The sequence below is a fragment of the Polynucleobacter sp. MWH-UH35A genome, assembly GCF_018687075.1.
Classification (GTDB): Bacteria; Pseudomonadota; Gammaproteobacteria; order Burkholderiales; family Burkholderiaceae; genus Polynucleobacter.
Map to the genome: position 1 here is coordinate 1,704,297 of NZ_CP061285.1, position 115,343 is coordinate 1,819,639.

Below are 115,343 nucleotides of genomic sequence, written 5' to 3' on the forward strand. Positions count from 1 at the left end.
GCCATCATCAAGCTCTCCCGGCTGATATACCTTCACACCTGTCTTGGCAAAGATTTCACTTGGAGTAATTGCACCAGGCCTAAGAAGTACCGCTTTATCTCCGGAAGATAAATCAATAATAGTGGACTCGATCCCGACTTCACAGTCGCCGCCATCCAATACCATTAGATCCAACATACCTTCAAATTCATTACGAACATCTGTAGCACTTGTAGGGGATACCTTACCAAAGCGATTAGCTGATGGCGCTACAACGCCACCTTTAAATTTACGTAACAGCTCTTGAGCTATTGGATGAGAAGGTGCACGAATGGCGACCGTGTCCTGCCCTCCAGTCAATTCACTCAAAACACTTTTGTCCTTCTTGAAGACCAGTGTTAATGGACCAGGCCAAAATGCTTCAATCAGCTTTAGGGCTTGCTCAGATAAATCTCTGACCCAAGGTGTGAGTATTGGCAACCAATCTACCTGCGCCTGATCAAATTTATCTGGTGCAGCTAAATGGACAATTAAAGGATGATTGGATGGCCTACCTTTAGCGGTAAATATTTTTTTAATAGCTTCAGGATTTTTAGCATCAGCAGCTAAACCATATACCGTCTCAGTAGGTATGGCAACTAAACCACCGTTACGCAAGGTTTGCACTGCTTCGTCAATCACCGCAGATGATTGCAGCGACCTGCTATCACTAGACATTCTAGGGCTCGATCCCTAATTCAGTCGCTACAGCTGCGCAATTTTGACGTGCCTCATTAAGCGCTTCACCCAAGCAATTGATGTGACCCATTTTTCTACCTATGCGCGGCTCAGACTTGCCATACAAATGAAGCTTCGCATCGGGATGGGCCAGTACTTTATTCCAAGCAGGCTCTTTTGGCTGATCCTCGCTTCCCTCGAACCAGAGATCGCCCAATAAGTTCAACATGGATACGGGAGCCAACTGACGGGTATCCCCTAAAGGCAGTCTTGCCATAGATCTAACCTGCTGCTCAAACTGGCTGCTCACACATGCATCCATCGTGTAATGACCAGAGTTATGCGGGCGCGGTGCAATTTCATTGGCGACAATATCGCCACTCTTTAGAACAAAGAACTCCACACAAAGTACGCCAACGTAATCAATCTTCCGAATCAGCGCCTTGGCTGCCTCGATAATTTTCTTCTCTTGAGCAGGCTTTAATGATGGCGCTGGCACCGTTGAGGTATGCAAGATACCCTCGCGATGAATATTTTGCGAAACTGGATAAGCTACGACAGCATCGTCATAACCTCGCACAACCAATGCCGAGACTTCGAAATCCAACTCCATGCGCTTTTCTAATACACATGGAACGCAACCGAATTCATTCCAAGCAGCAGACAAATCTTCCGCACTATAGACGGTTGCCTGACCTTTGCCGTCATAACCCATGCGGGCAGTCTTCAGGATTCCAGGAAAGAGATCGGCTGGAGTATGAGCTATATCAGCCGCATGCTCAATCACAAAGTGAGGGGCTGGACCGATATTGGTTTCTGACTTCCAAGTGGCTAAGAAATTTTTCTCAGCAATCCGGTTTTGAGCTAGCGAAACGCAACTGCTACGTGGTGCCACAAAGACACCCAAAGATTCCAGCTCGTCTAAAGCTTGGGCTGGAACATTTTCAAATTCAGTACTGACAGATGCGCATAAAGCAGCCATCTCTTTTAAAGCGGCGGAGTCAGTGTAGTCAGCTTGGATAAATTTTTCGGCAATAGAACCTGCAGGACTATCTGAACCAGGGTCAAGCACGCAAACCTTATAGCCCATCGCTTGAGCAGCCTGCGTGAACATCCGCCCTAATTGACCGCCACCTAAAATTCCTAGATACGAACCCGGCAAAATGGGTTCCATACGATCTGCCATGTAATTAATATCCCGGCAAATTCATTGAGCGTGCGGTATCCGACTGCTTTACACGGAATTCCTCTAAGCGCTGAGCCAAATCAGCATCATGTAAAGCTAAACCTGCAATCACATGCAAAGCTGCATTAGCAGCCCCCGCTTCGCCAATCGCAAAAGTTGCTACTGGAATGCCTTTAGGCATCTGCACGATGGAATAAAGAGAGTCTTCGCCACGCAAATACTTGCTAGCCACTGGCACACCATAAACAGGAACAATCGTTTTTGAGGCAAGCATGCCTGGTAAGTGTGCTGCGCCGCCCGCGCCAGCAATGATGGCTTGCAAACCGTTCGCTTGCGCTTTTTCAGCATACTGGAACATGTCATCTGGCATACGATGAGCGGAGAGAACTTTAGCTTCATGAGCAATACCAAATTGCTCGAGCATTTGAGCGGCATGCTGCATGGTGTCCCAATCCGAATTGGACCCCATTACTATTCCGACGATTGGCTTCTTGCTCATTTACCTCTCCAAATGCCCTAAATATTTACCTGCCATCCATTAAGGACTCTATTATCCCTGACTTAGGAAGTCTCAGTAAGCCGAGTCAACGCCTCACGATACTTTTGGGCAGTCTTTTCAATCACATCAGCTGGTAATTGTGGTGCCGGGGCTGTTTTAGGCCAAAGCTTACCGTTTACTTGAGCTGTTTCTAACCAATCACGCACAAATTGCTTGTCGTAAGACGGCGGGTTTGAGCCAACGTAATAGGTCTCAGCCGGCCAAAAGCGCGAAGAGTCTGCAGTGAGGATTTCATCCATCAACACTAACTGTCCATTGGCATCCAAGCCAAATTCAAATTTGGTATCAGCAATGATGATGCCGCGTGTAGCAGCGTATTCAGATGCTTCTTTGTACAAACGAATACTCACTTCTCGAATTTGATTGGCTAACTTTTCACCAATCATCTCGATCACTTTTTCAAATGAGATATTCTCGTCATGCTCACCAACCTCAGCCTTTGCTGCTGGAGTAAAAATTGGCTCAGGCAGTTTTTGGGCATTCTCCAAGCCTGCAGGCAAAGCAATTCCGCAGACCTTGCCAGTTTCTTTGTAATCTTTCCAACCGCTACCAGCCAAATAGCCACGCACTACCGCTTCAACCAAAATTGGCTTTAAACGCTTAGCTACAACTGCACGACCTTTAACTTGGCTCACCTCATCCGCAGTCACGACGGTAGCTGGGTCAATACCAGTCAAATGGTTGGGAATCACTGCAGCCAATTTATCAAACCAAAAATTAGCCATTTGATTAAGAACTACACCCTTCTCAGGAATGGGCTCGCCCATCACCACATCAAATGCGGAGAGGCGATCAGTCGTAATCATTAATAACTTGTCGTCATCTATTGCATAGACATCGCGCACCTTACCTTTAGATAACAAAGGTAATGACTTAATGGAGGTAGCGTACAAAGCAGGCATATCTAAATCACTTCACAATTTGAGTTAATTTGCCGCTCTTATATAGCTCAGCCATCTTCTCTAAAGAAATCGGTTTAATTTTGGAGGCTTGACCAGCAGAACCAAAAGCCTGGAAACGTGCGATACAAACCTTCTTAGCAGCCTCGCGAGCCGGCTTCAAATAATCACGCGGGTCAAACTTCGATGGATTTTCAATCAAGTAACGGCGAATTGCTCCAGTCATTGCCAAACGAATATCGGTATCAATGTTGATCTTACGCACGCCATTCTTAATGCCCTCCTGAATCTCTTCAACAGGAACACCATAGGTTTCTTTCATATCGCCACCAAATTCACGGATCTCAGCAAGCAATTCTTGAGGAACGCTAGAAGAACCATGCATTACCAAATGGGTATTTGGAATACGTGCATGAATTTCTTTAATGCGGTCAATCGCCAAAATATCGCCTGTTGGCTTTTTGCTGAACTTGTATGCGCCATGGCTCGTACCAATGGCGATCGCTAAGGCATCACACTGAGTAGCCTTCACAAAATCTGCGGCTTGCTCAACATCGGTCAGCAACTGCTCACGGGTCATCTTGCCATCAGCACCGTGACCATCCTCTTTATCGCCTTGCATTGTTTCAAGCGAGCCCAATACACCCAACTCCGCCTCCACAGTCACTCCAATGGAGTGAGAAAATTTCACTACTTCCTTAGAAACATCTACGTTGTACTCATAGCTAGCAACAGTTTTTCCGTCTGCTTCTAATGAACCATCCATCATCACGCTCGTAAAGCCACTCTTGATCGCAGCCATACATACTGCTGGACTCTGGCCATGGTCTTGGTGCATTACTACAGGAATATGTGGATAAGCCTCTATAGCTGCAGAAATAAGGTGGCGCAAGAAAGCTTCCCCTGCATATTTACGTGCACCAGCAGAAGCTTGCATGATGACTGGGGAGTCAGCTTCATTTGCCGCCTCCATAATTGCCGTCACTTGCTCTAAGTTATTGACGTTGAATGCTGGCAAGCCGTAACCATTCTCAGCAGCATGATCCAAGAGTTGTCTTAAAGATACTAAAGCCATGATGTTCTCTTAATAAATAGTAATTTGGTTTTTAAATAGTTTTGTTAGTGCTTCTAATTACTTCACATGAATAATCTTGAGAGTATTCGTTCCACCAGGCTCGCCCATTGGCTCCCCAGAAGTCAGCACCACCGTATCGCCTTTTTTGACTGCGCCTACTTTTTTCAAGCACGCCTCCACTTCTTGCAATGCAGTATCTCGGTCTTTGGTGTAATCCAAACCAATCGGTGTGACATTACGATAAGTGCTTAATGCGCGCTGGGTCGCAATTTTCGATGTCAATGCAAAAATTGGCACATGAATATTGTGACGACTCATCCAAATGGCTGTTGAGCCTGAGTCTGTTAAGGCTGCGATAGCATGTGCATTTAAATGATGTGCCGTAAATAAGGCGCCCAAAGCAATCGTTTGATCAATACGTGTAAATGTTTGATCCAAGAAGTCGGTATCCAGTTTTACGCGATCTGATTTTTCTGCCTCAACACAGATCTCCGCCATCGCCTTAATAGTTTGTACTGGGTACATACCTGCAGCAGATTCGGCAGACAACATTACCGCATCTGTGCCATCCAAAACTGCATTAGCAACGTCACTCACTTCAGCGCGGGTAGGTACTGGAGCATTAATCATGGACTCCATCATTTGTGTAGCAGTAATCGTAAATTTATCTGCTGCACGCGCCCAAGCAATCATTCGTTTTTGCAATGCAGGCACAGCAGCATTACCAACCTCAATTGCGAGGTCGCCGCGAGCAACCATAATGCCGTCACTTTCAGCAATAATGCTTTTGAGCGCTTCGGGCTCAATTGCTTCTGCACGCTCTACCTTAGCAATAGTTCTAACTTTACCAACGCCATACTTGGCGCTCGCAGCATCCGCCAATTTACGGGCATACGCCATATCAGCGCCATCCTTTGGAAAGCTGATTGCCAAGAAGTCGACACCCATCGCAATTGCTGCATCCAAATCTGCAATATCTTTTTCGGTCAGCGCAGGGGCTGTTAAACCACCACCAGCGCGATTAATACCTTTGTTATTAGAAAGCGGTCCACCCTGCTCAACGATGGTGAAAATCTCGCCGCCTTTAACGCTCTCGACCGTCAGAACAACCAAGCCATCATTCAATAAAAGGCGATCGCCTGGCTTTACATCGCCTGGCAACTCTTTGTAATCAAGGCCTACCTTAGTCTCGTCGCCCAACTCACAAGCCACATCGAGAATGAACTTATCACCCTCTTTGAGCATGATTTTGCTATCTACAAACTTACCTACGCGTATCTTTGGGCCCTGCAGATCAGCCATGATGCCCACTTCTTTGCCAGCTTCAGCCGAGATCGTCCGCACCAAGTCATGTCGCGCCTTATGGTCAGCAACAGTACCGTGCGAAAAGTTCATGCGAACCACATCAACACCAGCACGAATCATGTCACGCAAGACTTCGGGCTTCTCAGAAGCAGGTCCAAGGGTTGCAATGATCTTTGTTGCTCTCAACATATTTAGTCTTTCGCTCTTTCAGCAAGCACTGCAAAGGCTGGCAAAGCTTTTCCTTCAAGGAATTCCAAGAAAGCGCCACCGCCAGTAGAGATGTAATCCACTTGATTCTCAATACCGTACTTTGCAATCGCTGCCAATGTATCCCCGCCACCAGCAATCGAGAATGCAGGGGAGTGCGCTATGGCGGCCGCTAACATTTTGGTGCCACCGCCAAATTGATCAATTTCAAATACGCCCAATGGGCCATTCCACACAATCGTGCCAGCATGAGCAAGCATGATTGATAAACGTGCAGCAGTCTTCGGACCAATATCCAAAATCATATCGTCATCTGCCACTTGATCTGATGGCACCCTATTTGCCCGGGCCAATGGAGATAATTCATTCGCAACTACGACATCTTCTGGAATCGGAACATGAGCACCACGTTTCTCCATGATCTCCATAATTTCTCTCGCTTCATCAACCAAATCAGGTTCAGCAAGCGATTTTCCAATTGGTAAGCCTTTAGCCAACATGAAGGTATTCGCAATACCACCACCGACGATGAGCTCATCCACTTTCTCAGACAACGCTTTCAAAATGGTGAGTTTGGAAGACACTTTAGAGCCAGCAACAATTGCCACTAATGGTCGCTTTGGACTAGCTAATGCACGGCTAAGTGCATCTAATTCAGCAGCCATCAAAGGACCAGCGCAGGCTACTGGTGCAAATTTTGCTACGCCATGAGTGGTTGCCTCAGCACGATGTGCTGTTCCAAATGCATCGTTGACGTAGACATCACACAAAGCAGCAATCTTTTTAGCTAGCTCGTCATTATTCTTTTTCTCGCCCACATTCAAACGACAGTTTTCTAGTAAGACTAGCTCGCCTGGATTGACCTCAAAACCGCCATTCACCCAATCACTAATTAAAGGAACTTTGCGATTTAGCAAACTAGCAATACGATCGGCTACCGGAGCCAGACTATCTTCAGATTTAAATTCACCTTCGGTCGGACGACCTAAATGCGAAGTTACCATTACCGCAGCCCCAGCATCGAGACACATTTGCACCGCTGGCATAGATGCCCGAATACGAGTGTCTTCTGTAATGTTTCCTGCCTCGTCTTGAGGAACATTCAGGTCAGCACGGATCAAAACCCGCTTACCCTTTAATTGACCTGATTGGGCTAATTCACTTAAACGCTTAACTTTAAATAAGGATTCCGGCATGAGTTTTGGTAAATAAGTGGTTTATGGGGAATGTTCCATTCTAAAGGCTCTGACCTGCCCACCCCTGAGGATCAGAGCCGACAGACTGGCCTGCCTGCTCTACAATAGGTACTGAAATGCATTCTGGGCTGGGAGGGCGATACCTATCAGTCCAGAGCCCTGCTAAAACCGCTTTTACAGATACTTAACAGACACAAAAGGTAAAGAAAATGTCGATGTCCGACCGCGATGGCTTTATTTGGACTGATGGGAAGCTAATTCCTTGGCGCGAGGCCAATATTCATGTGTTAACACACAGCCTACACTACGGAATGGGCGTTTTTGAGGGTATCCGCGCCTACAAAACCCCCCAGGGAACTGCCATTTTTCGCCTCCCAGAGCACGTAAAACGCCTTTTTAATGGCACCAAGATCTTCCAAATGAACATGCCGTTCAGCCCAGAAGAGGTCACCAAGGGCATTATTGATGTTGTTAACAGCAATAAGCTCGAAGCCTGCTACATCCGCCCAATTATCTTTATCGGCTCCCAAAAGTTGGGAATCTCCCCTAAAGGGAACAGCATCCACACCTCCATTGCCGCCTGGGAATGGGGTGCTTATTTGGGTGAAGATGGTCTTAACAAGGGAATTCGCGTTAAAACCTCCTCATTTACACGTCATTTTGTAAATTCTTCCCTAGTTCGCGCCAAAGCCTCTGGTTATTACATCAACTCCATTTTGGCTAACCAAGAAGTGACTGCCAATGGATACGACGAAGCTTTATTGCTTGATACCGAAGGTTATGTATCCGAAGGTTCTGGCGAAAACCTCTTTCTGGTTCGCAACGGTATTGTGTACACGCCCGATTTAGCCTCTTGCTTAGATGGCATCACACGTGATTCGGTAATGCAGATTGCCAAAGATCTGGGTTATGAAGTTCGCGAAAAACGCCTCACTCGAGACGAAGTCTATTCTGCTGATGAAGCCTTCTTTACCGGTACTGCTGCAGAAGTTACCCCAATTCGGGAATTGGATGACCGCACGATTGGTGACGGTAAGCGTGGCCCAATCACCGAAAAAATTCAGAAGACGTATTTCGATGCGGTGTATGGCAGAGATGACAAATATAAATCTTGGCTCACTTACGTAAAGTAGTTCGTTAAGTAATCTTAGTAATCAGGAAACAACACATGACTCAAGCTCAAGTGGTAATGGTGGACGGCAAAGATTTACCTTTACATTGCCCCACCAATAAAACTCCAGCATGGAATTCGCATCCACGCGTTTTTCTAGACATCACTAAAACCGGTGAAGCCAAGTGCCCTTACTGCGGCGCAGAGTACAAACTCATCCCCGGCACTGAACCGCACGGTCACTAAGACTTTTCAGCACTTCGAAGTGAGGTGCTGAGTCGGGATACATTACATGCACAGTATTCTGATCATTGCCCCAAACTGGATTGGGGATGCGGTAATGAGTCAGCCTTTATTGGCAAGCCTCAAAACTCAATATCCAAACGCCAAGATTGATGTTCTTGCTAGCACCTGGGTAGCACCAATCTATCGGGCCTGCACAGAAGTGCATGAGGTCATTGAGGCAAAGTTTGAACACAGAAAATTGCAGTGGAGCTTACGTAAGCAGTTGGCCGACGAACTAGCAACAAAAAACTATCAAGCCTGCTTTGTGTTGCCCAATAGCTTTAAATCAGCAATCATTCCTTGGCTTGCAAGCATCCCTTTTCGAGTTGGCTATCGTGGTGAGATGCGCTTTGGCTTAATCAATCTCACATTAGATAATCCAAGCAAAGTGAATCGCCCGCCTATGGTTGAGCACTATCTTGCATTGAGTCAATTACTGGATGATGGGCAGGCGCCTTTATTAGTCAGCAACACAACACCAAAATTAAATGTTTCTGCAGCTGCAAATCTTTCTGTGCAGACCAAATTACAAAATAATTCGATCGACCCTGCCAACGTTTACATCATGTGTCCAGGCGCTGAATACGGTCAAACCAAACGCTGGCCTACGCATCATTTCGCAGAACTAGCGCAAAGATTAATCGACAGCAACCCAAATAACCAAATCATTCTTCTGGGTAGTAAAGGGGATCGCTCGCTTGCCCAAGAAATTTATTCCCAAACTGAGCGTAGCGTCCAAATTTATAACTGGTGTGGAGACACTTTGCTTGATGAGGCAATTGCACTGATCGGTATGAGCAAAGCAGTTATCAGTAATGACTCAGGCTTGATGCATATTGCCGCGGCCCTCAAAACACCCCAAGTAGCTATCTTTGGCTCAAGCGATCCAGCGCATACGCCCCCACTATCCGATAAAGCCAGAGTCATTTGGCTGAACTTGCCCTGTAGCCCGTGTCACAAAAGAGTCTGTCCTCTAGGACATCTAAAGTGTCTCAATGACATCTTGCCAGAACAAGTATTCGCTACACTAAATACCTTGCAGTCATAACCCAGGAATAGTAAGCCATGCCAAAACTTGCCAGACTCTTTCACAGTGCAGATGATGTTGTGGAGGCATGGCGAGATGCATTGAGTCATCGCGATGTACAAGCTGCCCTAGATATTTGGCTAGACGATGACTCAATTACTTGCGTACTCCCCGAAGGGCATCGCCTTACCGGTCATGCGGAAATTCGGGAAGGTTTAGAAAGATTGCTTGCTAAGCAACCTTTATTTTTAGAGCCAATTGCTTGCATTAGCCACTCCGTTTTAGGCGCCGCAGTGTATGACACAACAGAAGCCGTACATCTCAGAGCAGATCAAGTTGAAGCAGAATTTTTCATCAATATTACGTTGGTGTTACTTCAAGACAGTCAAGGCTGGCGCATTGCTCACCTGCATGCCAGCCACTCCACCGAAGATACCTTCGACGCACCCTCTACTCCGCACGGACTTCATTAAGTACTATGGATAATCAAGTGCTGCGGTCGCTGATGAAGTGGCCCAATGTACCTGATTGCTATGGCTGGCTTGCTTTAGATCGTCGCGGTCAATGGCGTATGCGCGATGAGTTCACGCAACAAAATAATCTTCCTGGAAATATCATTAAGCATCAAGCCCTAAATGAATTCATCGCTCGAAACTATGCCTGTGATGAACTTGGTAGATACTTTTTTCAGAATGGTCCTCAACGGGTTTTTATTACCCTAGATGCCACGCCTTGGATAGTCAGAATCATTCCAGGTAAAGAGAGCCCAACCATAATCAACCAATGCCATCAAGCGATGGAGACCAATGGTGCATTAAGTGATGAAAACGGCAACATTTATATCATCGGTAAAGTAAACGGAACGATCTACAGCAGAAGTGACAATCAGCCATTTTGTGAAAATAGCTCCCAATCAATTGCCCTCTTGCATGATCACGATCTCGATCATTTTTCTGAACTCGCCAAGCTTCGTGAAGAGGCCTGTAGTTTTGGTGGATCATGGGTTTGGGAAGATAAAACATTACCCTTAGATCCAGTTCTTTACGCAGAGTTGGCGGCTCGCTTTCACTTCGTTGCAAACCCGACACCCCAAGCTTCCTAGCCTGGCATTTGTTTACCCTGCTCTTTAAGCTCATCCTGGTATTGACGTTGCATTTCACGTAAGCGAGCATCAATACTTGAGCCCTGGTAAAAATCTGCACCACCAGCAGAGCGTGCAATCCGAAGTTGTTCAATTGCTGAAGGCCATGCTCCCTCAAGCGCGTACTTTTCACCTAGTGCGTAATGGCGCATCGGAATATTGCCTGCTTGATCATAAGACTTAGAGAGTAGATTCCACCATACAACCTCGTTAGGTTGGGCTCGAGTACGCGCCTTTAACCAAGTAATTGCATCATTATTACGGCCCAGCTTTAGCTCTGCATTAATCATGGCAGCACCAGCGGCATAAGACTGGGGATACGCCCGCAAAGTAGCCTGAGCAATTTGTAGCGCCTCTTCACCACGTCCTTTTGCTAATGCTAACTCGGAGGCCGTGATATCAAGGGATAGACTCTGCCTTTGAATGGGTGACCCTGGTGCACTTGCTTTCTGAGCCAGATTGCGTGCTTGCTGCAAATCAGCCTCTGCTAGATCAACCTTTCCTTGGCGCTGCGCTATTAAAGCTAAGCCATAAAAACCTTCTAGCTGTTTACCAATTGCTTGTTGCTTACTCAAGCTGTCGAATGTATTTTTTAAGTCATACATTCCACTAGAGGTGCCAGATTGCTCCATACGAGCTCGCGCTTTGATGAAATAAAACTCAACAGATGTTGGTACATTGCGTGCGCCTACGGTCCGCGCTCTGTCTTGCATATCAGCAATTCGGTCGGTTGTTAAAGGGTGAGTACGGACATAGCCGGGTACACCTTTATCCATGATGCCGGTGGCTTTTTGTAAGCGCTGAAAGAATCCCGGTGCGCCATTAACATCGTATCCACTGGCATCCAAAATCTGGAATCCAATACGGTCAGCTTCCCGCTCCGCATCTCGGGAGTAGGACAATTGGTTATTCACTGCAACCGCTTGACCTCCTTGCATCAAGCCAGCGGCTGCGGATGGATTGCGTGAAACGGCTAAAGCCCCCAGAACCATGCCAGCTAATGCAATCATCATGTTGGTGGTTTGCTTATCCATTTGACGCGCTAGGTGCCGCTGTAATACGTGCCCCGTCTCATGCCCCATTACTGAGGCCACTTCAGAATCTGATTCAGCATTCACAATCAGGCCCGTATGAAATCCAATAAAACCGCCTGGCAATGCAAACGCATTGATACTGCTGTCTTTTACAGCGAACACTTCAAAGTTATAAGCTCCACTTCCCTGCTCATTTGCACCGCCAAGCTGCAACTTTCTGGCGGCTTGCAAAAGACGGCGTTCCATTTGATTTAGAAAATCATAGAGCGGCAAGTCATTTGAATAATCAGCATCTGGGCGAATTTGACGCATGATCATTTCGCCATACTTACGCTCATCCATTCTGCTTAATGCATCTCCGCCAGGATCCCCCATATCAGGCAAAATAATAGTGGGCTGACTTTGTAATGAACTACGTGTTGGGGCATTGGCTGGGCGAGCATCGGGTGATTGCATAGCACGTCCAATGTTCTGTATTGCGGCAGAATTGCCCTCCACAGATACATCCCCAGCGGGGGTAGCTGCATATGCGGGGAAGCCAGCAAAGGCAAGGCTCGCCATTAACTGAATAGCTAAAGCACGGCGCAAAAAAGAGGTTTTTGGAACTGACTTTATCTCTTGCATCTCTATATGGTAAAACTTATCCCATGAACAAACTAACTCATTTTGATGCAAGTGGGCAAGCCCACATGGTAAACGTTGGCGATAAACCCAATACCCATCGCATCGCCGTCGCCACGGGCAAAATTACGATGCTGCCTGAAACTTTCAAAATGGTAGAGGCTGGCACCCATAAAAAAGGTGATGTACTAGGAATCGCCAGAATTGCAGGGATTCAGGCATCGAAAAGAACATCAGACCTGATTCCTTTATGCCACCCCTTAGCGCTGACTCACGTTAGCCTGGAATTCCAAACCAACCCAAAAGAAAACAGCATTGCCTGCCAAGTCAGAGCCGAAACCACCGGCCCAACTGGCGTCGAAATGGAAGCCCTCACCGCAGTCCAAGTCGCTCTCCTCACAATTTATGACATGTGCAAAGCAGTAGACCGAGGCATGGTGATGGGGGATGTAAAGCTGCTTGAGAAGAGTGGTGGCAAGAGCGGGGAGTGGAAATCTACTGAGTAGTCACTAGCCAGTAAAACAATAATGAGAGAATAAAAGCACTCTTGGCCTAATCCCGTCCTAACAAGGAGAGGTAAATGGCAACATTTCGTAATGGTAACGGAAAGTTACAGGTATGAGGCCAACCTTTTTAGGGTGTACACGGGTAGCCTTAACAGACACTAAAAAATTGCCACTTGCAATACTTAAAACCATAGTTAAAACTAACATTATCTAAAGAAATTTTTGCCTAAGGAATCACGGATAAAGTAATCCGATCCTGGGTATGTGAGATGAGTTTTATCATAAGCCATTGGAATGAACTCACTCTCAGAAGCAGAAATTAAACAACCTTCACTATTGCAAAGAACTCCAATAGGGGAAACAAAGTAAACATCATTTTTTTCGGCAATTTCTTTAATATCCTTATCAGCCTGAATGGATGAAAAATTAAGCCGCTTAAAAGTTCTAGAGACCAAATTAGGAATAAAGATATTCATTCCCAATCTTCCTTGGTTAACTTCAAAATCAGGAAAATTACCAACAAGAATTACCTTCTTTACGCCCAAACTCTTTAAGGAATCTATTGTAGTAACTATCATTTCGTTAGATAGATAATTTTGTCCCACCTTTCTATAAATCACCCAATCAGCCAATAAAACAACTGTGGAAGGACGGTATTTAGCAATTTGATCTAAAGCAAATTCATTAAACTTAAAACATTCACTATTGCCTGAAGGTGAAAAATTTAAGACTGGAGGGCAGCCTCCTTTCATTAAATATCGAAGTTGAATATCGAATTTTTGAATCCTATCAGCCGTCATTCCATAACTAAAGTTAGCGACATGTGAGTCACCCCAAAGAAATACAGAGGTGCCCCAACTACCATCTTTAGTATTGGCAAAACATTCTTTTGGTTGTTGTGATATAGGATATGCAGGTTCGCCAACGGAACAATTTGGCACATTGGGATTGGGCATAAGCTGATTTAAGGTTATGGTATTTTTGGCGGCCTCTCGAAATGGAAGCCCATCTCTAACATAGGTGTTATATCCAACAAAACCCATTACAAACATTAAACATATCAATGCTATGGTAGTTTTACTTCCACCACTACCGCGAATCGGTTTCTCAACAAAGCGATAAGAAACCCAGGCCAGAAAAAAAGAAAGGGTGATTAAATATAGCGTTTCAAGGCCGGTTCGCTCGCTTGGACACAGCAACCCAAAAAACACGAGTATTGGCCAATGCCAAAGGTACAAAGGAAAACTAATTAAACCAATCCAAACGAGAATTTTTGATGTCAGAATATTTTTATTAACAAAACCAGTCGGACCAGAAATAATCAATAAAGCAGTTCCAACAGTTGGCAGTAAAGCCCACCATCCAGGAAATGCACTTTTAACGCCAATTAGAAACTGCCCCGCCAGTAGCATAAAGAAGCCAGCAAAAGAGAATAAATTTATCCAATCTTTTTTTAAGAAATTGCCCTTAATAGCAAAGCCAGCAATTAACGAACCAATTAGTAACTCCCAAAAACGGGTAGCTGGAAAGTAAAAAGTGTATGTTGGGCTGCTACTTACATAAAAAATATTTAAGCCGAAAGAAAAAATACCAAGAGCAATCACAAGCAGTAAAAATCTAAGTCTTAATTTCAATCCAATCCATGCTACTAGTGGCCATAAAATATAAAACTGCTCTTCTATACCCAGGGACCACAGATTTAAAAGTGGTTTCGCTTCGGCCGCAATATCAAAATATCCACTCTCATTTAATAAAATAAAGTTTGAAATAAATCCAGCCCCACCAGCTATGTGCCTCCCTAGCTGAGAAAACTCCTCAGTTGACAATGAAAAGTATCCAACCAAAAAAACAATCAAAAAAAGCACTAAAAGACTGGGAAATATTCGCCTGATTCTATGCGCATAAAAATTGATAAATGAAAAATTATCCTCTTGTAAATTTTCAAAAATAATCCATGATATTAAATATCCTGAAATTACAAAAAAAATATCAACGCCTATAAATCCTCCTGGCACCAAATTGGGAAATCCATGAAATGCCATTACAGATAAAATTGCTATAGCCCGTAATCCATCAATATCAGAACGGTACTTTGGATGGCTTTGCTTTGCTATTTTCATTTAACTTCTGGTTATTAATTAAATAATCTATATTCATAAAGATTATATTTGCCAACAGTAGGCGTATTCGCAAATATGCGCCGGCAGACCAAACCAGCACAATCCAAATCGTTTACTCAAAAAAGAGAAGGAATTATCCGGAGAGAGCTTGATCAAAAAGTGTTGCGGGAGGGCAGCATAGGCGTCCGCCTCTAAAAAACCGAAGGGCCACTGCCTCAGCTAGCAGGCGGATGAACTGATCCCGCTGATCCGCCATGAACATCGGATTCCAATTGGCCAATATATGGATGGATTCAGCTAGGACCATGCACAGTGAAAAGTGCACTACTCCGACTCTCAACCGATATAGGAAACCACTGCGAGATGCTCTATATACAAATCAAGCCAAGGCTGACCTCGTTATAGATATCAGAAACTAGCCTAAATAACCTAGAAGAATTGACCTTGGCGATACTTAAAATACTATCTAAGTAATAGATATGTCCTGAGGCTCTAAACCAGCCTGATACCGCTCATACATTTTTATATAAGCTGATTCAAGATTGTTGGTAAAGAGTGGCGCGTCAAACAAAGGGGCAATTAAGCGGTTGTTGATCAACTTTAATTTAATATTTGCAAGTTTTTTTGGATTCTTAGCCAACTCAATCGCCAAGACCTCATAATCATCTTGGGTATAAGTTACTAACTCGCTCAAACCAACGGCACTGAGAAGGCTAGCAGAAACTCTTCCGGGGAAAGTTTGCCCCTTTAAAGTCAGAACAGGTAGTCCAGCCCATAAGGCATCGCTACAGGTGGTATGAGCATTGTATGGAAGAGTATCCAGAAATAGATCTGCCAAATCATGGCGAGCCAAATGCTCTGAAATTGGCAGACGTTCTGCAAATACCAACCTACAAGAATCTATTCCTCGAGCCAATGCCTCTTTGATGAGATTGTCCTTGGCCGCAGGATTATCAGCCAAAAGCCACAACACACTACCCTGAACAAGGGACAAAATCCTCATCCACGAATCAAAGATGGTAGGAGTTATTTTGTAATTATTATTAAAGCAAGCAAATACAAAGGAATCTTCTGGAAGGCCCAATTCTGCCCTCGAAAATTTTCTATCAGAGATTTTCCTCTTATCATCGTTTGCTTGATAGCTATTAGGTAAATATGCAAGCTTTTCAACGTAATGTATTTTTGAATCCTCTGGTACCACCACTTTGTCAGCAATAATGTAATCCATGTACTTGATACCCATAGTCCCAGGAAAACCAAGATAATTCACCTGAATTGGTGCAGGTTTATAGGAAAATACCCCCTGCCTTGCGAGACCAAAAAAACCGTTTAGATTCACAAGAATATCAATCTCATTATGATGAATAAGTTTTGCCACATCTAAATCGGTTAACCCAGCTACATCAAATATATTACTAAAAGCGCACGCAATTCTTTGGCGATAATCAGACCCATCATCCCAGCCATTATCAAAAGCAAAAATTTCAAATTTGGATTGATCATGCAACTCCCAAACACGGGTCATTAGGATTGAGGTAGCTTGATTTCTAAATTCACCGCACAAATAGCCGATACGAATTTTATGGTGTTCATATTTTGATAATTTTGACAAATTACCTAACATAGGAAAATTGTCGCTTGAATAAATTTCAGCGCACTTTTTTAACAACTCCTCTGAGCTTGCAATCCCCTGAAAACCAAAAGGCTCAGCCCCCTTACGACCTTGATTCACTAAATGAAAAATTTCATTTATCTTCTTATCATAATCAGTCCAATCACACCCAAGCATCATTTGGTGATGGGCTTGGCCCAGCAAATAGGAATCGCCAACGTTAAACTCTAGAGCTTTTTGGAAGCATTTGGCTGATTCAGAATGCTTCTTAAGCAAGTTTAAGGCGAGGCCTTTATTCAACCAAGCTTCGTGATAGTCAGGCCTCAGACCTAATGCTTTATCGTAGTGAGCAATTGCCTCGTCATACCGCTTAAGTTCATGCAGGGTCACCCCCTTATTGGCCCAGACTTTGTGATAGTCAGGTCTCAGACCTAATGCTTTATCGTAGTGAGCAATTGCCTCGTCATACCGCTTAAGTTTATGCAGGGTCGCCGCCTTATTGGCCCAAGCTTCGTGATAGTCCGGCCTCAGACCTAATGCTTTATCGTAGTGAGCAATCGCCTCGTCATACCGCTTAAGTTCATGCAGGGCACCACCGATATTCGACCATGCCTCAGCCAAATTAGGATTTATTGCTAATGCCCGCTCGGCGAAAGTAATAGCTTCCTCATATCGCTTAAGCTCTTTCAGCGTTGCGCCACTATTTAATGCAGCTTCTGCATAGTCAGGCTCTAAGCGAAGCGCATTGCCATACCAAACTAAAGCATCCTCATGACGACCCAAATTAGATGCAGTTTTTCCATAGCTAAGCCAAGCCTCTGGATTATTGGGGGCCAAAGTAACCGCCTTTTTATGATGCATAAGAGCATCTCTATCATTTCCAGAGTCCGAAAGAGCTTTCGCTAAGTTGTACTGTATTGAAGCATCATTCGGGTGAATTCGAGCAGCCCTAGTTAAATAATCAGCAGCTTCTTTGTAGTTTGATTGTGAGACTTTAATTAAACCCAAGATGTGAAGTGCTGGAAGATTTTTTGAGTCGACTTGCAAAACTCTTCTTAGACTTAAGTCAGCACTTTCCAAATTACCATTCTGAAAGGCTTGGATAGCTTGCTGAAGCATTAATTGAAGTTGAGGATTCATAGTGGACATTTTATTATCAAAGCCCCTGCATTGACATTAATTCAAAAAGTCCGTAATGCTTTAGGCAAAATAAGCTGAGGAGGGTTATCTGGATGGAACTTATTTAAAAAATAGGGGGTGGATGAAGAGAGGCGGTAAGAGCGAAAAATGGAAATCAAGCATCTCCACCTAAAATAAATACCTTGATCCTAAAAATTGAATATAAGTAGCAGCAACTTCTTTAGGTTTCTCGAGCATCAATAAATGACCAACATCCTTGACAACAAGGTGTTGATTTTTCGGATATTTTTGCCTCAACCTTTGCAAACCACCAACCTCGAAAATTCCATCTTCCCTGCCCCACAGCATCAGAACCGGCTTATGCGAATGAGGATTTTTTTCAATCTCATATAAATAAAGATTAACGATATCCCAAACTTGCTGATAGTGACGGTTAGACTTTTGATAATCTGCAACCAGACTCTGCTGGATAGCTTCTGACAATACGGGTGGCTTATAAAATAGAAGCTGCATCTCCATATTTAATTGATCTTCCGAAATCGGAATGAATGGATTGATGCCTTGAAAAAGAGCGCTCTTAACCTGCGTACTCCAACCATCAACCCCTAAAGGGGCGCCAATAAAAGCAAGCGATCTAATTTGTAGAGGATAGGTGCGAGCGTACATAGCTGCAATTGCGCCACCCATAGAACTTCCTGCAATATTGAACTTCTGAATCTTTAAAGTGCTCGTGAATTGATTCAGTATTTCAACTTGATTCTCTAATTTGTAATCAACAATTGAGAAATGAGTGCTTTTTCCATACCCGGGTAGGTCGGGAGCAATCACCAAATAACCGGCGTCCGATAAATAACAAGCTAGCTCAGACCATTGCTCTTTTTGCGCAAACAGCCCATGCAGCAAAAGAATTGGGGTGCCTTTGCCCACCTGAAGATATTCAATTGCGCCATTACCAGCAGGGCTTGTTTTTACTTCGATATTGCAGGGGCTGCTAGCTGCCTCTGCATGAACCCTGGCGCAAGAAAGGCAAAAAAGAAAGGTAATTAGGAAAAGCTTTAAAAGATTCATATGCATAAGCCCCACTATACAAAAGCCGCCCATTGGCGGCTAGTGGATTATTTTCCTATCCTACATTCTGATGGCAGTAGCTGAGGAATTAAATTAGTCTCGGTAGATCTACATGACCAGCCGCCAGCCCAAGTTGACCCTTCAGGCTTTGATAGATCCAAAGGCTTTGGAACATTAGCATCAGGCTCATTTGTAGGAATGAGATGCAAGGTGTTTTTGCCTTCTGGCGCCACACTAATCTGGTAATCAATAGCTATTGCCCCAGATGTTGTGATTTCAATCAACTTGACGCTACGCGTGGGAGTAAATGTAAATGATCCATGCGTCGCTTCATCCATCGGGACAGTGCCTCTGCTGGCAAAAGCTTCGGTCACGGCAAGCTTGGCGCTGGAGGATAAATTCATACCCTCTACCACCCTACTACGCGCAATATAGTCTTGATATTGCGGCACCGCTATGGCGACCAAAATTCCAATAATGGCCACCACAACCATTACCTCGATCAGCGTAAATCCCGCCTCTTGATCTTTTTCTTGCTCTAGATTTTTCTGGTCTTGGTTTGTGTTTTGCATTTATTCAGGCTCCTGAGGTTGAATCCCTCATCTTCAAGTCTATACCTTTATAGCGCAAGGAATCTGGCCGTAAAAAAAGCCGGCATGTTCAGCCGGCTCTTCTGATTTGATGCGAGGTAATTACGCCGCCTCTTTAATCTTCTGCTTCTTTTTGAGATATGTGCCAACTAAAAGCACAATCGCAACGCCAATACCCTCAAAAATCATATGTGCATCTTCAAATGCAGCTTGCATAGACTCTTTAATTGCTGGATCTTCAACCAACATTCCACCAGCCAACAAGCCCAATAGGCCAGCACCTAAAGTAATAATAATCGGGAAGCGATCCATCACCTTTAATAGCATAGCGCTACCAAAAATAATCAATGGAATAGAGAGACCTAGGCCGATGATGAGCAACACCAATCGAGTTTCTTCTGGACCCTTTTGAGCTGCAGCAGCTACCGCTAATACGTTGTCTAAGCTCATTACCAAGTCCGCCACCAAGATGGTACGAATCGCACCCCAAATATTGGGATGAGCATGCATATCTTCATCTTCACCGCTATCAGCCAAAAGCTGAACGCCGATATAAAGAAGCAAAATAGCGCCAATGATCTTGAGGTAAGGCAAGGTCAGCAATTGAACAGCAGTAATTGTGAGGACTACACGCAAGATAATCGCTGCGGCACTACCCCAAAAAATGGCTTTTTTCTGCTGGGCTGGTGGCAAGTTACGTGATGCGAGAGCGATCACTACCGCGTTATCACCAGACAACAAAATGTTAGCCACAATAATTGATAGAAGCGCAGCCCAAAATGCTGGCCCTGAAAATACTGAAAAATCCATGATGTCTCCTACGTTTTTATATGTTTTATTTTTTACTACTGGGAACTACAAAAAAGGATGCTGAGTAAACAGCATCCTTTTCCTTATTGCTAATTACAACATGGCTTTCAACAAAGCAGCCATTTCTGATGGGTTCTTTGTTACTTTGAAGCCACACTCTTCCATAACGGCAAGCTTGGCATCCGCAGTATCAGCACCACCGGAGATCAAAGCACCTGCGTGACCCATACGTTTGCCTGGAGGCGCTGTAACGCCGGCAATAAAGCCAACCACTGGCTTTTTCATATTGTCTTTGCACCAACGAGCTGCTTCAGCTTCGTCTGGCCCACCGATTTCTCCGATCATGATCACAGCGTCAGTATCTGGATCTTCGTTAAACATTCTCATGATGTCGATATGCTTCAAGCCATTGATCGGGTCGCCACCAATACCAACTGCCGTAGATTGGCCCAAGCCAATAGCCGTCAATTGACCAACTGCTTCATAAGTCAAGGTACCAGAACGGCTCACAACACCAATGCGGCCTTTTTTATGAATATGGCCAGGCATGATGCCGATCTTGATTTCATCTGGAGTAATGATGCCTGGGCAGTTAGGGCCTAGCAATAAAGTTTTCTTGCCACCAGCAGCTTCTTTTGCATGCATCTTGTTACGCACTTCAAGCATGTCGCGCACTGGAATGCCTTCAGTAATACAGATCACGAAATCAAGGTCAGCTTCAACAGCTTCCCAGATTGCAGCTGCTGCACCTGGAGGCGGAACATAAATTACCGAAGTAGTCGCACCAGTCTGCTGGGCTGCCTCTTTAACGGTTGCATAAATTGGAATATTAAAAATAGACTCGCCAGCCTTCTTAGGATTTACGCCCGCAACAAAACAGTTTTTGCCGTTTGCGTATTCCTGACATTTTTCAGTATGGAACTGACCGGTCTTACCAGTAATACCTTGTGTAATGACTTTGGTGTTTTTATTGATCAAAATAGACATATTGAAATTCCTGGATTATTTGTTTTTGGCAACAGCAGCAACTACCTTGGTAGCAGCTTCAGCCATTGAATCGGCGCTAATAATTGGCAAACCAGAGTCTGCAAGAATTTTCTTGCCCAGCTCTTCGTTTGTGCCCTTCATACGCACAACCAAAGGTACTGTGAGGTTTACTGCTTTACATGCAGTAACCACGCCGTCAGCAATCACATCGCAACGCATAATGCCGCCAAAAATATTGACCAAGATAGCTTCAACACTCTTGTTTTTCAACATGATCTTGAATGCTTCAGTTACTTTTTCTGCTGTAGCACCACCGCCTACGTCTAAGAAGTTAGCTGGCTCGCCACCGAACAACTTAATCGTGTCCATGGTAGCCATCGCCAAGCCTGCACCGTTTACTAAACAGCCGATATTGCCGTCCAATGAGATGTAAGCAAGATCAAATTTTGAAGCTTCGATTTCAGCAGGATCTTCTTCGTCGATATCGCGATAAGCAACGATTTCTGGATGACGGAACAATGCATTTGGATCAAAGTTGAACTTTGCATCCAAAGCCTTAATCTTGCCGTTGCCCTCAAGAATCAATGGGTTGATTTCAACCAAGGAAGCGTCCGTATCCCAGTAAGTCTTGTACAAGTTTTTAAATACATCACGAGCCATAGGAATAGACGCATCAGGAACGCCAATACCTTTTGCAACGATGTCGCAATCTGCATCTGTCAAACCAATCAATGGATCAACAAACACTTTAATAATTTTCTCTGGATGAGTTTCTGCTACCTCCTCAATATCCATACCGCCTTCGCTGGAGGCCATGATCACATTCTTCTGCGTGCCACGGTCTGTAACGATACTGAAGTAGTACTCTTTTTTGATATCAGCACCATCTTCAATCAAGAGACGATTTACTTTTTGACCCTCTGGTCCGGTTTGATGTGTCTTGAGCTGCATGCCCAAAATTTCTGAAGCATATTTCTTCACTTCGTCCATGCTTTTAGCCAGTTTCACGCCGCCGCCCTTACCGCGACCACCAGCATGAATCTGTGCCTTCACAACCCATACTGGGCCACCTAATTTTTCAGCAGCTTTCACCGCCTCATCAACACTGAATGCAGGAATGCCGTTAGGAACTGGCACATTAAATTGGCGAAGAAGTTCTTTGCCTTGGTACTCGTGAATTTTCATAATTACTCCGAAACGGTATCTTTTTTAGCAAGCGATGAGGATTTATTAAACCGATGTTGCCTTGATCCCATGCTTACTCGAGAAATAGCTAAATTAGCCAAATTTGAATAAATGTGAGCGGCTTGACCGACTTCATAAGTCTATCATGTTGCAATGCCGCAAATCGTGTTTTCCGATCCGTAATTGCCCTAATCGGGGGTCTGACCACTAATCACCTTGGCGACCACTTCAGAGCCAAAACCCTTGGATGCTAGAAACCGATACTGTCTTGCTTTTTCCTTTTGGTCCTGGGGGCAAACACCGTATTTCCTGGTCCAGAGATCAAAAGCCCTCTGAAACTCAGTCTCTTTAAGAGTCCCAAGAAGTTTGGATGACTGCTTGGAATCCACGCCAGCCCTTTCGAGCTCATCGGCGATCTTACGCATCCCATAGCGCTCACTACGCCTTCGAACCAGAGCCTCAGCAAAGCGCTCGTCGGATAACCAACCTCTGGCCTCAAAGTCGTCCAAGACAGCCTCAATTTGAGAATGCCTGGACTCTGGAGTTTGCTCTGCCTGTTCACAACCTAACTTGCCCCATCTAACCTCGGATTCAGCTAATTTGGCAGCCAAGCCCTTGCGGCTATATTCTCGCTGCGACAAAAGGCGCAAAGCCCGAGCTTTAAGACTCGGGCTTTGCTTCACTTTCTGATTACCGCTCGGATCTGACATTGAATTACTCAACGCACTTATTCGACTTCTTCCTCGCTCAGCACATCAGTCACCACTGCTGAACCAGATTTAACGCCCAATTTCTCACGAATCTTTGCTTCAATATCTTTAGCAATGGCTGGATTCCCTTTTAAAAACTCACGCACATTGTCTTTGCCCTGACCAATACGCTCACCGTTGTAGCTATACCAAGAGCCTGACTTCTCAACGAGATCAGCTTCGACACCCATATCAATAATTTCGCCCTCCCTGGAAATACCAGCGCCGTACATGATGTCAAAAATCGCTTCGCGGAACGGAGGAGAGACCTTGTTTTTCACAACCTTCACACGGGTTTCATTACCAACAACCTCATCGCCCTTTTTGATGCTACCGATGCGACGGATGTCTAAACGCATAGAGGCATAGAACTTCAGCGCATTACCACCAGTAGTGGTTTCTGGAGAGCCAAACATTACGCCAATCTTCATACGAATTTGGTTAATGAAGATCACAGTAGTATTAGTGCGCTTGATAGCACCAGTCAACTTACGTAAAGCTTGGCTCATCAAACGCGCTTGTAGGCCCGGCAATGAATCGCCCATATCGCCTTCAATCTCAGCTCTTGGAACCAAAGCGGCAACAGAATCGATTACGATCAAATCAATCGAGCCTGAGCGTACCAAAGCATCTGCAATTTCTAGAGCTTGCTCACCGGTATCAGGCTGAGAGATCAGCAAATTATTTACATCGACCCCCAGCTTTCCGGCGTATTGCACATCTAAGGCATGTTCTGCGTCAATAAATGCGCAAGTCCCACCAAGCTTTTGCATTTCTGCAATAGCGTGCAATGTGAGTGTTGTTTTGCCAGAAGATTCTGGGCCGTAGATTTCAATCACACGGCCGCGTGCCAGACCACCAACCCCAAGAGCTATATCTAATCCAAGTGAACCACTAGAAACTACCTGAATATCTTCACTAATTTCAGCATCGCCCAATCTCATGATTGAGCCTTTGCCAAATTGCTTTTCAATTTGTGCCAGCGCTGCTGTTAATGCTTTTTGCTTGTCTCCGCTCATCCCTTCAAATTCTGAAGAGGCTGATTTTCTTTTGTCATCCAAGGCCATTTTTATTCCCTTTTCGCTATGTATTGGGCTTTTTCCCGAAGTTTTATCTACTGTGTAACAACTTAGGAGTTACTGTATATAAAAACAGTAGTATTTGCAAGCGACTTTTAAACTGAATTTACGGATTTTTTACTAAGCTGCGTATGATTAGCTCGATCCCAATAGAAAAAGAGGGGAATTGCCATGGCCCAGACCACCCCAACGAAGATAAATCCAGTGATTTGACCGCCTGCACCCCATCCTCCAGCACCCATCCGGATGCCAGCTTCATAAGACATGGGGCCGGCAATACCCCCTAAAACAGCCCCTAGAACGGGCCTACCCCGCAACCAAGTCATGGATCCATTGATGGTGGTGGCAACCAAAACCCATAAAACCCACATCCAGAGAGGCGATAAATAAGGTGACGGCCAGTCATCCCGAAAATCGAGGTAACCCAAATGCATGATGAGGGTGTCAGCCACAAGGCCAAAGATAAAGGCTTTAAATAAAAGGTTAATTTCTGTTTTGGGATTAGGCGAACGCCAAGCGTGGAAAGCAATATAGATCAAAGTAAGCACTACCGCCCAAAACACCTCTCTATTGGCGGCGCCCAGCACACAGGCAAACCAACCAAGCTGGAAAATAACAAAGTTCCAAAATTTAGCCATACCCAGCACCCTAAGAAAAAAGGCCACTGCCGAGGGGCAATGGCCTTTAGATTTGGTGGCGAATCAGGGATTTGAACCCCGGACCTGCGGATTATGATTCCGTCGCTCTAACCAGCTGAGCTAATTCGCCGAAGGTGTGATTGTAGCAAATCCGCCCCACATTCTGCTTGACGCTGGGGCAAATGCTATTTCCTATGTGTTTTAACTGTAGCTAACTCTGCCTAATCGTGCAACCGTGTAGTTCTACGGTGCTTAATCCTGTTTAAGGGTGTTTAACCCTACTTCGCTTTTCCTGCTTACGCAGAAACTGCTTTTTGTAAATTTTGCTGTGCTTTGGTAATTTTTTGACGCTTACGTTCGCTGTCTAACGCTTTACTGACATTATCTTTCTGTCGCTTTAATGCATCCAAGCGTGCCTGTTGCGGAGTAAGCGGCTTAATTGGTTGAATTTCGTTAATCCTCATATAGTATTTAGCGAAAGACACTTTGAAAGAATTTATGACTGTTGGCGTTGATTTGCTACTAAAAGCAGGCTCTGTAGTATTGACTACAGTTTTAGCGGTTGTTATCAAAAAAATATTGGAAGACAAGCCCAAGCTAATAACCTATTTAGTTCACGCCTCAGCAATCCCCTTAAATATCCAATCGCCATCACCTCAGCAAACATCACAAGTCAATATTCATACTTTTGTCGTTAAAAATACAGGGAGAGTCTCAGCAAAGAATGTTCGGATTGGACATAACTATCTTCCCAATAGCTTTCAAGTCTTTCCACAGGTTAATTATCAAATTCTTAACAACGCTAATGACTCAGCGGAAATTCTTATTCCAGTCCTTGTGGCTGGAGAAGAGATTGCTATCTCTTATCTTTACTTCCCTCCCACTCTATATACAAATATCAATTCATACACAAAATCAGATGAGGGATTTGCGAAGATGGTTACCACCATACCCATTCCCCAACCAACTAGACTGGCAAAAATAGTGGTGCTGGGGTTAATGTTTGTTGGTGCTTCCTCAATACTGTATTGGATTGCAAGTTACTTTTTTGCGCCATACCTTAGCGAGTTAATTGCATAGGTGGCGATACAACATTGTTGGCGCCGTACTGTTGCTGAACTAACTTGTAAGCATAGTTGGGATTTTCTGCAAACACGATGGTGCTCATTACTACCCCACCGACTTTAACGATTGCTTTGTATTGATGCATATGAGTATTTATACGGTGTCGTTTTAAACGACACCAATTGCTTAGATAAGCACCTTCAAAATTACATCCCGCTTTTGCTCAAGCGTATAACCCACAGTCCCGTAAGTATTAAATTCACTTCCCCCACTGCTGTGCCCAGTAATACTCTCAGCGAGGCGTGTGGGTATGTCATTCCTTGCCTTCATCCTATCAATGATTGCGTGTCTAAACATATGACTTTTAAAGTCAAACTCCTTTAGTGTTTTCTTAATGATTTGCGAACAACTACTGTTGCCGTTATCCCTTGCGTAGTGCGGTACAAACCATTCGCTATTTTTCTTCTTTGCAATCTTGTATAACTCCTTTGCGGCATCTAATGAAACTCCACAAAGTGGTACAGCACGAATGCTTGATTTTGTTTTTCTGTCACTCAACGCATTTCGCCTTATCCATAAGTGCGGAATATCGTGCTCTAAAACACAATCCTCCAATCTTGCAAATAGTGGTTCTGACAACCTAAAACCCGTATTAAGCTGAATGAGTGCTACTAACTTATGTGGTGTTGAGTTTCTTAATAAGCATTCTTTGACTTGATGAATGAGTTGCGTCGTAATAATTGGCATTGGACGCTTGTTATCACCTTCCCCCCTAATCTTTAATGCTCTAAATGGACTTAGCCTATCTATGTCCAAATGCTTAAATGCCATATTCAGCATTGCGTTGAGTGTGTTGTTATGTTTCCGAACGCTAGTTGGACTCAACCCTCTTGCAAGCTGATAATCCCTATATTCAGTAATGTGCCAATGCTTTAGCTCATCTAAAGTTAAATCACCAAAAAAATCTTTAAAACTACGGAAGTGATAGTTAGCGTGTTTAACAAATGTTGGACGGTGTGACGATGTAGCTTCATTCATATAGATTTGAAAAGCATCTGTAATCGTTGGCAATTTTCCATTCTTCTGCTTTGCCAAATGCTCGCTAATAACTTTGGCGAGGAACTCTTCTTCAAAGTTCATACCATTGACATTAATTAAGCGTTCAATTTTGTCAAAGACTATTGGATGGGGTTTTATTACGATAGCTCGCATAGTTTTCCTTGTTAAAGTAAAGTTGGATTGCTCGGCGATGGGTGTCGTTTAAAACGACACCCTTACCAACCTACTTACGAAAACCCGCCTTTAGTGCTCCACTAGCTAATTCAATCTGACTGTCTAATTCACCAGCCTCTACTGCTTGTTTAATTGCGGAGAGTGCTTTTACTAGCTCATCAGCACTTGAAACTTCTACGCTATGTTTGCCTTTAGCCAGCTCTATAACTTTTGTTCCGTACTTAACGGACACACAAACCTTACCCGCTTCATTCTTAAACCACCACTCTCTCAATCTTTTATTCACTTCTACGCTTTTACGTAATCCAGTTTCTGCATCTTTAACTGTGCGAAACTTTTTCACCGTAAAGCTAGTGCCATCTATATGAGATTTCGCTAGCTGTATCTGCTCCCACAATTTATTACTCAGCTTATTACGACGAAACACTATTTGCGGAATATGTGTTGGTTTTTTTGCTGTTGATAATTTCAATCCATCTAATGTGCTCATTTTTTTCTCCTATAAGTTAATGGGCACACTTAATTTATTACCAGAATTTCGGTTTGGACAACCGAAATCTGCCTAAAGAAACCAAATCAATTGTGTAAAAAATAATTGGTTTTATTTGGTATTGCATAAATATCTATACAAATGAGACATAAAAGTTGGCACGCTGAATGTAATAGTGCTGTGTAATCCGTTCTGATGTGTGACGGTAAGCAAACGAGTTGCTCATTACTCGCTGTATCGCACTACCTAGCTATATGCTAGATGCCTTAAATGCCACACCAATGTGTAGAAGCGTTTGCGATGCTGTAATGGTTAGAGCGTAGTGATACGCAAATAAAGTGAGTGGGATGCCACAATTAAACCCACAAACACTCTACAAAGCTACTGGTATAGGCTGTGGAGTTGTTGCGTAAGACGAGCACATAAAAGGTGATAGCAAAACCTACCTTCCTTGTTAAATCAAGTTGTGTGTATGCCAGTTATGTAAAACCTCAGCAAAAGGTTGTTTATCGCTACGCTCTTAAATGAGCGTGGCTTATGGCTCCTAGCAAAAGGGATTAAAGACAAAATCAATCAAAAAGATATAAGAGAAAGTGTGACGAACAAAAGCGATAGCTTTTGTGAAGGCACAGGCAGACTGCGAAGTAGTTTGCCTTTAAATCAAGTACTACCTATGCGATATATGTTTTTATTGATAACATTCTTATAGTTTTAATACCAAAGAATGCGTATATGAATGAAACTAATAGAGTTATAGATAGCCTTCAAAAGGTTCTCTGTACTGCTACAAGCACAGTATCAGACTCTCGTGTTGAAAATAATGACTACTTTAAACGTCGTGTTTTAGGGTTTAAGGCAGAGATAGAGTTTGAGAAAGCAGTTAAAGACTTCTCAAGTGAACTCCATTTTGTAGAAGGCGGACAGTTTATTTCTAAAAAGATAAGCGGTGCGGCAGATGACAAAAACACATTTTTCTATACAACAATTGATTACGAAGCACCAACTGCTTATACAAGTGTATATAAACGCATATCTCAATGGGATGAAGTTGATGAGATGCTTTATATCCAAGTATTAGAAAATGATTGGACAACAGAACCTTTTAACATTACTCAACACGATGGTGTTAAAGCAACAACAACCATTCTGAAACCAAAGTTTATTTTTTATCAATTTGATAAGACAACATCTACTTTTACAAATCATCTAATACAAGATTTTTCCGTAATCCTTCAGCACTTCAATGAACCCGCAAGAAAACCGAGTTTATTTAAGATTAGAGGAGATGAACAGTTTAGGTATTTCGAACAATACGATATTCGCACGCTTAAGAAAATCTACGCTACTCGCTATTTTTTAGACAACATAATGAGACAAGCACAAGGCAGGCAGTTCATTGACTTGGATGGTTTCATACTCAAAAACGACAAAGTGGTATTAGTTGAGATTAAAGAAAAGTCTCCGATTGAGGATGGTGAGTCAATGACAAAATGGCAGTATGGATGGGACTCACGCAGACTTCTTTGGTATCTATACTTACTTAATAAACTTGATTTGGCAGTTCTATATAACGTACGACGAGTAAATAATAGAACGGATAGGTTGTTTGTCCAGTGGGACTCTCTGTTTATTGATGACTTCTTAAAAGGAGTTAGTTGGAGCAATAGCAGAGGCGGTGGAGGTGGAGAAGATACGCTTCTCGCACCATATCTTTACTTCAAACGCTTGAATGAAATATTAGAAACGCTTTAAGTCTTCAACGCTTTTAAAGCGGCGGAGACTTTTTCTTTTTTAATCTTTTCTACGTTTATCTTTTTATGCTCAACCTTTTTGAGGTTGATTTTCTTCATTGTCTTAAGAACTTCCTTTGCTAAAGCATTTACAACAGGAACAGCAACGCTGTTTCCAAACTGCTTATATGTTTGTGTATCACTTGCAGGAAGCACAAAGTTGTCGGGAAATCCTTGTAGTCTTGCCGCTTCGCGTGGAGTGAGTTTGCGAGGATTCTTTCCTTTTTGCTCTATTAGAATCTCTGAACCATCTTTGTAATATCTTGCTGAAATAGTGCTTGTATATTTTGATTTCTCATTAAACAATGAGTATCCAAAACCATTTCCTTTTTCTATGTGTTCTGCTTTTCTTCTTTGATGTCCCGCCCACAATGTATCTGAGATTGTGTATTTCGCATCTACTTTTTTCTCAAGTATGTCGCCGACTTTCACTTCTGTTTTTGGAGGTATTGGAAATGTGAAATTCACATTTCCCAAAAATCCAATGATGTAGATACGTTCTCTATTCTGAGGAACTCCGAAGTCTTTAGCGTTTAGCACTTCAGCAAATACGCTATACCCCATACCTTCCAACACTTCCTTAACCACTTGAAATGTATTTCCACCGTCGTGTGTTCTAAACCTCTTAACATTCTCTAAAAAGACAACGCGGGGACGATGGTGGTTTACGATTCTTGCTACATCAAAGAATAATGTTCCCCTAGTGTCAGCCAATCCCTTTTTAAGTCCCGCTTGTGAAAAAGGCTGGCAAGGAAAACCTGCCAATAGGATGTCAAACGGAGGGATTGTTTTCTCATCTACTGCAGTAATATCCCCAAAAGGTTTATCCCCAAAATTTGCCTCATAGGTTTTCTGTGCGGCTTCATCCCATTCTGAAGTGAATACCGTTTCACAACCCTCTAGCTCAAAGCCCATACGAATACCACCTATACCCGCAAATAAATCAATCATTCGCGGGCTGCTCTTACTATATTTCTTTACTTTCACATTCCCAAAAAAATCACGCTGTAATTCTTTTGGTGCTTTTGCAACTTTTTTCATATTTCAGAACTTAACTCAATATATTTTGTGAAGCTATTTTACTTTCAACTTCAAAATCAAGTTGGGTGTTTTGGAGCTTCAAAACCAAGCTGTAAGCACAATAAACAAAACAGCGAATAGCAGTACAGCAGAGAAGTACTTAAACAGCGTATAGACGCTATACGCGAGTCTTCCCAATTCTGTGGGAAATAGACGACAAATTCCATAAATAAAACAATGTAATCAAATATACAAAAGATTACATTTCACCCGAAAAAATACACATCTCATTGATTTATGGAAGGATTTTTATTTGATGCATAACTCGCACTATGCGGTAGGAAAAAATAAACAAAGAAAACATACTTTAGACATAGCAAAACTTTGGTTAGGTACGAAAAAGGAGAAAACTATGTCTAAGCAAGCAAAAACACTCAATCAAGCTGAATTACGCAGAGTACTTGATTACATTGCAACCCGCAAACACGCACTAAGAAATAGAGCGATGCTTTTGATGACTCATTTAGCGGGACTAAGGTGCGGAGAAGTATCTTCGCTTCGCTATAAGGATGTAGTCGATGCTGAAGGCAAAGTAAGAAATGAAATACGATTAAGTGGAGAACAAACAAAGGGTGGTACGGCAAGAACGGTTTTTGTTAGTGAGCGACTACGAAAAGAATTAGAACAGTACGTTATGTTCTTTCGACTATGCAAACTAGATGATTCAAATGTAAAGTTTTTTTATAGTCAAAAACGGGATAGCGACGGCTTCACTCCGAACACCTGTGCCCAGTACTTCCACTATCTATACAAAAAAGCCGGCATTGATGGTGCAAGTAGCCACAGCGGAAGACGCTCATTTGCAACCGCAATTGCTTCGAAGGGTGTGGGTATAAAAGTTTTACAAAAGCTATTGGGACATAAAAATATTCAAACTACTAGTGTTTATATCTACGCAAGTGACGATATGCTTCGCAAAGCTGTGGAGCTTGCATAAAAAAGCCCGCTATAAGCGGGCTTAATCTACTACTGTCGTTTAAAACGACTGTCTATGCCGCTACCTTCAGTTGCATCCCATTCTTTCTGTAATGTCGAACAACTAGCTGTCTTGCCGCAAGCATAATTTCACGTGCACTTCCATTGCAAAGCTCAATAATTCTTAAAGCATCTTCGTCTGTAACGTGCATTACTCCGTAGTCACTCAGTACTTGCTTAAACTTATCTAACCAAGCTGTAGCGGGTGCCGCATTAAATTCAATGCGTATGCACCTATCTTGCACTCCACGCTCTATTGCACTAAGTTTATTTGTTGTAAGTATGAACACATTTTGAAAGCTCGCAACATTCATTGCCGCTTTTAACGAATCCATTGCCTCTGTTCGCAAGTTATCCACTTCGTCCAATACATAGTAGTTATAGCGATTGCAGTAAGGCATCAGTACTGCTTTGTGCTTAATGCTATCAATAACTTTCGCTCCGTTATCACCACCTTGTGAAATATTCACATACGTAGCAAAGTTCGCTTGCTCATTACCAAACGAAGACTCGAATAAATCGGGCAATAGCTTTGCCAATGCCGACTTCCCCGTACCATTTACCCCATAAAGCAATATGCCGTTCTTACCACTTGCAGGAAACCCTAGTGCTCCACTTACACAGTCTTCAATTACTTCCCTTGCATCTTGCGAATGAAACACAATGTCGTCAATCGTACGTGGTGTATAGCGTTCATCAAAATCTTTAAACATTATTCTCTCCATTTTTAGACAAAAAAAGGGCACAGCAATTACGCTGTGCCCGAAGTGATAACTACTTAAGCGACGTCTTTAATAGACTGAGTTAGTTGAGCGTCGTTACTAGCTTTAGTACGCTCCTCAGCTTTTGACTTAATACTGTCCTTGTTAGCAGAGTAATACGCTGACAATGCTGTATTAATAGCTGTTTCACTATACGTAACTGCATTTGCTACTAGCTCACCACTTGCCCGCTGTGTAGCAACAATAACTACTTGTTGCCCAACTTTTGCACTATCAAGCTGTTTAGCTAATGCTTCCCCGCTAACTTTTGCTAAAGACTGCTCTACGACAGTATTTTTAGCAAGTTCAGCTTTAGCTTTAGTACTTAACGCATTACCTTTAGCTAAGCGGATTTCTTGCACCCCACCCCTACTTTCAATAAAACCTGCAATTTGTGCTTCAGTTTTATTTTCAGCAAGTGCCGCACGTAAAACAATGCTGTAAGTACTTGTACGACGTCTATCAGCACCAAACACACACTTAACAATTTTTGTAAGCGTATGTGAAGACTTAGCAAACACATATCCTTTTAAATTAATGTATGTCTGTAAATCATCACGCATTTGTTTTGCTTTTTCATTGTCTTCCGACATTGAAAGATATGTACCGTAGCAACGTGCTAACAACTTATACAACTGCTCATTACTTGTACGAGCTACTGTGTTTTCCCACGCTTCTCTATCAAGCACTAACTGCTCAATGAAGGAAAACTTATAGCTATTACTTTTGCTACTAGTGTCGTTTAAAACGACAGAAGTGTTATCAGCAGTAGTTTTAACAGGATTATTTAACAATTTTTCGAACATAACAAACTCGCTTTCTTTTAAATTAAAAAATTAGAATGTGTTAATAAAATATCAACCTCATCCATAACATCTATTTTACTTTTTATCGTTTTTTTGAGATACTAGAAAGCAATTAATTGCAATTTACTTGTTAATAAAATGACTACAACCCCCGTACATTTCCTCGCTCCTTATCCGCTATTTGGCAAAAAGCAAAAACCCCTTTCTATTGCTTACCAACAACGTAGTCCGTTTTACTGGTGGTGGGCATATTTACGACGCAATACTGACTACTTAAAGTGTTGCGAAAACAATGGTGCTGGCAAGCTAGCAAAGCTATATAAAGAATTTGGAGATGTACGAGATACTGACTTTAAGAAATGGTGGAGTGAAGGCAATAGAGGGGCTTATCTGTTTGGTGAAAAGCGAAGTGCCCTTATTCCAAAAGTGCTCAATGACAAATCAGAATGGGAAGATGATTGGGATTATCAAAATGTAATGGTTGTAGCATTGCCACTCACAATGGGCAAAAGAGAGTTGCAAAGTCGATTTGCCAAACTACTTAATAAAAGACATACAGCTAAAAGAGGTAGAACTGCTAAGAAGTTAGACAAGAGTACCGCTAGATTTCCATTAAACCGCAACTACACAATCGAAAGTTTGCAGAAGGCATTGGATGTCTATGACTGCTACAGTAGATTGGTTAAATTAAACGGCAAAGCTAAGTTATGGGAAGTGGGTGTTGAGCTAAGACTAGTTAGAACAGCTATGCCATCGGCAAGCGATTTAAAGCAAGATACAGCTATCAAAAGAAATGTGATGGCAGCTACAGTCAAACGCTACCTCAAACAAGCAGAGAAAATCATTGCCAATACTTCACTAGGTGTCTTCCCCAGCTAACTAACGACAGATTAGACATTGGTTTATGTTACTTTTAATACATAAGCAATTTAGCAAACTTTGAATGGAAACCGTTATGGCAAGAGCACCTTTTAATGGTAAGCAAATGGTTGAGGCGGCAGTAGCTGGGGAGCTAACACCAACCCAAGTTAGGCAAGCACTTAAAAAAGCAACTGAACTTGGTTTATATGACATAGCTAGAAAACTAACAGAGTACTTAGTACAAGCAAATGAGTTTGCCAATGATGGTGCATCTAAAGAACTTAGAGAGCGTGTAGCTAAAGGAATTAGCTTGCTTAAAGGTTTGGGCTATCACCCAAACCGTACTGAGCAAAAACTAAGAAGGCGGGGAGTTGTTATCACCCTTAACGACATTGCAGTAAGTATGGAAATTAGCGATAACTTTAGAAGAATGATGTCCGCTGGTTATAAAGACTACACAACTGAAGCTATTGTTAAAGATTTTCCACAGTTTTTTAGCAAAGAAGCAGTGGATGCCTCTTTAGAAAAATTAAAGAAATATCAAAAAGAGTGAATTAAGACGGGTGTCGTTTAAAACGACACTACGCTAACCTCTCAGCCGCCATTGTTGCTGTGAGCTTGCTGTAGTGTCGCTCAATCATTCCTACGCTTGTACCCATTTGTTTTGCTAAGGTATGTATATCTATACCTTTAGCTAATGCTTGCGTAGCGTAAGTATGTCGCAAGCTGTATAGCGTTCTATTTTGTCCAGCACCATTCTTTAGCAAACCACTCTTTTTCATTAGGTGCCGAAAGATATTTTCAAGTAAATGCGGCATTTGCCCATCGGGCATCACAAATACCCTTCTATCTAGTTTTGCCTGTATTAGCTCATCCAAGCTCGCATATGGGAGCTGTTGCCATCTGTATAACCCCGTCAAAACGTCTAAAACGTCGTTTTTAGCGATTAAATACCTTGCACCCGTCTTCCCACTCACCCATATGCGTAAAAAGCGTTTAGAACCGCTGTAATGCCACTGTAGGTGTTTCCAACGCAAGGGCATAGACTCTGTACTGTGCCGAATACCTGTATTTGCTAAAAACTTCACATAGGCACTACACAGAATGCGAGGTTCCCCGCTATGTCTGTGATGGACGTCTTTGTGCCAAATCGGCATATACGCATAAAGCTGTTCTAGCTCTTCGTGTGTGAATGCGGGACGGGGTTCGCTTTTTGCTCCACGTGTATTTAATGTCGGCACTAACTTATTTCGCACATAACCATATTGCTTAGCCAATTCGACTACTCTGTTGTATGCCAGTGCGTGATGTTTCTTTGTAATTGCTTTTGGTTCTTTTCCCATCTCCGCAATTCGCCACGCTTCAAAATCTGCAACAAGTTCATTTGTAATTTCTTCAACGGGATATTTTCCGAAGAACGGAATAAGATACTTTTCCAAAATAAACAAATAGTCTTTGTAAGTGCGTGCCCCACGCTGACTGGTTGCTACACCACGCAATAATTTAATTTGTTCGTTTGCTAATTGCTTAAATGTCTTTGTTCGCAAACTAATGTTGTTCTCAATTTTGATTTTGACAACTTCAAACAAAGTCATTGCTTGCTTCTTTGCCTCCATTAAGTCGTCTGTGCCCGTACTAGCACTATGCCAGTCACCGTTGCTGAGCTTAAAGCGGCATTGCCACTGTGCCGACTGCGGACGCTTATAGACAGTGAGCTTGCCGTCTAGTAGCTTGATTTGCTTTGGTTGCGGGGCTGGAGCACTTGCGAAGAATTGTTGAAGTAGTGACATACGCACTAGTGTGCTGTCGTCTTGTATTTACTGCGACGATTAGTTTTTTCTTCGTAGTCAAAATCTCACACGATATTCTGCCAACGCAGACATTTGCGTGTTAGTATTTTTTCAATGCCAGTGTTTGTGGTGTGGTGCGAACAGGAGATTTTGCGTATGCTTAACGAAATGTTTTACAACTGTTTCATTACTCAATTTCGTCGTTATGATTCCGTCGCTCTAACCAGCTGAGCTAATTCGCCGAACTCGCTATTGTAAATGATCGGCATCCATCTGTCTAAACCAATCCAGCCTCATAGCCTAAATTCCTATTTAATCTGAAATACGCTTAATGCCTCATCCCGGCCATAAAAGACATTAAATTCAATTTTCTTAGCTAAAAACAGCTTTTTTAAGACCTCATCCTTGTTTTCAAAAACAATGGCTGTTTGCTCGGGGTAGCGAGAAAAGGGGTCGCTGTTAACGTCGACAACTACCCCATCAATCTTGATCTGCTTAATGGAGCGCTTATAAAGCCTATCGGGGCGTATAAAGATGAGGCGTTTTACGTACTTATCCAATACAAGCTTTTGCCCCTGTTCATTCGTCTTATAGTAATAAACCAACTCTTCTTTGCCATTAGTGGTCATGTCGCGCTCCTCATCCCACTTTGCATAAGCACACTGGCTGGCTATGCCAGCGAACACCAGCAGGACGAAGCGACTAAGCGCAACTATTCTTTTCTGTTGAATGAAGTTCATCATGCGTTCATATTAGCCCAAGCTAGACATAAAAAGCAGAAGAGGTACTATCCTCAAATAATGAACTCATTCCTATTGCGTCTTTGCATCTCTTTGCTATTCAGCCTGGGCACCCCTCTTTACGCTTCCGCAGCACAAATCTTTATTACTAATTACCCTTCGGAAGCAAACGCAAAAGTCTATGTCACTAAGTACCAATCAGAGGCAAACTGCATTGTGTATGACACTCAATACTCCAGCGACAACGAACCGGGCGTCTGGTTTTATACCAAATATAAAAGTGATGCCCGTGCGGTGATTTATTACACTCAATACAAGTCAGAGGCCGATCTTATTGTGTATTTCACCAAATACAAAAGTGACGCACGCTGTCGCTATTAATCAGCATCTCTTTAACTCATGAGACTTCTTTCGATATCCGCTGGTAAAGTGGCGCCCTTGTTTGGAAACCACCACCCCGATTACAAATCTGTTGCCTCAGCTATTCGTAAGAAGGTAGTGAGCGACCCAGTTAATTTAGTGCCAGTTGAAATTACTATGCTTGGCATTAAAGGTGACGAGCAAGCCGATCTATCTGTTCACGGCGGAATTGAAAAAGCAATTTACGTTTATCCAGCAGAACACTACACATTCTGGAATGAGCTACTGACTCGCGAAACCAAGCGGCCAGTGTGTTTGGAATATGGCGCTATCGGCGAGAATTTCACGATTGAAGGCCTCTTAGAGTCTGAAGTATTTGTTGGTGATCGACTGCAGATCGGAACGCTAGAGTTTGCAGTTGTAAAACTACGTGAGCCTTGTTTTAAATTCAATGCTGCAGTGGGCTATAAAGGCGCTAGCAAGGCAATGCTACAGTCCGGCTATAGCGGCTGGTATTTGCGCGTAATCAAAACTGGAGTGCTTACGGCTGGCGCTGAGATTACTTTAATCCCAGGCGCAAGAGAAACTTCTATTGCCCAGCAAAATCTAAGACTCTTAAACAATCGCAATCAAAAAGATATGTGGGAATAAAAAAACCCGACCATTTCTGATCGGGTTCCATATTTGCTACAGACTAAAAATGCTTAGTCACGTGCGTAGATATCTACATCTTTAGTTTCACGTACAAACAGTGTACCGATTACCAATGTCATCGCAGCGATGATGATTGGGTACCAGAGACCGTAGTAAATGTTACCGTTTTGCGCTACCAAGGCGAAGGAGATCGTTGGCAGCAAGCCACCGAACCAACCGTTACCAATGTGGTATGGCAAAGACATAGAGGTGTAACGAATGCGAGTTGGGAACATCTCAACCAACATTGCAGCGATTGGGCCATAAACCATGGTTACCAAGATCACCAAGTACACCAACAAGAGCAATACAGCGACATAGTTCACGCCAGCTGGATCAGCCTTTGTTGGATAACCCTCTTTGTTCAAAGCCTCACGAATTGCTTTCTTGAATTCAGCATCCTTCGCTTTAGCATCGGCTGGATCAAGACCAACTGGTGAGTAACCAGGAATTTCAATGTCACCAATCTTCACTACTGCATTGGTGCCAGCTGGAGCTGGAATAGTTGAGTAGCTAGCGGAGTTAGATGCCATCACCTGTTTTGCAATGTCGCAAGAACTAGTGAACTTCGCTGTACCTGTTGGATTGAACTGGAATGTACATTGCGCAGGATCAACAGTAATTGTTGCTGGCGCAGTAGCCATTGCCTTTTCCAACGCTGGGTTAGCAAAGTGTGTCAAAGCATTAAATACTGAAACTGGAGTGTTAGGGATGTATGTAATTACAGCCAATAACAAACCGCCCATGATGATCACTTTACGGCCGATCTTGTCAGACAAGCTACCGAAGATCACAAAGAATGGTGTGCCGATTACCAATGAAGCAGCAATCAACAAGTTTGCAGTCTTAGGATCTACTTTCAACACTTGTGTGAGGTAGAACAAAGCGTAGAACTGACCTGTGTACCAAACCACCGCTTGACCTGCAACCAGACCAAACAATGCCAAGATAACAATCTTCAAGTTCTTCCATTGACCAAAAGACTCGGACAAAGGAGCTTTAGATAATTTACCTTCTTCTTTCATCTTCTTGAAAGCTGGAGACTCATTCATGGACAAACGAATCCATACAGAGATCGCCAACAATGCGATAGAAACGATGAAAGGAACGCGCCAGCCCCAAACATCAAAGTCTGGGCCAGTGAATTCACGTGTGAACAAAATCACGAGCAAGGAGAGGAACAAACCTAAAGTAGCTGTTGTTTGAATCCAAGCTGTGTATGCGCCACGACGACCGTGAGGAGCGTGTTCTGCAACGTAAGTAGCAGCACCACCATACTCACCACCCAAAGCCAAACCTTGAAGCATACGCAATGCAATCAAGATTACTGGAGCGGCAACACCGATAGTTGCGTAGTTAGGCAGAATACCCACGATAAAGGTTGCGCCACCCATTAAGAGGATGGTGACCAAAAAGGTGTATTTACGACCAATCAAATCGCCTAAGCGACCGAACACCAACGCGCCGAATGGACGCACGATGAAACCAGCAGCGAACGCTAACAAAGCGAAAATGAAGGCAGAGCCCGCATCCAAGCCAGAGAAGAATTGCTTAGCAATAATTGCCGCAAGTGAACCGTACAAGTAAAAGTCGTACCACTCAAAAACCGTACCTAAAGAGGAAGCAAAAATAACTTTGCGTTCTTCAGCGGTCATTGGGGCTGCTTTAGTTGATGTTGACATCAGTAGCTCCTAACTATTTTTATTAAATAAAAAACAACGAGTCGATTATGCTTTGAAAAAAACCAAAGAAATCCACTAGTTAGGGTAATTCCCCATCAAATAGACTCGGGGTTTTCCCGAAAAATGTGGATTTGATGCAACGCATTTAAGCCATGATGAGGCAAGGGTTAAGCACTAATTTGAAGCAATGCGCCCAAGTGAGGTGCATTTCTAAAAATCAGGGTGCAATCCTCACGAATAACACTTGTTGCACTTCGATTTAATTGATCTTGTAGTCAGTAAATAGGCATCCACAAAAAATGCCATCAAATAATTAATAAACAAGGAGCAAGGCAAATGAAAAGACGTGACTTTTTAGGTAAGGCTGCGGTTGGCGCAGCTGCAGGCGTATTAGCTGCACCAGCAATTGCACAATCCATGCCAGAAGTGAAGTGGCGCTGCGCATCTAGCTTTCCGAAGAGCCTAGACACGATTTATGGTGGTGGCGAATTCATCTCTAAACGGGTAGCTGCTTTAACTGACGGCAAGTTTCAGATCCGTATCTTTGGTGCCGGTGAAATCGTTCCAGCCTTCGGCACAGTTGATGCAGTGCAGCAGGGCACTGTCGAATGTACTCACACTGCCGGCTACTACTTCGTTGGCAAAAACAAAACGTTTGCTTTTGACACTACCGTTCCATTTGGTATGAACCAACGTCAGCAAAATGCTTGGATGTACTGGGGTGGAGGCTTAAAGCTACAGCGTGAATTCTTACGTGACTACAACATTATTTCTTTCCCAGCAGGCAACACCGGAACTCAGATGGGTGGCTGGTTTAAAAAGCCAGTGAAAACTGTTGCAGACCTCAAGGGTCTAAAAATGCGTATCGCCGGACTTGGCGGTGAAGTAATGTCTCGCCTCGGCGCAATTCCACAACAAATTGCCGGTGGTGATATTTATCCCGCCCTTGAAAAAGGTGTGATTGATGCCGCTGAGTGGGTCGGTCCATACGACGACGAAAAGTTAGGCTTCTACAAAATTGCTCCTTACTACTACTACCCAGGATGGTGGGAAGCTTGTTCTATGTACTCGATGTACGTCAACATCAAGGAGTGGGAAAAGCTACCGAAGCAATACCAAGAAGCCTTGGCCTCAGCATGCGCTGAATGCAACATCGATATGATGGCCGAGTACGACTATAAAAACCCAATCGCCTTGCAAAGCTTGATTAAGAATGGCGTCAAGTTGCAGTCTTACTCTACAGAAATTATGAAAGCTGCATCTACTGCAGCTTTTGAAATGTATGAGGAAGAAGCCGCCAAGAACCCATCGTTCAAGAAGATTTACGAACCTTGGAAGAAATTCCGCAACGATCAAATGTTGTGGAACAAAGTTGCCGAACAAACCCTCATGAGCTTCATGCTAACTAATCCTGTCAAATAAACTTTAAGCGAGTAACTTGAAATGCCAAAACAATTTTTAGTTTTTGCAAATTTCGTTGATCGCCTAAATGACCGTTTTGGTGTTTTAGCAAGCTGGATGGTTCTTATTGCCGTACTGGTCAGCACAGCAAATGCGCTGATCCGGTACGGCTTTAACATCAGTTCAAACGGTTGGTTAGAAGCACAATGGTATTTGTTTGCCGGCATGGTGATGTTTGGTGCCGCCACCACTTTTCGTATGAATGAGCATGTCCGGGTTGACGTTCTCTATGCTCTATATCCCAACAGAGTTCGCCTCTGGCTAGATTTCTGGGGTGGCATTGTTTTCTTTTTACCAATGACCATCATTATTGGTTACTACTCTTGGGAATTTTTTATTACCTCGGTAATTCAAAATGAAACCTCGAGTAATCCAGGCGGTCTGATTCGTTGGCCAGTGCGCGGCATTATTACCCTGGGCTTTTTCTTGCTGACACTCCAAGGTATTTCAGAAATCATCAAGCGCTATGCAGCCATCACCGGCATGATTGAAATCGATCCCAAATACGAAAGACCTCTCCAATGATTAGCCAAGATTTGATGGCCCCCATCATGTTTGGGGGTCTGATTGTATTTTTATTAATTGGATATCCGGCAGCATTTTCTTTAGGTGCTGTTGGATTATTCTTCTCCTTCATTGGAATCGAGATGGGCATGTTTCAGCCCACCTTCTTGCAGGCCTTACCAGATCGTGTATTCGGCATCTTGTCAAACGACCTTCTGCTCTCTATCCCATTCTTTACTTTCATGGGTGCCATTCTCGAGAAATGTGGATTGGCAGAAGACATGCTCGAAGGATTGGGTCAGTTATTCGGCCCGATCCGTGGAGGCTTAGCTTATGCCGTGATTATTGTTGGCGCGATTCTGGGTGCAATTACCGGAACCGTTGCAGCCTCCGTGATTGCCATGGGTTTAATTTCCTTACCAATAATGTTGCGCTATGGATATAACCCTCGCGTTGCAACAGGCGTGATTGCTGCTTCAGGAACGATTACTCAACTGATCCCTCCTTCACTCGTATTAATTGTATTGGCCGACCAGTTAGGCAAATCTGTTGGTGATATGTACGCAGGAGCTATTGGACCTTCAATCATCCAAGTGGTGTTGTTCTGCTTGTTCATTTTCTTTTTATCCATTTTTAGACCACAAGATGTACCCGCACTTCCTCCCGAAGCGCGTCCGAAAATTGACTGGACATTGTTTAAGAAAATCCTTTGGGGCATTGTTCCTTCGATCGCTCTGATCTTCTTGGTGCTGGGAACCATTTTGATGGGTCTAGCAACGCCAACTGAAGGTGGTGCAATGGGTTCTGTTGGAGCTTTAGTTCTCGCAGCAATGAACAAGCGTCTACAAAAACCGTTAGTCTGGGAAGCAATGACTTCCACTATGCGTATTAATGCCATGGTGATTTTTATTCTGATTGGATCCACCGTCTTTGGCTTAGCATTCCGCGGTGTAGATGGCGACCTATGGATTGAGCATCTGTTGTCAGGATTGCCAGGAGGCCAAATAGGCTTCTTAATTGTGGTGAACTTGTTTGTTTTCTTCTTAGCCTTTTTTTTGGACTATTTTGAAATCGCCTTCATCATCATTCCACTATTAGCTCCTGTTGCAGACAAGCTTGGTATTGATCTCATTTGGTTTGGCGTGCTTCTCGGTGCAAATATGCAGACTTCGTTTATGCATCCGCCATTTGGATTTGCCTTATTCTATCTGCGTGGGGTAGCGCCAAAATCACTGAAAAGCTCTGATATTTACTACGGGGCTTTGCCATGGGTTGGCTTACAACTGATTTTGGTTGCGATCATCATCTTCATTCCTGAGACTGTTACTTACTTCATTGATAAACCAGCAGTAGCAATGGATGTGAATGCCGTTTCAATCGATCCACTTGAGGGCGTACAACAAAATGAGATCACTGTAGACTCTAGTGCCGAGATCGAGCGTCAATTGCGAGAAAATAAATAGCTATTACAAATAGCAGAATAAAAAAATAGAGGGGATTTACGATGCAAGCAAAGTGGGGTATTCGAGGGATGGCGGTAGCACCGCACTCCCTCGCTTCTGAATCAGCTTTAGCAGTTCTACGTGAGGGTGGTAACGCACTGGAAGCAATGGTAGCCGCGGCAGCAACCATTGCAGTGGTGTACCCACACATGAACTCCATTGGAGGCGACTCTTTCTGGGTGGTGCATTCACCTGGGAAGGCTATGGGTGGCATTGATGCCTGTGGCGCCGCAGCTGGTTTAGCCACAAAGCAATGGTATGCGGAGCGCGGAATTACTAAGGCCATTCCTTTTAGGGGGCCGGTAGCAGCCAATACTGTTGCAGGAACCATCTCTGGTTGGGGCGCTGCTCACAAACTATCCAAACAAGGTTTGGGTGGCAAGATACCTTTATCTCGTTTATTGGCTGATGCAATTCATTATGCAGAAGCGGGAGTACCAGTTACTTACAGTCAGTTAAGTTTGACCGAAAAAAAGCGTGCAGAACTCAGCCCTATTCCTGGTTTTTCCAAAACTTTCTTGGTTAATGGCAAAGCGCCGGCCGTTGGCAGCATCTTTAAACAAGAGCGCCTTGCAAAAACTTTGCGGCAAATTGCAGAAAAAGGAACGGATGACTACTACCGCGGAGATCTGGCGAAATTACTTGCAAAAGAATTAACGGACATTGGTAGCCCTCTGCGCTTAGATGACCTCCATCGTCATCATGCAAAGCTCATCGATCCCCTCGAGCTCAAACATAGCTTGGGTAATGTATACAACATGATTCCGCCCACCCAAGGTGTTGTCTCCTTGATGATTATTGGCATCTTAGATCAGCTGAACTTAAAACGCTTTAAGGTGGATAGCGCTGAGTATGTACATCATTGTGTTGAGGCCACTAAACAAGCGTTTAAGATTCGCGATCAATTTGTGACGGATCCTGCGTATATGACGAAGAATGCGCAGTCTTTTCTAGCACCTGCATTCCTGAAAAAACTAGCTAAGAACATCGATCCCAATAAAGCACTACCTTGGGGTCAAGGCAAAGGTCCAGCAGATACGATTTGGATGGGTGTGATTGATGGTGATGGCAATTGCGTTTCATTCATTCAAAGTATTTATCACGAGTTCGGCGCAGGAATAGTTCTGCCAAAGTCTGGTGTCAATTGGCAGAACCGTGGTTGCAGCTTTTCACTAGATCCCAAAACACTGAATCATCTAGAGCCCTATCGAAAACCATTCCACACACTTAATCCAGCGATGGCTTTATTTAAAGATGGTCGCTCGATGGTGTATGGAACAATGGGTGGCGATGGTCAACCCCAAACACAATGCGCAGTCTTTACTCGCACCGCAACTTACGGCCTTGATCCACAGGATGCAATTAGCCGTCCACGCTGGTTGCTCGGCCGCACTTGGGGACAAACGAGTGATAGCCTAAAACTCGAATCACGTTTTAGTCCTTGGGTTGCCAAGGAGCTTCATGCTTTAGGTCATGAAATTGAAATGCTCGATGCCTTCGATGAAACCGTCGGCCATGCCGGTTGCATTATTCGTGATCCATCAGGCACATTGCGCGGCGGATGGGATCCTCGTAGTGATGGGGCTGTTAGCGCGTTTTAGTAATAAACATTTTTGGCACGCGCAGATCCCAGTGAATTGCTGCTGCGCGTAGCCCAAAAATTCCGAGCATACAAAGCACGGAGCCCTCAACGACATACTGAGGCAAGAAGTTCAGCACCAAGACATAGGCGCAACAACCCAAGGTTACTGGAATGGCATAGAGCTCATGGGACATGATGAGTGTTTTTCTGCCAGCCAGCACATCGCGTAATAAACCACCACCGATTGCAGTTACTACCCCTAGGATGACTGGCGCCACAGGCAAACCAAAATCCATATTCCAAGCTTTATCTGCCCCCTGAATGGCAAATAGGGCTGCGCCAAAGCCGTCGATATAAAGCATCCAGCGGTAAATTTGCGGTTGGGTAAAAAAAGATTCTGCAAAAAAGGCGATAACACTGGCAGCCAGTGCAAGCCAGACATATATTTGATTCTCAGACCAAAAAATGGGGGCTTCCAAAATAATGTCACGAATAGTGCCTCCACCAATCGCAGTAATTAAGCCAAGCACCAAAACACCGAAAAGATCGACACCGCGATCGGCAATCGCCAAGACCCCCGTCACCGCAAAGGCCATGGTTGCAATAATGCCGATCCAGAAATTAATATCTTCCATAGCAATGAGTCTAATGCAATCTCTACGAACTCAGACTGGAATTCCTCGCCTCAATATACTGTTAGCCATGAGAGCAAATAAGGTGTTGACATGACCCCCAAGCTGTATAGCTTTTGGCGAAGCTCTGCCGCATTTCGTGTGCGCATTGCCCTTAATCTCAAAGGCGTCAGTTATGAAGTTATTCCAATGCATCTGAGTAAAAATGGCGGCGAGCAAATTGGAGAGACTTACGGCAGCAAAAATCCCAATCGCTTGGTGCCCTTATTTGAAGATGGGCAAAAAAGTATTCATCAATCCTTAGCAATTATTGAATATCTAGAAGAAACTCAGTCCGAGCCTGCACTCTTACCAAGCTCAGCAATAGATCGAGCATGGGTACGGGCGATTGCTATGGATATTGCTAGCGATATTCACCCTATCAATAATTTGCGCGTACTGCGCTACCTCATCAAAAAACTCGGCATAACTAACGAAGCTAAAGATGAGTGGTACCAGCACTGGATCAAAATTGGGCTAGAGAGTATTGAAAAACAATTGGGCAATGACTCTAGAGTTGGGGGATTTGCCTACGGCGATTATCCGGGCTTGATTGATGTTTGCTTAGTGCCTCAACTATTTAATGCACTCAGCGCAAAAGTGGATATGAGCCCATTTCCAACTCTCATGCGAATTTACAGTGAGTGCATGAAACTACCTGCTTTCATTGAAGCCTCCTGGGAAAAACAAATAGATGCAGAAGGCCTAAACCCGGTTACTCCACCACAAAAATAATGAAAGTATGAGCAATGAGCTCGCCGTCGTAATTAAGACAACCCTAGATATCACGCTGCCGTCAGCTTTGTAATATTGGGCCAACATAAACGGCCCTGTACCCGTAGGTAACGCGCTCAAAATTACGACTGCATTTATCCATAAGTTAGGCAACTCTAATATAGGCCCTGCAATGATCCAGGCGATCAATGGTTGCAAAACTAACTTTGCCAAACTAATGCCCCAAGCCTGAGCTGGGGCGGCAACACTTTTTTGCATCAGAAACAACCCGATCGATACAAGCGCGCATGGCGTTGATGCAGCAGCCAAAAATGCAATCACTTGCGCAATCGGATCGTACAAAGTGAGGTCACTAGCAGCCCAAATCAATCCAGCAACTGGGGCTATTAATAATGGATTGGTGCAGAGCGATTTGATGACACTCCACACAATCTCATGAGATTTTTTATGCGACAGAATGCCAATTTCAATGAGGACTGTTGCCAAGGCAAACATGGCGAACACGATAAAGGTGGAGATAATCGCAGGCGCCAACCCATCTTGCCCCAGTGCAAGCGCACACAAAGGAATGCCCATATATCCAGTATTTGAATAAGAGGCGCTCAAACCATTAAAGCTAGCTGCTGCCAAATCGCGAATGCGCATCCAACTAATGAGAAGCACCAAAACGAAAACAATCAAACAGCTGAGAAAAAATGCAGTGATAAAACCAGGCTGCCAAAGGGTTTGCCAACCACTGTTGGCAGCGAAATTAAAGAGTTGCGCAGGCAGTGCTAGCCAAACCACAAATCGATTGAGCTCAATCGCAGCGTTTACACCTAACTTACCTGAGTGCCCACCAACATACCCAATCAGAATGAGTAAAAAAACGGGAAGGACTACATTAAATACGTAGAGCAAAATATTTAACGAAAGTGGCTGGGTTAGGAAATCTTTTTCAGCGTCTTCACATAACGCTGTGCATTTTTGACATAGCGTCCAGCAATGTCGTGGATGCCCGCAATTTGCTCTGATGTCAGCTCTTTAACTGCTTTGGCAGGCGTTCCCAAAATCATGGATCCATCCGGAAATTCTTTTCCTTCAGTGACGAGTGCACCCGCACCAACCAAACAATTTTTTCCAATCTTGGCACCATTCAAAATGACCGCACCAATGCCAATCAAACTACCATCGCCAATCTGACAGCCGTGCAGCATCACCTGATGACCAACAGTGACATGCTTACCAATCACAAGGGGGAAACCTGGGTCGGTATGCAGAACAGAAGCATCCTGCACATTACTGCCTTCCCCGATTTGAATGAGATCGTTATCACCTCGGATAACCACTTTGGGCCAAATACTCGCATCTCGATGGAGCTCTACCTTACCGATCACTTCTGCGCTCTCGGCAACCCAAGCGCCCTCAGCTAATTGTGGGGCGTTTCCGTCTAGTTCAAATATAGCCATGACTCATTATAGGTATGAATCAGACTATAAATGAACGCCTATTTCTAAAAGCGAATTACCAGTTTGGCTCACGATCAGGGGTGGAAGAAATACGGTGCACACTTAAATCGGCCCCCTCAAACTCTTCCTCTTGAGACATCCGAATGCCCAAGACAGCTTTCAGAGTGCCATAGACAACAAATCCTCCGATCAGTGCAATGCCCACACCCAAGGCGCTACCAATCAACTGACCGGTGAATGTAATTCCACCGATACCACCAAACGCTTTGGTACCGAAGAAACCAGCAGCTAATCCACCCCAAAGTCCACACAAGCCATGCAAAGGCCAAACACCGAGGACATCATCAATCTTCCAACGGTTTTGGACCAGCGTGAACATGTAAACGAATAAAGCGCCAGCAACTAAGCCCACAAACAAAGCACCCAAAGGATGCATTAAGTCAGAACCTGCACATACCGCCACCAAACCAGCCAGTGGTCCGTTGTAAGTAAAGCCAGGATCGTTACGACCCACAACCCAAGCAGCCAATGTTCCACCAACCATAGCCATCAGAGAGTTCATTGCAACTAAGCCGCTGATCTTATCGATCGTTTGCGCACTCATCACATTAAAACCAAACCAACCTACCGCCAAAATCCAAGCGCCTAAAGCCAAGAAAGGAATACTTGATGGTGGGTGGGCAGAAATTTGACCCTCTTTTGTATAGCGACCACGACGCGCACCCAACAGAATGACCGCAGGCAAAGCAATCCAGCCGCCTACCGCATGCACAACAACGGATCCAGCAAAGTCATGAAATTCTTCGCCCGTAAGGCCTTTGATCCAAGCTTGAATCCCATAATGCTGATTCCAGGCAATTCCCTCAAAGAAGGGATACACAAATCCTACCAACATAAAAGTAGCAATGAGCTGTGGATTAAATTTAGCGCGCTCCGCAATACCACCGGAAATAATTGCCGGAATAGCGGCAGCAAAAGTAAGTAGGAAGAAAAACTTTACTAACTCATAGCCATTTTTCTCCGCCAATAATTCAGCACCAGAGAAAAAATTCACGCCATAGGCAATGCTGTAACCGATAAAGAAATAAGCAATGGTTGAGATAGCAAAGTCGACCAAGATTTTTACCAAGGCATTGACTTGGTTTTTCTTGCGTACGGTTCCCAGCTCCAAGAACGCAAAGCCCGCATGCATAGCCAGGACCATAATGGCGCCAAGCAAGATGAATAAAGCATCACTACCTGATTTCAAAGTTTCCACGAAATTTCCCCCTCTTATTTTTTGCTTCATTATGGGGAATTTAAAAACCCAAATAGGTGCAACATGCACTTATTTAGTGCATCAAAAGACTCAATATATGGTTTATGATTGGTTTTACATACACTTAAGGGAGAACCCATGAAGAAATTCCTCGTTATTTTGGCCGCTTTGGGCGCCTTTTCTGGTCTAGCGCAAGCCGAAGAAAAAATCCAAGTACTAAGTACTCAAGAGCTCGTAAACGTTTGCAAACTCCCAGCGAGCCCTGAGTCCCGCAGTTTCTGTATCGGCTATACAACCAGTGTTTATGACACCTATTTAATGACTCGCCATCCACAGCGTGCCAAGCCATTCATCTGCGTCAAGCAACCAGCGCCTCAACGCGATACGGTAATTGCCGATTTTGTGAAGTGGGCTGGAGAAAATCCACAAACAGCTGATAAACCTGCTGCAGGCGTGGTTTTAGGATTCTTGGCAGCTCGCTTTCCATGCGCCAAGAAATAATCTACAAGCTTAGTCAATTCAAAATACTTAAGGAATTTGATATGAAAAAAATGATTGCAATTACAGCGGCAGCTGTTGCTATTACTGGTTGCTCAGGAATGAGCAATACTGAACAACGTACATTATCTGGCGCTTCTATTGGAGCAGTAGCTGGTGGTGTTGGAGCGGCTATTTTCCACGGCAACCCAATTTGGGGCGTAGTTGGTGGCGCAGCGGTTGGCGCGGCTTCCGGCTATGCGTATGACGCTTTCAAGAAAAATGAAGGCTCCAACTACAACGCTGGCTACAACGCTGGTAAAAATAATCAGCCTAATAACGCACCAAACTAAGCTTTACAACTCGGTCAAATAAGACCGTAGTTCAGCAATACCAACCCAGCTCGTATTAATTTATGAGTTGGGTTTTTATTTGGATCTGCCCAGATAGCGCCTTATGAATGGGGCACTTATTTGCAATCTCCAGCAAACGCTCTTTTTCTTCTACACTCAAATTGCCAAGCAACTGAATTTCGCGGGAAAACGTTTCAACATCATTCGCTCGCTCGATATCGACCGTCACGACAGCATTTTCCAATTTCATTTCTTTACGGCCAGCATACATTTTTAAGGTCATAGACGTACACGCTGCTAATGCTGCACCAAGGTATTCATGCGGACTTGGGCCGGTACCTGAACCCCCTTTAGCTATTTCTGCATCGGATAAAAAATGCAAATCGCCCGCAGTCAATCTTTGCTGAAGTGGACCCTCGCCAAACTGTGAAACTACTTTTCTCATTAGAACCCCAATCGATTATTGAAATAAAACGATCAATCAAAATTGACTTTACTCGGAATGGGGTTTGCTTGCTTTTTCCACAGAAGGCAATTGCGCTTTCTTCCATGCACTAAATCCACCCTCTAAATGACAGATATTGGGCACGCCCATCCTCTGGAGTGCTTGCGTGGCCAAGGCTGAACGCCATGCAGAAGCGCAATACAAGACTAGCCTCTTGCCCTCACCGAATATAGGCTTGAAATAAGGACTATCGGGATCGACCCAAAACTCCAACATCCCCCTAGGGGCGTGCAGCGCATTTGGAATCATGCCCTCTCGCTCTAATTCTCGAATGTCACGTATATCCACAAACACCGAATGAGGATCCTCCAACAATTCCCGCGCCTTTTCAATCGGCAAAGTCTCGATTTCAGCTAATGCATTCTTGATGAGCTCTTGATACCCAATCTTTAATTTCACCAAAATCTCCCAAATTAACAATGTCTTAGCATTCTTAAGCACCTGCTAACATTCTGCTATGAACTTTACCCCCACAGAACTTGGTGCAAGCATTATTTTTGCAATTGCTGTTTTGCATACCTTTTGTACTGGCTATTTTGAATCTATCGCCAAAAAATCGCCACGACATGCCGGCTTATGGCATCTCCTGGGTGAAGTTGAGATTGTTTTTGGGTTTTGGGCGGCAATCTTGGTCATTTTTATTTCTTTCTACGATGACTTAAGTACTGCCAAAGCTTTTCTCAATAAACGCAATTTCACAGAACCACTTTTTGTATTTGCCATCATGATTGTTGCTGGCACAAAACCCATTTTGTATATCTCCACCCAAATTCTGCATGCGCTAGCCAATCTACTGCAAAAACTATTTCGGATTAGAAGCGCTCCGGCGTTATATTTTTTAACGCTAGGTGCAACCCCCCTTTTGGGCTCTTTTATCACTGAACCTGCAGCAATGACCTTAGCCGCTTTTTTATTACGTGATCTCGTCTATCGTCACCAATGCTCTAAAGCGCTTTTATTTGGAACGCTTGGTGTTCTGTTTGTAAACATTTCGATCGGCGGCACTCTCACCAACTTTGCGGCTCCTCCCGTCCTGATGGTAGCCTCCACTTGGGAGTGGAGTTCAGCATTTATGTTTAGTAACTTTGGCATCGAGTCCTGCATTGCCATTTTTATTAATGCTCTCGCAGCAACCTTGCTATTTCATCGTCAACTCATTGAACCGAGCGACAACAAAAAAGAAACGAAGATTCCATTGGCAGTGGTCTTTACCCATTTACTGTTCTTGTTTGGAGTCGTTTTCTTTGCACATGATCCTATTATTTTTACGTGGATTCTGTTGTTCTTTATTGGCTACACCACAGCCTACCCAAAACATCAAAGCCCTCTCATTCTGAAAGAAGCGCTCTTAGTTGGATTCTTCTTGGGTGGCTTAGTGGTTTTAGGCGCATTACAGGGCTGGTGGCTACAGCCGATTCTCGAAATGATGAGTCCCACTGCAGTCTTTTATGGCAGCCTTGTTCTAACCGCCTTTACCGATAATGCTGCCCTGACCTATTTAGGATCATTGGTCACTGGCACTTCTCCAGAGTTCAAATTGGCTTTAGTAGGTGGTGCGGTTGCTGGTGGCGGCCTCACTGTGATTGCCAATGCACCGAACCCTGCAGGCATAGCCATTTTGCGCAGCCACTTTCCAGGGCATACAGTTTCAGCGCTTTACTTACTAATCGCGGCAATTCCGCCCACCATTGTGGCAATTCTGGCTTATCGACTTATCTAGACTCACTTGAGTGCTTAGGCAGTAAAATCTGAGCTTCGCCCCCAGCTATAAATCTGAGAACGGCATATGAAAAAGCTCTATATCAAAACCTTCGGCTGTCAAATGAACGAGTACGACTCGGGAAAAATGGCAGACCTCTTACATGCCGATGAAGGCATGGTCATGACGGATCGACCTGAAGATGCCGATATTGTTCTTCTCAATACTTGCTCTATTCGAGAAAAAGCGGAAGACAAGGTTTTTTCCGATCTAGGTCGACTACGTGAGCTCAAGAAAACGAAACCGGATTTACTCATTGGTGTTGGTGGATGCGTTGCTAGCCAAGAGGGCCAACAGATTGTCAGTCGCGCCCCTTATGTTGATGTTGTATTTGGCCCTCAAACACTCCATCGCTTGTCCGATCTTCTCGCAGAGCGACGTAAAACTGGCGTCTCGCAAGTTGATATTTCCTTTCCGGAGATTGAAAAGTTTGATCATCTGCCAGCCTCACGCCAAACGCGCGGCTCAGCTTATGTCTCCATCATGGAAGGTTGCTCTAAATACTGCAGCTACTGTGTTGTTCCTTATACGCGCGGCGAAGAAGTCTCCAGACCATTTGATGATGTACTCACTGAAGTGGCCGGACTTGCTAGCAAAGGCGTCAAAGAAATTGTTCTGCTTGGCCAAAACGTCAATGCATATTTAGGAAAGATGGGCGAGACTGAAGAGATTGCTGACTTTGCTCTACTCATTGAGTACATCGCAGAAATTCCGGGTGTTGAGCGTATTCGCTTTACGACTAGCCACCCTAAAGAATTTACACAACGCCTCATTGATGTCTATGCCAGAGTACCTAAGCTTGTGAGTCATTTGCATTTGCCAGTGCAACATGGATCCGATGCCATGCTCTCCGCAATGAAACGTGGCTATACAGCGTTAGAGTTCAAAAGCATTATTCGCAAAATGCGCACTGTTCGACCCGATCTAACCCTATCGAGCGACTTTATTGTGGGCTTCCCCGGTGAAACTGAGGCTGACTTTGAAAAGTTACTCAAGATGGTGAAAGAGCTCAATTTTGATAACAGCTTTTGCTTTATCTTTAGCCCACGTCCAGGCACCCCGGCAGCCAATCTTCAGGACGACACGCCCTACGAAGTCAAACTGAAGCGTTTGCAGACCTTATTGGCACTCGTTGAAGGGCAAGCAAATGACATTAGCCAAAAGATGTTGGGCAATATCGAAAGAGTATTGATTGAAGGCCTTGCAAAAGATGGAGTTAATTTACAAGGTCGCGCCGAAAATAATCGCGTGATTCACTTCACGGCACCCGATCAAAATATCGAGGATCTTATCGGACAGATGGTTGATATTCGCATCACCGAGGTCCTAAACTACACCCTCAGAGGCGAATTAGTAGAAGCCCATGTCAACTAAAGCCAAAATTAGCTCGCCCAAATTAATCATTGATCTACAGTTCGCGAGTCCTGCGATCGAGTCTGCAGTTAGTAAAGCAGTGTCCTCTGCCTTAATTAAGAAATGGGTGAAGAATGCTACGTCCTTGGGAGGCTTAGTTACCTTGCGCTTTGTTAATGCAGCAGAAGGTAAAAAGCTAAACTTCGCATTTCGTAAAAAAGATTATGCAACCAATGTTTTAACTTTCCCTTATGAGCTTTCTAAAAATCACTTGGCAGCAGATATTATTTTTTGCTTACCCGTACTTCAAAAAGAAGCCAAGGAGCAAGGGAAGCCACTAAAAGCACATCTGGCACATTTAATTGTGCATGGTTGCTTGCATGCCCAAGGGCAAGATCATGAGTTAGAGCAGGATGCCAAAAAAATGGAGGCGCTAGAAATTCAGATTCTCCAAAATTTAGGTTTTGCCAACCCTTATGCTTCATTTGCTTGATCTGACTTATTTCTACGCTATTCTTGCTATATGCCTGACCCCAATAAATCCTTTTTAGACCGTTTAGCTGATTTTTTAACGCCTCAGCCAACAGAACCTAGTGAACGCCGCCAAGAACTCATAGAGACACTTCGAGAGGCGCAAACCGAGGGCCTAATAGACGCTGATGCGCTCTCCATGATTGAGGGCGTTTTTCAAGTAGGTCAACTATCTGCTCGCGACATCCTAGTGCCTCGCGCCCAAATTGACTGGATTGATATTGGGCACCCACTCTCTGAAATTATTCAGAATGTAATCGATGCAGCACACTCACGCTTTCCAGTATTTGAGGGCAGCAAAGACAATGTGATTGGGATCTTGTTGGCCAAAGATTTATTACGCCACGCCACAGAAAAGGATTTTCAAATCCGAGATTGGTTGCGTCCAGCAGTATTTATTCCGGAATCAAAACGACTTAGCGTCCTATTGCGAGACTTTAAGGACAATCGCAATCATTTAGCCATCGTAGTAGATGAGTACAGTGGCGTAGCTGGAATTATTACGATCGAAGATGTGCTCGAACAAATTGTTGGTGATATTGAAGATGAGCATGATGTTGATGAAGAGGCTGACAATCTCATTGCTTTAGATAATGGCGATATTCGCGTCAAGGGCATTACCGAGCTTGAACAATTCAATGAAACACTGGGAACGCATTTTGAAGTTGAGGACATTGAAACCGTTGCAGGTCTAGTGATTCAGCATTTAGGTCGCGTACCCAAGATGGGTGAACTTATTGAAATTGATGGTATTGAATTCGAAGTTCAACGAGCCGATCCTAGACAAATTCATATATTGCTTGCGCGACAAACCAATAAAAAATCTGTCTGAGATTTCCATTGTTTGATTGGCAAACCTCTCAAGACCGCATGAGCATTAAAACTTTTTCAGTACTTGCTTTGTTTTTGCTAGGCTCAGCACTTGCAGCAATTGCTGAGCTGCCTTATGGTGGCTGGATACAAATCCCTGCTTTAAGTCTTCTCTGGTGGCGTCTTGATCCTCAGACTCCTGCTTCATTTAAAAAACAGTTTGCTTTAGGCCTCTCATTCGGAATCGGCTATTTTGTTGTCGGCCTTTGGTGGCTTTACATCAGCTTGCATGATGTTGGTGGTATGAATGCTGCGCTTGCTTGTATGGGAGTTTTTCTACTCTCAGCTTATGTAGCACTCTATTTCTCGCTAGCTACTCTGGCAATTCCACTATTTAAAAAGAATCGTTTGTCTGGCTTATTTTTGGCTTCAAGCTGGGTTCTTGCAGAAATTCTACGTGGCTACATCTTTACTGGCTTTCCTTGGATGGGTTTTGCTGAAACTCAGTTCAATGGCCCCTTCGCCCCCGTAGCGCCTTACTTTGGCGGCCTAGCCTGCACCTTCTTAGTAGTATGGACTTCCTGGGAAATTTATCAACTTCGCAAGCACGTTGTCTCTAGCGTCCTTTTAATTGCGATTGTGATTTCCGTCTCGCAGTTGGGTGGTTTCTTCACATTCACAAAACCCACTGGGGAACCAATTAGCGTTCGACTGATACAAGGTAACTTCGAACAAAGTCTGAAATTTAATCCTCAGGCTATTGGTCAGCAAATAGATTTTTATGCAAAAGAAATTACCCAAGAGGCAGCCAACCTCATCATCATTCCTGAGACTGCATTTCCATGGCCACTCCCTAATTTGCCAATTGGCTTATTAGATTACTTACAACACTTTTCCAACAGTAGCGGTAGTAATCTACTACTTGGTCTCATTGGCGAAGTGCCTGGAGAACAAGGTATGCAGTACTCAAACCGCGCCACAGGCCTTTCTCCAGAGAAGCCGCCCTATCAATACGATAAAGCGCATCTCGTTCCCTTTGGGGAATTTATTCCTCCAGGCTTTCAGTGGTTCGTCAAAGCGTTTCATGTACCCATGAGTGACTTTGCTAGAGGAAGGTTGGATCAAGCGCCGTTTACGATTGTGCGTAAAGATCAAGGCGATATTCATGCGGCCATTACGATTTGTTATGAGGATGTCTTTGGCGGAGAACTAGCCTCTCGTATTCAACACAGCGATAAACCAGTCAATCTACTAATCAATATGACCAATCTTGCTTGGTTTGGCAAATCTCAAGCATCGACTCAGCAACTCAGACTCTCGCAACTACGTTCATTAGAAACCGGGCTACCCGCCCTTCGCGCTACCAACACCGGAATTACTGCGGTTCTCGGGCCTGATGGCAGGGTCCTCAACGCACTTCCAGAATTTACACAAACCAGCCTGAGCACCCAGGTTCAGGCCTATAGCGGCAAAACGCCGTATGTAATTTGGGGCAACTTACCAATTTTGGGTATTTCATGCCTACTGTTGCTCTGGGGTCTGATTCGTCACAGACGTTTTTAAGCATTTTTGACTCCGAAGCGCTCTAGCCATGTAAAATCAAAGGCTTAGCCAGGTTAATCATGCTTACTTTTCAGCAAATCATTCTCAAACTTCAAGATTATTGGGACCAACAAGGTTGTGCCCTATTGCAACCTATCGACCTCGAGGTTGGTGCCGGCACATCGCATACCGCAACATTCCTCCGTGCCATTGGTCCGGAACCATGGAAGGCGGCTTATGTTCAGCCATCACGCCGACCAAAAGATGGTCGCTATGGTGAAAACCCAAATCGCTTACAGCACTACTATCAATACCAAGTCGTACTGAAGCCAGCCCCAGAAAATATTCTTGATCTCTATCTCGGCTCGCTTGCAGCACTTGGGTTAGATCTCAAAGAAAATGATGTTCGCTTTGTAGAGGATGACTGGGAAAACCCAACACTTGGAGCTTGGGGTCTAGGCTGGGAGGTATGGCTCAACGGCATGGAAGTGACACAGTTCACCTACTTCCAACAAGTGGGTGGCTTAGATTGCAAACCCGTTCTTGGCGAAATCACTTACGGCATCGAACGCTTGGCAATGTATATCCAAAACTGTTCTAACGTATATGACTTAGTTTGGGCTGATGGAATTTCTTATGGTGACGTGTATCACCAAAATGAAGTAGAGCAATCTTGCTACAACTTTGAGCACTCTAATACCGACTTACTATTTGCCAACTTTGCAAACTACGAAAGTGAAGCCAAACGCTTGATGGAAGTTCCATTGGCACTACCTGCTTACGAAATGGTTCTAAAAGCAGCGCACACATTTAACTTATTAGATGCTCGTGGCGCTATCTCAGTCACGGAGCGTGCAGCCTATATTGGTCGCATTCGCAATCTTTCCCGTGCTGTTGCTCAAGCTTATTTTGAGTCTAGAGAAAAACTGGGCTTCCCAATGTGTCAACGTCAAGCTAAAGCTCAAGCTTAAGCGCATCGAGTTTCTGTATTCCATTTATGAGCACATCTAATTCAAAACCCCAATCAGCAACTTTATTGATTGAGGTCTTTACTGAAGAACTGCCTCCCAAATCATTGCGTCGCTTAGGCGATGCATTTAGCGAAGGCATCTTTACTGCACTCAAATCATCAGGTCTTACAGCCGAATCATCTATCGCAACTGGCTTTGCTACACCGCGCCGCTTGGCAGTTCAAGTGACCGATGTTCTTGATTTAGCGCCAGACTTTCCTGTGCGCGAAAAATTACTTCCAACTAGCATTGCATTTGATGCAGGAGGCAAGGCAACTCCACCCTTGCTTAAAAAGTTAAGCTCCTTAGGGTATGCCGATGTTGATCTTGCTACCCTAGAAAAAGCAGGTGAGGGTAAAAATGAAGCGCTGTATCTCAATGTCATCGCCAAAGGTGCGGCCCTTGAGCAAACAGCACAAAGCGCCCTTGAGCAAACGCTGAGCAAACTGCCGATAGCAAAAATGATGCACTATCAAGTGCTGCAAAAAAATGGTGAATTAGCAGATGTGCAATTTGCTCGCCCCGCTCACCGCATCGTTGCTCTTCATGGCAACAAGACCTTAAATATCAGCGCCTTGGGTATTGATGCGGCCAATCAAACTGAGGGGCATCGCTTCCTGGCACCAGGTAACGTTACAGTGAGCAGTGCCGATCAATACGATACAGACCTGCAATCCAAGGCAAAGATTATTGCGAGCTTTAATCAACGTCGCGCAAAAATTGAAGCTGCTTTGTTAAAAGCGGCTGGTGATGACCTAGTGTTGATGCCGGACAGTCTTTTAGATGAAGTCACAGCCCTCGTTGAGTGGCCTGCTATCTACGAGTGTCATTTTGATCAAGAGTTCTTAGAAGTACCGCAAGAATGTTTGATTCTGACAATGCAGACTAATCAAAAATACTTTGCTTTAACGGATAAGCAGGGCAAATTACGCAATCGCTTCTTAATTGTTTCTAATATTGAAACTAGCAACCCAAATGCCATCATCTCCGGCAATGAACGTGTTGTACGTCCACGCTTATCTGACGCTCGCTTCTTTTTCCAACAAGATCAAAAGCGTCCATTAGCATCCCGTGTAGCAGACCTTGGTAAGGTGGTCTATCACAATCAGCTAGGCAATCAGCTTGATCGCACCAAGCGTGTTCAGGGTCTCGCTGTTGGCATTGCCAAGAAATTAGGTGCAGATGAAAAATTAGCCTCACGTGCTGCAGAGATCGCTAAAACAGACCTATTGACCGATATGGTTGGGGAGTTCCCAGAGCTTCAAGGAATCATGGGTCGCTATTACGCTACACATGATGGCGAAAATGCAGACGTTGCTAGTGCATGCAGTGAACACTATATGCCACGCTTTGCAGGCGATGAGCTGCCACAAACGCTAACCGGCACGATCTTAGCCATTGCTGACAAACTAGAAACTCTGGTTGGCATTTGGGGTGTAGGACTTGCGCCAACTGGTGACAAAGATCCCTACGCATTACGTCGCCATGCCCTAGGTATTTGCCGCTTACTCTTAGAAAAAAATCTCTCGCTGAACTTACCTGAATTAATAGAGTTAGCGCGTGCGCAGTTTCCGCAACCAGATGTTCAAGAAAAGGCAAAAACTGCTGATATCTACGCTTTCATCATCGATCGCCTACGCGCCTATTTGCGTGATCAATCGGTTGCCGGAAAAGCCTTTACCAGTGCTGAGATTGATGCCGTCTTAAGCCAAGACCCAGCCCAAATTAATGATTTAATTGAACGCTTAACTGCATTGCGCGAATTTAATGCTCTTGCAGAAGCTGCACAATTGGCGGCTGCTAATAAGCGTATTAGCAATATTCTAAAGAAAACGACTACCGCTATACCCGCCGCATGTTCAGCGAAATTACTGCAAATTCCAGCAGAGGATTCACTCTATCAAGCCCTAGAAACGATCACACCCACCCTTAATGCAGCCTATGAGAAACGTCAATTTGTAGAGCTGTTAAGAGCACTTGTCGCCTTAAGTGGACCAATTGATCAATTCTTTGCGGATGTCATGGTGATGGACCCCAATCCTGAGCTACGCGACAACCGCTTAGCCCTCCTGCAACAACTTCACCAGAAAATGAATCTCGTTGCCGATCTCGGCAAATTAGCATGAGCACTAGCTCCACTAAATTAATCATTCTGGATCGCGATGGCGTGATCAATGAAGACAGCGATAGTTATGTGAAGTCGGTAGATGAGTGGATTCCTTTACCAGGCAGCCTAGAGGCTATTGCCCTATTGAATCAAGCGGGCTATCAAATTGCTATTGCCACCAATCAATCTGGTCTCTCTAGAGGCTATTTCACAATTAATGATCTGCATGCAATGCATAGCAAGATGGATGCTTTGCTCAAGCCTTTAGGTGGTCGCATCGATAGCATCTTCTTTTGCCCCCACCAAGACTCACATCAATGTGATTGCCGCAAACCTGCACCAGGCATGATGAAAGAAATTGCTTTGCGCTACAAAAAGGTAGATAGCAATAAGCCACTAACAGGCGTCCCGATCGTGGGCGACTCTTTGCGTGACCTTGAGGCTGGAGTAAGCTTAGGTGCTACACCTCATTTAGTCCTCACTGGCAAAGGAGAAAAAACGCTTGCTAAAGGTCAACTCCCAGAGGGAACACAAATTCATGCCGATCTTTTGGCGTTTGCAAATGCTCTTTTAGAGAATAAGGTTTAAACCAATCATGAAATTGATTCGCTCCATTCTCTTTGCTTTATTTTTGGTGGTATTCACACCCATCTGGTCGGTACTATGCATGATCGCCTTCCCATTTTTGAGTCCAGAGAACCGCTACACTTTTATTGGGCTCTGGAACAAAATTGTTATTGCTTTACTAAAACCACTGTGCGGAATTCATTATGAAATCCGTGGCATGGAAAACATGCAAGCGGTTCTGAATGAGCGCGTCATCATCCTCAGCAAGCATCAATCCGCTTACGAAACCATTGCTTATATTGCATTGCTTCCCAAACAACTGTGCTTTGTTTTTAAACGTGAACTACTCTGGATTCCATTCTTTGGTTGGGCCTTAGCTTTACTGAAGATGATTCACATCAATCGCTCTAATAAGCAGACTGCAGCCCATTCCGTTGCCACTCAAGGTCGCAAACGCTTGAGCGAAGGCAAATGGATCATGCTCTTTCCAGAAGGCACTAGAACCCCTACTGGCTCAAATAAACCCTATCGCAAGGGTGGCGCACGTTTGGCGAGTGCAACGGATGCCTTGGTCATTCCGATTGCTCATAATGCTGGTCGCTGCTGGCCAAAGAATAGTTTTATTAAAGAACCGGGCACAGTCATTTTCTCAATTGGACCTGCGATTAGCTCAACGAATAAGTCGGCTGAAGAGTTACAACGAGAAGTAGAAGGTTGGATTGAAGCTGAAATGCGCGTGATTGATCCCAGCGCTTATCAATAAATTATTTATAAGGCGAGAACTTTAGCCCACTCAATATAGCGATCAACAGAAATATCCTGAGCCCTTGCCTTCAGCTCTATTTCCGTTAAATTCAATTTTTCAGCAAACGCACTCAAGTTAGTACGCAACATTTTTCTTCTCTGAGAAAACGCTGCAGCAACCACCTTCTCCAAAGAGTTCCATTGCATATCTGTTAATGCAAAATCTCCTCTTGGAATCATTCGCACGACAGCTGAATTCACTTTTGGTTGTGGATCAAAGGCTTCCGGCGGAACTTCTAGTACCAGCTCCATGTCATAGCGAGCCTGAAGCATCACCGATAATCTGCTGAAGTCAGAGCTACCCGCCTTTGCCACCATTCGCTCCACAACTTCAGCTTGCAGCATAAATACCTGTTCATCAATATGGCTGGCAGCCGACACCAAATGAAACAGCAGTGGCGAGGAGATGTTGTATGGCAGATTGCCCACCACTTTGCATAAGCCTTGCTTGGCAGCGCGGTTCTGCGCCCATGCCAAGAAATCAAATTTCAGGGCATCGCCTTCGATTACGTTGAGACCCTTAAGATTTTTCTCGTTCCAAAAAGCCACTAGATCACGATCGATCTCCAGAAGATCTAGTTGATCAAGGTTGCTGAGCAATGGAAGCGTTAATGCACCGAGACCTGGTCCAATCTCAAGGATGTGCATATCTGCACTAGGATTAATTAGCGCAACAATTGAATAAATAATGCCATTGTCTTGTAGAAAATTTTGGCCAAACCGTTTGCGAGCACGATGCATAGCTTAGTGTTGTTTTCTTTTATTTTTAGCTAATTGATAGGCCAAACGCAAAGCCTCTAACATGCTGCCAGCATCAGCAACCCCTTTGCCTGCAATATCCAAGGCTGTCCCATGATCAACCGACGTCCGAATGATCGGCAAACCTAGAGTGACATTCACTCCTTTGCCAAAAGCTACAAACTTAAATGGCGCCAAACCTTGGTCGTGATACATCGCAATGAACGCATCTACCTGTGCAACAGATTCGGAGTCAAACATCGTGTCACCAGGATAAGGTCCGGAAACATGGATTCCCATGTTCCGTGCCGCATCAATTGCGGGTGAAATGATTTCAATTTCTTCGCGCCCTAAGTAGCCAGACTCTCCAGCATGTGGGTTTAAACCAGCTACTCGAATCAGAGGATTATCAATTCCAAATTTTTTCTGCAAATCCTGGTTAACGATTTGAATGATTTCCAATATCTGATCAAAGCCCAATGCTTGCGGAACCTGCTTTAGTGGAAGATGGGTTGTTGCTAGTGCCACCCTCAAATCTCTCGGCGCCGTGAGACCCAAAAAACCACTTGGCAATGGCGCACACAACATCATTACCACCCGAGAAACATTGCAGCGCTGGGCAAGGTACTCTGTATGCCCTGTAAATGGCATACCAGCGTCATTTATGATGCTTTTCTGAAGTGGCGCAGTCACCATAGCATCAAACTGCCCTTGCAAACATCCATCAATTGCGTAATCCAGTAAATGAACCACATACTGAGCATTACCTGAATTAAGTGTTCCGAGTGTTACAGGAGATCCAAGTGCAATTGAGTGAATCTTTAAACGAGCAGAGAGTTCTGGGCTAAGATTGGGCAATCTCAGCAATTGATCGTTGCCTAATAATGTAATTTGAGCATCAGTATGCTCACGCAAAAACTCTAGCGATGCGGCTAGAGAAACTTCTGGGCCGATACCGGCAGGTTCGCCCGTGCTTACAACGAGATTAACGAGGTGCGGCGCTTGCTGCATCGTCCACGTTCAGAATTTTTACAGTTGCATTATCACGAAGCTCGCGCATCCATTCTTGATAGGCTTGTTCAAACTTTCTCTCGCGGATAGCTGCACGCGCAAACTGACGTTGCTTTTCAACAGTAAGCTGGCCTTCGCGGCGATCAAGCACCTGGATCAAATGCCAGCCAAATTCTGATTTCACTGGATTGCTAACCTCACCAATTTGCAAGCGATTCATGGCCTGCTCGAATTCAGGAACCAAATCGCCAGGGCTCATCCAACCCAGTTCGCCACCATTGGCAGCCGAACCATCTTCAGAATATTTTTTAGCTAGGTCAGCAAAGTCAGCAGTCTTAGCACGAACCTGATCACGATATCCCTGCAGACGCCTTTCGGCATCCTGATCGGTTAATCCTGGACGACTTCTTAGCAAAATATGACGAGATAAAGTTTGGGTAATCGGAATATTTTGTGGGGTAGGTGAGCCTGCATCTGGTGCAGACGCTTGCTGTGAGGGTGGGCTAGCGCCAGCTGCACGGCGATCTAAAACCTTCAACACATGGTAGCCAGCGGGGCTTTTCACAACCGCATTTGCAACTTGGCCGCCGCCAGTATTACGAATGGCCTCATAAAATATTTGCGGCAAACGATCCGGAGTGCGGTAGCCCAATTCTTGAAACTTAATCTTTGGATTTTCTTTAGCAGCCATTGCACCAAGCTGCAAGAAATCAACATCTCCACGTGCATCGCGCAATAAGGCATCAGCCTTCTTTTTGGCATCCGCTTGCGCACCTGCACCTGCGCCAACATCGACCGGAATAAATATTTGCGCTACATCAATCTCTTCCAATTCTCCCTTAGCTGCAGGAGCAGATCGTGGCGCCCCGCCTGAGGTCATGGCTCGGGTGCGTTCAGCAATGAAATTATCGATTTCAGCATCGGATATTTTGAGCTTGCCTTCAACCTCGCGCTCGCGATAGCGAGTCACAACAATATCATCTCGCAACATTTCTTTGTAGCGCTCAAATGTGCTTCCAGAAGCAATCACTTTAGCTTTGAATTCTGCATAACTTAACTTGTTCTTAGCAGCAATATCGCCAATAATTTTCTCTAACTCTTTATTGGTGACCTTTATTCCTTCTTGCTCGGCATTTTGCAGTTGAATTTTTTCTAAGATCAACCGATCTAAAATGACTTTTCGTAGCGACCCATCTTCAGGCAACTTCACGCCTTGCTTTTTTAATGCAGCGATTCGGTCATCAATCTCTTTGCGTGTTACAAAACCGGTGTTGACCACTGCTGCAACACCATCAATATTACGAATCTTGTTTTCTGTAGCGGCATTTGTCTTTGCCGAATCTTGAGCAAATGCGGTATTCGCAAAGAATCCACAGCCAAGAAACATGGCCAAGACACTAATTTGTTTAAAACGATTCACACAAAGCATTATTGATAGTTCTCGTATATTGAAGGTGGTATAGGCTTAGAGGTTGGCATATATCCAGGAACATTTAGTTTCATGATATCAACTGGATTGCTTCCTGCGCTAGCAAAGCCCCTAAATTCGACCTGGAAGAGCACCTGGGTGGTGGTTATTTGTGAAGTATTTAAGACTTGAGAGTAAGCCCCGCGGAAGGTCCAGCAGTCCCTACTCCACTCTAAGGCCACTAAGGTGTTCAGGGTCTTGGTGGTCAAGGCATCGTAGCCCCAGCGACCTAGAACAGAAACCTCTCTGGTAATTGGCCATTGACCTGAAATATTGTATTGGTCAGTAGTGGTAGATGAAGGTACAAATGTTTGATTATTTTGCACCGATGCTTGTACGGGGGGTGACCAAACATTCCGATAGCCAAAATTTAAACTTCTGCCTTGCGTTGGACGCCAACTACCACCAACAGTGGTTTGAACAAAGCGATTAAGTTGAGTGTTGTATTGACCAAATACATCCGCACTGAAATTTCCAAGCAAGCGAACCGAACCAGAACCCAAGGTATCCGAATAAGTAGTTGGATTCACAATCGTGCCATTTAAACCAACTCGCTGTCCGGTGAACTGCTGCTTTTGGGCAAGAGTGACGTTAGCGCGCTCTGCTCCAGTATTGGCTTCGATCATGCGGCTCGTTAAACCCAGTGTGGCAGCGTTGTTATCTGCAATACGGTCATTACCAATAAAGGTATTTTCACTAAAGATTTGTGAAACACCAAAGCCAGCGTCTGCGGTATCAAATAAAGGGGTCTGTGCCTGACTCTGAAATGGTGTGTAGACATAAAAAGCGCGTGGCTCCATAGTCAACAACATATCGCGCCCAAAGAAACCTTTCAACTCTGAGGCATCCCTTTCGAAGGCCAACCCAGAATCCAGGCTAAACGTTGGGATAGTAAAACCTTGAGCGACTGGTGCACCACCTGTAGTAAATGGAGTGGCGTTATACATGTTTGATTGAAAGCTCAATTTTGGCGTGATGTAATAACCTGGCGTCACTTGCGGCAAAGCCATAGCGCCTTTAACTACCGTTCTATCCGCTTGACTGTATACACCAGGAGCTGTAGCTGCTAAATTTCCACCAATGTTATAGGCGAATCGAGTGTAGTCCGCCGAAAAAGTGGTTGCAGGGCCAGTTGGCAAAGTTACATACTTACCGCTTGTATCTGCTACCGCTGGTGTCAGGCGATTGTTATAGGCAGCAGAAATATTTGGCATGACGTTGTATGGCGCCTGAACTGTGACGGTGGGATCCGGCTGCAAAGTCTGAAACGTTAACGCTCTTGCGGATACCACCCAATTACTCAAGCTTCCTGTCAAACCTTTGGAGGTTCCAACCTCTTGGCGAAACTGACTGGTTACTGATCCAGCAATACTCTGTGAGAAATCGGTTGGGTATAAGTTGTCAGAGACGCGGGACATATTCGCATAGCCAGACCAGGAGCCTGGCATTGGAATGCCACCAGGCCCGACACCGCCACTAAATACCTGTCTTTGCTGCCAGTCATATTTCCAACGACTGGTACCCGTTTTCTTATCGTACGACATGTATTCGCCCATCGCAGTTCCAGAATATTGAGTATCCAAGAAACGATATTGAGCACCAAGCATTGCACCACGATGATTCATATAGCGAGGCAATAAAAGAAGATCACGGTTAGGAGCAATATTGACGTAGTAAGGCTGAGTAATATCAAGGCCATTATTTGAGTTATAGCCAGCAACTGGAGCAAGCAAGCCTGTGCGACGCTGTCCACCCGTAGGTGCTGTGAAATACGGAACATAAGCAATTGGCACATCAAAGAAACGCATCACACCATGCGTGCCAACCATTTCTTTTTGTTCATTATCAATTTCTAAAGTGCTAGCCGTAAAATACCAATCCATGTTTTGCGGTGTACATGTTGTGTAAGTCGCTTTATCAAACACAAATACATCCGCATTTTGAATCGTTAATTTATTTGCAGTTCCGTTACCACCGTTATCGCGCAATTCATATGCCGCCGTATCCATAGAACCTTCTCGTGCATCAACTTTGAAAGTTCCCTTAGGCCCCTTAAAGGTAATGTTCCCTTTTGAAAGTTCGGCATTCCCTAATAAATCAGCAACATCAGTGTCGGGATTGTATGTAATCTCATCAGCTTTAATCACTCCGCCATTACGGCGAATTTGAGCACGCCCCTTTAGATGCATATCGCGATTAACTACCCCATCAATTGAATCGCTTGAGGTAAAAGTGAGAGCCTCTCCATCACCAATAGGCTTGCCAACCCGAAGTTGATCATCCAACTTTAAAACGGTGACATTTCCGCGATCTGGCAATAAAACGCTATTCGCATTCGACTGCGCATTTGCAGGCAAAGGGGCGGGTGCTTGAGCACGTCCGCAGAGGGCAAATTGAAGCAATGCCACCCCCATCATCACGCGCAGGGTTACATGCAAAAAAAGAGAAGCGCAAAGGCCAGCGCGACGGCGATAATGACTCATAGATCCAGACCCGCCTTATTATACGAATCGACCATGACTGACTCACGCTTAAACACCCTCCGCAACTGGCTAAAAGCCCTAGAAGCTAGCTGGCAATTAGATCTTGACACTTTGGTGCCAGCCTCCGCTGATGCCAGCTTTCGGCGCTATTTTCGAATTGCGTCAAAAATGCCCAATTTTGGGACTTTGATTGTTATGGATGCCCCGCCCCAACATGAGCCTTTGGATACCTTTATTAAGGTTGATTTATTGCTCTCAGAGGCAGGTTTAAATGTGCCAAAAATCCTCGAGCAAAATCTTGCTGAAGGCTTCTTGCTATTGAACGATTTAGGAACAAAGACCTATCTAGCCGAACTGAATAATGAAACTGCTGATCATCTTTACAAAGATGCGACTCATGCATTAGTTCAAATGCAACAGGCAAGTAAGCCTAATGTTTTACCAAATTATGACGAAGCACTCTTACAGCGTGAGCTAGATTTATTTCCGGAATGGTATTTAAAGAAACATCTCCACATTGAGCTCAATGAACAACAAACAGAACAATTAAAAAAATCGTTTGCACTCATTATTGAGAATAATTTGGCACAAGCTAAAGTCTATGTTCATCGCGATTACCATTCGCGAAATTTAATGTTGACTGAAAAAAATAATCCTGGAGTAATCGACTTCCAGGATGCGGTATACGGACCCATCACCTATGATGCTGCTTCATTGTGGCGCGATGCTTATATTGCATGGCCAGAAGAACGGGTGATTGACTGGGTAATCAAGTTTTGGGAGGAAGGACGTAAGGCTGGATTGCCTATGCCAGATGATTTTGGACAGTTCTATCGTGATTTTGAATGGATGGGATTGCAGCGCCATCTTAAGGTTCTTGGCATCTTCTCCAGACTCTTTCATCGTGATGGCAAAGATGGTTACCTTAAAGATATTCCTTTGGTGCTTGAATACGCAATTGCCTGTGCGAATCGATACATCGAACTAAAGCCTTTGGCCCGAATTCTGGAATCTACTCGTTCCAATAAAGAATAGTCACCTACCATGATGAGTAAGCGCAATCCCATTCCCTGCTTTTTACTTGCTGCTGGTAGAGGTGAGCGCATGCGTCCACTCACAGATACGCTACCTAAACCACTGCTCAGCATTCAGAATAAATCGTTGCTGGCATGGCATCTAGAGGCTCTAGCAAAAGCAAATATTCAAGAGGTTGTGATTAACCATGCCTGGTTAGGGGAGAAGATTGAAACAGCCCTAGGCAACGGCAAACAATTTGGTCTCAATATCCAATACTCCGCAGAAGTCAGCGCTCTAGAAACGGCTGGCGGAATCTGCAAAGCGCTACCTCTTATTGCGCCGGAAAACTATTTCCTGGTAATCAATGGAGATGTCTTTAGTCCAAACCTGCCTATTGCCCAGATACTGAAAACTGCAGCCAAAATGCAAATGGATGCGAATAAACCATTGGCTCACTTATTGATGGTCCCAAATCCCGTTCAACACCCCGAAGGTGATTTTTACCTCCAAGGCTCCACGGTCACAAGCACTGGCTCTGCTGACGCTAAAAAACTCACTTTTTCAGGAATTGGGATTTATCACAAAGACCTCTTTAAAGACTTAGAATTTGGAGCGCCTGCGAAGCTTGCACCATTACTAAGGACAGCAATGGAGCAAAATAAAGTGTCTGGTGAAAAATATCTCGGTCCATGGCACGATGTAGGTACACCACAACGCTTACAAGAGCTCAACGCAGCGTATGAATAAAACGAATATTTATCAGGTTCGTAGAAACAAATTAGCAGAACAAATCTTTGCCAAGACGGGCGGGGGTATTGCTGTCATCTCAACTGCCCCTGAGCTTGCTCGTAACCGCGATAGCGAATTTCCTTATCGTCATGACAGCGACTTTTATTACTTAACAGGTTTTGATGAGCCAGGCGCTACGCTAGTGATGCACATTGAATCCAGTGGGAAAGGCTTCCAACTTCAATCTCACTTATTTTGCAGACCTAAGGATCCTGAACGTGAAATCTGGGATGGCGTCCGTTTGGGGCCCGAAGCAGCGCCAAAAGTGCTGGGAATTGAATATGCTCATAGCAACCATGAGTTAGATCGAAAGTTAGCTGATTTATTGGCTGATCAAGATGCCGTCTACGTCCGCCTTGCCGAAAGTGCAGAAGCAGATAGGCGCTTGCGTCATTGGATGAAACAAGTGCGAGGTCAAGCGCGCTCAGGGGTAAACCCACCTTCAGAATTTCATGATGTTGAGGCACTCATTCATGAAATGCGCTTATTTAAAGACCCTCATGAAATCGACATCATGCGTCGTGCAGCAGCCATCTCTGCTCGCGCCCATATTCGCGCAATGCAAATTTGCAAACCTGGCATGCGTGAATATCAACTTGAAGCTGAATTGCTGCATGAGTTCCGCAATAGCGGATCGCAGAGCGTGGCATACAACAGCATTGTTGCTGGCGGCGCAAATTCTTGCATCCTTCACTATCGTGCAGGCTCAACCGAGTTACGTAGCGGCGAACTTTGTTTGATTGATGCTGGCTGCGAATTAGATGGCTATGCATCCGATATCACGCGCACCTTTCCAGTCAATGGCCAATTTACCGGCCCGCAACGCGCTCTATATGAAATCACTTTAGCAGCACAGGAAGCTGCAATTGCCATGACAAAACCCGGCAATACTTTTATGCAACCCCATGAGGCAGCATTGACAGTGCTTACCCAAGGCTTGCTCGATGAAAAACTACTCAAACTTTCAGAATTGGGTTCTCTAGATAACGCCATTGAAACTGGCGCTTATCGTCGCTTCTATATGCACCGCACCTCACATTGGCTAGGCATGGATGTGCATGATGTAGGTTCATATCGCGAAGTTAGCCAAAATTCATCTTGCGCAGATAAGCCATGGCGTATCTTGAAAAGCGGCATGGTTATTACTGTTGAGCCCGGGCTCTATATCAGACCCGCAGATGATATTGATGAAACATTTTGGAATATCGGCATTCGCATTGAGGATGACGCTGTACTCAATGATTCTGGATGTGAATTGATTTCTCGTGGCGTGCCCGTCAAAGCCGATGAGATTGAAGCGCTCATGAAAAACGCTTAAGAGCGCTCATCTAGAAATGACTTCATCTAATTGCGATATTTTGATTCAAGGCGGCGGTCCTGTTGGGCTTGCTTGTGCAGCCTGGATCTTGCAAAAATTTCCTGAGGCAAACATCACATTGCTTGATCGCAATTCTGTCAACGATGATGACTTAGCTCAAGCAGATAGCCGCGGAATTGCCCTCTCACACGGCAGCAAACTGTTGCTTGATACGATTCACGCATGGCCAAAAGAATCTGCTCCGATACATCGTGTGCATGTTTCACAAGCAGGGCGCTTTGGCCGAGCACTAATGACGCGCGAAGAACTCAATCAAGACGCCCTTGGGCACATTATTCGCTATCGTGATATCCATCTCACTCTTCGCAAAGCTTTACGCGCTCTACAAACAAAAAGTCCAAACTTTACTTGGGAGCAGATTCAGAACGACGCCGAAGAAAGTCAGATCCATGCGAAATGCATTGTGCATGCTGAAGGTGGTTTATTTAAAAAACAGGATTGGGTTGAGTCAGGACGCGACTATGGTCAGTCAGCATTAGTGGGATTGGTTGAGGTAGAAAAGGCAGAGCCCCACCAAGCATGGGAACGCTTTACAGCCGAGGGTCCTTTAGCGGTTTTACCAAGCCACTATGGCGCCAATGTATTAAATCTAGTTTGGTGCGGCTCGCCAGAATCGTCACAGCATCGTTTACAGCTGGCAGATGCAGAGTTCTTGCATGAATTACAAAATGAATTTGGTTCACGCATTGGAAGGTTTCAAAAAATTCAAGATCGTCGTCTATACGAGCTTGGCTTGAACTATCGCAAAGAAATTACTAAAGACAATGAAGTTTGGATCGGTAATGCAGCCCAAACGTTGCACCCAGTCGCAGGCCAAGGTTTAAATCTGGGATTACGAGATGCATTTTTGTTAGCAGAAAAACTGGTTGGCGTATTTTCCGGGCCGCGAGAAAACCAATCTCCAACGGATGTGCAAAATGCACTTCAGGAATATGCTCAAAGTCGTAAAGCTGATAGAGCAACCACAATTGGACTGACGGACTTCATGGCTCGGATATTCACCTCCAATCTAGCCCCAATTGTGATGGCCCGCGGATTGGCTTTATCGGCCCTCCAGTGGCTTCCACCAGTTAAAACAGCCTTAGCACGCCAGATGATGTTTGGCAGGCGCTAAGGGGTCTTAATCGCCCTCCAGATACGAACATTCTCCATTTGATCTGTAGCAAGTAATCTGCCTAAAAAATAGGCAAATCTGGGGTCATCTGTGCTAAAGTGTCATGCTTTCCGCCCAAGCCCCTTTTTGATGAATATTGGCCCTCACCTCCTCGCAAATAGACTATTTGTGGCCCCTATGGCAGGGGTCACGGATCGCCCATTTAGGCAGCTTTGCAAGAAATTAGGCGCCGGATATGCCGTTTCTGAAATGGTGGCCTCCAATGCCCTGCTTTGGAAAAGCGAAAAGACCCAACGTCGGGCCAACCATGTTGGTGAATTCAAACCGATTGCAGTTCAAATTGCCGGGGCTGATCCCGCAATGATGGCAACTGCAGCAAAAATCAACGTAGATCATGGCGCACAGATTATTGACATCAACATGGGTTGTCCTGCCAAAAAAGTTTGCAACGTTGCTGCAGGCTCAGCTTTATTGCGCGACGAACCATTAGTACAGCAAATTCTCGAAGCAGTTGTAAATGCTGTTGGCACTGGGCCGAATGCAATACCTGTTACTTTAAAAATTCGGACTGGCTGGGATCGTGAGCATAAGAATGCGATCGAGATTGCACGTCTTGCAGAGCAATCTGGCATCTCCATGCTCACTGTTCATGGTCGCACAAGAGCAGATTTGTATCACGGTGAAGCCGAATATGAAACGATCACCGCAGTCAAAAGTAGTGTGGCTATTCCCGTGGTTGCCAACGGCGATATCAATAGTCCAGAAAAGGCTGAGCAAGTTTTAAAGACCACCGGCGCTGATGCCATCATGATTGGCAGAGCTGCCCAAGGTCGCCCTTGGATCTTTCGTGAAATTCACCACTATCTTGAAACTGGTGGCAAGCTGCCAACCCCAGAGATCAATGAGATTCAGGCCATCATGAATGCCCATCTCTTAGATCACTATGAGTTTTATGGGGAGCACATCGGCCTTCGTACCGCCCGTAAACATATCGGCTGGTACTGCAAGGGTTTACGTGACTCGCATGCTTTCCGTCAGCGCATGAATACTGCCGACGACTGCAAGACCCAACTTCAAATGGTCAATGATTATTTTGACGAAATGAAATCCCATTCTGACCGCTTGTTATTTTTAGAGGCGGCGTAGTTCTGATCCTATTTTGATTTCTTATTTTTAGTTTTGTATTGATAGATTGTTATGACCAATAAGCACCCGATTACCGAATGTATTGAAACCCAGTTGCAAGGCTATCTAAATGACCTCAAGGGAACAGCGCCGACCGATATCTATCAAATGGTATTGGCCGTTGTGGAAAAACCAATGTTGGAACTCGTGATGCAGCATGCAAAACACAATCAATCCTTGGCCGCCCAATACCTTGGCATCAATCGCAATACTCTTCACAAGAAACTCGTTGAGCATCAACTTCTGAAATAAATTTCAACATTCAAGCCATCTCCTTTTTATTTAATTACACCCTCCGAAAACTATGATCCGTACAGCTCTACTTTCCGTCTCCGATAAAAATGGCATCGTGCCTTTTGCAAAATCCCTCCACGAACAAGGCGTAAAGCTGATTTCTACTGGTGGCACCGCAAAACTCTTGGCTGAGAATAATTTGCCTGTGGTTGAGGTCTCCTCCTTAACCAAATTCCCAGAAATGCTTGATGGTCGTGTAAAAACCCTCCATCCCATGGTTCATGGTGGCTTATTAGCTCGTAGAGACTTTCCAGAGCATATGGCAGCACTAAAAGAGCATGGCATCGACACCATCGATATGCTCGTCATCAACCTATACCCATTTAATGAAACTGTTGCCAAGGAAAGCTGCTCCTTTGAAGATGCGGTAGAAAATATTGATATTGGCGGTCCTGCGATGTTGCGTGCTGCTGCAAAAAACCATCAAGACGTTACCGTTTTAATTTCACCAGAAGATTACGCTCCAGTATTGGCAGAAATGAAAGCTAACAAGAATATTGTTTCTTATAAGACAAATTTAGCTTTAGCCAAAAAAGTATTTGCGCATACCGCTCAGTATGACGGCGCAATTGCAAACTATCTTTCCGCTTTAGGTGACGACCTAGATCACAAAGCACGTTCTGCTTATCCCGAAACTTTGCACCTTGCTTTTGAAAAAGTACAAGAGATGCGTTACGGCGAGAACCCACATCAATCTGCGGCGTTCTACAAAGATATTTACCCTGTTGATGGCGCTCTTGCAAATTACAAACAGTTACAGGGTAAAGAGCTTTCCTACAACAATATTGCGGATGCTGACTCTGCCTGGGAATGCGTGAAGAGCTTTACTGGCAATGCCGGTGGCGCTGCAGCTTGCGTCATCATCAAGCACGCTAATCCTTGTGGTGTGGCTGTTGGAGCAAGTGCTCTTGAGGCCTATCAAAAAGCATTCAAAACGGATCCTAGCTCAGCTTTTGGCGGCATTATTGCTTTTAACGTTCCTTGCGATGGTGCAGCGGCAGAAGCGATCTCCAAGCAATTCGTAGAAGTATTAATTGCCCCTAGCTTTAGCGATGAAGCTAAAGCAATCTTTGCTGCCAAGCAAAATGTGCGCCTCTTAGAGATTCCATTGGGCACGTCATTTAATACGTTTGATTTCAAACGCGTTGGTGGTGGCTTGCTAGTGCAATCGCCTGATGCCAAAAACGTTCTCGAAAATGAAATGCGTGTTGTTAGCAAACGTTTGCCGACTCCAAGCGAAATGCATGACATGATGTTTGCATGGCGTGTTGCTAAGTTTGTGAAATCCAATGCTATTGTGTATTGCGCCAATGGCATGACTCTGGGCATTGGCGCAGGCCAAATGAGCCGTGTGGATTCTGCACGCATGGCCAGCATTAAAGCTGAAAATGCTGGCTTAAGCCTCAAAGGCTCAGCAGTAGCAAGTGACGCCTTCTTCCCATTCCGTGATGGTTTGGATGTGGTCGTCAATGGTGGCGCTAGCTGTGCGATTCAGCCGGGCGGCAGCATGCGGGATGATGAAATCATTGCAGCCGCAAATGAACATGGTATTGCCATGATCTTTACTGGCACCCGTCACTTCCGTCACTAAGCAAACGGGAAGCAATCAACAAACTTATGCGCTGGATAGGAATCGACCCAGGATTACGGACAACTGGTTTTGGCGTCATCGATGTCGATGGCCAAAAACTGACTTACGTAGCCTCGGGGACGATTGAGAGTGGTAATCCAGCCAAGGGCTTGCCTGAGCGCCTAGGAGCGCTCTATGCTGGCCTTAAAGAAGTTTTAGAGACATACCAACCTGAATCTGCTGCGATTGAAGAGGTTTTCTTAAACGTCAATCCGCGCTCGACACTCATGCTTGGGCAAGCAAGGGGTGCCGTGATCGCGGCCCTTGTTTCTGAAAAACTCCCAGTAGCAGAGTACAGCGCCCTGCGGGTGAAGCAAGCCATCGTTGGCACAGGACGCGCTGCTAAGCCACAGATACAAGAAATGGTGAAACGTCTTTTAAGACTAAATCGCGCTCCTGGGACGGATGCTTCTGATGCATTAGGTGTTGCTATCTGCGCCGCCCATCATGCGCAAATACCAAAAGCCATCACCGCTGCTGCATCACCCTCTAAGAAGCGCAGCAAGTAAAAATACCCATCACAGGTTAAGATCTCTACATGATTGGTCGCATTCAAGGCACTCTCGTTTCGGTACACCCTCCACGTCTCTTGGTTGATTGCCAAGGCATTGGATATGAAGTGGATGTACCTATGAGCACTTTGTATCAATTGCCTCAAGCAGGTCAAAAAATTACCTTACTGACCCACTTTCAGGTACGCGAAGATGCGCAGCAACTGTTTGGGTTTGCGACTGAGACTGAGCGTGAGGCATTTAGACAGCTCATTAAAATTAGTGGTGTCGGCTCTCGCACCGCATTGGCGGTTCTATCAGGGATGAGTGTCAATGAACTTGCTCAAGCCATTGCGCTGCAAGAAGCTGGACGTCTCACCCAAGTTCCAGGCATCGGCAAAAAAACAGCTGAGCGTCTGTGCTTAGAACTCAAAGGAAAGTTAGCTCCTGATCTGGGTATTGCGGGCGGCAATTCTCAAACTATTGAGGCAAACAGCGAAGTGTTGCAAGCACTCTTAGCGCTGGGCTATTCAGAAAAAGAAGCGCTCTTGGCATTAAAGCAAATCCCAGTCGATACCTCTGTGTCAGATGGCATCCGCATGGGCTTGAAGTATTTATCCAAAGCTTAATACCAAAGGGATCTAAACTTTAAGTATGGCAATACATACAGACGACCTAAGCTCTATTCCCGATGATCTACCAGAAGGAAATGAACGTATTGTGAGTGGCTCAGCAGGTAATGCTGAAGCCGTCTTTGAGAGAGCGCTGCGCCCTAAACAACTCGATGAGTATGTAGGCCAAGCGAAAGCGCGCGCCCAACTGGAAATTTTTATTAGTGCAACGAGGGCTCGCAAAGAAGCTCTTGATCACGTTCTCCTGTTTGGACCACCCGGTCTTGGCAAAACTACTTTAGCCCACATCATTGCCAGAGAGCTTGGTGTCAACTTGCGTCAAACCAGCGGCCCAGTTTTAGATAGGCCAGGCGACCTTGCTGCCTTGCTCACCAATTTAGAAGAAAACGATGTTCTCTTTATTGATGAAATTCATCGCTTATCCCCAGTTGTAGAAGAAATTCTCTACCCCGCACTTGAGGACTACAGCTTAGACATCATGATTGGTGAGGGGCCTGCAGCCCGTAGCGTGAAGATTGACCTCAAGCCTTTTACGCTGATTGGCGCTACCACTCGTGCTGGCATGCTGACCAATCCATTGCGTGATCGCTTCGGTATTGTGGCCAGGCTCGAGTTCTACACTACAGAAGAGCTCACTAAAATTATTAATCGCTCAGCCAGCTTGCTCAAAGCCGATATTGATCCAGATGGCTCCACAGAAATCGCCAAGCGTGCGCGCGGGACTCCGCGTATTGCTAACCGACTACTACGTCGGGTTCGTGACTATGCAGAAGTCAAAGGCACTGGCACGATCACCAAAGCTATGGCTGATGCCGCATTAAAAATGTTGGATGTCGATCCCAGTGGTTTTGATGTGATGGATAGAAAACTACTTGAAGCGATCTTGCATAAGTTTGATGGTGGCCCAGTGGGTATTGATAACCTAGCAGCAGCCATTGGCGAAGAACGCGACACCATTGAAGATGTTCTTGAGCCCTACCTCATTCAGCAAGGTTACTTACAGAGAACCTCCAGAGGAAGGGTTGCGACCCGCCAAGCCTATGAACACTTTGGATTAACGCCACACGGCGGTAGCCTAGATATTTAAGCTAGGGTCACTTTAGCAAACTTACGTTTGCCCACTTGCACAACGTAAGTGCCAGCCTCAACCTTTAGTTGCTTATCGGCAATCGTTACGCCATCCATCTTCACCCCGTTTTGCTCAATATTACGGTTAGCTTCTGAGGTTGATGGCGCCAAGCCGGCAGCCTTTAGAAGATTAGCAATTTGCATTGGGGCGCCAGAGAGAATGACTTCTGGAATGTCATCCGGTACACCACCTTTGGCGCGATGATTAAAGTCCTCTAAAGCTTTTTCTGCGGCAGCCTGCGAATGAAAGCGTGCAACGATTTCTTGTGCGAGCAACACCTTGCAGTCTTTGGGATTGCGGCCCGCAGCAACTTCCTGCTTCATGAGATCAATTTCAGCCATTGGACGGAAAGAAAGCAATGTGAAATAGTCCCACATCAATTCATCGGAGATGCTTAAAAGCTTGCCAAACATCTCACCAGCAGGCTCGCTGATACCAATGTAATTACCTTTGGACTTACTCATCTTGTCCACGCCATCTAAACCAACCAGGAGTGGCATTGTCAAAATACATTGTGGCTCTTGTCCATATTCACGCTGGAGCTCGCGCCCAACTAAGAGGTTAAATTTTTGGTCTGTGCCACCAAGCTCTAGATCACTCTTGAGCGCAACAGAGTCATAGCCTTGCATTAACGGATATAAAAACTCATGAATAGAGATTGGTACGCCATTACGATAGCGCTTAGTGAAGTCGTCGCGCTCTAACATACGAGCCACGGTATGTTTTGCGGCCAACTGAATCATGCCACGTGCCCCTAAGGGATCACACCATTCACTGTTGTAACGCACTTCAGTTTTAGCAGGATCAAGGACCATACTTGCTTGACGATAGTAAGTCTCGGCGTTGACAGCGATCTCTTCAGCAGTCAGAGGTGGGCGTGTAGCGTTACGACCTGATGGATCGCCGATCATGCTAGTGAAATCGCCGATCAAAAAAATAACGGTATGACCTAGATCCTGCAACTGACGCAATTTATTTAAAACAACGGTATGACCCAGATGAATATCAGGCGCCGTCGGATCTAAACCCAGTTTGATTCTGAGCGGGGTATTGGTGGCTTGGCTTCGGGCCAGCTTCTGGACCCAGTCCGCCTCAACCAATAGCTCATCACAACCTCGCTTAGTAACTTCGAGCGCTGCAAAGACTTCAGGGGTCAAAGGATATTTTTGGTCTGGTTTGGCCGTCATGCTGATTCGGTTTGCTGATTCAGTTAAATTAGTAGTTAAATTGCTAAAGCATAATTGTCGCATTCCTGAGAGCTCCATGAACAAACCCCATTCTCTTTACATCGGCCTGATGTCTGGCACCAGCCTAGATGGGATAGATGCCGTTCTCGCCAAGATTGGACCCAATGGGGAAACAAGCGCCCTAGATGCTGTGAGCACCCCTTTTAGCCCAGAGCTACGCAAGGCCCTATTTGAGCTTCAAAGCCCTGGCCCTAATGAGCTCCATCGAGAGAAACAGGCTGGCAATACCTTGGCTATCGCTTATGCAAATGCGGTCAATCAGCTGCTCAAAAAAGCGAATCTGCAGGCCACCGATATCACTGCGATCGGTGCGCACGGCCAGACCATTCGTCACCAACCGCATCTTGGCGATATGGCTTACACCCATCAGACATTAAACCCAGCCCTCTTGGCAGAAAAGACTGGTATTGATGTGATTGCAGACTTTAGGAGTCGTGATTTAGCTGCTGGTGGTCATGGTGCCCCTTTAGTTCCAGCGTTTCATGCGCAGCAATTTGTAGAAGATAAGAATTTAGCCATTCTCAATATCGGCGGGATCGCCAACTTCACGCTTCTTCCAAAGAATGGCGAAGTCACTGGCTTTGATTGCGGCCCCGGAAACATGCTGATGGATGCTTGGATACATGAACATCAAGGCAATGCATTTGATGAGAATGGCAACTGGGCATTGCAAGGTAAAGCTAACGAAGCGCTATTGAAAAAAATGTTAGCTGACCCTTTCTTTGCAAAAGCTCCGCCCAAAAGCACTGGCAGAGATGACTTTCATCTTGACTGGTTGCAAGAAAAATTAGGGAATAAAAATTATCTTTGCGAGGATGTACAAGCGACGTTATTACATTTGACCGCACACTGCGCCCTTGAGGCTTTAGGACATTATGCCCCGCAAACCCAGAAGCTAATTGTCTGTGGCGGGGGTGCTCGAAATCATGCCTTGATGCATTTGATCAAAGTGAAGTCGCAGAATTTTTTTAAAGAGCCTCTAGAAGTTACGACTAGCGCTTCGGCTGGAATCGATCCACAACTGGTGGAAGGTCTTGCTTTTGCATGGCTTGCCTGGGCCCATAAAGAAAAACGGCCAGCAAATTTGCCAGCCGTTACAGGAGCGAAAGGTCCTAGAGTTCTAGGTGCTTGCTATCCAGCGTAGTTTCTCAATCTCTTAAGCAGAGAAAGAAGATCCGCAGCCGCAAGTAGTTTGCGCATTCGGGTTCTTGATCACAAACTGTGAACCGTTGATGTCTTCCTTGTAATCAATCTCAGCACCAACTAAATATTGGAAGCTCATCGAATCTACCAACAAGGTAACGCCATTTTTTTCAAAGAGTGTGTCGTCTTCATTCACGGCATCATCAAATGTGAAGCCATACTGAAAACCTGAACAACCACCACCCTGCACGAATACGCGCAACTTCAACTCTGGATTACCTTCTTCAGCAATCAAGTCAGCTACTTTTGCAGCAGCACTATCCGTGAACACCAATGGGGTTGGTGGTTCAGCCAAGTCTTCTACTGGTTTTGTCGCTAATTCGGTCATGATTTACTCCTAATTCAAAAGGCAATGTCTTATTTTAGGCTTTTAATGCCCAGCTTGCTGAAGGGGTTTTCCTTGTGCAATTAAGGAGATACAGCAATCTGGGTAAGTCCTGTAGTTTCAGGGAAGCCAAACATCAAGTTCATGCACTGCACTCCCTGGCCTGAAGCACCCTTCACCAAATTATCCTCAACCACCAAAATAACTAAAGTATCACCGCCCCCTGGACGATGGATTGCAATCCGAATGCCATTGCTACCCCGAACAGAACGAGTTTCTGGGTGACTGCCGGCAGGCATCACATCCACAAACGGCTCATCTTTATAGAAATTTTCATACAGCTTCTGGTAGTCAACATCCTTGCCGGCATCAGTCAAACGCACGTACAAGGTCGAATGAATGCCTCTAATCATCGGCGTTAGGTGCGGCACAAAGGTCAATCCAATCTGATCGTGACCAGCAATGGCTTTTAAGCCCTGCTCAATCTCCGGTAGATGACGATGTCCTTTAACGCCATACGCCTTAAAGTTATCACTGGCCTCTGACAATAAGGTACCGATCTCGGCTTTGCGACCAGCACCAGAAGTGCCCGACTTAGAATCAGAGATGATGTGCGTGCCATCGATCAAATGTTTGCCACCAGTTGATTTTGGTGAGAGCAAAGGAGCAAGGCCAAGCTGCACAGAGGTTGGATAACATCCTGCTAAACCTACTACGCGCGCCTTTTTAATAGCATCACGATTAATCTCTGGTAAACCATAAACAGCCTCAGCCAAGATATCTGGGCAACCATGCTCCATGCCGTACCACTTGGCAAATTCTTTGACATCCTTCAAACGAAAGTCCGCAGCCAGATCCAAAATCTTGACATTATTCGCAAGCAATTCTTTTGCTTGTGCCATCGCAACACCATGAGGCGTCGCAAAGAACACTACATCACATTCATTGAGCTTGGCTTCATCGGGTGTCGTAAATTTCAGATCAACACGACCACGCAAGGAAGGGAACATTTCTGCTACTGGCATGCCAGCTTCAGTACGAGAAGTAATTGCAGTGAGTTCTACCTCAGGATGCTGCGCTAATAAACGCAGAAGCTCCACTCCGGTGTAACCAGTACCACCAACAATACCTACCTTAATCATGTCTTTCTCCAAAACGCCGATCACAGGAAGTTTCTAATAAAACTTCGGAATACCTCAATTGTAGAAACAAAAAGGGCCGCTTGCGCGACCCTTTCGATAAAACTTGAGCGACTGAAAGAATTAGCGCTTGCTGAACTGCTTACGACGACGTGCGCCGTGCAGACCAACTTTTTTACGCTCAACTTCACGAGCATCACGAGTAACCAAGCCTGCTTTAGACAGGGTTGGCTTCAAAGCGTTGTCGTAGTCGATCAATGCACGAGTAACACCGTGACGAACTGCACCAGCTTGGCCAGTTTCACCGCCACCAGAAACGTTTACTTTGATATCAAAGGTCGTTAAGTGGGCTGTGAGTGCCAAAGGCTGACGAGCGATCATGCGTGATGTTTCACGAGCAAAATAAGCATCGATAGGCTTACCATTAACAATGATGTCGCCTTTGCCAGATTTAATGAATACGCGCGCAACAGAACTCTTGCGGCGACCAGTACCGTAATTCCAATTTCCGTAATTAATAGCCATTTGGTTTCCTTAAATCTCTAACGCTTTAGGCTGTTGAGCCGCATGCGGATGATTGGCGTCGCCGTAGACTTTTAATTTCTTAATCATGGCATAGCCTAGTGGGCCTTTTGGCAACATACCCTTCACAGCCTTCTCCAAAGCGCGACCTGGGAAACGATCTTGCATTTTATCGAAGTTGGTTGAGCTAATACCACCTGGGTATCCGCTGTGACGGTAATAAATTTTGTTCAAGCCTTTTGTGCCTGTGACACGGAGCTTAGAAGAATTGATAACGACAATAAAGTCGCCAGTATCAACGTGTGGGGTGTATTCAGGCTTGTGCTTGCCGCGTAGACGGAGTGCCACTTCACTGGCGACACGACCGAGGACTTTGTCCGTAGCGTCAATCACGAACCATTCATGCACTACCTCATGGGATTTTGCAGAAAAAGTTTTCATGATTTCTCAAATTGTTATGGTCAAAAAAAATTACTCCAACCAAACTACGTCCACCTTGGCCCTGCTTATGTTTGCAAGCTCGCAGATTCTGCAATTTAACTGGTACAACAAATTACCGCTGACCGGCTCGGTAATTCAGTAAAGCCTTGAATTGTAACCCAAAAAAAACCCAGGAACGAGTCCTGGGTTGGAATCCACCTATGTTTGGGTGGAGGAGACACTGGGAGGTAAGTCGCAGTCTTATACAAGACTGACTACCAATATGGTTATTCTACACAAACAGTATGGTGCAACGCAAGAAAATTGACCAAAATCAATTTTTTACCGCTTTATTGCTGTTTTTAAACCTTAATCAAAAGCCAAAAAGATTGATAAACTATTGAAAATATTGATTAAATTAGTAAGTTAGGGGTCACTACTATGGAATGTCGAGTAAGTTGGTTGGGTAATGGCGGCATGGCCTTTTCCGCAGAAACTGGCAGCGGTCACCTCGTAAATATGGATGGAGCACCTGAAGCTGGGGGCAGAAATCTAGCCCCAAGGCCCATGGAGCTCCTTTTGGCTGGTGCTGGTGGTTGCTCAGCATTTGATGTGGTTTTAATCCTACAAAGGGCTCGTCAGGCCATCAGTGGCTGCGAAGTGGTCCTACAGGCGGAACGCGCTACCGAGGATCCCAAAGTCTTCACGAAAATCAATTTGCACTTCAAAGTCACAGGAAAAGACTTAGATCAGTCAAAAGTAGATCGCGCAGTGAAGCTCTCGCATGAAAAGTATTGCTCAGCCACCACGATGTTGGCCAAAACTGCAGAGCTGACTTACAGCGTCGAAATCATCTCAGAATAAGTGCAGAGTCAATCGATAAGCCGGATTCTGTCGCCTAGATTTGCATCTAGGGGCAATCATTCCTCTAGGCCGTTAGTTACCTAACGGCTCAAGCTCCCTACCCGCAGACTCAGCGGGACGCCTCATCGTCTGCTTACTTGGGATTGCTCCAGGTGGAGGTTACCGCGTTTCACCGTAACTAAATACGCTCGTCTCTGTGGCCCTATTCCTCACGTCGCCGTGGATGGCCGTTAGCCATCACCCTTCCCTATGGAGTCCGGACTTTCCTCCCCCTCGATAAAGAGGCGGCGATTGCCCAATTGACTCTGCGCCTGCAGTCTAACGCAGTCAGGACAATTTGGCTAAGAAAGTGAAGAACTTCAGAAATTCAGTTTTTTATACGAGTGACCAAGCAATTGTTTCGCCAGCACGCAGCGGCACGATGGTGGCATCACCTAATGGCAATTCCGCTGGAATACTTTGCGCTTGTTTGACCAAGGTAATTGTTTTGCTATTGCGAGGTAAAGAATAAAAGTCTGGGCCAAAGAAACTAGCGAAGCCTTCCAACTGATCCAACTTACCAACACTCTCAAATGCTTCCGCATATAAACCCAAAGCGTTAAAGGCGCTATAGCAACCAGCACAACCGCAGGCAGCCTCTTTAGCACCCTTGGCATGCGGAGCGCTGTCAGTGCCCAAGAAGAAACGCGAGTTACCACTAGTTGCAGCCTCTAAAAGTGCAACGCGATGTTCTTCGCGCTTGAGCACAGGCAAGCAATAATTGTGTGGACGAATACCGCCAGCAAAAATTGCATTGCGATTCATCAGCAAATGCTGAGGAGTGATGGTTGCTGCTATTGTATTTTTTCCACCCGTGTCTGCATCACGCACATAGTGCGCTGCTTGCTTAGTAGTGATGTGTTCAAACACAATCTTCAACTCAGGAAATTTTTTGCGCAGAGGCTCTAATACCGTATCAATAAATACTGCTTCACGATCAAAGATATCAATATCGGTACTGGTTACTTCACCATGCACCAAGAGCGGCATACCAACAGATTGCATAGCCTCTAATGCAGCATGACAATGCTGCAGATCGCTAACACCAGCATCACTATTGGTGGTTGCACCTGCGGGGTATAACTTGAACGCTGCAATACCTGCGGTCTTCGCCTTGTGCACTTCATTGGCAGAGGTATTGTCAGTGAGATAGAGCGTCATTAAGGGGGTGAAGCCACTCACTCCCAAAGACTTTAAATTGGATTCAATGCGAGCTTGGTAAGCTTGCGCTAAATCCACTGTGGTTACTGGTGGTTTTAAATTCGGCATAATGATAGCGCGTGCAAATTGACGCGCAGTATCTGCCAATACATCTTTCATTACTGCGCCATCGCGAATATGCAAGTGCCAGTCATCCGGCTGAGTCAACTGAATTTGAGAAGGTGTATTAGACATATTTATCAAGCAAGATGATGCGGAAATCATTCACATTTGTAAGTGTAGGGCCAGTTTCCACTAAAGCAGCTAATTCTGCAAAGAAGCCATAACAATCATGCACTGACAAGAAATTCTCTGGTGCGAGCCCAGAATCCAAGCTAGATTGACGAATGACACCATCAAACCAAGCCCCAGCATTCCTTTCGCTGCCATCTATTCCATCGGTATCGGCCGCTAAGGCTGCAATATTAGGTAAATCAGAAGTGGCAGCAAATAGGGAGAGCAGATATTCGCTACAACGCCCCCCTCGGCCCTTAAGCCCGGCTGGAATAGTTACGGTGCATTCACCCCCAGATATCAAGGCGATAGGCTTATCAATCCCCTTTGCTACGTAATCACGCGCTAAGGCAGCCTGCTCAATACCAACTGCTTGCGCCTCACCAGTAATCGTATCGCCCAAAATAATTGGCTCATACCCTTGGGTGCGTACATAATCAGCGGCGGCTTCTAGACTTTTATAAGCAGTTGCAATGACATGATTCGATACTTGACCATTAATCAAATCAGAATCTTTTAAGGTCTCAGGTATTTCTCCCGATAAACCTTGCTTGAGATGATTGAGAACAGACGCAGGAATAGCAGATTCATCCAATTCATATTTTTGCAAAATATTCAGCGCGTCTAAATATGTTGAGTAATCTGCAGCGCACGGTCCACTAGCAATATCTGCAGGCGAATCGCCCGTGACATCCGAAATTAATAAGGCCTCTACATGTGCGCCACGAGCAATGGCGACTCTAGCTAAATTCCCACCTAAGATTGCAGATAAGTGCTTGCGCACTACGTTCATTTCCTCAATAGGGGCGCCACTGCGCAACAACGCTTCGGTAGTCTTGCGCATGTCATCAATCGAGATGCCCACTTGCGGCAAAGTAAGAAGGCTTGAGCCCCCACCAGAGACTAGGGCAATCAGAACATCGTCTTGCTCAAGCTGATTGGTTAACGCAAGAATCTCTTTTGCCCCATCCATTCCTGCCTGATCAGGCACTGGATGCCCGGCCTCAACAATTTTGATGTATGTAGTTGGTGAGTTGTGACCATAGCGCGTAAGTACGACGCCTGCTAATGTCGCCTGTGGCCAATTCGCTTTTGCATAAACCTCTAAAGCACTTGCCATAGAGGCGCTGGCTTTGCCAGCGCCAACCACCAAGCATCTACCCCTAGGCTCCTGCCCTCTTGGAAATATCTTAGATAAATATTGAGGAATAATGATTTGTGGATCAGCAACCGCAACAGCCGCAGCAAATGCATTCTTGAGAGTTGCCTCTTTATCTGCAGACATGGAAGGTGAGAGGCTGTTTTGAGTCATCAAGCTATTCTAATCAAGACTGGCGCGCTCTTGCATTTGCCACATCTCTGCATATTTGCCCTTAAGCGCAAGTAACTCCATATGAGTTCCTCGCTCCACAATTTGCCCATGATCCATCACCAAAATTTGCTGAGCATGAATAATGGTTGAAAGACGATGAGCAATGATAAGTGTTGTACGGTTCTTTGCTAGACCGAGCAATTCTTCCTGAAATGCACGCTCTGTTTTCGAGTCCAGTGCGGAAGTAGCCTCATCAAAAATCAACATAGCAGGCTTTTTGAGGAGTGTTCTAGCAATTGCAACACGCTGCTTCTCGCCTCCAGAAAGTTTTAAACCTCGCTCACCAACTTGCGTGTTGTAGCCCTCTGGTAAGCGTTTAATAAAGCCATCAATTTGTGCCGCCCGAGCCGCCTCTTGTACTTCTTCAATTGTTGCCGTTGGATCACCATAAGCAATGTTGTAGCCAATCGTGTCATTAAACAAAACCGTGTCCTGAGGAACAATACCAATCGCTTTTCGCAGACTGGCCTGCGTTACATCCTGAATATTTTGACCATCAATCAAAATCTTTCCTGATTGAACATCATAGAATCGAAATAGTAATCTTGCGAGAGTGCTCTTACCCGCACCACTTTGCCCCACCACTGCGGTAATCGTTCCAGCAGGAATATTGAAGCTCACATCACGCAGAATTTCTCGCTTAGCTTCATAGTGAAAAGATACATGCTCAAATCGTACATCGGGGCCATGCCCGCGATTATCAATATGTAAAGGGTGAGCATCAGGTGAATCAGCAATCTCTTTTTCAGTATTGAGCAAAGAAAACATGCGATCCATGTCAGTTAAAGCCTGCTTAATTTCTCGATAAATCACACCCAAGAAATTGAGCGGTATATAGAGCTGGATCATTAAGGTATTCACAAGGACTAAGTCACCCAAAGTCATGGTGCCATTGACAACCCCCACTGTGGCGCGCCAAAGGATGAGCATCAAGCCGACCGCAATAATGATTTGTTGACCAAGATTGAGGAAGGCTAAGGTCTTTTGCGATTTGACTGCTGCAGCTTGATAACGCAGCAGATTTTCATCGTAACGCCCTGCTTCAAATGCCTCATTACCAAAATACTTTACTGTCTCAAAATTCAACAAAGAATCAATAGCTTTCTGATTGGCTTTTGAATCCATGTCATTCATCGTGCGACGGTAATGGGTGCGCCACTCAGTAACCACAATCGTGAAAGCAATGTATAGGACTAAGGCAGCCAGGGTAATTACGGCAAACCATATGTCATATGAGTAAGCAAAGTAGCCAAGCACCAAACAAAACTCGATGAGAGTGGGCAGGATGCTGTAAAGCGAATAAGAAATCAGCGACTGTATGCCACGTGTACCGCGCTCGATATCGCGGCTCACACCACCAGTTTGACGAGCTAAGTGAAAACTGAGTGCCAGAGAATGTAAATGCTCAAAGACTTGAAGCGCAACTTTACGAACAGCATTCTGAGTCACTTTGGCAAATAAAGCTTCGCGTAACTCTGCGAACAAAGATGCAGAAATTCTTAATAGGCCGTAACCCACAATAACGCCCAAAGGAACTGCCAGCAGCGCTTGGGGAGAGTCCGTTTTAATATCTAAAGAGTCGATTAACTCTTTCATCACAATTGGAATACCAAGGTTGGCAATCTTGGCAGCAATCAGACAGCTTAGGGCAATCAAGACTCGAAAGCGATACTCCAAAAGATAAGGGAGGAGATCGCGAATGACACGCCAATCACCACGCCCCGGAGTTCTTGAATCTGAACTACCACGATGATGTCCCGATGAATGTCTCATCGCTCTATCTTATTCCTTATTCGCGTTGACTTTTGTCTGCCGAGAATAATTTCAGTATTGCCTCACCATTGCTACGGGAAAAACATTTCTGAGCAGCCTTTTCGTAAGGCAACCACTCATATGCGACATGCTCTCTTGGTGCCAGAATGACTGGGGTGTTTTCTGGGACCTCGAGCGCAAACCAGTGTTCAGTATTTCGGGTAACGCCTGGGGCATAACGGAAACGCCACTCTGGATAGATTTCGTATTCGATCTGCTGATGCATGTTTTGCAAGGCGCCTTTTGGCAAGCAATCCACCGCAATACCTGTTTCCTCAAAAACCTCGCGGGCAGCTGCCAATACTAGATCTTCCTCTGGAGCATCAAGGCTACCAGTCACCGACTGCCAAAAGCCAGAGCGATCAGCACGCTCTATCAATAAAACATCCCTATTCGATTTGTAGATAACTACTAAAACCGAGATAGGGATTTTCAAGTTCAGGACTACTTAAATTACTCTAAGCAGCAGGCGTGGCTTGACGCAGACGGATATGCAATTCGCGTAACTGACGCTCGTCCACTGGGCTAGGAGCCTGAGTTAACAAGCATTGAGCACGCTGCGTTTTAGGGAATGCAATCACATCGCGGATTGACTCGGCACCCGTCATCATCGTTACGATGCGATCGAGACCAAACGCGATGCCACCGTGTGGAGGCGCACCATACTGAAGTGCATCTAACAAGAAACCAAACTTTGCTTGCGCTTCTTCCGCATCAATCTTTAAAGCGCGGAACACTTGGCTTTGAACAGCTTCTTGGTGAATACGGACAGAACCGCCACCAATTTCGCTACCGTTCAGGACCATGTCGTAGGCTTTAGCTAAGCACTTGCCTGGATCAGATTCCAGATACTGCATATGTTCATCTTTGGGGCTAGTAAATGGATGATGACAAGCAACCCAACGGGCTTCGCCTTCATCGTAATCAAACATTGGGAAGTCCACCACCCACAATGGTTTCCAACCCTCAGTAAAGAGACCATGCTCTTTACCCCAAGCAGATTGGCCAATACGTAAACGTAAATTACCAATTGCATCGTTCACTACTTTTTCTTTATCAGCGCCAAAGAAAATAATGTCGCCATCTTTTGCGCCAGTACGCTTCAAGATGCCTTCAATCGCTGCGTCGTGTAAGTTTTTAACGATTGGCGACTGCAAACCATTGCGTCCTTCAGCCACAGAGTTGACCTTAATCCACGCCAAACCTTTAGCACCATAGATGCTAACGAACTGGGTGTAGTCATCGATTTCGCTACGGCTAATTTCAGCGCCACCAGGCACGCACAAGCCTACAACTCGGCCACCAACTTGATTTGCGGCGCCTGAGAACACTTTGAAATCAACGTCTTTCATTAGATCCGTCAATTCAGTGAACTCGAAATTCACACGCAAGTCTGGCTTATCAGAGCCAAAACGCGCCATACCCTCTGAATATGGCATGGTTGGGAATGGGTTAGGCAGCTCGACATTCATGGTCTTCTTGAAAATATGACGAATCATGTTTTCAAACAAGTCCCGAATTTCTAATTCGCTCAAGAATGCTGTTTCACAGTCGATCTGCGTAAATTCAGGCTGACGGTCTGCGCGCAAGTCTTCATCACGGAAACACTTGGTAATTTGGTAGTAGCGATCAAAACCAGCCACCATTAACAACTGCTTAAACAATTGTGGAGACTGTGGCAATGCAAAGAACTGACCGTCATGCACACGGGATGGAACTAAGTAGTCGCGTGCACCTTCTGGTGTACTCTTGGTGAGCATTGGTGTTTCGATATCGATAAAGCCAGCATCGTCTAAGTAACGACGGCACTCCATCGCTACGTTGTAACGCAAACGTAAATTCTTTTGCATCTGCGGGCGACGCAAATCTAGTACACGATGAGTTAAGCGTGTTGTCTCAGACAAATTCTCATCATCAATTTGGAATGGCGGAGTTACAGAGGCATTCAAAATCACTAAGCTGTGACAAAGAATTTCTACTTTACCGCTAACCAAATCGGTATTTTCCGTACCAGCAGGACGTGCACGTACAAGACCCTTAATCTGAATGCAGTACTCACTGCGAACTTGCTCAGCAAGTGCAAACATTTCTGGTCGATCTGGATCGCAAACCACCTGCACAAAACCCTCACGATCACGCAAGTCAATAAAGATCACGCCTCCATGGTCACGGCGACGATTCACCCAACCAGAGAGAGTGACTTCTTGACCAATTAGTGAATCAGTTACCTGGCCGCAGGTATGGCTTCGCATCGACATAACAATTTCCTATGAATCAAAAATGGTGTGGCAACTGGGATGCAGTTAAACCACTAGAACTATTGGGGGGAACGGAGCCCATTGAAACAATATGCTTCAAAGCCTCTTCCACACTCATCTCTAATTCAATCGTTTGCGCACGAGGTACGATCATGAAAAAACCAGAGGTGGGGTTTGGAGTTGTTGGCAAAAACACGTTAACGTAGTCTTCACCTAATTTAGAAGTCACTTCTTTTGCAGGAGTGCCCGTTTGAAACGCAATCGCCCATGAATCAGCGTGCGGATAACGAATCAATAAGGCTTTGCTGAAAGCCTGACCGCTACCTGAAAATAAAGTAGATGAAACTTGCTGGACGCTTGAATAGATAGAGCGAACGATTGGTATGCGATTAATTTGTTTATCCCACATCCGAATCCACCACTGACCAGCAAAACTAATCGCCAGCAATCCAGTGAACATGATTACAGAGATCACGATCAAAATACCAACACCTGGCAATTCACGGAAATGCTGTAGGTCTGATGCAAATTGGCGCGGGAAAACAGCAATGATGGCCTGCATAACAGAACCAAAGACACCGTCGAGCAGACCCAAGCCCCAAGCAATCACCCAAATGGTGATCGACAATGGTGCCCATACGAGGATGCCGGCGATAAAGTATTTTTTCATGTGTTCTGCCTAACCCGCTATTTTAGCGGGTTAGAAAGCAATCAGCGAGAGACTAATAAACGCCTAGGCTAATAATCAAAATTCCAGCCAAAAAGCCGCCAGCAAAGAGTAAAGCCCCCGCTATGAGACGATGTGTACGCCTTTCTTCGAGTAAAAGGGCCTTTAAAAGCTCTATTTCGCCATTTTGGTCTTTGATTTGATGTTTCCCTTGGGCCAAGCTATCGGCAATTAAACGCGGCAAGGTAGGCAGAATTTTGGCCCAGGTAGGCGCCTCTTCCTTTAAGCCATCTATGAGGCCCCGCCAACCCAACTGCTTGCTGACCCATTTTTCCAAAATCGGCTTAGCCGTTTTCCACAGATCCAGGTCAGGATCAAGCTGACGAGCTAAACCCTCAACATTCAATAGGGTTTTTTGCAATAAGGTAAGTTGAGGCTGAATTTCGACCTTGAAACGACGCGATGTTTGGAATAAACGCATGAGCACGATGCCCAAGGAAATTTCCTTTAGCGGGCGATCAAAATACGGCTCACAGACTGAACGTACGGCGCCCTCCAATTCTTCAACACGGGTATTAGCAGGAACCCAACCTGACTCAATATGCAACTCAGCAACACGACGGTAATCGCGATTAAAAAACGCTAAGAAATTTAAGGCTAGGTAATTTTTATCTGACTCGCTTAATGCACCAACAATGCCGAAATCAAGCGAAATAAAACGGCCAAATGTCTCTGGCTCCAAGCTAATCATGATGTTACCTGGATGCATATCCGCATGGAAAAAGCCATACTCAAATACTTGAGTAAAAAATATTTCCACGCCATCAGAAGCTAACTTCTTAAAATCAACACCAGCCTCTCTTAGCGCTGCAGTTTTACCAATGGAGATGCCATACATTCTCTCCATAACAATCACATTCGTATGACATAGATCCCAATACATTTCTGGAATCATTAATTTTTTTGAATCTGTAAATTGTCTGCGTAGCTGACTTGCATTAGCAGCTTCACGCATCAGATCTAACTCATCGTGCAAATAAGTATCGAACTCTGCTACATTCTCACGAGGCTTTAAACGACGTCCATCTTCGGAACTTTTTTCAATCACTTTAGCCAAGTCATACATCAAGGCTAAATCACCCTCAATCACTGGCAGAATGCCAGGACGTAAGACTTTAATTGCTACCGCACGACCATCCCACTCGGGATGCTTCTCTGTGCCGCGCAACACGCCAAAATGCACTTGGGCTACTGAGGCACTGGCAACAGGAGTAGAATCAAAGCGAATAAATACCTCTTCAATCGGTAGACCCAAGTCTTTCTCAATTAAGCGACGTGACTCTTCATTCGAAAATGGCGGTACCTGATCCTGCAACTTTGCCAATTCATTTGCAATATCTTCTGGCAACAGATCACGACGTGTGGAAAGTACCTGACCGAACTTCACAAAAATGGGTCCTAAGGCCTCAAGCGTCAGGCGAATACGCTCTCCTCTAGGCAGATGACTACCCGGAGATACCCAGCAAAGCATGGTTAAGAAACCGCGACGAATTCCTGGCTTCAGAAGATCACGCAATAGCGGTAACAAACCATAACGCCATGCAGTAAAAAAGATAAAAAAGAGACGAGCAATTCGACGCACGATTTATTTAGCCTTTTGCTCTAAAAGTTGAATGCGCTTTTCCATGCGGTCTACTGACTCGCGCAATTCACTTAATTCAGATTTACGAACCATAAAGTCTCGTTTATTTAAAAGTATCTGCTTTTCTTCACTGACATACTCCACCACATTGTCCAGCAAGTCTGATACAGCTGATCGAGTGGCAGAGACAAACTTTTTACCCTGTCGTACGGTAAAGTTTGCAGGCGCATCACCTACGAGGCGAGCTAAATCTTCTTCATATTCCCAACGCAATTGTCCAGCAAGACGGCCCAATAATTGAGCCAATTCAGCATCACCAGTAATTTTGACCGCTTTAAAAGCCTGCTCTCGTAGAGAGCCTGTACTCCCCACTAAATCACTCAATGCTTTAGAGGAAACCTCCAGAATGAGAGAAGGCGCTTCGACCTCTTTTAAACTCCCCAAAAATCCATCAGACTTGATCTCAAAACAAAGATTGCCTAAAGGTAACTGCAGCAGAATGGTTTTGTTGGCATGACGAGCCAATTCAGCAGATGCCCACGACTCACTTCCCAAAACATGGTTAATCCCTCGGCAAGCAGCGCCAGAAGCAATAGTGTGGGTAGTCGAAAAATATGTGTTCATGAGTGTAAAAAACCCGCACAAGTGCGGGTTTTCCAACGGAAAGTACCTAAAGCTTAAACCAACTGGGAGATACCCGCTAGTACCCACCCGCCAGGACCCTCCTCTGGCTTACTTAAATTCCAGATTTCTGAGAAATCACTGGCTGGAGCCCCTGGTTGCTCACGGATCATACCGCTGAACTGCACGCTACAGAAGTAATGACTATCCGCCGTCTCAATACCTAGTAGCTGAGCATTAATAGTGACAACATCCGTTTGATTGCTGCCATCAGTCCGACCAGATAAATCCTGTTGAATCGTGGCAAACATTTCTGGAGTTGTAAATTCACGCAAGGAAGCAAGATCTCCTTGATCCCAAGCTTTTTGCAAAGTCACAAAATATTGTTTTGCATTCTCCAGGAATGTCTGTTGATCGAATCCGGGAGGCAGAGTGGACTGAAACGCCTCAGGCTCAACACTCACACCACCAAATGCATTTGCAGCCGGAGCAAAAGCGGGCTCTTGTCTAGGGGACTGAACATTACTGCGCTGCATACCCTGCGAGAGCATGTTGGAATTTTGACCAGCGCCAGATAAAGCAGGCAACATTTTTCGAATAATGAACATCATCGCAAAGCCTGCCAACATCGCAATCAGTAAACCAGTAATCATCGAAGATGCTGCCTCGCCTAAACCGAAATGCGACAAGAGATAACCAATCCCTAGACCAGCAGCCAAACCACCTAAGATTCCACCCATACCCCCAAAACGACTCGGCGTAGGGGTTTGTGGTGTTGGAGCAGGAGCAGCTGGTTGCGCTTGTTGCACAGGCTTTTGAACTGGCGCCGCTTGCTTTTGGATTGGGGCACTTGGTGCCCGACCGATACTCTTGCCGCCGCCTAAACGTGCCGCATCTACATGTCCTACCGTTGCAAATACCAACGTAAGACTTAGAAGCATTGCTTTAAAAAAATGTTTATTCATATTCCTCACCCCTTCTTATTACCGCTGAACTTGCCTAGTCTTTAAGTGTTTAAAAACTATACAACCATCAGTATTTAATACCAATATGTAGGGCAACGATACCCCCAGTCATCCTATGGGTTTCAACTTCATCAAAACCGACTTCTAACATCATTTCTTTAAGGGTTTGTGCATCTGGATGCATACGAATCGATTCAGCTAAGTAGCGATAGCTGTCTGAATCTTGCGCAATCTTCTCACCCAACCAAGGCAAAACCTTAAAGGAATAGGTGTCATATACCGGCTGCAAGAAAGCGTCTGGCTTGGAAAATTCCAACACTAAAACTCGGCCACCTGGCTTGATCACACGACGCATCTCGCCCAAAGCGACATCTTTGTGAGTCATATTGCGCAGACCAAAAGCAACAGTCACCACATCAAAATGATTATTCGGAAAAGGTATTTTTTCTGCATCAAATTGAACGCAAGGTAAAGCCATGCCGCGATCTAATAAGCGATCACGCCCGACTCCCAACATAGAAGCATTAATGTCACTTAACCAAACCTGAGCATCAGGATTACGGCCCCAGTCGGCCGCCTTTGCAAAGGCTGCAGCCAGGTCACCCGTACCGCCAGCAATATCTAAAACCTTCTGACCAGGGCGTACATTTGCACGAGCAATCGTCACTTTTTTCCAAATGCGATGTAAACCAAAGGACATCAAGTCATTCATCACATCATATTTACTGGCTACCGAATGAAATACCTCAGCGACCTTGCCAGCCTTTTCTGCTTCATCAACACTTTGATACCCGAAGTGCGTTTTACTCATTAGTGACCTCCACAAGAATGGCCTGATGCACCGCCTGAGTGAGTCATGGGGGCATCACGATCTAATCCAGCAGCGGCCAATTTATCTAAATGCTCTTTCCACAATTGCTCCTGGTTTTCACATAGAAACAATAAATACTCCCAGGTATACAAGCCTGAGTCATGTCCGTCAGAAAAGCTAGGCTTGAGGGCGTAGTGACCGATTGGCTCTAGATTGGCAATTAAGACATCACGCTTGCCAGTTTGCAATGTTTCTTGTCCAGGACCATGCCCCTGAACCTCTGCAGAAGGAGATAACACCCTCAATAACTCAAAAGGTAAACGATAAGTAGTGCCACCTTCATAGGAGAGCTCCAATACTTTGGATTGCTGATGCACTACTACATTGCTTGGAATCATTAAACGAGAACCCTCTCGATACCGCCTTGGTTGGCTTTAGCTACATAGTCCTGCATCCAATCTTTACCAAGTATCTTTTGGGCCATTTCCACCACGATGTAATCAGCTGTAGTGTCGCTATCAGCATCAAAGCGTGTCAGGCCTTGCAAGCATGATGGGCAACTGGTCAGCACTTTCACATCACCAGTGAATGCATTCTTGCGCAAATCATTAGCACCCTTTTCCATCTCAATCTGCTTGCGGAAACGCACTTGCGTAGAGATGTCAGGACGAGTTACAGCCAATGTTCCCGACTCACCACAGCAACGATCATTTTTCTGAATCGCTTTGCCATCCTCGAGTTGAATGAGTTCGTTTACAGTCTTCAACGGATCTTGCAACTTCATCGGAGAGTGGCAAGGATCGTGGTACATATACTTCACGCCCGTGACACCAGAAAGCTTGACGCCTTTTTCCGCTAGGAACTCATGTATATCCACAATGCGGCAACCCGGAAAAATCTGTTCAAACTGATAACCAGCCAACTGGTCGTAACAAGTGCCGCAAGAAACCACCACGGTCTTAATGTCTAAGTAGTTCAGTGTATTGGCAACGCGGTGAAACAAGACGCGGTTATCCGTGATCATCTTCTCTGCTTTGTCAAAATCGCCATTGCCGCGCTGTGGGTAGCCGCAGCAAAGGTAGCCCGGAGGCAATACCGTTTGCACACCTACATTCCACAACATTGCCTGAGTTGCTAAGCCAACCTGAGAGAACAAACGCTCTGAACCGCAACCCGGGAAATAAAAGACCGCCTCGGTGTCGGCAGAGGTCGTTTTTGGATCACGAATAATCGGCACATAGTTTGCATCTTCAATATCCAACAAAGCACGTGCGGTTTTCTTCGGTAAGTTACCAGGCATCTTCTTATTAACAAAGAAAATCACCTGCTCTTTTACGCTCGGCTTGCCAACCGTTGCGGGCGGGTGCGCTGTTTGTTGTTTTGCGAACTTGCGCAAGACATCATTACCTAAACGCTGCAACTTATAACCCCAACCAATCATGGTCTTGCGCGCCAGATGAATGCTTTCTGGGCTAGTGGCATTCAGGAAAAACATCGATGCTGCCGTGCCAGGATTGAAACGCTGTTGACCCATCTTGCGCAAGAGATTACGCATGTTCATAGTCACATCACCAAAGTCAATCTTGACTGGGCAAGGCGTTAAACACTTGTGACATACAGTGCAGTGCGCAGCGACGTCATCAAACATTTCCCAATGACGAATTGAAACACCGCGACGGGTTTGTTCTTCGTATAAAAAGGCTTCGATCAATAAAGAGGTTGCCAAGATCTTATCGCGTGGACTGTAGAGCAGATTTGCTCGTGGTACGTGCGTTGAGCAAACTGGCTTACATTTTCCACAACGTAAACAATCTTTCACGCTATCAGCAATCGCACCAATATCGCTTTGCTGCATGATGATCGACTCGTGACCCATCAAGCCAAAGCTTGGTGTGTAAGCCATACCCAGGTCAGCATGCGGCATCAGCTTCCCTTTATTGAAGCGGCCCTCTGGGTCAACACGATTTTTATAACTACGGAAGTCTTTGAGTTCGGCCTCAGTTAAATACTCTAATTTAGTGATGCCAATACCATGCTCGCCAGAAATAACACCATCTAAAGAACGAGCTAACTTCATGATGCGATCAACTGCACGATGTGCATCTTGCAACATCTCGTAATCATCAGAGTTCACAGGAATATTGGTATGTACGTTACCGTCACCAGCATGCATATGTAACGCTACGAATACGCGCTTACGCAAAATGTTTTTATGAATTGCTTCTAATTCAGCCAAGATAGGCTCGAATGCAAGACCGCCAAAGATGATGCGCAATTCTGAACGAACTTCTTCTTTCCAAGAAGCACGCAAACTGTAATCCTGCAAACGCGGGAAGTAAGTGTCCATCTCGGTGAGCCACTCGGCCCAACGTCCACGCACCTTAGCAATAAGCTCCAAGGTCTGCTGAACACGATCGCCCAAGATCTCTGCTGTCGGAATTTCATACTCAGCATCACTCTTGCCTAGAGGTAATGCACTCTTTTTCAAAAAAGCTTCAAGACCATCGAGTACTTGCAACTTGTTCTTTAGAGAAAGTTCAATATTGATGCGATCAATCCCATCGGTGTACTCACCCATGCGCGGCAATGGAATTACGACGTCTTCATTGATCTTAAAGGCATTGGTATGGCGAGCAATAGCCGCTGTGCGAGCACGATCTAACCAGAACTTCTTACGAGCATCAGCACTTACTGCAACAAACCCTTCGCCCACCCGTAGGTTCGCCATGCGCACTACTTCACTCGTAGCGGCAGCAACAGCTTCTTCATCATCACCAGCAATATCGCCAATCAACACCATCTTTGGCAAGCTATTGCGCTTCGATTTTGTTGAATAACCTACCGCACGTAAGTAGCGATCATCTAAGTGCTCAAGACCTGCCAAAATTGGGCCGCCTTGTTTACTTAAGCCATCTAAATATGCTTTGATCTCGACAATACTTGGAATGGCTTCACGGGCTTGACCAAAAAACTCTAAGCAAACCGTACGCATGAATTTAGGCATACGATGCAACACCCAAGTTGCGCTCGTAATCAAACCATCACAACCTTCTTTTTGCACACCAGGTAAACCAGATAAAAATTTATCTGTAACGTCTTTACCCAAACCTTCTTTACGGAAACGTTTCCCTTCAACTTCTAATAATTCTGTTTTCAGAATACGTTGACCAGGCTCGCTATTACCATCTGACCAAGTCAGTTGAAAACGCACTGTCGCCACATCATGAATTTTCCCCATGTTGTGCTCAAGACGCTCCACCTCCAACCAGTTTCCTTGCGGATCAACCATACGCCAGCTAGCGAGATTGTCCAAAGCGGTTCCCCAAAGAACAGCTTTCTTACCGCCAGCGTTCATCGCAATATTGCCGCCGATGCAACTTGCGTCGGCAGAAGTAGGATCAACGGCAAACACAAGACCAGCATGCTCTGCAGCGTCAGATACGCGACGAGTAACAACGCCGGCACCCGTGAAGATCGTTGATACTTCGCGGTCTAGTCCAGGCAGCTTCTTAGACTTCACGCCACCAATGTCTTGTAACTTTTCCGTATTAATTACTGCAGACATGGCATAGAGTGGAATAGCGCCACCTGTATAACCAGTGCCACCTCCACGAGGAATAATGGTGAGTCCTAATTCAACGCAAGCTTTTACCAAACCAGGAATCTCAGATTCGTAGTCAGGCTTGAGGACAACGAGTGGAAACTCAACCCGCCAGTCGGTTGCATCAGTCACGTGCGCTGCACGAGACACACCATCAAAACAAATATTGTCAGAAGCGGTATGACGGCCCAACTCTTTGCGAGCGCGCTTACGAATCACTTCAACTTCTTTAAAACCATTTTCAAAATTTTCAATTGCGCGATAAGCAGCGCTCAATAAAATTTCTACCTGGTCAGCAGAATCACCACTGTTGCGCTTTTTGACTTCACCCAAACGATGCCAAAGCGCATCTATTAATTGTTTGCGACGATTTGGGTTATCGAGCAAGTCATCTTGCAAGAAAGGATTGCGCTGCACCACCCAGATATCGCCCAAGATTTCAAACAACATGCGGGCAGAACGCCCTGTACGGCGTACACCACGTAAATTATTGAGAACGTGCCATGACTCCTCGCCCAATAGGCGAATTACTATCTCTCGATCGGAAAAAGAGGTGTAGTTGTAGGGAATTTCGCGGAGACGGGGAGAGCCTGCCTCAGCATCCAGCAACTGGTTTAAAGCCAATGGTGCGTTCATAGCGACATATTTGATAAATAAGCATTTTAATTGAGTGAACTTGATAGTGGCAGGATTCCGAGAAAGTTGCTCTCGAAATGGATAAACCCTTGCAAATCTAAGGGCTTAGGAGCCATCCGTGGTACGCTCATCAGATGGCAACAAACTATTTAAAGAAAATTTTATCGGCCCGCGTCTATGACGTAGCCAGAGAAACTGAGCTTCAGCTCGCCCCAGAGCTGACAAGGCGCTTGGGCAACCAGGTCCTACTCAAAAGGGAGGATAACCAACCCGTTTTCTCCTTTAAGCTACGTGGCGCCTATAACAAAATGGCTCATTTGGCCCCAGAAGCCTTAAAACGTGGGGTTATTGCAGCCTCTGCAGGCAATCATGCTCAAGGCGTAGCCCTGTCGGCAGCCAAAATGAAGTGCAAAGCCGTCATCGTGATGCCAGTAACCACCCCCAGCGTCAAAATTGATGCAGTCAAGGCTAGGGGTGGGTCTTGGGTCGAAGTGATTCTTCACGGCGAATCCTATAGCGATGCCTTCAAGCACTCAGAAATCGTAGGCAAAAAGCGGGGCCTCACTTTTGTCCACCCCTTTGACGACCCCGACGTCATTGCAGGACAAGGGACGATTGCTCATGAAATTTTTACCCAATACGAAAAACCCATCGATGCAGTGTTTGTCGCTATCGGGGGCGGCGGCTTAATTTCTGGAATTGGTGAATACGTCAAAGCCGTTAGCCCAAAAACAAAAGTGATCGGTGTACAAGCCTCAGATTCTGATGCGATGAATCAATCACTCAAAGCGAACAAGCTCATTGAAATGAAAGATGTTGGTTTGTTCTCTGACGGCACTGCCGTGAAACTCGTTGGCAAAGAGACATTTCGTATTTGCAAAAAAGTAGTAGACGAAATTATCACTGTTGATACAGACGAAATCTGCGCAGCAATTAACGATGTTTTTACTGACACTCGCAGCATTCTAGAGCCTGCTGGCGCCCTTGCTATTGCCGGCATGAAGAAGTACGTCGAGAAAAAACGCATCAAAAAGAAAACCTTAGTGGCTGTGGCTTGTGGGGCGAATATGAACTTTAGCCGCTTGCGCTTTGTCGCTGAGCGTGCAGACGTTGGCGAGTTCCGCGAAGCCGTATTTGCGGTAACCATTCCTGAAGAGCGCGGCTCCTTCAAACGCTTTTGCGAATTACTCGGTAAACGTAACGTGACTGAGTTTAACTACCGTATTGGCGATCAAAGCGAAGCACATATTTTTGTGGGCATCAGTACACAAAAAGCAGGTGACAGCGAAACTATTGCAAAGCATTTCCGTAAAGCCAAGTTTGCAACCATTGATCTGACTCACGATGAGTTAGCTAAATCCCATTTACGTCATATGGTTGGCGGACACTCTGCGCTCGCTAAAGATGAACTGCTCTACCGTTTTGAATTCCCAGAGCGTCCGGGTGCTTTGATGAAGTTCTTAACTAGCATGGCACCGAACTGGAATATCAGCCTGTTTCATTACCGCAATCATGGGGCTGACTATGGCCGCATCCTGATTGGTATTCAGGTTCCCAAGAATGAGCAAAAGAAATTCCAAAGCTTCTTGGCTGGCCTGGGCTACCCACATTGGGATGAGACCAACAACCCCGCTTATCGCTTGTTCTTAAAATAAGACGAATACCTAAGACGCAATTCATCTATGTCATACACGCTCACCGGAAAACTTGTTGTCGCGATTTCCTCGCGCGCCCTGTTTGATTTCGAAGAAGAAAATCGGATCTTTGAATCAACCGATGACAGCGCTTATATGAAATTACAGCTTGAGCGCTTGAGTGAAGCGGCTCAAAAAGGCGTGGCATTTCCCTTGGTTAAAAAGTTGCTGGCCTTCAATGAAGAGGGTGAACAGCGTGTAGAGGTAGTCATTCTGTCGCGCAATGATCCAGTTAGTGGACTGCGCGTATTCCGCTCCGCTGAACACCATGGCTTACATTTAGAGCGTGGCGTATTCACAAGAGGCCGACCTCCGTATCACTACCTTCGTTCTCTACATGCCAATCTCTTTTTGTCTGCCAACGAAGATGATGTGCGCGCAACGATTGACGCAGGCTTTCCAGCAGCGCGTGTATACCCAGAGTCTAGTAAAACTGCCGAGTCTCACCCTAGTGAAATTCGCATCGCCTTTGACGGAGATGCAGTTCTGTTCTCTGATGAAGCTGAGCAAGTTTTCCAGAAAAAAGGTCTTGAAGCGTTTGTAGATCACGAGAGCAAGAAAGTCGATATCCCTTTACCTCCAGGGCCATTCAAACCCCTACTGGAGGCCTTACATAGACTACAGCGCACTAGCAGTGAAAACGGCATGCGCATTCGTACAGCATTAGTTACGGCGCGCTCTGCACCAGCTCACGAACGCGCCATTCGCACTTTGATGGCATGGGGCATTGATGTAGATGAAGCCATGTTCTTAGGCGGCCTGTCCAAGAGTGAGTTTTTAAGAGAGTTTGAACCTGACTTCTTCTTTGATGATCAAACTGGTCACTGTCAATCTGCCGCATCTGTTGCGCCCACCGGTCATGTTGTCTCTGGTGTATCGAACAAACCTAAAAAATAAGCCAATAAGCTATTTAATTCATTATTTCAATGGCAAACATTCCGCTCGGACAATCTACGCAATACCCAGATCAATACGATCCGACTTTATTGTTTCCAATCCCAAGAGTCGAGAATCGCAAGAAACTTGGTCTTCAAGAGAATCAAGCGCTACCTTTTGTAGGTGTTGATATTTGGAATGCTTTTGAACTCAGTTGGCTTAATAAAAATGGCAAACCACAGATTGCCTTAGCTGAGTTTCAGATTCCCGCCGACTCTCCAAACATGATTGAATCCAAATCATTCAAGCTCTATCTCAATAGCCTCAATAGCGCCCGTTTTGAAGACGAGAATGCAGTTAAAGAGCGGCTCATTACGGATTTATCTGCAGTTGCTGGCAGCAAGATCACCACCAGAATTAACTCAACAGAATCCGCTTCCAAAATTGGAATGCAAGAGATGGGTGGCGTTTTGATGGACCGCTTAGATATAGAAGTAGATCCAAGCCTGCCAGCAGACCCAAGCTTACTAGGCGTTAACGAATCATTTGGTCCGATTGAGCAGTGCCTGGTATCGCATCTATTGAAATCCAATTGCCCTGTAACAGGCCAGCCAGACTGGGCAAGCGTGCAAATTCGCTATCAAGGCAGACCCATTCTTGAAGAAGGTTTATTGCGTTATTTGATCGGCTTTAGAAATCTAGGTGAGTTTCATGAGCACTGTGTAGAAACCATCTTCACCGATATCAAGCGTCAGTGCAAACCAGAGAAGCTTTCTGTGTATGCGCGATACACAAGACGTGGTGGATTAGATATCAACCCATTTCGCACCGATCATAACTCTCCATGGCCTGAGAATATCAGGCATGCAAGACAATAATTACGGCGCTCGAGCCCCCTCTTTCCCAATCGGAGAGTGTCCATAAATTTGTTCCAAGTAGGACTGAACCGCAGGTGCCTGACTAAAGCAAGCTCTTACGATGACAGGGTTTGATAGCCAACTTGAATCCCCTTTTGCCTCATCCAAAAATGCCTTCATCACAATTGCTGAATCGACATAATCTAAGCCTGCGCTTTTTAACCTCTCAAATCCGGTAGAACAGGCGCGAGACAGATCCCCGCCCTCCGCTTTAGAAACTTTCTGCAACAAACTTGGAGAGGCATTATTCAACAACTGCATAAAATTTTGACTGCCTCCAGGGATGGCATGATTCAGGACAAATTGTGGGGAAAGATTTTCTCGCTCAACTAAATTATCAATATTTGATACGGTTGGATAAAACAAGGTTCGAAAGAATTGGAATTCTAATTTCACCGTAAATAACAACTGCTTATCGGCTTTTGAATCCTTTTGCAATTGCGCTATTTGTTTATCAGTAATGCCGCTTACATTTTGATCCGTTTTATAAACAGAAATTTCTACCGCCTCGATACCTTTACGCAACTCAGCCCAATTAAATGAAACTGGTACTTTCGCATCAACCATTCCCTGCAAAAGACTATTGGCTCTAGATTGCGTATCAGACACCGCCGATGTTCCCACAGCGGTAGTTACCCCACCAATCGCAGCAGCAGAACCGCCTGTTGCCACAATCGCTGCCGCACCTAATAGCAATTTAGCCGACCCTATAAAGTCTTTGTTGGAATCATTTGAACTTTTTACATTCAAAATGAGCGAAAGATTTCCTGGATTGAAAATCGAATAAGCGCTTAAATTAGCCAATGAAACAACTTGGGTGGGAGTGGTGCTCAGGGAAGCGCACTGGGAGCCACCATCCCGACCATCGAAAGTGGCAATCGGAATCTCCACTTTATCGAGCTTATTCTTAAAACCGTTGGTCACAACTGAAAGCACCAACTGGGTTTTGTCAGAACCCCAAAAACTTTGGCTCGACATCTGTGTACAACTATTAACGGGTATAACCTCGGATGTAATGGTGAGGTAACCATCATTTCCCCTGCCATCCCGCAACCAATCCGGCGGCTCACTCTTCTTAAATGAAGGGTTCATATCCGGGAAGAAGAAAGGCGCAGCAATAGCAATTTTTGGCACTATCGCAAATATCGAAAGAACTGCCAAAAGCAATAGTGAAGTTAATAAGCCCTTTGTACGCATAAGCCTATTTTAAGGCGTTAAATCAACCAAATGCAGAGGCTTCACCCAAAATAAAACCCCAATAACCATTTAGGCTTATTGGGGTTTATGGTCAATACTATTTACAGTATCAACAAATAACGCTTAAAACGGAATATCGTCATCCATTGCGCCAAGTGATGCCGCGCTTGATGCTGCTGGGGCAGACTGTTCAGCCGGTTTTGAGCGGCTATAGCTTTCACCACCATCACCACTACCACCAACTGGCTTGCCACCAAGCATTTGCATAGTTTCTACAACGATCTCTGTGGAATACTTTTCTTGACCACTAGCATCAGTCCATTTGCGTGTACGCAAACGACCTTCAACATAAACCTGTGAACCTTTTTTGAGGTACTGACCAGCGATTTCAGCAAGCTTGCCAAAGAATGCAACTCGATGCCATTCTGTGGTTTCTTTCATTTCGCCAGTTTGTTTGTCTTTGTAGCGATCAGATGTTGCTACTGAAATGTTTGTAACGGCGTCGCCGCTTGGCATGTAACGCGTCTCTGGATCGCGTCCTACGTTACCTACGATGATGACCTTATTTACCGAAGCCATGTTGTCTCCCGAAGAAAAATACTGCTGTTATTACTACTAAAAAATAAACTGCTCGCTTTAATTTATAAATGAAGCTGCGGTTATGTCGTTGTGGCTGCATCCTTTGATTCTGTTGCTCTGGTTGGCATTTCACCCATCGACCAAGCAATTATAAGCCAGCAAACTAGGAGAGCTGCACCCATCGCAAAGACCGATAAATCACCATGGCTATCCATCAAATAACCCCCAATTACCGCCCCTGAAAACAAGCCAATGGATTGCGTAGTGTTGTAGACGCCTAATGCAGTACCTTTAGATTCCTTGGCAAAACGCGATACCAAAGAAGGTTGTAAGGCTTCGAGTAAATTAAAGCCGACAAAATAAATCAATAGTGCCACTGCAATAGAGATAACCGAATTCGCTTGTGTAAATAGTGTTTCAGCAATCAACAATAAAACAATTGCAATCAACAATACTGTTCTTAGTTTCTGCTTCTTCTCACCATAAATAATTGCGGGCGCCATAAAGACAAATGAGAGCATGACTACCGGCAAATAAATTTCCCAATGAGAAGAGAGCGGCAATCCTGCTTGAACCAGCAGTCTTGGAACAACCAAGAACATCGCCACTTGAGTCGCATGCAATACAAAAACGCCGAGATTTAAACGCATTAACTCCGGACGAAGGAAAACTTCTTGTAATGAGGCTTGTTGAACCTTTGCCTCAGGTTTGCTTGTCGGCAAAACGTAATACGTCACAAACATCGCAATCACACCCAATCCTGCCAGAACGATAAAAATTCCACTCAGACTGATCGCACGATAAATTGGAGCAGCAATGACCAAAGACAAGGCAAATGAGAGCGCAATACTGCCGCCGACCAATGCCATGGCTCGAGTGCGAACCTGCTCACGGGTTAAATCTGCAACCCAGGCTGAAATTGCTGCCGATACTGCGCCAGCACCCATAATTCCGCGGCCAATGGCGATCCAGAGCAAGTCATCTTTGGCGGCGCAAATTAAGGCCCCAGCTACAAATAAGGAAAGGCCCCATAAAACTACCGGTTTACGGCCAATTTGGTCCGATAAACGGCCCAAGGGGATATAAAAACAGGCCTGAACAATATTGAAGATTCCGAGGGTCAAACCCACCCAGAGGGCATGCTCACCGCCCGGCAAGCCCCGAGCATGAACGCTGAAGATGGGCAATAGCAAGAATAGGCCCAGCATACGGAGGCCAAAGATGCCTGCTAAGGCCAGAGTGGAGCGAAGTTCAGAAGGATTCATGGGAAAGAGCTATATTAACAAGTTACGCTAAAAAATCATGAATAACGAAATCAAGATCCGCGGTGCACGCACCCACAACCTCAAAAACATCAATCTAGACATTCCTAGAGAGAAACTTGTCGTACTTACCGGTCTATCGGGTTCAGGCAAAAGCTCGTTGGCTTTTGACACCCTGTATGCAGAAGGTCAACGCCGCTATGTTGAATCTCTCTCAGCTTATGCCCGTCAGTTTTTGCAACTCATGGAAAAGCCGGATGTCGACACGATTGAAGGACTTTCACCAGCGATTTCGATTGAACAAAAGGCGACTAGCCATAACCCGCGCTCAACCGTAGGCACCGTTACTGAAATTCATGATTACTTACGTTTGTTGTTTGCGCGCGCAGGCACGCCGCATTGCCCAGACCACGATCTTCCATTAGAGGCACAAAGCGTCTCTCAAATGGTCGACACCGTTTTGTCGATGCCAGAAGATACAAAGTTGATGGTCTTGGCCCCCGTTGTCAGCGAGCGCAAAGGCGAATTCATTGATCTCTTCCAAGATCTGCAAGCACAGGGCTTTGTGCGCTTTCGGGTACGCTCTGGCGGTGGCGCAGCTAACGCTGCTAAGGCGGAAATCTTTGAAGTAGATCATCTACCCACCCTAAAGAAAAACGATAAGCACTCAATTGAAGTCGTAGTAGATCGCATTAAAGTGCGACCCGATATTCAGCAACGTTTAGCAGAATCCTTTGAAACTGCATTACGTCTTGCCGATGGTAAGGCCATGATCGTGGATATGGATTCAGGCAAAGAGATGATTTTCTCGAGCAAGTTTGCTTGCCCAGTATGTTCATATTCATTACAAGAATTAGAGCCTCGCCTCTTCTCCTTTAATAATCCGATGGGTGCCTGTCCATCGTGTGACGGCCTTGGCCACCAGTCCTTCTTTGATCCAAAAAGAATTGTTGCTCATCCCGATTTATCGCTAGCATCAGGTGCTATTAAGGGCTGGGATCGTCGTAATCAGTTTTATTTCAAACTACTTCAGACACTAGCTAAGCATGGTGGCTTTGATGTAGAGAAGCCATTTGAGACTCTGAACAAGAAGCAGCAAGATCTCATTCTGCTGGGATCCGGTGATGTCACTATTCCGTTTGAGTACATCAATGAACGCGGCAAAAACAGTATTCGCGAACATGCTTTTGAAGGGATTGTTGCCAACTTTGAAAGACGCTATCGCGAAACCGATTCGATGACAGTGCGTGAAGAATTGTCACGCTATCAGAACGTACAAACTTGCCCAGAATGCAACGGTAGCCGCTTACGTAAAGAAGCTCGCTTTGTCAAAGTTGGTGAAAAGAAACAATCACGTGCTATTTATGAAATTAGCGCACTGCCACTCAAAGAAGCTAAAGAATATTTTGAAGCGCTTGAACTCAAGGGCGCTAAACGAGAAATCGCCGACAAAATTGTTAAGGAGATCAGTGCACGCCTACGCTTCTTAAATGACGTAGGCCTTGACTACCTCTCGCTGGAGCGCAGTGCCGACACCCTGTCTGGCGGTGAAGCACAGCGTATACGCCTCGCAAGCCAGATTGGCTCTGGCTTAACGGGTGTGATGTATGTTTTAGATGAACCTTCTATTGGCCTCCATCAACGTGATAACGATCGCTTGATTGGAACCCTGAAGCACTTACGCGATTTGGGCAATAGTGTTTTGGTAGTTGAGCACGATGAAGACATGATCCGCGCCTCTGACTGGGTAATCGATATTGGCCCTGGTGCGGGCGTTCATGGCGGTGAAGTGGTCGCACAAGGCACACCTACAGAAGTTGAGGCAAACACGAACTCCTTAACTGGCGCCTATCTTGCTAGCCGAGAAGCGATTGCGGTTCCAGAAAAACGAATTCCTGTAAATGATCGCTTCCTAGAAATCATCGGTGCACGTGGTAATAATCTGCAATCTGTACACGCCAAGATTCCAGTTGGCTTGTTAACTTGCGTTACAGGTGTATCGGGTTCCGGTAAATCTACCTTGATTAACGACACTCTCCATCATGCCGTTGCACAACATCTTTACGGCTCGAATACAGAACCTGCAGCACACGATGCGATCAAGGGTTTAGAGCACTTCGATAAGGTAATTAGTGTTGATCAATCTCCGATCGGCAGAACTCCACGCTCTAATCCTGCAACCTACACAGGGCTATTTACTCCGATTAGAGAGCTCTTTGCCGGCGTTCCTGCATCACGTGAACGAGGCTATGAGGCAGGTCGCTTTTCCTTTAACGTTAAAGGCGGTCGCTGTGATTCTTGTGAAGGCGATGGTGTTCTCAAAGTAGAAATGCATTTCTTGCCCGACGTTTATGTGCCATGCGATGTTTGTCATGGCAAGCGTTATAACCGCGAGACTTTAGATATTCGCTACAAAGGTAAGAATATTCATGAAGTGCTGTCGATGACTATTGAACAAGCCCATGAGTTTTTTGAAGCAGTCCCTGTAGTTAAACGCAAACTCAAAACATTGCTAGATGTAGGTCTGGGTTATGTAAAGCTTGGACAAAGTGCCACCACCCTCTCTGGTGGAGAAGCACAACGCGTAAAACTCTCGCTTGAGCTCTCTAAGCGCGACACCGGCAGAACCTTGTACATCCTAGACGAACCGACTACTGGATTGCATTTCCATGACATTCAGTTATTACTATCAGTCATCCAAACACTCAAGAAGCAGGGCAACACAATTGTCATCATTGAGCACAACCTTGATGTCATTAAAACGGCTGACTGGATTATTGACTTAGGACCAAAAGGCGGAGCAGGTGGCGGACAAATTATTGCTACTGGCACGCCAGAGGATGTTGCGAAGAATGAAGTCAGCTTTACGGGCCACTACTTAGCACCTTTGCTCACTCGCAAAACTTCTACGCCTGCAGCAAGCAAAAAGAAAAAGTAAGCATTAAAGCTTGAGGCCTTGCAAGAATGATCTCAGAGCAATTTAGCTTCGGCTAAATCCGTTGCCTCTGAATTACCTGAGATCACCAAAATATCATTAGCCTCAAGTATGAGATCTGGGGCGGGGTCTAGCTTCACATAGTCAGCGTTTCGACCTTTACGACGGACAGCCTGAACATTGACGCCCTCTTTGTCTAGGTCAAGCTCACCCAGGGTTTTACCAATCGCCTGCGAATGCGGCAACAGAGTAATGGCATGTAAGCGCCAGGATTCATTCGAGCCAAAGTCATCGTCTGCCGATCCGCGAAAGTAACCTCGTAACAAGCTATAACGCTCTTCCCTTGCGGTTGTTATGCGCCGCACCACCTTACGCATGGGCACCCCCATGATCAGCAGAACATGTGAGGCAATCATTAAGCTGCCTTCAATGAGTTCGGGTACGACTTCTGTAGCCCCAGCAGCCTGTAACTTGGCAATATCCGCATCATCTCTAGTACGCACTAATACAGTCATCCCTGGACGCAAGTGCTCCACTTGACGAAGAACACGCATGCTTGCGGCAGTATCAGCATAAGTAATCACCACTGCCTTTGCTCTTGAAAGGCCTGCAGCAACCAAATAATTTTCACGGCTGGCATCGCCATACACCACATTGTCGCCAGCAGCAGCCGCCTCTTTAACACGATCGGGATCTAAATCTAAAGCGATGTAAGGAATCTTTTCTTGGTCAAGCATGCGGGCTAAACTTTGGCCAGAACGACCAAAGCCGCAAATGACTACATGGTTTTCATTACGCACACTCTTGGCGGCAACGCGAGTCAGCGCAAGTGATTGCAGCAACCACTCATTACTAGAAAAACGCATCGCAATACGGTCGCTATATTCAATTAGGAAGGGCGCGCAAAACATCGAGATCAACATGGCCGCTAGCACCGCCTGACTCAAAGTCGGATCAATTAAATCCAAACCATCAATTTGATTGAGTAACACAAAGCCAAATTCACCTGCCTGAGCCAAGCACAAGCCAGTTCTAATAGAGATGCCAGGACTTGAACCAAACGCCCTTGACAGAAGCGCGATAAGTCCAAATTTAAAGACCAGTGGGCCAACTAATAAAGCCAAGACAAGCATCCACTGCTCACCAATTACATTGAAATCGAGCAGCATGCCAATCGTTATAAAGAAGAGACCTAGCAAGACATCGCGGAACGGTTTGACATCCTCCTCTACCTGATGTCGATACGGTGTTTCAGAAATCAACATGCCCGCTAAGAACGCACCTAGCGCCAACGATAAGCCAAAGTGCTCAGTCAATCCCGCCATGCCCAACACGATCAACAAGAGATTCAACATGAATAACTCTTGTGAACGCAACTTAGCAACCAACCTAAACCAATGACTCATCAAGCTTTGGCCGATAAAGAAAATCAATACCAAAGCTACTGTGATTTTGATCGAGGCTGCAGTAAGTGCAACAAATAAGTCTGAAGGATTTTTTCCAAGCGATGGCAATAAGATCAATAAGAAGACCACGGCCAAATCTTGGAATAACAAAATACCTACTACATTGCGACCGTGTTCAGTCTCTAATTCAGCACGATCAGAAATCAGCTTGGTCACAATTGCGGTCGATGACATTGCCAGCGCACCACCCAAAGCAATCGCAGCGTGCCAAGAGATGGGATAAATCCAATTCATTAATAAGCTAGCTGGGATCGCCAACAGCATTGTCAGAATGACTTGGCTGCCACCAAGCCCAAATACGATAGCTCGCATTGCCCGCAATTTATGCAGGTTAAACTCCAGACCAATCGAGAACATCAAAAAAACCACCCCGAATTCAGCCAAATACTTCACCGTAGCCGAATCGTTTGCCAAACCAAAGGCATGGGGGCCAATCAGTACGCCAATGGCCAAATAGCCCAAAATAGGGGGTAAGCCAAAATAGCGGAAAATAACCACTCCGGCCACACCCGAGGCCAGGAGAATGAGGGTTAATTGAAGGACTGACGGCATATACTTACTCGATGATAGCTAAGACTCGTGAACGTACCCTAAAGCTTGCGCGCGACACCCTCACTATTGAGGCTGCTGCACTGCAAACCATGCGTGATCGCCTTGAGGGCGCCAATGCGGATGCTCTCGTCCTGGCGGTTGAGCTTTTACATGGCTGCAAGGGCAGAATCGTCGTTTCTGGAATCGGCAAATCGGGGCATATTGCCCGCAAAATTGCCGCCACCTTCGCCTCCACAGGCTCCCCCGCCTTTTTTGTACACCCTGCAGAAGCCAGCCATGGTGATTTAGGCATGGTTACAAGAGACGATGTTTTTGTCGCGCTCTCCAATTCTGGAGAGACCGACGAGCTTCTTACCATCGTTCCAATTGTCAAACGCACCGGCGCAAAACTCATTGCTCTGACTGGCGCTCCAAATTCTTCTCTGGCCAAGTTGGCTGATGCTCATTTAGATACCAGCGTAGAAAAAGAAGCATGCCCTTTAAATCTTGCACCCACCACTAGCACTACTGCAGCTTTAGCAATGGGTGATGCACTAGCGGTTGCCTTACTAGATGCTCGCGGTTTTGAGGCAGAAGACTTCATTCGCTCTCACCCAGGCGGCAGACTCGGTCGCAAACAACTGATGCATGTGAGTGAAGTCATGCGCAGTCTTGCAGATACCCCAAAGATTTCTATCGACGCCTCCCTACAAGACGCCTTGTTAGAGATGACGTCCAAGCGGATGGGCATGGTGGTTATTCTGGATGCCAATAAAAAAGTGTTTGGCATACTGACTGATGGAGACTTACGTCGCCTTCTAGAAAAAACAACTAATCTTGACGGCATCAAACTCGAGAGTGCCACTACTGCCGACCCTCGCACTATTCCAGCAGAACTACTTGCTGAAGAAGCGATTGAGATGATGGAAAAACATCGCATCAATCATCTAGTGGTGACTGATGACAAAGGACACTTGCTAGGCGCCTTAAATCTGCATGATTTATTTGCAGCAAAAGTGATTTAGTCATTTAATTTCATACGCAATCGAGCTGCCCCTATATGCCTAGCGCCTTTAATACCCACAACACTAACCCTCTGGCGCAACACCCTCAAGCTTGGGAGCGCGCAGGTCATGTGAAGCTCCTAGTTTTGGATGTTGATGGTGTTTTAACAAACGGACAAGTTTGGATTGGCGCTGATGGTAAAGAGTCTTTAAAAGCGTTTGATATTCAAGATGGATTGGGTATTAAATTATTGGAGCAATGTGGCATTCCCACTGCCATCATCACTGGCAGAAATTCCAAAATGGTCTTGGCACGCTGCGAAGAGCTTGGGATTAAACACGTTCACATGGGTGTTGAAAATAAAGCCATTGCATTGGCAGAGGTCACTAAATCCTTAGGACTCACTTCAGCAGATTGCGCTGTTATGGGTGACGACTGGCCAGACATGCAAATGATGAAGAATGCGGGTTTGCGCATTTGTCCCGCACAAGGTCATGAGGCTGTTAAAGAATTTGCTCATTTAGTAACGACCCGCAATGGCGGCAATAGCGCAGTCCGCGAAGTATGTGACCTGATTCTGAAAGCACAAAATCACTACGAAGAATTATTAAGTAAAGCTCGTAGCTAAGACATGCAACTAAACCCTCAACACATCAAACTCAGTATTGGTCGCGCCTTTTTGCGTCTCATGCCGTTGATTCTGATGGGGGCACTCACACTGGCAACTTTTTGGTTTGTACAAAAAAATGCGCCGCCAGAAAAATCAGCGCTTGAGCGCGTGCGACTTCATGAGCCTGACTACACGATTAAGGATGGTGCGCTTTCTGCCCTTAATGAACTGGGCAACACTAAATATCGAATCCTGGGCGTCAAAGTGACCCACTATGACGATGATGCCTCTATCGATATCCTAACGCCTCGCATGCGCTTATTCCAACCCGAGAAAGCGCCGGTAACTGTCAAGTCAGATACAGGGCATCTTGATGGCGACCTCACTATCCTAGATTTATACGATAACGCCAGCATCTTTCGACCAGCTCAAGCAGCCAGCGCATCTCAACCAGCAACCTTAAGAATGCTGGCTAGTTCTAGCTATTTCAAAGTACTCATTAATGATGACATTGTTGAAACAGACAGGCCAATTACGCTTGAACAAGGAATGTCGATCATGCACTCTACTGAGGGTGGCGTGTTTAACAATATTGAACAAAGCATGGTGTTGAATGGTCAAGTCAAAGGACGCATTGAACGTGCGCCACGGAGCAATCCATAAAATGCTTCCGATGAATTACTCGCTGACTCGTGTCACTCTACTTAGCTATCTCGTACTTGGTCTCACCATCACTTCTTTTGTGCACGCTGAAAAAGCAGATCAAGATAAGCCCGTCATCTTGGAAGCAGAAAAAGTTTCTGTGAATGATGTGAAGCAAGTCTACGACCTCAATGGTCAAGTATTGCTGATTAAAGGCAGCATCATTGTGACTGGTGAAGATGGTCACATTGCAGTTGATCCAGAGGGTTATGAGTTTGTCGATGTCAGTGGCACACCTGAATCCGTCGCGAGCTTTAGGCAACGTCGTGAAGGCATCCCCGATGAATTCATGCAGGGACATGGGGCCCAAGTTACTTACGACGCCAAGACAGAACTCCTTACGATTACTGGAGATGCCAGCCTAAAGCGCCTGCTGAACATGCAAATGCTTGATCAATTGAAGGGCTGGAAAATTGAGTACGATGATGTAAAACAGTACTATCGGGTCGCGCCTCCCAAAGATGCAAAGCCAGATGATCTGCCCTTAGCCAGAGCTATCCTTTCACCAAGACGAAAAGCAACATTAGAGAAATGACATCGGATCTAACTCAAGCCAGCAATGTACCAACGCTCAGCGCCCATAACTTACAAAAACGTTATGGCTCAAGAACTGTGGTTCGCGATGTATCTGTACAAGTTCGATGCGGAGAAGTTGTAGGCTTGCTCGGCCCCAATGGAGCAGGCAAAACCACTTCGTTCTACATGATTGTTGGACTAGTTCCGCTAGATGGTGGAAATATTGTTTTGGATGGCACCGACATCACACATCTGCCCATTCATGAACGCGCACGTATGGGTCTATCTTATCTACCGCAAGAGGCTTCCGTGTTTAGAAAGCTAAATGTCGCTGAAAATATCCAAGCCGTTCTAGAGCTTCAAGTTCAAGGTGGCAAACCCCTCAGCAAAGCCGAGATCGCCAGTCGTTTAGATGAGCTTTTGGGGGAGCTCCAAATTAGCCACCTACGCAATAATCCAGCCCTTTCTCTTTCAGGTGGAGAGCGCAGGCGAGTAGAAATTGCCAGGGCTTTAGCTTCCCAGCCAAAATTTATCTTGCTAGATGAACCTTTTGCTGGAGTTGACCCTATTGCCGTTGGGGAAATTCAAAGGATTGTGCGTTTCTTGCGCGACCGTCAAATTGGGGTCCTCATTACCGACCATAATGTCCGCGAAACCCTAGGCATCTGCGATCATGCTTACATCATCAGCGAAGGCAGCGTATTGGCCGAAGGGAAGCCAGATCAGATTATTCAGAACGATGCAGTCAGAAGAGTCTATCTGGGCGAAAACTTCCGGATGTAAGCCCAGCAAGGCTCTCAGCCTTTTATGTAATAAAAATTGCATTCCCCTCTTGGTTTTCAGCAAATTCGCTGATACGCTGGAGGCTCATGGTTTATTTTCCAAAAAAAACAGTTCAAAAAATTACAGGGGCTTGCTGCGCACCCCAGGTATGACTTTGCGCACGCATCTATAGCATCTATAAAAGGAGTCGCTAATGAATTTGAAAATTAATAGCCGTCATGTGGAAGTTACCCCTGCCATGCGCTCTCATCTCGAGGCAGGATTGGCCAAAATTCGTAAGCACTTCGATCACGTCATTGATGCGTCCGCCTTCTTGGTAGTAGATAAGGCCAAAGAAAAGGATCTCCGTCAGAGTGCCGAGATCACGATTCACCTAAAAGGCAAGGATTTGTTCGCTGAAGCGCACAACGCAGATCTCTATCACGCCATGGATGCAGTGGTTGATAAACTCGAGCGTCAAGTTGTCAAACACAAAGAAAAAATCCAGGATCATCATCACGAAAAGCATTTTGAGTGAGCGATCTCGTCGGGACACCTATAATCAATTCACATGAATGCCCTGACTAATCTATTTACCCCCGACTGCATTGCATTGGATGTCCCTGCCAAAAGCAGGGCTGATGCATTTGCAGCCGCTGGAGAGTTGTTCGCCAAACAAACTGGTATTGGGGCAAGCGCTGTGGTTGAATTCCTCAATGCACGTGAGAATTTAGGCTCTACCGCACTCGGTGCCGGTGTAGCCATACCTCATGGCCGCGTCAAAGGCTTAAAAAGCCCTAGCGCTGCGTTTATGAGATTGCAAGCGCCAATTGATTTTGCTGCGCCTGACAATGACCCTGTGTCTGTTCTGATTTTTTTATTGGTGCCAGAAAAAGCAACTCAACAGCATCTAGAAATTTTGTCTTCGATTGCCCAGCTCCTATCTGATGCCGACGCTCGTCAGACTCTATCCACCGCAGCAGACCCTGTGAAAGTTTGCGAACTGTTACAACGCTGGGGCACAGCAAAATGACACAGCCATTACTCTTAGACGGAGTAACTGCTCAGCAGATTTTTGATGACAATGTTTCAGAATTAAAACTATCTTGGATAGGCGGCCTTGAAGGTGCCGACCGCACTTTTCCGCCTGAGGCAGTTAAAGCTGCCGCTGCCAGCTCAGACTTAGTAGGTCACTTAAACCTCATTCACCCGAGCCGAATTCAAATCTTTGGCGAACAAGAAGTTGACTACCACGCTGCTCTAGAGCCAAAACAAAGACAAGAGCAAATTGCAAGTCTAATATCGAAGACGCCACCTTGTGTCATTGTGGCCGATGGTAAAAGCGCAGATTCAGACTTGCAATTATTCTGCCAGCGCTCCTCAACACCTTTATTCACCACGGCAATTTCTGCTGCGGAAGTCATTGACCATTTACGCACTTACCTCACCAAAATTGGTGCACCTCAAATCACAATGCATGGTGTCTTTATGGACATCTTGGGTTTAGGCGTCCTCCTCACCGGTGAATCTGGCCTTGGCAAAAGTGAATTAGGTCTCGAATTGATTTCTCGTGGGCACGGATTAGTAGCAGACGATGCCGTTGACTTTGCACGTCTCGGACCCGATTACATCGAAGGTCGCTGCCCCGTAATCTTACGCAACCTCCTTGAAGTTCGTGGCCTAGGCTTATTAGATATTCGTACGATCTTTGGTGAAACTGCAGTGCGCCGCAAATTAAAGCTGCGGCTGATTGTTCAATTGGTTCGCAGGACCGATGGTGAATTTGAGCGCCTGCCTTTGGAGGCCCAGCATGTTGATGTTTTGGGTATTCCTATTCGTACAGTCAAAATTCAGGTTGCTGCAGGCCGCAACTTGGCGGTATTAGTTGAGGCAGCTGTGCGCAATACGATTTTGCAATTGCGCGGCATCGACACCTTAAAAGAGTTTATTGAGCGTCAACGCATTCAGATGAATGCCGAAGCAGACAATATCAAGTCACAAGGTCGCTTACTTTAAGCCATGCAGATTAATCTGATTACCGGAATCTCAGGCTCGGGTAAATCAGTGGCCCTGAGAGCCTTCGAGGATGCAGGCTATGACTGCGTAGATAATCTTCCGGTCTCACTCCTAGAAAACCTCATCTCCACTCTTGAAAAAGAAAATTGCGCACAAGTTGCCGTTGCTATAGACGCTCGTCGTGGGCAATCTATTGCCAACCTGCCATCAACTCTCGAGAACTTACGCAAACACCATCAAGTACGGGTAGTTTTCTTAAATGCTGATACCAATACTCTGGTGCAACGCTTTTCGGAGACTCGACGACGCCACCCACTATCCAGCAACGCCAAGCAATCTCAATCAGCGACGCTTATTGAAGCAATTGATAAAGAGCGTAATTTGCTGGAACCTCTCCGTGCCCAAGCCCACAGCATCGATACTAGCAACCTCCCAGCCCATGCCCTACGCTCGTGGATTCAAGACCTCCTCAAAGATAAGCCTGTAGGCCTCACCGTTGTTTTTGAATCATTCGGCTTTAAAAAAGGCGTTCCCAGTGAAGCGGACTTGGTATTTGATGTGCGCTGCCTGCCCAATCCGCACTATGACAAGGTATTAAGGCCTCTCACTGGTAACGACAAACCAGTCAAAGAATTTCTCGAAAAAATTCCTGAGGTGGTAAGCATGGAAACGGATATCACCCAATTTATTAACAAATGGTTGCCCCATTACATTGCCGATGGTCGTAGCTATTTAACAGTTGCTATTGGCTGCACTGGTGGCCAACACCGCTCTGTTTACCTAGTCAATCGTTTGGGTGAACATTTCCGTGCCCAAAAAGACTTTATTGACTTGCAGCTTAGTTTTTTGAATCGCCATCGCGAACTAGACTCAATCCCTGCAGCAAAATCTTAATCGGCTGCGGCAAGCCGTAACGCCCCAACTGGCTCAAGGGCACCCACTTCAGATCTGGACTTATAAAGCTCAACTCCCTAGATGAGCTTGTCTGCCAAATCTGCATCCATAAGCGGCGATGCGTAAAGACATGTTTAATTTCCTCAACTTGCCCAATAGATTTATTAGCTTTTACAAGTGCTGCAGCCTTTTCGTCTGGTAAGGTTATGGAAAACAACTCTTGAAGACTTAACTCCAATTTCTGCGCAGGTGACACCCTGGGAGTCCAAGACCCTTCAGGCAAAGACCAAAGCCCACCCCAAATAGCTTTGCT

The 115,343-nt window shown here is 45.2% G+C and carries 114 protein-coding genes, 1 tRNA gene and 1 other RNA gene (2 of these 116 cut by a window edge); 54 read left to right on the forward strand and 62 right to left on the reverse strand.

Features of this window, described 5'->3' with window-relative positions:
- From ICV36_RS08840 to ICV36_RS08870, 7 genes are all read right to left on the reverse strand, one after another.
- On the reverse strand, window positions 1-696 hold the 5' portion of the coding sequence (locus ICV36_RS08840; RefSeq protein WP_215400326.1) for an L-threonylcarbamoyladenylate synthase. The gene continues 399 nt to the left of window position 1, outside the view; 696 of the gene's 1,095 nt are visible here — the first part of the coding sequence; it begins with the start codon at window positions 694-696; its stop codon lies beyond the left edge, outside the window.
- 1 nt (window position 697) lies between these two features.
- The gene (locus ICV36_RS08845; protein ID WP_215400327.1) at window positions 698-1,882 is read right to left on the reverse strand and encodes a 5-(carboxyamino)imidazole ribonucleotide synthase; all 1,185 of its coding nucleotides are present in this window, start codon (window positions 1,880-1,882) and stop codon (window positions 698-700) included.
- 4 nt (window positions 1,883-1,886) lie between these two features.
- Complete coding sequence (gene purE, locus ICV36_RS08850; protein ID WP_215400328.1) at window positions 1,887-2,381, reverse strand: 5-(carboxyamino)imidazole ribonucleotide mutase; 495 nt, start codon at window positions 2,379-2,381, stop codon at window positions 1,887-1,889.
- Between the two features lie 62 nt (window positions 2,382-2,443).
- Window positions 2,444-3,343 (reverse strand): phosphoribosylaminoimidazolesuccinocarboxamide synthase, encoded by a 900-nt coding sequence (locus tag ICV36_RS08855; RefSeq protein WP_215400329.1) that lies wholly within the window; start codon window positions 3,341-3,343, stop codon window positions 2,444-2,446.
- 7 nt (window positions 3,344-3,350) lie between these two features.
- Window positions 3,351-4,415 carry a class II fructose-bisphosphate aldolase gene (gene fba, locus ICV36_RS08860; RefSeq protein WP_215400330.1) on the reverse strand — a complete coding sequence of 355 codons (1,065 nt, stop codon included), beginning with the start codon at window positions 4,413-4,415 and terminating at the stop codon, window positions 3,351-3,353.
- A gap of 57 nt (window positions 4,416-4,472) precedes the next feature.
- Window positions 4,473-5,909, reverse strand: coding sequence for a pyruvate kinase (pyk, locus tag ICV36_RS08865; RefSeq protein ID WP_215400331.1), 1,437 nt, complete (start codon window positions 5,907-5,909; stop codon window positions 4,473-4,475).
- Between the two features lie 2 nt (window positions 5,910-5,911).
- Entirely contained in the window at window positions 5,912-7,123 is a 1,212-nt protein-coding gene (locus ICV36_RS08870; RefSeq protein WP_215400332.1) for a phosphoglycerate kinase, read from the reverse strand.
- A gap of 209 nt (window positions 7,124-7,332) precedes the next feature.
- Between ICV36_RS08870 and ICV36_RS08875 the strand changes: the two genes are divergently transcribed.
- The 5 genes from ICV36_RS08875 to ICV36_RS08895 are packed head-to-tail and all read left to right on the forward strand — an operon-like array spanning window position 7,333 to window position 10,648.
- Complete coding sequence (locus ICV36_RS08875) at window positions 7,333-8,256, forward strand: branched-chain amino acid transaminase (protein WP_215400333.1); 924 nt, start codon at window positions 7,333-7,335, stop codon at window positions 8,254-8,256.
- Between the two features lie 35 nt (window positions 8,257-8,291).
- On the forward strand, window positions 8,292-8,480 hold the full coding sequence (locus ICV36_RS08880; protein ID WP_215360214.1) for a zinc-finger domain-containing protein: 189 nt from the start codon (window positions 8,292-8,294) through the stop codon (window positions 8,478-8,480).
- 46 nt (window positions 8,481-8,526) lie between these two features.
- Window positions 8,527-9,567: a lipopolysaccharide heptosyltransferase II gene (gene waaF / locus ICV36_RS08885; RefSeq protein ID WP_215400334.1), complete on the forward strand. Its 1,041-nt coding sequence runs from the start codon at window positions 8,527-8,529 to the stop codon at window positions 9,565-9,567.
- 17 nt (window positions 9,568-9,584) lie between these two features.
- Window positions 9,585-10,019 carry a nuclear transport factor 2 family protein gene (locus ICV36_RS08890; RefSeq protein ID WP_215400335.1) on the forward strand — a complete coding sequence of 145 codons (435 nt, stop codon included), beginning with the start codon at window positions 9,585-9,587 and terminating at the stop codon, window positions 10,017-10,019.
- A gap of 5 nt (window positions 10,020-10,024) precedes the next feature.
- Window positions 10,025-10,648, forward strand: coding sequence for a DUF2946 family protein (locus ICV36_RS08895; RefSeq protein ID WP_215400336.1), 624 nt, complete (start codon window positions 10,025-10,027; stop codon window positions 10,646-10,648).
- On the opposite strand, the gene ICV36_RS08900 is transcribed toward ICV36_RS08895, so the two are convergent.
- Window positions 10,645-12,345, reverse strand: coding sequence for a M48 family metalloprotease (locus ICV36_RS08900; RefSeq protein ID WP_215400337.1), 1,701 nt, complete (start codon window positions 12,343-12,345; stop codon window positions 10,645-10,647). The two genes, ICV36_RS08895 and ICV36_RS08900, sit on opposite strands and share 4 nt — an antisense overlap.
- A gap of 23 nt (window positions 12,346-12,368) precedes the next feature.
- On the opposite strand from ICV36_RS08900, the gene moaC reads away from it, so the two are divergent.
- Window positions 12,369-12,848 (forward strand): cyclic pyranopterin monophosphate synthase MoaC, encoded by a 480-nt coding sequence (gene moaC / locus ICV36_RS08905; RefSeq protein ID WP_215400338.1) that lies wholly within the window; start codon window positions 12,369-12,371, stop codon window positions 12,846-12,848.
- 206 nt (window positions 12,849-13,054) lie between these two features.
- Here moaC and ICV36_RS08910 read toward each other — a convergent pair whose 3' ends face one another.
- The 12 genes from ICV36_RS08910 to ICV36_RS08965 form a co-directional block, all read right to left on the reverse strand.
- Complete coding sequence (locus ICV36_RS08910; protein WP_215400339.1) at window positions 13,055-14,968, reverse strand: acyltransferase family protein; 1,914 nt, start codon at window positions 14,966-14,968, stop codon at window positions 13,055-13,057.
- Between the two features lie 466 nt (window positions 14,969-15,434).
- Complete coding sequence (locus ICV36_RS08915; protein WP_215400340.1) at window positions 15,435-17,720, reverse strand: glycosyltransferase family 41 protein; 2,286 nt, start codon at window positions 17,718-17,720, stop codon at window positions 15,435-15,437.
- 168 nt (window positions 17,721-17,888) lie between these two features.
- Window positions 17,889-18,794: an alpha/beta fold hydrolase gene (locus ICV36_RS08920; protein WP_215400341.1), complete on the reverse strand. Its 906-nt coding sequence runs from the start codon at window positions 18,792-18,794 to the stop codon at window positions 17,889-17,891.
- 41 nt (window positions 18,795-18,835) lie between these two features.
- Complete coding sequence (locus ICV36_RS08925; RefSeq protein WP_215400342.1) at window positions 18,836-19,360, reverse strand: pilin; 525 nt, start codon at window positions 19,358-19,360, stop codon at window positions 18,836-18,838.
- Window positions 19,361-19,480: 120 nt separating this feature from the next.
- Entirely contained in the window at window positions 19,481-20,188 is a 708-nt protein-coding gene (locus tag ICV36_RS08930; protein WP_215400343.1) for a TerC family protein, read from the reverse strand.
- Between the two features lie 93 nt (window positions 20,189-20,281).
- A complete protein-coding gene (sucD, locus tag ICV36_RS08935) occupies window positions 20,282-21,175 on the reverse strand; it encodes a succinate--CoA ligase subunit alpha (protein WP_215400344.1) in 894 nt (297 codons plus the stop codon).
- A gap of 15 nt (window positions 21,176-21,190) precedes the next feature.
- Window positions 21,191-22,360 carry an ADP-forming succinate--CoA ligase subunit beta gene (gene sucC, locus ICV36_RS08940; protein WP_215400345.1) on the reverse strand — a complete coding sequence of 390 codons (1,170 nt, stop codon included), beginning with the start codon at window positions 22,358-22,360 and terminating at the stop codon, window positions 21,191-21,193.
- Window positions 22,361-22,548: 188 nt separating this feature from the next.
- Entirely contained in the window at window positions 22,549-23,070 is a 522-nt protein-coding gene (gene recX / locus ICV36_RS08945; protein WP_215400346.1) for a recombination regulator RecX, read from the reverse strand.
- A gap of 17 nt (window positions 23,071-23,087) precedes the next feature.
- A complete protein-coding gene (gene recA, locus ICV36_RS08950) occupies window positions 23,088-24,176 on the reverse strand; it encodes a recombinase RecA (RefSeq protein ID WP_215400347.1) in 1,089 nt (362 codons plus the stop codon).
- Between the two features lie 107 nt (window positions 24,177-24,283).
- The gene (locus tag ICV36_RS08955; protein WP_215400348.1) at window positions 24,284-24,826 is read right to left on the reverse strand and encodes a DUF2878 domain-containing protein; all 543 of its coding nucleotides are present in this window, start codon (window positions 24,824-24,826) and stop codon (window positions 24,284-24,286) included.
- Between the two features lie 53 nt (window positions 24,827-24,879).
- Window positions 24,880-24,956 (reverse strand) — tRNA-Met (locus tag ICV36_RS08960).
- 166 nt (window positions 24,957-25,122) lie between these two features.
- Window positions 25,123-25,290: a hypothetical protein gene (locus tag ICV36_RS08965; protein WP_215400349.1), complete on the reverse strand. Its 168-nt coding sequence runs from the start codon at window positions 25,288-25,290 to the stop codon at window positions 25,123-25,125.
- A gap of 22 nt (window positions 25,291-25,312) precedes the next feature.
- On the opposite strand from ICV36_RS08965, the gene ICV36_RS08970 reads away from it, so the two are divergent.
- Entirely contained in the window at window positions 25,313-25,906 is a 594-nt protein-coding gene (locus ICV36_RS08970) for a hypothetical protein (RefSeq protein WP_215400350.1), read from the forward strand.
- Here the strand turns inward: ICV36_RS08970 and ICV36_RS08975 are convergent.
- The 3 genes from ICV36_RS08975 to ICV36_RS08985 all read right to left on the reverse strand — a co-directional run bounded on the left by ICV36_RS08975 (window position 25,887) and on the right by ICV36_RS08985 (window position 27,614).
- Window positions 25,887-26,036: a hypothetical protein gene (locus ICV36_RS08975; RefSeq protein ID WP_215400351.1), complete on the reverse strand. Its 150-nt coding sequence runs from the start codon at window positions 26,034-26,036 to the stop codon at window positions 25,887-25,889. The genes ICV36_RS08970 and ICV36_RS08975 overlap by 20 nt on opposite strands.
- Window positions 26,037-26,077: 41 nt before the next feature.
- A complete protein-coding gene (locus tag ICV36_RS08980; protein ID WP_215400352.1) occupies window positions 26,078-27,103 on the reverse strand; it encodes a tyrosine-type recombinase/integrase in 1,026 nt (341 codons plus the stop codon).
- A gap of 70 nt (window positions 27,104-27,173) precedes the next feature.
- Complete coding sequence (locus ICV36_RS08985) at window positions 27,174-27,614, reverse strand: DUF6641 family protein (RefSeq protein ID WP_215400353.1); 441 nt, start codon at window positions 27,612-27,614, stop codon at window positions 27,174-27,176.
- Window positions 27,615-28,346: 732 nt separating this feature from the next.
- On the opposite strand from ICV36_RS08985, the gene ICV36_RS08990 reads away from it, so the two are divergent.
- The gene (locus ICV36_RS08990; RefSeq protein ID WP_215400354.1) at window positions 28,347-29,366 is read left to right on the forward strand and encodes a hypothetical protein; all 1,020 of its coding nucleotides are present in this window, start codon (window positions 28,347-28,349) and stop codon (window positions 29,364-29,366) included.
- Here ICV36_RS08990 and ICV36_RS08995 read toward each other — a convergent pair.
- The gene (locus tag ICV36_RS08995) at window positions 29,363-30,445 is read right to left on the reverse strand and encodes a DNA cytosine methyltransferase (protein ID WP_251374998.1); all 1,083 of its coding nucleotides are present in this window, start codon (window positions 30,443-30,445) and stop codon (window positions 29,363-29,365) included. The genes ICV36_RS08990 and ICV36_RS08995 overlap by 4 nt on opposite strands.
- A gap of 391 nt (window positions 30,446-30,836) precedes the next feature.
- On the opposite strand from ICV36_RS08995, the gene ICV36_RS09000 reads away from it, so the two are divergent.
- Complete coding sequence (locus ICV36_RS09000; RefSeq protein ID WP_215401622.1) at window positions 30,837-31,421, forward strand: site-specific integrase; 585 nt, start codon at window positions 30,837-30,839, stop codon at window positions 31,419-31,421.
- A gap of 52 nt (window positions 31,422-31,473) precedes the next feature.
- Here ICV36_RS09000 and ICV36_RS09005 read toward each other — a convergent pair whose 3' ends face one another.
- Both ICV36_RS09005 and ICV36_RS09010 read right to left on the reverse strand, forming a co-directional pair.
- Window positions 31,474-32,172: an AAA family ATPase gene (locus ICV36_RS09005; protein ID WP_215400355.1), complete on the reverse strand. Its 699-nt coding sequence runs from the start codon at window positions 32,170-32,172 to the stop codon at window positions 31,474-31,476.
- Between the two features lie 65 nt (window positions 32,173-32,237).
- Window positions 32,238-33,026, reverse strand: coding sequence for a hypothetical protein (locus ICV36_RS09010; RefSeq protein ID WP_215400356.1), 789 nt, complete (start codon window positions 33,024-33,026; stop codon window positions 32,238-32,240).
- Window positions 33,027-33,164: 138 nt separating this feature from the next.
- Between ICV36_RS09010 and ICV36_RS09015 the strand changes: the two genes are divergently transcribed.
- Together ICV36_RS09015 and ICV36_RS09020 are read left to right on the forward strand one after the other, a co-directional pair.
- Window positions 33,165-33,905 carry a hypothetical protein gene (locus ICV36_RS09015; protein ID WP_215400357.1) on the forward strand — a complete coding sequence of 247 codons (741 nt, stop codon included), beginning with the start codon at window positions 33,165-33,167 and terminating at the stop codon, window positions 33,903-33,905.
- Between the two features lie 76 nt (window positions 33,906-33,981).
- Window positions 33,982-34,440 (forward strand): hypothetical protein, encoded by a 459-nt coding sequence (locus ICV36_RS09020; RefSeq protein WP_215400358.1) that lies wholly within the window; start codon window positions 33,982-33,984, stop codon window positions 34,438-34,440.
- 28 nt (window positions 34,441-34,468) lie between these two features.
- Here the strand turns inward: ICV36_RS09020 and ICV36_RS09025 are convergent, their stop codons facing one another.
- Together ICV36_RS09025 and ICV36_RS09030 are read right to left on the reverse strand one after the other, a co-directional pair.
- Entirely contained in the window at window positions 34,469-35,677 is a 1,209-nt protein-coding gene (locus tag ICV36_RS09025; RefSeq protein WP_215400359.1) for a tyrosine-type recombinase/integrase, read from the reverse strand.
- A gap of 308 nt (window positions 35,678-35,985) precedes the next feature.
- Entirely contained in the window at window positions 35,986-36,420 is a 435-nt protein-coding gene (locus ICV36_RS09030; protein WP_215400360.1) for a hypothetical protein, read from the reverse strand.
- Window positions 36,421-36,477: 57 nt separating this feature from the next.
- Between ICV36_RS09030 and ICV36_RS09035 the strand changes: the two genes are divergently transcribed.
- Both ICV36_RS09035 and ICV36_RS09040 read left to right on the forward strand, forming a co-directional pair.
- On the forward strand, window positions 36,478-36,798 hold the full coding sequence (locus ICV36_RS09035; protein ID WP_215400361.1) for a DUF6150 family protein: 321 nt from the start codon (window positions 36,478-36,480) through the stop codon (window positions 36,796-36,798).
- Window positions 36,799-36,816: 18 nt separating this feature from the next.
- On the forward strand, window positions 36,817-37,428 hold the full coding sequence (locus ICV36_RS09040; protein WP_215400362.1) for an MOSC domain-containing protein: 612 nt from the start codon (window positions 36,817-36,819) through the stop codon (window positions 37,426-37,428).
- A gap of 53 nt (window positions 37,429-37,481) precedes the next feature.
- Here ICV36_RS09040 and ICV36_RS09045 read toward each other — a convergent pair whose 3' ends face one another.
- A complete protein-coding gene (locus tag ICV36_RS09045; protein ID WP_215400363.1) occupies window positions 37,482-39,152 on the reverse strand; it encodes an MFS transporter in 1,671 nt (556 codons plus the stop codon).
- A 336-nt stretch (window positions 39,153-39,488) separates the two neighbouring features.
- Here ICV36_RS09045 and ICV36_RS09050 point away from each other — a divergent pair, with 336 nt between their 5' ends.
- Genes ICV36_RS09050 through ggt form a run of 4 tightly spaced genes read left to right on the forward strand, consistent with a single transcriptional unit; the run spans window position 39,489 to window position 44,220 of the window.
- The gene (locus ICV36_RS09050) at window positions 39,489-40,574 is read left to right on the forward strand and encodes a TRAP transporter substrate-binding protein (RefSeq protein WP_215384171.1); all 1,086 of its coding nucleotides are present in this window, start codon (window positions 39,489-39,491) and stop codon (window positions 40,572-40,574) included.
- A 21-nt stretch (window positions 40,575-40,595) separates the two neighbouring features.
- Entirely contained in the window at window positions 40,596-41,138 is a 543-nt protein-coding gene (locus tag ICV36_RS09055; protein ID WP_215391620.1) for a TRAP transporter small permease subunit, read from the forward strand.
- Complete coding sequence (locus ICV36_RS09060) at window positions 41,138-42,580, forward strand: TRAP transporter large permease subunit (protein ID WP_371743224.1); 1,443 nt, start codon at window positions 41,138-41,140, stop codon at window positions 42,578-42,580. Before ICV36_RS09055 ends, ICV36_RS09060 begins: the two co-directional genes overlap by 1 nt.
- A 41-nt stretch (window positions 42,581-42,621) precedes the next feature.
- On the forward strand, window positions 42,622-44,220 hold the full coding sequence (gene ggt / locus ICV36_RS09065; protein ID WP_215400365.1) for a gamma-glutamyltransferase: 1,599 nt from the start codon (window positions 42,622-42,624) through the stop codon (window positions 44,218-44,220).
- On the opposite strand, the gene ICV36_RS09070 is transcribed toward ggt, so the two are convergent.
- A complete protein-coding gene (locus ICV36_RS09070) occupies window positions 44,207-44,836 on the reverse strand; it encodes a trimeric intracellular cation channel family protein (protein WP_215400366.1) in 630 nt (209 codons plus the stop codon). The genes ggt and ICV36_RS09070 overlap by 14 nt on opposite strands.
- Before the next feature lie 90 nt (window positions 44,837-44,926).
- Between ICV36_RS09070 and maiA the strand changes: the two genes are divergently transcribed.
- Window positions 44,927-45,607 (forward strand): maleylacetoacetate isomerase, encoded by a 681-nt coding sequence (maiA, locus tag ICV36_RS09075; RefSeq protein WP_215400367.1) that lies wholly within the window; start codon window positions 44,927-44,929, stop codon window positions 45,605-45,607.
- On the opposite strand, the gene ICV36_RS09080 is transcribed toward maiA, so the two are convergent.
- The 3 genes from ICV36_RS09080 to ICV36_RS09090 are packed head-to-tail and all read right to left on the reverse strand — an operon-like array spanning window position 45,578 to window position 48,313.
- Window positions 45,578-46,507: an AEC family transporter gene (locus tag ICV36_RS09080; protein ID WP_215400368.1), complete on the reverse strand. Its 930-nt coding sequence runs from the start codon at window positions 46,505-46,507 to the stop codon at window positions 45,578-45,580. The two genes, maiA and ICV36_RS09080, sit on opposite strands and share 30 nt — an antisense overlap.
- 23 nt (window positions 46,508-46,530) lie before the next feature.
- The gene (locus ICV36_RS09085) at window positions 46,531-47,055 is read right to left on the reverse strand and encodes a gamma carbonic anhydrase family protein (RefSeq protein ID WP_215400369.1); all 525 of its coding nucleotides are present in this window, start codon (window positions 47,053-47,055) and stop codon (window positions 46,531-46,533) included.
- Window positions 47,056-47,110: 55 nt separating this feature from the next.
- The gene (locus ICV36_RS09090) at window positions 47,111-48,313 is read right to left on the reverse strand and encodes an ammonium transporter (protein WP_215400370.1); all 1,203 of its coding nucleotides are present in this window, start codon (window positions 48,311-48,313) and stop codon (window positions 47,111-47,113) included.
- A 138-nt stretch (window positions 48,314-48,451) separates the two neighbouring features.
- Here ICV36_RS09090 and ICV36_RS09095 point away from each other — a divergent pair, with 138 nt between their 5' ends.
- Together ICV36_RS09095 and ICV36_RS09100 are read left to right on the forward strand one after the other, a co-directional pair.
- Entirely contained in the window at window positions 48,452-48,814 is a 363-nt protein-coding gene (locus ICV36_RS09095) for a Rap1a/Tai family immunity protein (protein ID WP_215400371.1), read from the forward strand.
- 41 nt (window positions 48,815-48,855) lie between these two features.
- Entirely contained in the window at window positions 48,856-49,143 is a 288-nt protein-coding gene (locus tag ICV36_RS09100) for a glycine zipper domain-containing protein (protein ID WP_215400372.1), read from the forward strand.
- A gap of 55 nt (window positions 49,144-49,198) precedes the next feature.
- Here ICV36_RS09100 and ICV36_RS09105 read toward each other — a convergent pair whose 3' ends face one another.
- Window positions 49,199-49,588 carry an OsmC family protein gene (locus ICV36_RS09105; RefSeq protein ID WP_215400373.1) on the reverse strand — a complete coding sequence of 130 codons (390 nt, stop codon included), beginning with the start codon at window positions 49,586-49,588 and terminating at the stop codon, window positions 49,199-49,201.
- Between the two features lie 48 nt (window positions 49,589-49,636).
- Window positions 49,637-50,047, reverse strand: coding sequence for a rhodanese-like domain-containing protein (locus tag ICV36_RS09110; protein ID WP_215400374.1), 411 nt, complete (start codon window positions 50,045-50,047; stop codon window positions 49,637-49,639).
- Window positions 50,048-50,105: 58 nt separating this feature from the next.
- Here ICV36_RS09110 and ICV36_RS09115 point away from each other — a divergent pair, with 58 nt between their 5' ends.
- From ICV36_RS09115 to ICV36_RS09155, 9 genes are all read left to right on the forward strand, one after another.
- Window positions 50,106-51,368, forward strand: coding sequence for a putative Na+/H+ antiporter (locus ICV36_RS09115; RefSeq protein ID WP_215400375.1), 1,263 nt, complete (start codon window positions 50,106-50,108; stop codon window positions 51,366-51,368).
- Window positions 51,369-51,434: 66 nt separating this feature from the next.
- Window positions 51,435-52,781 (forward strand): tRNA (N6-isopentenyl adenosine(37)-C2)-methylthiotransferase MiaB, encoded by a 1,347-nt coding sequence (miaB, locus tag ICV36_RS09120; protein ID WP_215400376.1) that lies wholly within the window; start codon window positions 51,435-51,437, stop codon window positions 52,779-52,781.
- Window positions 52,771-53,253: an rRNA maturation RNase YbeY gene (gene ybeY / locus ICV36_RS09125; protein WP_215400377.1), complete on the forward strand. Its 483-nt coding sequence runs from the start codon at window positions 52,771-52,773 to the stop codon at window positions 53,251-53,253. The genes miaB and ybeY overlap by 11 nt, the downstream gene beginning before the upstream one ends.
- 30 nt (window positions 53,254-53,283) lie before the next feature.
- Window positions 53,284-54,123, forward strand: coding sequence for an HlyC/CorC family transporter (locus ICV36_RS09130; RefSeq protein ID WP_215400378.1), 840 nt, complete (start codon window positions 53,284-53,286; stop codon window positions 54,121-54,123).
- A 38-nt stretch (window positions 54,124-54,161) separates the two neighbouring features.
- The gene (lnt, locus tag ICV36_RS09135; RefSeq protein ID WP_215400379.1) at window positions 54,162-55,664 is read left to right on the forward strand and encodes an apolipoprotein N-acyltransferase; all 1,503 of its coding nucleotides are present in this window, start codon (window positions 54,162-54,164) and stop codon (window positions 55,662-55,664) included.
- A gap of 59 nt (window positions 55,665-55,723) precedes the next feature.
- Window positions 55,724-56,614, forward strand: coding sequence for a glycine--tRNA ligase subunit alpha (gene glyQ, locus ICV36_RS09140; RefSeq protein WP_215400380.1), 891 nt, complete (start codon window positions 55,724-55,726; stop codon window positions 56,612-56,614).
- 26 nt (window positions 56,615-56,640) lie between these two features.
- On the forward strand, window positions 56,641-58,779 hold the full coding sequence (gene glyS / locus ICV36_RS09145) for a glycine--tRNA ligase subunit beta (protein ID WP_215400381.1): 2,139 nt from the start codon (window positions 56,641-56,643) through the stop codon (window positions 58,777-58,779).
- Window positions 58,776-59,348: a D-glycero-beta-D-manno-heptose 1,7-bisphosphate 7-phosphatase gene (gene gmhB, locus ICV36_RS09150; protein ID WP_215400382.1), complete on the forward strand. Its 573-nt coding sequence runs from the start codon at window positions 58,776-58,778 to the stop codon at window positions 59,346-59,348. Before glyS ends, gmhB begins: the two co-directional genes overlap by 4 nt.
- A 7-nt stretch (window positions 59,349-59,355) precedes the next feature.
- Window positions 59,356-60,090, forward strand: coding sequence for a 1-acyl-sn-glycerol-3-phosphate acyltransferase (locus tag ICV36_RS09155; protein WP_215400383.1), 735 nt, complete (start codon window positions 59,356-59,358; stop codon window positions 60,088-60,090).
- 5 nt (window positions 60,091-60,095) lie between these two features.
- Here the strand turns inward: ICV36_RS09155 and rsmA are convergent, their stop codons facing one another.
- The 4 genes from rsmA to ICV36_RS09175 are packed head-to-tail and all read right to left on the reverse strand — an operon-like array spanning window position 60,096 to window position 65,831.
- Window positions 60,096-60,872: a 16S rRNA (adenine(1518)-N(6)/adenine(1519)-N(6))-dimethyltransferase RsmA gene (rsmA, locus tag ICV36_RS09160; RefSeq protein ID WP_215400384.1), complete on the reverse strand. Its 777-nt coding sequence runs from the start codon at window positions 60,870-60,872 to the stop codon at window positions 60,096-60,098.
- Between the two features lie 3 nt (window positions 60,873-60,875).
- Window positions 60,876-61,880, reverse strand: a complete 1,005-nt coding sequence (gene pdxA / locus ICV36_RS09165; RefSeq protein ID WP_215400385.1) for a 4-hydroxythreonine-4-phosphate dehydrogenase PdxA — start codon at window positions 61,878-61,880, stop codon at window positions 60,876-60,878.
- A complete protein-coding gene (locus ICV36_RS09170; RefSeq protein WP_215400386.1) occupies window positions 61,855-63,309 on the reverse strand; it encodes a peptidylprolyl isomerase in 1,455 nt (484 codons plus the stop codon). Before ICV36_RS09170 ends, pdxA begins: the two co-directional genes overlap by 26 nt.
- Window positions 63,309-65,831: an LPS-assembly protein LptD gene (locus ICV36_RS09175; protein ID WP_215400387.1), complete on the reverse strand. Its 2,523-nt coding sequence runs from the start codon at window positions 65,829-65,831 to the stop codon at window positions 63,309-63,311. Before ICV36_RS09175 ends, ICV36_RS09170 begins: the two co-directional genes overlap by 1 nt.
- A 33-nt stretch (window positions 65,832-65,864) precedes the next feature.
- Between ICV36_RS09175 and ICV36_RS09180 the strand changes: the two genes are divergently transcribed.
- The 10 genes from ICV36_RS09180 (at window position 65,865) to ruvB (ending at window position 75,448) form a co-directional block, all read left to right on the forward strand.
- The gene (locus ICV36_RS09180) at window positions 65,865-66,866 is read left to right on the forward strand and encodes an aminoglycoside phosphotransferase family protein (RefSeq protein ID WP_215400388.1); all 1,002 of its coding nucleotides are present in this window, start codon (window positions 65,865-65,867) and stop codon (window positions 66,864-66,866) included.
- A gap of 12 nt (window positions 66,867-66,878) precedes the next feature.
- Window positions 66,879-67,595 carry an N-acetylmuramate alpha-1-phosphate uridylyltransferase MurU gene (gene murU / locus ICV36_RS09185; RefSeq protein ID WP_215401623.1) on the forward strand — a complete coding sequence of 239 codons (717 nt, stop codon included), beginning with the start codon at window positions 66,879-66,881 and terminating at the stop codon, window positions 67,593-67,595.
- Entirely contained in the window at window positions 67,588-68,955 is a 1,368-nt protein-coding gene (locus ICV36_RS09190) for an aminopeptidase P N-terminal domain-containing protein (protein ID WP_215400389.1), read from the forward strand. The genes murU and ICV36_RS09190 overlap by 8 nt, the downstream gene beginning before the upstream one ends.
- A 16-nt stretch (window positions 68,956-68,971) precedes the next feature.
- Window positions 68,972-70,129 carry an FAD-dependent monooxygenase gene (locus ICV36_RS09195; RefSeq protein WP_215400390.1) on the forward strand — a complete coding sequence of 386 codons (1,158 nt, stop codon included), beginning with the start codon at window positions 68,972-68,974 and terminating at the stop codon, window positions 70,127-70,129.
- Window positions 70,130-70,258: 129 nt separating this feature from the next.
- Window positions 70,259-71,275, forward strand: a complete 1,017-nt coding sequence (gene dusB / locus ICV36_RS09200) for a tRNA dihydrouridine synthase DusB (protein WP_371743199.1) — start codon at window positions 70,259-70,261, stop codon at window positions 71,273-71,275.
- Window positions 71,276-71,326: 51 nt separating this feature from the next.
- Window positions 71,327-71,566 carry a helix-turn-helix domain-containing protein gene (locus ICV36_RS09205; RefSeq protein ID WP_128112754.1) on the forward strand — a complete coding sequence of 80 codons (240 nt, stop codon included), beginning with the start codon at window positions 71,327-71,329 and terminating at the stop codon, window positions 71,564-71,566.
- 52 nt (window positions 71,567-71,618) lie between these two features.
- Window positions 71,619-73,199, forward strand: a complete 1,581-nt coding sequence (purH, locus tag ICV36_RS09210; RefSeq protein WP_215400392.1) for a bifunctional phosphoribosylaminoimidazolecarboxamide formyltransferase/IMP cyclohydrolase — start codon at window positions 71,619-71,621, stop codon at window positions 73,197-73,199.
- A 26-nt stretch (window positions 73,200-73,225) separates the two neighbouring features.
- Entirely contained in the window at window positions 73,226-73,747 is a 522-nt protein-coding gene (gene ruvC, locus ICV36_RS09215) for a crossover junction endodeoxyribonuclease RuvC (protein ID WP_215400393.1), read from the forward strand.
- Between the two features lie 29 nt (window positions 73,748-73,776).
- Window positions 73,777-74,358 carry a Holliday junction branch migration protein RuvA gene (ruvA, locus tag ICV36_RS09220; RefSeq protein WP_215400394.1) on the forward strand — a complete coding sequence of 194 codons (582 nt, stop codon included), beginning with the start codon at window positions 73,777-73,779 and terminating at the stop codon, window positions 74,356-74,358.
- Window positions 74,359-74,383: 25 nt separating this feature from the next.
- Complete coding sequence (ruvB, locus tag ICV36_RS09225) at window positions 74,384-75,448, forward strand: Holliday junction branch migration DNA helicase RuvB (protein WP_215400395.1); 1,065 nt, start codon at window positions 74,384-74,386, stop codon at window positions 75,446-75,448.
- Here the strand turns inward: ruvB and tyrS are convergent.
- A complete protein-coding gene (gene tyrS, locus ICV36_RS09230; protein WP_215400396.1) occupies window positions 75,445-76,677 on the reverse strand; it encodes a tyrosine--tRNA ligase in 1,233 nt (410 codons plus the stop codon). The two genes, ruvB and tyrS, sit on opposite strands and share 4 nt — an antisense overlap.
- 76 nt (window positions 76,678-76,753) lie before the next feature.
- On the opposite strand from tyrS, the gene ICV36_RS09235 reads away from it, so the two are divergent.
- A complete protein-coding gene (locus ICV36_RS09235; RefSeq protein WP_215400397.1) occupies window positions 76,754-77,881 on the forward strand; it encodes an anhydro-N-acetylmuramic acid kinase in 1,128 nt (375 codons plus the stop codon).
- A gap of 12 nt (window positions 77,882-77,893) precedes the next feature.
- Here the strand turns inward: ICV36_RS09235 and erpA are convergent, their stop codons facing one another.
- The 4 genes from erpA to rplM all read right to left on the reverse strand — a co-directional run bounded on the left by erpA (window position 77,894) and on the right by rplM (window position 80,367).
- The gene (gene erpA, locus ICV36_RS09240) at window positions 77,894-78,268 is read right to left on the reverse strand and encodes an iron-sulfur cluster insertion protein ErpA (protein WP_215360321.1); all 375 of its coding nucleotides are present in this window, start codon (window positions 78,266-78,268) and stop codon (window positions 77,894-77,896) included.
- An 80-nt stretch (window positions 78,269-78,348) separates the two neighbouring features.
- Window positions 78,349-79,407, reverse strand: coding sequence for an N-acetyl-gamma-glutamyl-phosphate reductase (gene argC, locus ICV36_RS09245; RefSeq protein ID WP_215401624.1), 1,059 nt, complete (start codon window positions 79,405-79,407; stop codon window positions 78,349-78,351).
- A 120-nt stretch (window positions 79,408-79,527) separates the two neighbouring features.
- Complete coding sequence (gene rpsI / locus ICV36_RS09250; RefSeq protein WP_011903720.1) at window positions 79,528-79,929, reverse strand: 30S ribosomal protein S9; 402 nt, start codon at window positions 79,927-79,929, stop codon at window positions 79,528-79,530.
- A 9-nt stretch (window positions 79,930-79,938) separates the two neighbouring features.
- Entirely contained in the window at window positions 79,939-80,367 is a 429-nt protein-coding gene (rplM, locus tag ICV36_RS09255) for a 50S ribosomal protein L13 (RefSeq protein ID WP_011903721.1), read from the reverse strand.
- A gap of 420 nt (window positions 80,368-80,787) precedes the next feature.
- Between rplM and ICV36_RS09260 the strand changes: the two genes are divergently transcribed.
- Window positions 80,788-81,210: an OsmC family protein gene (locus ICV36_RS09260; RefSeq protein ID WP_215400398.1), complete on the forward strand. Its 423-nt coding sequence runs from the start codon at window positions 80,788-80,790 to the stop codon at window positions 81,208-81,210.
- On the opposite strand, the gene rnpB is transcribed toward ICV36_RS09260, so the two are convergent.
- The 13 genes from rnpB to ICV36_RS09325 all read right to left on the reverse strand — a co-directional run bounded on the left by rnpB (window position 81,211) and on the right by ICV36_RS09325 (window position 97,068).
- An RNA gene (gene rnpB / locus ICV36_RS09265) (RNase P RNA component class A) lies at window positions 81,211-81,517 on the reverse strand. It abuts the gene before it with no gap.
- Between the two features lie 68 nt (window positions 81,518-81,585).
- Window positions 81,586-82,644: a dihydroorotase gene (pyrC, locus tag ICV36_RS09270; protein WP_215400399.1), complete on the reverse strand. Its 1,059-nt coding sequence runs from the start codon at window positions 82,642-82,644 to the stop codon at window positions 81,586-81,588.
- The gene (locus tag ICV36_RS09275; RefSeq protein WP_215400400.1) at window positions 82,637-83,995 is read right to left on the reverse strand and encodes a glycerate kinase; all 1,359 of its coding nucleotides are present in this window, start codon (window positions 83,993-83,995) and stop codon (window positions 82,637-82,639) included. Before ICV36_RS09275 ends, pyrC begins: the two co-directional genes overlap by 8 nt.
- Window positions 83,996-84,004: 9 nt before the next feature.
- Entirely contained in the window at window positions 84,005-85,828 is a 1,824-nt protein-coding gene (locus ICV36_RS09280; protein WP_215400401.1) for an ABC transporter ATP-binding protein/permease, read from the reverse strand.
- Window positions 85,829-85,844: 16 nt separating this feature from the next.
- The gene (gene nudB / locus ICV36_RS09285; RefSeq protein WP_215401625.1) at window positions 85,845-86,309 is read right to left on the reverse strand and encodes a dihydroneopterin triphosphate diphosphatase; all 465 of its coding nucleotides are present in this window, start codon (window positions 86,307-86,309) and stop codon (window positions 85,845-85,847) included.
- A gap of 16 nt (window positions 86,310-86,325) precedes the next feature.
- Complete coding sequence (aspS, locus tag ICV36_RS09290) at window positions 86,326-88,125, reverse strand: aspartate--tRNA ligase (protein WP_215400402.1); 1,800 nt, start codon at window positions 88,123-88,125, stop codon at window positions 86,326-86,328.
- A 16-nt stretch (window positions 88,126-88,141) separates the two neighbouring features.
- On the reverse strand, window positions 88,142-88,795 hold the full coding sequence (locus tag ICV36_RS09295; protein WP_215400403.1) for a DUF502 domain-containing protein: 654 nt from the start codon (window positions 88,793-88,795) through the stop codon (window positions 88,142-88,144).
- A gap of 52 nt (window positions 88,796-88,847) precedes the next feature.
- Complete coding sequence (gene ubiB, locus ICV36_RS09300) at window positions 88,848-90,434, reverse strand: ubiquinone biosynthesis regulatory protein kinase UbiB (RefSeq protein WP_215400404.1); 1,587 nt, start codon at window positions 90,432-90,434, stop codon at window positions 88,848-88,850.
- Between the two features lie 3 nt (window positions 90,435-90,437).
- Window positions 90,438-91,058, reverse strand: a complete 621-nt coding sequence (locus ICV36_RS09305; RefSeq protein WP_215400405.1) for an SCP2 domain-containing protein — start codon at window positions 91,056-91,058, stop codon at window positions 90,438-90,440.
- A gap of 53 nt (window positions 91,059-91,111) precedes the next feature.
- Window positions 91,112-92,020, reverse strand: coding sequence for a Tim44 domain-containing protein (locus ICV36_RS09310; protein ID WP_215400406.1), 909 nt, complete (start codon window positions 92,018-92,020; stop codon window positions 91,112-91,114).
- Window positions 92,021-92,087: 67 nt separating this feature from the next.
- The gene (gene ubiE, locus ICV36_RS09315; RefSeq protein WP_215400407.1) at window positions 92,088-92,831 is read right to left on the reverse strand and encodes a bifunctional demethylmenaquinone methyltransferase/2-methoxy-6-polyprenyl-1,4-benzoquinol methylase UbiE; all 744 of its coding nucleotides are present in this window, start codon (window positions 92,829-92,831) and stop codon (window positions 92,088-92,090) included.
- Window positions 92,831-93,229 (reverse strand): gamma-butyrobetaine hydroxylase-like domain-containing protein, encoded by a 399-nt coding sequence (locus ICV36_RS09320; protein WP_215400408.1) that lies wholly within the window; start codon window positions 93,227-93,229, stop codon window positions 92,831-92,833. The genes ubiE and ICV36_RS09320 overlap by 1 nt, the downstream gene beginning before the upstream one ends.
- Window positions 93,229-97,068, reverse strand: coding sequence for an FAD/FMN-binding oxidoreductase (locus ICV36_RS09325; protein WP_215400409.1), 3,840 nt, complete (start codon window positions 97,066-97,068; stop codon window positions 93,229-93,231). The genes ICV36_RS09320 and ICV36_RS09325 overlap by 1 nt, the downstream gene beginning before the upstream one ends.
- A 134-nt stretch (window positions 97,069-97,202) precedes the next feature.
- Here ICV36_RS09325 and ilvA point away from each other — a divergent pair, with 134 nt between their 5' ends.
- Genes ilvA through queF form a run of 3 tightly spaced genes read left to right on the forward strand, consistent with a single transcriptional unit; the run spans window position 97,203 to window position 100,516 of the window.
- The gene (gene ilvA, locus ICV36_RS09330) at window positions 97,203-98,723 is read left to right on the forward strand and encodes a threonine ammonia-lyase, biosynthetic (protein ID WP_215400410.1); all 1,521 of its coding nucleotides are present in this window, start codon (window positions 97,203-97,205) and stop codon (window positions 98,721-98,723) included.
- A 27-nt stretch (window positions 98,724-98,750) separates the two neighbouring features.
- Complete coding sequence (locus ICV36_RS09335; protein WP_215400411.1) at window positions 98,751-99,659, forward strand: 5'-nucleotidase; 909 nt, start codon at window positions 98,751-98,753, stop codon at window positions 99,657-99,659.
- 29 nt (window positions 99,660-99,688) lie between these two features.
- The gene (gene queF, locus ICV36_RS09340; RefSeq protein WP_215400412.1) at window positions 99,689-100,516 is read left to right on the forward strand and encodes an NADPH-dependent 7-cyano-7-deazaguanine reductase QueF; all 828 of its coding nucleotides are present in this window, start codon (window positions 99,689-99,691) and stop codon (window positions 100,514-100,516) included.
- Here the strand turns inward: queF and ICV36_RS09345 are convergent, their stop codons facing one another.
- From ICV36_RS09345 to ICV36_RS09355, 3 genes are all read right to left on the reverse strand, one after another.
- A complete protein-coding gene (locus ICV36_RS09345) occupies window positions 100,517-101,752 on the reverse strand; it encodes a hypothetical protein (RefSeq protein ID WP_215400413.1) in 1,236 nt (411 codons plus the stop codon).
- Between the two features lie 123 nt (window positions 101,753-101,875).
- A complete protein-coding gene (gene ssb / locus ICV36_RS09350; protein ID WP_215400414.1) occupies window positions 101,876-102,331 on the reverse strand; it encodes a single-stranded DNA-binding protein in 456 nt (151 codons plus the stop codon).
- A gap of 80 nt (window positions 102,332-102,411) precedes the next feature.
- Window positions 102,412-103,596, reverse strand: a complete 1,185-nt coding sequence (locus tag ICV36_RS09355) for an MFS transporter (RefSeq protein WP_215400415.1) — start codon at window positions 103,594-103,596, stop codon at window positions 102,412-102,414.
- Between the two features lie 37 nt (window positions 103,597-103,633).
- Between ICV36_RS09355 and uvrA the strand changes: the two genes are divergently transcribed.
- Window positions 103,634-106,531: an excinuclease ABC subunit UvrA gene (gene uvrA / locus ICV36_RS09360; RefSeq protein ID WP_215400416.1), complete on the forward strand. Its 2,898-nt coding sequence runs from the start codon at window positions 103,634-103,636 to the stop codon at window positions 106,529-106,531.
- A 32-nt stretch (window positions 106,532-106,563) separates the two neighbouring features.
- Here uvrA and ICV36_RS09365 read toward each other — a convergent pair whose 3' ends face one another.
- The gene (locus tag ICV36_RS09365) at window positions 106,564-108,546 is read right to left on the reverse strand and encodes a monovalent cation:proton antiporter family protein (RefSeq protein WP_215400417.1); all 1,983 of its coding nucleotides are present in this window, start codon (window positions 108,544-108,546) and stop codon (window positions 106,564-106,566) included.
- 11 nt (window positions 108,547-108,557) lie between these two features.
- On the opposite strand from ICV36_RS09365, the gene ICV36_RS09370 reads away from it, so the two are divergent.
- The 9 genes from ICV36_RS09370 to rapZ all read left to right on the forward strand — a co-directional run bounded on the left by ICV36_RS09370 (window position 108,558) and on the right by rapZ (window position 115,030).
- Window positions 108,558-109,550, forward strand: a complete 993-nt coding sequence (locus tag ICV36_RS09370; protein ID WP_215400418.1) for an SIS domain-containing protein — start codon at window positions 108,558-108,560, stop codon at window positions 109,548-109,550.
- A 35-nt stretch (window positions 109,551-109,585) separates the two neighbouring features.
- Window positions 109,586-110,158, forward strand: coding sequence for an HAD family hydrolase (locus tag ICV36_RS09375; RefSeq protein WP_215400419.1), 573 nt, complete (start codon window positions 109,586-109,588; stop codon window positions 110,156-110,158).
- 3 nt (window positions 110,159-110,161) lie between these two features.
- Window positions 110,162-110,803 carry an LPS export ABC transporter periplasmic protein LptC gene (gene lptC / locus ICV36_RS09380; RefSeq protein ID WP_215400420.1) on the forward strand — a complete coding sequence of 214 codons (642 nt, stop codon included), beginning with the start codon at window positions 110,162-110,164 and terminating at the stop codon, window positions 110,801-110,803.
- A gap of 10 nt (window positions 110,804-110,813) precedes the next feature.
- Complete coding sequence (locus tag ICV36_RS09385) at window positions 110,814-111,377, forward strand: LptA/OstA family protein (RefSeq protein ID WP_251375000.1); 564 nt, start codon at window positions 110,814-110,816, stop codon at window positions 111,375-111,377.
- On the forward strand, window positions 111,374-112,141 hold the full coding sequence (gene lptB, locus ICV36_RS09390; RefSeq protein ID WP_215400422.1) for an LPS export ABC transporter ATP-binding protein: 768 nt from the start codon (window positions 111,374-111,376) through the stop codon (window positions 112,139-112,141). Before ICV36_RS09385 ends, lptB begins: the two co-directional genes overlap by 4 nt.
- A 193-nt stretch (window positions 112,142-112,334) precedes the next feature.
- Window positions 112,335-112,658: a ribosome hibernation-promoting factor, HPF/YfiA family gene (gene hpf, locus ICV36_RS09395; protein ID WP_012358449.1), complete on the forward strand. Its 324-nt coding sequence runs from the start codon at window positions 112,335-112,337 to the stop codon at window positions 112,656-112,658.
- A gap of 33 nt (window positions 112,659-112,691) precedes the next feature.
- Window positions 112,692-113,153 carry a PTS sugar transporter subunit IIA gene (locus ICV36_RS09400; RefSeq protein WP_215400423.1) on the forward strand — a complete coding sequence of 154 codons (462 nt, stop codon included), beginning with the start codon at window positions 112,692-112,694 and terminating at the stop codon, window positions 113,151-113,153.
- Complete coding sequence (gene hprK / locus ICV36_RS09405; protein ID WP_215400424.1) at window positions 113,150-114,136, forward strand: HPr(Ser) kinase/phosphatase; 987 nt, start codon at window positions 113,150-113,152, stop codon at window positions 114,134-114,136. The genes ICV36_RS09400 and hprK overlap by 4 nt, the downstream gene beginning before the upstream one ends.
- A gap of 3 nt (window positions 114,137-114,139) precedes the next feature.
- Window positions 114,140-115,030, forward strand: coding sequence for an RNase adapter RapZ (gene rapZ, locus ICV36_RS09410; protein WP_215400425.1), 891 nt, complete (start codon window positions 114,140-114,142; stop codon window positions 115,028-115,030).
- Here rapZ and mutY read toward each other — a convergent pair.
- Window positions 114,975-115,343 carry the end of an A/G-specific adenine glycosylase gene (gene mutY, locus ICV36_RS09415; RefSeq protein ID WP_215400426.1) on the reverse strand. 777 nt of this gene lie beyond the right edge of the window, so 369 of the gene's 1,146 nt are visible here — the last part of the coding sequence; the start codon falls outside the window, past its right edge; it ends in the stop codon at window positions 114,975-114,977. The genes rapZ and mutY overlap by 56 nt on opposite strands.

Coding starts and splice junctions, on each gene's coding strand:
- ICV36_RS09045 (WP_215400363.1), bottom strand. CDS start 39,152: ATGTCAACATCAACTAAAGCAGCCCCAATGACCGCTGAAGAACGCAAA.
- maiA (WP_215400367.1), top strand. CDS start 44,927: ATGACCCCCAAGCTGTATAGCTTTTGGCGAAGCTCTGCCGCATTTCGT.
- ICV36_RS08975 (WP_215400351.1), bottom strand. CDS start 26,036: ATGCATCAATACAAAGCAATCGTTAAAGTCGGTGGGGTAGTAATGAGC.
- hprK (WP_215400424.1), top strand. CDS start 113,150: ATGACACAGCCATTACTCTTAGACGGAGTAACTGCTCAGCAGATTTTT.
- ICV36_RS09345 (WP_215400413.1), bottom strand. CDS start 101,752: ATGCGTACAAAGGGCTTATTAACTTCACTATTGCTTTTGGCAGTTCTT.
- ICV36_RS09305 (WP_215400405.1), bottom strand. CDS start 91,058: ATGAACACATATTTTTCGACTACCCACACTATTGCTTCTGGCGCTGCT.
- rplM (WP_011903721.1), bottom strand. CDS start 80,367: ATGAAAACTTTTTCTGCAAAATCCCATGAGGTAGTGCATGAATGGTTC.
- ICV36_RS09015 (WP_215400357.1), top strand. CDS start 33,165: ATGACTACAACCCCCGTACATTTCCTCGCTCCTTATCCGCTATTTGGC.
- ICV36_RS09000 (WP_215401622.1), top strand. CDS start 30,837: ATGTCTAAGCAAGCAAAAACACTCAATCAAGCTGAATTACGCAGAGTA.
- lptC (WP_215400420.1), top strand. CDS start 110,162: ATGCAACTAAACCCTCAACACATCAAACTCAGTATTGGTCGCGCCTTT.
- moaC (WP_215400338.1), top strand. CDS start 12,369: ATGAACAAACTAACTCATTTTGATGCAAGTGGGCAAGCCCACATGGTA.
- aspS (WP_215400402.1), bottom strand. CDS start 88,125: ATGTCGATGCGAAGCCATACCTGCGGCCAGGTAACTGATTCACTAATT.
- ICV36_RS09235 (WP_215400397.1), top strand. CDS start 76,754: ATGAACAAACCCCATTCTCTTTACATCGGCCTGATGTCTGGCACCAGC.
- ICV36_RS08875 (WP_215400333.1), top strand. CDS start 7,333: ATGTCGATGTCCGACCGCGATGGCTTTATTTGGACTGATGGGAAGCTA.
- glyS (WP_215400381.1), top strand. CDS start 56,641: ATGAGCACATCTAATTCAAAACCCCAATCAGCAACTTTATTGATTGAG.
- lptB (WP_215400422.1), top strand. CDS start 111,374: ATGACATCGGATCTAACTCAAGCCAGCAATGTACCAACGCTCAGCGCC.
- ruvC (WP_215400393.1), top strand. CDS start 73,226: ATGCGCTGGATAGGAATCGACCCAGGATTACGGACAACTGGTTTTGGC.
- ICV36_RS08910 (WP_215400339.1), bottom strand. CDS start 14,968: ATGAAAATAGCAAAGCAAAGCCATCCAAAGTACCGTTCTGATATTGAT.
- ICV36_RS08955 (WP_215400348.1), bottom strand. CDS start 24,826: ATGGCTAAATTTTGGAACTTTGTTATTTTCCAGCTTGGTTGGTTTGCC.
- ICV36_RS09280 (WP_215400401.1), bottom strand. CDS start 85,828: ATGAGACATTCATCGGGACATCATCGTGGTAGTTCAGATTCAAGAACT.
- uvrA (WP_215400416.1), top strand. CDS start 103,634: ATGAATAACGAAATCAAGATCCGCGGTGCACGCACCCACAACCTCAAA.
- ssb (WP_215400414.1), bottom strand. CDS start 102,331: ATGGCTTCGGTAAATAAGGTCATCATCGTAGGTAACGTAGGACGCGAT.
- ICV36_RS08990 (WP_215400354.1), top strand. CDS start 28,347: ATGAATGAAACTAATAGAGTTATAGATAGCCTTCAAAAGGTTCTCTGT.
- ICV36_RS08915 (WP_215400340.1), bottom strand. CDS start 17,720: ATGAATCCTCAACTTCAATTAATGCTTCAGCAAGCTATCCAAGCCTTT.
- ICV36_RS09190 (WP_215400389.1), top strand. CDS start 67,588: ATGAATAAAACGAATATTTATCAGGTTCGTAGAAACAAATTAGCAGAA.
- ICV36_RS08995 (WP_251374998.1), bottom strand. CDS start 30,445: ATGAAAAAAGTTGCAAAAGCACCAAAAGAATTACAGCGTGATTTTTTT.
- ICV36_RS08870 (WP_215400332.1), bottom strand. CDS start 7,123: ATGCCGGAATCCTTATTTAAAGTTAAGCGTTTAAGTGAATTAGCCCAA.
- pyrC (WP_215400399.1), bottom strand. CDS start 82,644: ATGTCTAATACACCTTCTCAAATTCAGTTGACTCAGCCGGATGACTGG.
- ubiE (WP_215400407.1), bottom strand. CDS start 92,831: ATGAGTAAAACGCACTTCGGGTATCAAAGTGTTGATGAAGCAGAAAAG.
- ICV36_RS09400 (WP_215400423.1), top strand. CDS start 112,692: ATGAATGCCCTGACTAATCTATTTACCCCCGACTGCATTGCATTGGAT.
- ICV36_RS09115 (WP_215400375.1), top strand. CDS start 50,106: ATGAACTTTACCCCCACAGAACTTGGTGCAAGCATTATTTTTGCAATT.
- rsmA (WP_215400384.1), bottom strand. CDS start 60,872: ATGCATCGTGCTCGCAAACGGTTTGGCCAAAATTTTCTACAAGACAAT.
- ICV36_RS09335 (WP_215400411.1), top strand. CDS start 98,751: ATGTCATACACGCTCACCGGAAAACTTGTTGTCGCGATTTCCTCGCGC.
- ICV36_RS09260 (WP_215400398.1), top strand. CDS start 80,788: ATGGAATGTCGAGTAAGTTGGTTGGGTAATGGCGGCATGGCCTTTTCC.
- tyrS (WP_215400396.1), bottom strand. CDS start 76,677: ATGACGGCCAAACCAGACCAAAAATATCCTTTGACCCCTGAAGTCTTT.
- ilvA (WP_215400410.1), top strand. CDS start 97,203: ATGGCAACAAACTATTTAAAGAAAATTTTATCGGCCCGCGTCTATGAC.
- ICV36_RS09050 (WP_215384171.1), top strand. CDS start 39,489: ATGAAAAGACGTGACTTTTTAGGTAAGGCTGCGGTTGGCGCAGCTGCA.
- ICV36_RS09070 (WP_215400366.1), bottom strand. CDS start 44,836: ATGGAAGATATTAATTTCTGGATCGGCATTATTGCAACCATGGCCTTT.
- ICV36_RS09275 (WP_215400400.1), bottom strand. CDS start 83,995: ATGACTCAAAACAGCCTCTCACCTTCCATGTCTGCAGATAAAGAGGCA.
- ICV36_RS08890 (WP_215400335.1), top strand. CDS start 9,585: ATGCCAAAACTTGCCAGACTCTTTCACAGTGCAGATGATGTTGTGGAG.
- ruvA (WP_215400394.1), top strand. CDS start 73,777: ATGATTGGTCGCATTCAAGGCACTCTCGTTTCGGTACACCCTCCACGT.
- ICV36_RS09030 (WP_215400360.1), bottom strand. CDS start 36,420: ATGATGAACTTCATTCAACAGAAAAGAATAGTTGCGCTTAGTCGCTTC.
- ICV36_RS09085 (WP_215400369.1), bottom strand. CDS start 47,055: ATGGCTATATTTGAACTAGACGGAAACGCCCCACAATTAGCTGAGGGC.
- ICV36_RS09195 (WP_215400390.1), top strand. CDS start 68,972: ATGACTTCATCTAATTGCGATATTTTGATTCAAGGCGGCGGTCCTGTT.
- sucD (WP_215400344.1), bottom strand. CDS start 21,175: ATGTCTATTTTGATCAATAAAAACACCAAAGTCATTACACAAGGTATT.
- ICV36_RS09385 (WP_251375000.1), top strand. CDS start 110,814: ATGAATTACTCGCTGACTCGTGTCACTCTACTTAGCTATCTCGTACTT.
- ybeY (WP_215400377.1), top strand. CDS start 52,771: ATGTCAACTAAAGCCAAAATTAGCTCGCCCAAATTAATCATTGATCTA.
- purH (WP_215400392.1), top strand. CDS start 71,619: ATGATCCGTACAGCTCTACTTTCCGTCTCCGATAAAAATGGCATCGTG.
- ICV36_RS09005 (WP_215400355.1), bottom strand. CDS start 32,172: ATGTTTAAAGATTTTGATGAACGCTATACACCACGTACGATTGACGAC.
- ICV36_RS09375 (WP_215400419.1), top strand. CDS start 109,586: ATGCCTAGCGCCTTTAATACCCACAACACTAACCCTCTGGCGCAACAC.
- pdxA (WP_215400385.1), bottom strand. CDS start 61,880: ATGCAGCAAGCGCCGCACCTCGTTAATCTCGTTGTAAGCACGGGCGAA.
- ICV36_RS09155 (WP_215400383.1), top strand. CDS start 59,356: ATGAAATTGATTCGCTCCATTCTCTTTGCTTTATTTTTGGTGGTATTC.
- ICV36_RS08855 (WP_215400329.1), bottom strand. CDS start 3,343: ATGCCTGCTTTGTACGCTACCTCCATTAAGTCATTACCTTTGTTATCT.
- queF (WP_215400412.1), top strand. CDS start 99,689: ATGGCAAACATTCCGCTCGGACAATCTACGCAATACCCAGATCAATAC.
- ruvB (WP_215400395.1), top strand. CDS start 74,384: ATGGCAATACATACAGACGACCTAAGCTCTATTCCCGATGATCTACCA.
- ICV36_RS08985 (WP_215400353.1), bottom strand. CDS start 27,614: ATGAGCACATTAGATGGATTGAAATTATCAACAGCAAAAAAACCAACA.
- ICV36_RS09170 (WP_215400386.1), bottom strand. CDS start 63,309: ATGCTTTGTGTGAATCGTTTTAAACAAATTAGTGTCTTGGCCATGTTT.
- ICV36_RS08900 (WP_215400337.1), bottom strand. CDS start 12,345: ATGCAAGAGATAAAGTCAGTTCCAAAAACCTCTTTTTTGCGCCGTGCT.
- ICV36_RS09095 (WP_215400371.1), top strand. CDS start 48,452: ATGAAGAAATTCCTCGTTATTTTGGCCGCTTTGGGCGCCTTTTCTGGT.
- ICV36_RS08930 (WP_215400343.1), bottom strand. CDS start 20,188: ATGGATTTTTCAGTATTTTCAGGGCCAGCATTTTGGGCTGCGCTTCTA.
- lnt (WP_215400379.1), top strand. CDS start 54,162: ATGAGCATTAAAACTTTTTCAGTACTTGCTTTGTTTTTGCTAGGCTCA.
- ICV36_RS09180 (WP_215400388.1), top strand. CDS start 65,865: ATGACTGACTCACGCTTAAACACCCTCCGCAACTGGCTAAAAGCCCTA.
- gmhB (WP_215400382.1), top strand. CDS start 58,776: ATGAGCACTAGCTCCACTAAATTAATCATTCTGGATCGCGATGGCGTG.
- ICV36_RS09205 (WP_128112754.1), top strand. CDS start 71,327: ATGACCAATAAGCACCCGATTACCGAATGTATTGAAACCCAGTTGCAA.
- recX (WP_215400346.1), bottom strand. CDS start 23,070: ATGTCAGATCCGAGCGGTAATCAGAAAGTGAAGCAAAGCCCGAGTCTT.
- ICV36_RS09320 (WP_215400408.1), bottom strand. CDS start 93,229: ATGATTCCAAGCAATGTAGTAGTGCATCAGCAATCCAAAGTATTGGAG.
- ICV36_RS08880 (WP_215360214.1), top strand. CDS start 8,292: ATGACTCAAGCTCAAGTGGTAATGGTGGACGGCAAAGATTTACCTTTA.
- dusB (WP_371743199.1), top strand. CDS start 70,259: ATGAATATTGGCCCTCACCTCCTCGCAAATAGACTATTTGTGGCCCCT.
- ICV36_RS09310 (WP_215400406.1), bottom strand. CDS start 92,020: ATGAATAAACATTTTTTTAAAGCAATGCTTCTAAGTCTTACGTTGGTA.
- ICV36_RS09020 (WP_215400358.1), top strand. CDS start 33,982: ATGGCAAGAGCACCTTTTAATGGTAAGCAAATGGTTGAGGCGGCAGTA.
- ICV36_RS09365 (WP_215400417.1), bottom strand. CDS start 108,546: ATGCCGTCAGTCCTTCAATTAACCCTCATTCTCCTGGCCTCGGGTGTG.
- fba (WP_215400330.1), bottom strand. CDS start 4,415: ATGGCTTTAGTATCTTTAAGACAACTCTTGGATCATGCTGCTGAGAAT.
- rpsI (WP_011903720.1), bottom strand. CDS start 79,929: ATGGCTATTAATTACGGAAATTGGAATTACGGTACTGGTCGCCGCAAG.
- ICV36_RS09010 (WP_215400356.1), bottom strand. CDS start 33,026: ATGTTCGAAAAATTGTTAAATAATCCTGTTAAAACTACTGCTGATAAC.
- ICV36_RS09295 (WP_215400403.1), bottom strand. CDS start 88,795: ATGAAAAAATACTTTATCGCCGGCATCCTCGTATGGGCACCATTGTCG.
- ICV36_RS09370 (WP_215400418.1), top strand. CDS start 108,558: ATGATAGCTAAGACTCGTGAACGTACCCTAAAGCTTGCGCGCGACACC.
- argC (WP_215401624.1), bottom strand. CDS start 79,407: ATGATTAAGGTAGGTATTGTTGGTGGTACTGGTTACACCGGAGTGGAG.
- ICV36_RS09040 (WP_215400362.1), top strand. CDS start 36,817: ATGAGACTTCTTTCGATATCCGCTGGTAAAGTGGCGCCCTTGTTTGGA.
- ICV36_RS08920 (WP_215400341.1), bottom strand. CDS start 18,794: ATGCATATGAATCTTTTAAAGCTTTTCCTAATTACCTTTCTTTTTTGC.
- ICV36_RS08925 (WP_215400342.1), bottom strand. CDS start 19,360: ATGCAAAACACAAACCAAGACCAGAAAAATCTAGAGCAAGAAAAAGAT.
- murU (WP_215401623.1), top strand. CDS start 66,879: ATGAGTAAGCGCAATCCCATTCCCTGCTTTTTACTTGCTGCTGGTAGA.
- ICV36_RS09325 (WP_215400409.1), bottom strand. CDS start 97,068: ATGAACGCACCATTGGCTTTAAACCAGTTGCTGGATGCTGAGGCAGGC.
- ICV36_RS08895 (WP_215400336.1), top strand. CDS start 10,025: ATGGATAATCAAGTGCTGCGGTCGCTGATGAAGTGGCCCAATGTACCT.
- ICV36_RS09100 (WP_215400372.1), top strand. CDS start 48,856: ATGAAAAAAATGATTGCAATTACAGCGGCAGCTGTTGCTATTACTGGT.
- sucC (WP_215400345.1), bottom strand. CDS start 22,360: ATGAAAATTCACGAGTACCAAGGCAAAGAACTTCTTCGCCAATTTAAT.
- ICV36_RS09175 (WP_215400387.1), bottom strand. CDS start 65,831: ATGAGTCATTATCGCCGTCGCGCTGGCCTTTGCGCTTCTCTTTTTTTG.
- hpf (WP_012358449.1), top strand. CDS start 112,335: ATGAATTTGAAAATTAATAGCCGTCATGTGGAAGTTACCCCTGCCATG.
- miaB (WP_215400376.1), top strand. CDS start 51,435: ATGAAAAAGCTCTATATCAAAACCTTCGGCTGTCAAATGAACGAGTAC.
- ICV36_RS08965 (WP_215400349.1), bottom strand. CDS start 25,290: ATGAGGATTAACGAAATTCAACCAATTAAGCCGCTTACTCCGCAACAG.
- ICV36_RS09355 (WP_215400415.1), bottom strand. CDS start 103,596: ATGAATCCTTCTGAACTTCGCTCCACTCTGGCCTTAGCAGGCATCTTT.
- ICV36_RS09105 (WP_215400373.1), bottom strand. CDS start 49,588: ATGAGAAAAGTAGTTTCACAGTTTGGCGAGGGTCCACTTCAGCAAAGA.
- ICV36_RS09025 (WP_215400359.1), bottom strand. CDS start 35,677: ATGTCACTACTTCAACAATTCTTCGCAAGTGCTCCAGCCCCGCAACCA.
- ICV36_RS09055 (WP_215391620.1), top strand. CDS start 40,596: ATGCCAAAACAATTTTTAGTTTTTGCAAATTTCGTTGATCGCCTAAAT.
- recA (WP_215400347.1), bottom strand. CDS start 24,176: ATGGCCTTGGATGACAAAAGAAAATCAGCCTCTTCAGAATTTGAAGGG.
- waaF (WP_215400334.1), top strand. CDS start 8,527: ATGCACAGTATTCTGATCATTGCCCCAAACTGGATTGGGGATGCGGTA.
- erpA (WP_215360321.1), bottom strand. CDS start 78,268: ATGACCGAATTAGCGACAAAACCAGTAGAAGACTTGGCTGAACCACCA.
- ICV36_RS08845 (WP_215400327.1), bottom strand. CDS start 1,882: ATGGCAGATCGTATGGAACCCATTTTGCCGGGTTCGTATCTAGGAATT.
- glyQ (WP_215400380.1), top strand. CDS start 55,724: ATGCTTACTTTTCAGCAAATCATTCTCAAACTTCAAGATTATTGGGAC.
- rapZ (WP_215400425.1), top strand. CDS start 114,140: ATGCAGATTAATCTGATTACCGGAATCTCAGGCTCGGGTAAATCAGTG.
- ICV36_RS08980 (WP_215400352.1), bottom strand. CDS start 27,103: ATGCGAGCTATCGTAATAAAACCCCATCCAATAGTCTTTGACAAAATT.
- pyk (WP_215400331.1), bottom strand. CDS start 5,909: ATGTTGAGAGCAACAAAGATCATTGCAACCCTTGGACCTGCTTCTGAG.
- ggt (WP_215400365.1), top strand. CDS start 42,622: ATGCAAGCAAAGTGGGGTATTCGAGGGATGGCGGTAGCACCGCACTCC.
- ICV36_RS09035 (WP_215400361.1), top strand. CDS start 36,478: ATGAACTCATTCCTATTGCGTCTTTGCATCTCTTTGCTATTCAGCCTG.
- purE (WP_215400328.1), bottom strand. CDS start 2,381: ATGAGCAAGAAGCCAATCGTCGGAATAGTAATGGGGTCCAATTCGGAT.
- ICV36_RS09130 (WP_215400378.1), top strand. CDS start 53,284: ATGCCTGACCCCAATAAATCCTTTTTAGACCGTTTAGCTGATTTTTTA.